Annotated in this window: 113 protein-coding genes (1 of these 113 only partly in view); 64 read left to right on the top strand and 49 right to left on the bottom strand. The window is 63.0% G+C overall.

The features are described from left to right. Together ACH2CW_RS12695 and ACH2CW_RS12690 are read left to right on the top strand one after the other, a co-directional pair. A protein-coding gene (locus ACH2CW_RS12695; protein WP_395058650.1) for a DUF411 domain-containing protein crosses the window boundary here: on the top strand, positions 1-285 show its 3' portion. 207 nt of this gene lie to the left of the window's left edge; 285 of the gene's 492 nt are visible here — the last part of the coding sequence; its start codon lies off the left edge, out of view; it ends in the stop codon at positions 283-285. Positions 286-296: 11 nt separating this feature from the next. Next, a complete protein-coding gene (locus tag ACH2CW_RS12690; RefSeq protein ID WP_395058648.1) occupies positions 297-647 on the top strand; it encodes a copper-binding protein in 351 nt (116 codons plus the stop codon). A gap of 49 nt (positions 648-696) precedes the next feature. Here the strand turns inward: ACH2CW_RS12690 and ACH2CW_RS12685 are convergent, their stop codons facing one another. Together ACH2CW_RS12685 and ACH2CW_RS12680 are read right to left on the bottom strand one after the other, a co-directional pair. Continuing rightward, the gene (locus ACH2CW_RS12685) at positions 697-1,305 is read right to left on the bottom strand and encodes a DUF305 domain-containing protein (RefSeq protein ID WP_395058646.1); all 609 of its coding nucleotides are present in this window, start codon (positions 1,303-1,305) and stop codon (positions 697-699) included. Then, the gene (locus ACH2CW_RS12680) at positions 1,214-1,420 is read right to left on the bottom strand and encodes a four-helix bundle copper-binding protein (RefSeq protein ID WP_395058688.1); all 207 of its coding nucleotides are present in this window, start codon (positions 1,418-1,420) and stop codon (positions 1,214-1,216) included. The genes ACH2CW_RS12685 and ACH2CW_RS12680 overlap by 92 nt, the downstream gene beginning before the upstream one ends. A 365-nt stretch (positions 1,421-1,785) precedes the next feature. On the opposite strand from ACH2CW_RS12680, the gene ACH2CW_RS12675 reads away from it, so the two are divergent. After that, the gene (locus ACH2CW_RS12675) at positions 1,786-2,247 is read left to right on the top strand and encodes a hypothetical protein (protein ID WP_395058644.1); all 462 of its coding nucleotides are present in this window, start codon (positions 1,786-1,788) and stop codon (positions 2,245-2,247) included. A gap of 65 nt (positions 2,248-2,312) precedes the next feature. Here the strand turns inward: ACH2CW_RS12675 and ACH2CW_RS12670 are convergent, their stop codons facing one another. The 3 genes from ACH2CW_RS12670 to merT are packed head-to-tail and all read right to left on the bottom strand — an operon-like array spanning position 2,313 to position 3,156. Beyond that, positions 2,313-2,525, bottom strand: coding sequence for a GDCCVxC domain-containing (seleno)protein (locus ACH2CW_RS12670; protein WP_395058642.1), 213 nt, complete (start codon positions 2,523-2,525; stop codon positions 2,313-2,315). After that, positions 2,522-2,809 carry a mercury resistance system periplasmic binding protein MerP gene (gene merP, locus ACH2CW_RS12665; protein WP_395058640.1) on the bottom strand — a complete coding sequence of 96 codons (288 nt, stop codon included), beginning with the start codon at positions 2,807-2,809 and terminating at the stop codon, positions 2,522-2,524. The genes ACH2CW_RS12670 and merP overlap by 4 nt, the downstream gene beginning before the upstream one ends. Positions 2,810-2,820: 11 nt before the next feature. Beyond that, entirely contained in the window at positions 2,821-3,156 is a 336-nt protein-coding gene (gene merT / locus ACH2CW_RS12660; RefSeq protein ID WP_395058638.1) for a mercuric ion transporter MerT, read from the bottom strand. A gap of 87 nt (positions 3,157-3,243) precedes the next feature. On the opposite strand from merT, the gene merR reads away from it, so the two are divergent. The 6 genes from merR to ACH2CW_RS12630 all read left to right on the top strand — a co-directional run bounded on the left by merR (position 3,244) and on the right by ACH2CW_RS12630 (position 12,001). Next, positions 3,244-3,651 carry an Hg(II)-responsive transcriptional regulator gene (gene merR / locus ACH2CW_RS12655; RefSeq protein WP_395058636.1) on the top strand — a complete coding sequence of 136 codons (408 nt, stop codon included), beginning with the start codon at positions 3,244-3,246 and terminating at the stop codon, positions 3,649-3,651. A gap of 292 nt (positions 3,652-3,943) precedes the next feature. Beyond that, a complete protein-coding gene (locus ACH2CW_RS12650; protein WP_395058634.1) occupies positions 3,944-4,342 on the top strand; it encodes a hypothetical protein in 399 nt (132 codons plus the stop codon). A gap of 72 nt (positions 4,343-4,414) precedes the next feature. Beyond that, on the top strand, positions 4,415-5,746 hold the full coding sequence (locus ACH2CW_RS12645) for a TolC family protein (protein ID WP_395058632.1): 1,332 nt from the start codon (positions 4,415-4,417) through the stop codon (positions 5,744-5,746). After that, positions 5,743-7,383: an efflux RND transporter periplasmic adaptor subunit gene (locus ACH2CW_RS12640; RefSeq protein ID WP_395058630.1), complete on the top strand. Its 1,641-nt coding sequence runs from the start codon at positions 5,743-5,745 to the stop codon at positions 7,381-7,383. The genes ACH2CW_RS12645 and ACH2CW_RS12640 overlap by 4 nt, the downstream gene beginning before the upstream one ends. After that, positions 7,380-10,532, top strand: a complete 3,153-nt coding sequence (locus ACH2CW_RS12635; protein WP_395058628.1) for an efflux RND transporter permease subunit — start codon at positions 7,380-7,382, stop codon at positions 10,530-10,532. The genes ACH2CW_RS12640 and ACH2CW_RS12635 overlap by 4 nt, the downstream gene beginning before the upstream one ends. A 134-nt stretch (positions 10,533-10,666) precedes the next feature. Beyond that, complete coding sequence (locus ACH2CW_RS12630) at positions 10,667-12,001, top strand: TAXI family TRAP transporter solute-binding subunit (protein WP_395058626.1); 1,335 nt, start codon at positions 10,667-10,669, stop codon at positions 11,999-12,001. Positions 12,002-12,074: 73 nt separating this feature from the next. Here ACH2CW_RS12630 and ACH2CW_RS12625 read toward each other — a convergent pair whose 3' ends face one another. From ACH2CW_RS12625 to ettA, 4 genes are all read right to left on the bottom strand, one after another. Next, positions 12,075-13,139, bottom strand: a complete 1,065-nt coding sequence (locus ACH2CW_RS12625) for a hypothetical protein (protein ID WP_395058624.1) — start codon at positions 13,137-13,139, stop codon at positions 12,075-12,077. Then, on the bottom strand, positions 13,132-13,926 hold the full coding sequence (locus ACH2CW_RS12620) for a GNAT family N-acetyltransferase (RefSeq protein ID WP_395058622.1): 795 nt from the start codon (positions 13,924-13,926) through the stop codon (positions 13,132-13,134). Before ACH2CW_RS12620 ends, ACH2CW_RS12625 begins: the two co-directional genes overlap by 8 nt. A gap of 99 nt (positions 13,927-14,025) precedes the next feature. Continuing rightward, positions 14,026-14,568 carry a DUF1415 domain-containing protein gene (locus ACH2CW_RS12615; protein WP_395058620.1) on the bottom strand — a complete coding sequence of 181 codons (543 nt, stop codon included), beginning with the start codon at positions 14,566-14,568 and terminating at the stop codon, positions 14,026-14,028. Positions 14,569-14,694: 126 nt separating this feature from the next. Continuing rightward, entirely contained in the window at positions 14,695-16,356 is a 1,662-nt protein-coding gene (ettA, locus tag ACH2CW_RS12610; RefSeq protein ID WP_395058618.1) for an energy-dependent translational throttle protein EttA, read from the bottom strand. Positions 16,357-16,644: 288 nt separating this feature from the next. Between ettA and ACH2CW_RS12605 the strand changes: the two genes are divergently transcribed. Together ACH2CW_RS12605 and ACH2CW_RS12600 are read left to right on the top strand one after the other, a co-directional pair. Continuing rightward, complete coding sequence (locus tag ACH2CW_RS12605) at positions 16,645-18,345, top strand: DEAD/DEAH box helicase (RefSeq protein ID WP_395058616.1); 1,701 nt, start codon at positions 16,645-16,647, stop codon at positions 18,343-18,345. Then, positions 18,260-18,916, top strand: coding sequence for an NAD(P)H-binding protein (locus tag ACH2CW_RS12600; RefSeq protein WP_395058614.1), 657 nt, complete (start codon positions 18,260-18,262; stop codon positions 18,914-18,916). The genes ACH2CW_RS12605 and ACH2CW_RS12600 overlap by 86 nt, the downstream gene beginning before the upstream one ends. 78 nt (positions 18,917-18,994) lie before the next feature. Here ACH2CW_RS12600 and ACH2CW_RS12595 read toward each other — a convergent pair whose 3' ends face one another. The 8 genes from ACH2CW_RS12595 to ACH2CW_RS12560 form a co-directional block, all read right to left on the bottom strand. After that, entirely contained in the window at positions 18,995-19,378 is a 384-nt protein-coding gene (locus tag ACH2CW_RS12595) for a hypothetical protein (RefSeq protein WP_395058612.1), read from the bottom strand. 25 nt (positions 19,379-19,403) lie between these two features. After that, positions 19,404-19,925, bottom strand: a complete 522-nt coding sequence (locus tag ACH2CW_RS12590; RefSeq protein ID WP_395058610.1) for a gluconokinase — start codon at positions 19,923-19,925, stop codon at positions 19,404-19,406. Between the two features lie 43 nt (positions 19,926-19,968). Further along, entirely contained in the window at positions 19,969-21,081 is a 1,113-nt protein-coding gene (locus ACH2CW_RS12585) for a mandelate racemase/muconate lactonizing enzyme family protein (protein WP_395058608.1), read from the bottom strand. A gap of 25 nt (positions 21,082-21,106) precedes the next feature. Beyond that, positions 21,107-22,318, bottom strand: a complete 1,212-nt coding sequence (locus tag ACH2CW_RS12580; RefSeq protein ID WP_395058606.1) for a mandelate racemase/muconate lactonizing enzyme family protein — start codon at positions 22,316-22,318, stop codon at positions 21,107-21,109. Positions 22,319-22,390: 72 nt separating this feature from the next. Continuing rightward, positions 22,391-23,395: a TRAP transporter substrate-binding protein gene (locus ACH2CW_RS12575; protein WP_395058604.1), complete on the bottom strand. Its 1,005-nt coding sequence runs from the start codon at positions 23,393-23,395 to the stop codon at positions 22,391-22,393. A gap of 42 nt (positions 23,396-23,437) precedes the next feature. Further along, positions 23,438-24,736, bottom strand: a complete 1,299-nt coding sequence (locus ACH2CW_RS12570; protein ID WP_395058602.1) for a TRAP transporter large permease subunit — start codon at positions 24,734-24,736, stop codon at positions 23,438-23,440. Beyond that, positions 24,733-25,290 carry a TRAP transporter small permease gene (locus ACH2CW_RS12565; protein WP_395058600.1) on the bottom strand — a complete coding sequence of 186 codons (558 nt, stop codon included), beginning with the start codon at positions 25,288-25,290 and terminating at the stop codon, positions 24,733-24,735. The genes ACH2CW_RS12570 and ACH2CW_RS12565 overlap by 4 nt, the downstream gene beginning before the upstream one ends. Before the next feature lie 18 nt (positions 25,291-25,308). After that, entirely contained in the window at positions 25,309-26,052 is a 744-nt protein-coding gene (locus tag ACH2CW_RS12560) for a FadR/GntR family transcriptional regulator (RefSeq protein ID WP_395058598.1), read from the bottom strand. A gap of 214 nt (positions 26,053-26,266) precedes the next feature. Between ACH2CW_RS12560 and ACH2CW_RS12555 the strand changes: the two genes are divergently transcribed. The 4 genes from ACH2CW_RS12555 to ACH2CW_RS12540 are packed head-to-tail and all read left to right on the top strand — an operon-like array spanning position 26,267 to position 30,377. Further along, positions 26,267-28,009, top strand: a complete 1,743-nt coding sequence (locus ACH2CW_RS12555; protein WP_395058596.1) for an IlvD/Edd family dehydratase — start codon at positions 26,267-26,269, stop codon at positions 28,007-28,009. Between the two features lie 32 nt (positions 28,010-28,041). Continuing rightward, on the top strand, positions 28,042-28,941 hold the full coding sequence (locus ACH2CW_RS12550) for a 2-dehydro-3-deoxygalactonokinase (protein ID WP_395058686.1): 900 nt from the start codon (positions 28,042-28,044) through the stop codon (positions 28,939-28,941). A 3-nt stretch (positions 28,942-28,944) separates the two neighbouring features. Further along, positions 28,945-29,586: a 2-dehydro-3-deoxy-6-phosphogalactonate aldolase gene (locus ACH2CW_RS12545; protein WP_395058594.1), complete on the top strand. Its 642-nt coding sequence runs from the start codon at positions 28,945-28,947 to the stop codon at positions 29,584-29,586. Then, positions 29,583-30,377, top strand: coding sequence for an SDR family NAD(P)-dependent oxidoreductase (locus tag ACH2CW_RS12540; protein WP_395058592.1), 795 nt, complete (start codon positions 29,583-29,585; stop codon positions 30,375-30,377). The genes ACH2CW_RS12545 and ACH2CW_RS12540 overlap by 4 nt, the downstream gene beginning before the upstream one ends. A 79-nt stretch (positions 30,378-30,456) precedes the next feature. On the opposite strand, the gene ACH2CW_RS12535 is transcribed toward ACH2CW_RS12540, so the two are convergent. Then, positions 30,457-31,866 carry an MATE family efflux transporter gene (locus ACH2CW_RS12535; RefSeq protein WP_395058590.1) on the bottom strand — a complete coding sequence of 470 codons (1,410 nt, stop codon included), beginning with the start codon at positions 31,864-31,866 and terminating at the stop codon, positions 30,457-30,459. 116 nt (positions 31,867-31,982) lie between these two features. Then, positions 31,983-32,492, bottom strand: coding sequence for a MarR family winged helix-turn-helix transcriptional regulator (locus ACH2CW_RS12530; protein WP_395058588.1), 510 nt, complete (start codon positions 32,490-32,492; stop codon positions 31,983-31,985). 50 nt (positions 32,493-32,542) lie between these two features. Here ACH2CW_RS12530 and ACH2CW_RS12525 point away from each other — a divergent pair, with 50 nt between their 5' ends. Next, positions 32,543-33,094, top strand: coding sequence for a PaaI family thioesterase (locus ACH2CW_RS12525; RefSeq protein WP_395058586.1), 552 nt, complete (start codon positions 32,543-32,545; stop codon positions 33,092-33,094). A gap of 27 nt (positions 33,095-33,121) precedes the next feature. Here the strand turns inward: ACH2CW_RS12525 and ACH2CW_RS12520 are convergent, their stop codons facing one another. Further along, positions 33,122-33,871, bottom strand: a complete 750-nt coding sequence (locus tag ACH2CW_RS12520) for a transglutaminase-like domain-containing protein (protein WP_395058584.1) — start codon at positions 33,869-33,871, stop codon at positions 33,122-33,124. A 159-nt stretch (positions 33,872-34,030) separates the two neighbouring features. On the opposite strand from ACH2CW_RS12520, the gene gloA reads away from it, so the two are divergent. Further along, entirely contained in the window at positions 34,031-34,444 is a 414-nt protein-coding gene (gene gloA, locus ACH2CW_RS12515; protein WP_395058582.1) for a lactoylglutathione lyase, read from the top strand. A 13-nt stretch (positions 34,445-34,457) separates the two neighbouring features. Here gloA and ACH2CW_RS12510 read toward each other — a convergent pair whose 3' ends face one another. The 8 genes from ACH2CW_RS12510 to ACH2CW_RS12475 all read right to left on the bottom strand — a co-directional run bounded on the left by ACH2CW_RS12510 (position 34,458) and on the right by ACH2CW_RS12475 (position 41,377). Further along, positions 34,458-36,557: a TonB-dependent receptor gene (locus ACH2CW_RS12510; protein WP_395058580.1), complete on the bottom strand. Its 2,100-nt coding sequence runs from the start codon at positions 36,555-36,557 to the stop codon at positions 34,458-34,460. A 235-nt stretch (positions 36,558-36,792) separates the two neighbouring features. Further along, entirely contained in the window at positions 36,793-37,182 is a 390-nt protein-coding gene (locus ACH2CW_RS12505) for a hypothetical protein (protein ID WP_395058578.1), read from the bottom strand. 6 nt (positions 37,183-37,188) lie between these two features. Next, positions 37,189-37,770, bottom strand: coding sequence for a DUF3299 domain-containing protein (locus ACH2CW_RS12500; protein WP_395058576.1), 582 nt, complete (start codon positions 37,768-37,770; stop codon positions 37,189-37,191). Positions 37,771-37,877: 107 nt separating this feature from the next. Next, positions 37,878-38,126, bottom strand: a complete 249-nt coding sequence (locus ACH2CW_RS12495) for a hypothetical protein (RefSeq protein ID WP_395058574.1) — start codon at positions 38,124-38,126, stop codon at positions 37,878-37,880. Between the two features lie 15 nt (positions 38,127-38,141). Further along, the gene (locus ACH2CW_RS12490; RefSeq protein WP_395058572.1) at positions 38,142-39,344 is read right to left on the bottom strand and encodes an ABC transporter permease; all 1,203 of its coding nucleotides are present in this window, start codon (positions 39,342-39,344) and stop codon (positions 38,142-38,144) included. Next, positions 39,341-39,997, bottom strand: coding sequence for an ABC transporter ATP-binding protein (locus ACH2CW_RS12485; protein ID WP_395058570.1), 657 nt, complete (start codon positions 39,995-39,997; stop codon positions 39,341-39,343). Before ACH2CW_RS12485 ends, ACH2CW_RS12490 begins: the two co-directional genes overlap by 4 nt. Beyond that, the gene (locus ACH2CW_RS12480; protein ID WP_395058568.1) at positions 39,994-40,521 is read right to left on the bottom strand and encodes a Fur family transcriptional regulator; all 528 of its coding nucleotides are present in this window, start codon (positions 40,519-40,521) and stop codon (positions 39,994-39,996) included. The genes ACH2CW_RS12485 and ACH2CW_RS12480 overlap by 4 nt, the downstream gene beginning before the upstream one ends. A gap of 94 nt (positions 40,522-40,615) precedes the next feature. Beyond that, positions 40,616-41,377 (bottom strand): SDR family oxidoreductase, encoded by a 762-nt coding sequence (locus ACH2CW_RS12475; protein ID WP_395058566.1) that lies wholly within the window; start codon positions 41,375-41,377, stop codon positions 40,616-40,618. A 166-nt stretch (positions 41,378-41,543) separates the two neighbouring features. Between ACH2CW_RS12475 and kynB the strand changes: the two genes are divergently transcribed. The 3 genes from kynB (at position 41,544) to kynA (ending at position 44,436) form a co-directional block, all read left to right on the top strand. After that, the gene (gene kynB, locus ACH2CW_RS12470) at positions 41,544-42,176 is read left to right on the top strand and encodes an arylformamidase (RefSeq protein ID WP_395058564.1); all 633 of its coding nucleotides are present in this window, start codon (positions 41,544-41,546) and stop codon (positions 42,174-42,176) included. After that, the gene (kynU, locus tag ACH2CW_RS12465; protein ID WP_395058562.1) at positions 42,173-43,450 is read left to right on the top strand and encodes a kynureninase; all 1,278 of its coding nucleotides are present in this window, start codon (positions 42,173-42,175) and stop codon (positions 43,448-43,450) included. The genes kynB and kynU overlap by 4 nt, the downstream gene beginning before the upstream one ends. A 140-nt stretch (positions 43,451-43,590) precedes the next feature. Then, positions 43,591-44,436 (top strand): tryptophan 2,3-dioxygenase, encoded by an 846-nt coding sequence (gene kynA, locus ACH2CW_RS12460; RefSeq protein WP_395058560.1) that lies wholly within the window; start codon positions 43,591-43,593, stop codon positions 44,434-44,436. A 260-nt stretch (positions 44,437-44,696) separates the two neighbouring features. On the opposite strand, the gene ACH2CW_RS12455 is transcribed toward kynA, so the two are convergent. From ACH2CW_RS12455 to ACH2CW_RS12435, 5 genes are all read right to left on the bottom strand, one after another. Beyond that, positions 44,697-45,878: an FAD-dependent monooxygenase gene (locus tag ACH2CW_RS12455; protein WP_395058558.1), complete on the bottom strand. Its 1,182-nt coding sequence runs from the start codon at positions 45,876-45,878 to the stop codon at positions 44,697-44,699. A gap of 133 nt (positions 45,879-46,011) precedes the next feature. Beyond that, positions 46,012-48,900 carry an aconitate hydratase gene (locus tag ACH2CW_RS12450; RefSeq protein ID WP_395058556.1) on the bottom strand — a complete coding sequence of 963 codons (2,889 nt, stop codon included), beginning with the start codon at positions 48,898-48,900 and terminating at the stop codon, positions 46,012-46,014. Between the two features lie 104 nt (positions 48,901-49,004). Then, positions 49,005-50,204 carry a phosphoglycerate dehydrogenase gene (locus tag ACH2CW_RS12445; RefSeq protein ID WP_395058554.1) on the bottom strand — a complete coding sequence of 400 codons (1,200 nt, stop codon included), beginning with the start codon at positions 50,202-50,204 and terminating at the stop codon, positions 49,005-49,007. Beyond that, the gene (gene serC, locus ACH2CW_RS12440; protein ID WP_395058552.1) at positions 50,197-51,279 is read right to left on the bottom strand and encodes a 3-phosphoserine/phosphohydroxythreonine transaminase; all 1,083 of its coding nucleotides are present in this window, start codon (positions 51,277-51,279) and stop codon (positions 50,197-50,199) included. Before serC ends, ACH2CW_RS12445 begins: the two co-directional genes overlap by 8 nt. Before the next feature lie 92 nt (positions 51,280-51,371). Next, entirely contained in the window at positions 51,372-51,818 is a 447-nt protein-coding gene (locus ACH2CW_RS12435; RefSeq protein WP_395058550.1) for a hypothetical protein, read from the bottom strand. Between the two features lie 135 nt (positions 51,819-51,953). Between ACH2CW_RS12435 and ACH2CW_RS12430 the strand changes: the two genes are divergently transcribed. From ACH2CW_RS12430 to ACH2CW_RS12420, 3 genes are all read left to right on the top strand, one after another. After that, positions 51,954-52,793 carry a helix-turn-helix domain-containing protein gene (locus tag ACH2CW_RS12430; protein ID WP_395058548.1) on the top strand — a complete coding sequence of 280 codons (840 nt, stop codon included), beginning with the start codon at positions 51,954-51,956 and terminating at the stop codon, positions 52,791-52,793. Between the two features lie 199 nt (positions 52,794-52,992). Continuing rightward, on the top strand, positions 52,993-53,508 hold the full coding sequence (locus tag ACH2CW_RS12425; protein WP_395058546.1) for a pyridoxamine 5'-phosphate oxidase family protein: 516 nt from the start codon (positions 52,993-52,995) through the stop codon (positions 53,506-53,508). 24 nt (positions 53,509-53,532) lie between these two features. Beyond that, the gene (locus ACH2CW_RS12420) at positions 53,533-53,916 is read left to right on the top strand and encodes a hypothetical protein (RefSeq protein ID WP_395058544.1); all 384 of its coding nucleotides are present in this window, start codon (positions 53,533-53,535) and stop codon (positions 53,914-53,916) included. Positions 53,917-53,981: 65 nt separating this feature from the next. Here the strand turns inward: ACH2CW_RS12420 and ACH2CW_RS12415 are convergent, their stop codons facing one another. The 4 genes from ACH2CW_RS12415 to ACH2CW_RS12400 form a co-directional block, all read right to left on the bottom strand. Next, positions 53,982-56,594, bottom strand: coding sequence for a bifunctional aconitate hydratase 2/2-methylisocitrate dehydratase (locus ACH2CW_RS12415; protein WP_395058542.1), 2,613 nt, complete (start codon positions 56,592-56,594; stop codon positions 53,982-53,984). Positions 56,595-56,646: 52 nt separating this feature from the next. After that, positions 56,647-57,273, bottom strand: a complete 627-nt coding sequence (locus tag ACH2CW_RS12410) for a hypothetical protein (protein WP_395058540.1) — start codon at positions 57,271-57,273, stop codon at positions 56,647-56,649. 40 nt (positions 57,274-57,313) lie between these two features. Then, entirely contained in the window at positions 57,314-58,309 is a 996-nt protein-coding gene (locus ACH2CW_RS12405; RefSeq protein ID WP_395058538.1) for an HpcH/HpaI aldolase/citrate lyase family protein, read from the bottom strand. Positions 58,310-58,404: 95 nt separating this feature from the next. Then, positions 58,405-59,391: a malate dehydrogenase gene (locus ACH2CW_RS12400; RefSeq protein ID WP_395058536.1), complete on the bottom strand. Its 987-nt coding sequence runs from the start codon at positions 59,389-59,391 to the stop codon at positions 58,405-58,407. A gap of 196 nt (positions 59,392-59,587) precedes the next feature. Between ACH2CW_RS12400 and ACH2CW_RS12395 the strand changes: the two genes are divergently transcribed. The 22 genes from ACH2CW_RS12395 to accD all read left to right on the top strand — a co-directional run bounded on the left by ACH2CW_RS12395 (position 59,588) and on the right by accD (position 81,412). Continuing rightward, a complete protein-coding gene (locus ACH2CW_RS12395) occupies positions 59,588-60,358 on the top strand; it encodes a GntR family transcriptional regulator (RefSeq protein ID WP_395058534.1) in 771 nt (256 codons plus the stop codon). Positions 60,359-60,366: 8 nt separating this feature from the next. After that, positions 60,367-60,543 carry a DUF2256 domain-containing protein gene (locus tag ACH2CW_RS12390; RefSeq protein WP_395058532.1) on the top strand — a complete coding sequence of 59 codons (177 nt, stop codon included), beginning with the start codon at positions 60,367-60,369 and terminating at the stop codon, positions 60,541-60,543. A 70-nt stretch (positions 60,544-60,613) separates the two neighbouring features. After that, positions 60,614-62,182 carry a cryptochrome/photolyase family protein gene (locus ACH2CW_RS12385; RefSeq protein WP_395058530.1) on the top strand — a complete coding sequence of 523 codons (1,569 nt, stop codon included), beginning with the start codon at positions 60,614-60,616 and terminating at the stop codon, positions 62,180-62,182. A 211-nt stretch (positions 62,183-62,393) separates the two neighbouring features. Continuing rightward, positions 62,394-62,837, top strand: coding sequence for a succinate dehydrogenase, cytochrome b556 subunit (sdhC, locus tag ACH2CW_RS12380; protein WP_395058528.1), 444 nt, complete (start codon positions 62,394-62,396; stop codon positions 62,835-62,837). A 15-nt stretch (positions 62,838-62,852) separates the two neighbouring features. Then, on the top strand, positions 62,853-63,218 hold the full coding sequence (sdhD, locus tag ACH2CW_RS12375) for a succinate dehydrogenase, hydrophobic membrane anchor protein (RefSeq protein WP_395058526.1): 366 nt from the start codon (positions 62,853-62,855) through the stop codon (positions 63,216-63,218). A 56-nt stretch (positions 63,219-63,274) separates the two neighbouring features. Further along, positions 63,275-65,068: a succinate dehydrogenase flavoprotein subunit gene (gene sdhA, locus ACH2CW_RS12370; RefSeq protein WP_395058524.1), complete on the top strand. Its 1,794-nt coding sequence runs from the start codon at positions 63,275-63,277 to the stop codon at positions 65,066-65,068. A gap of 19 nt (positions 65,069-65,087) precedes the next feature. Next, positions 65,088-65,792 carry a succinate dehydrogenase iron-sulfur subunit gene (locus ACH2CW_RS12365; protein ID WP_395058522.1) on the top strand — a complete coding sequence of 235 codons (705 nt, stop codon included), beginning with the start codon at positions 65,088-65,090 and terminating at the stop codon, positions 65,790-65,792. A gap of 2 nt (positions 65,793-65,794) precedes the next feature. Continuing rightward, positions 65,795-66,118, top strand: coding sequence for a succinate dehydrogenase assembly factor 2 (locus ACH2CW_RS12360; protein WP_395058520.1), 324 nt, complete (start codon positions 65,795-65,797; stop codon positions 66,116-66,118). Positions 66,119-66,139: 21 nt separating this feature from the next. Then, the gene (gltA, locus tag ACH2CW_RS12355) at positions 66,140-67,450 is read left to right on the top strand and encodes a citrate synthase (RefSeq protein WP_395058518.1); all 1,311 of its coding nucleotides are present in this window, start codon (positions 66,140-66,142) and stop codon (positions 67,448-67,450) included. A gap of 82 nt (positions 67,451-67,532) precedes the next feature. Next, positions 67,533-67,913 (top strand): hypothetical protein, encoded by a 381-nt coding sequence (locus ACH2CW_RS12350; protein ID WP_395058516.1) that lies wholly within the window; start codon positions 67,533-67,535, stop codon positions 67,911-67,913. 186 nt (positions 67,914-68,099) lie between these two features. Further along, positions 68,100-69,038, top strand: coding sequence for a LysR family transcriptional regulator (locus tag ACH2CW_RS12345; RefSeq protein WP_395058514.1), 939 nt, complete (start codon positions 68,100-68,102; stop codon positions 69,036-69,038). 41 nt (positions 69,039-69,079) lie between these two features. Further along, positions 69,080-70,501 (top strand): 3-isopropylmalate dehydratase large subunit, encoded by a 1,422-nt coding sequence (gene leuC, locus ACH2CW_RS12340; RefSeq protein WP_395058512.1) that lies wholly within the window; start codon positions 69,080-69,082, stop codon positions 70,499-70,501. Positions 70,502-70,520: 19 nt separating this feature from the next. After that, complete coding sequence (locus tag ACH2CW_RS12335) at positions 70,521-70,658, top strand: entericidin A/B family lipoprotein (RefSeq protein ID WP_395058510.1); 138 nt, start codon at positions 70,521-70,523, stop codon at positions 70,656-70,658. Then, positions 70,658-71,308, top strand: a complete 651-nt coding sequence (leuD, locus tag ACH2CW_RS12330) for a 3-isopropylmalate dehydratase small subunit (protein ID WP_395058508.1) — start codon at positions 70,658-70,660, stop codon at positions 71,306-71,308. Before ACH2CW_RS12335 ends, leuD begins: the two co-directional genes overlap by 1 nt. Positions 71,309-71,390: 82 nt before the next feature. Continuing rightward, positions 71,391-72,467 carry a 3-isopropylmalate dehydrogenase gene (gene leuB / locus ACH2CW_RS12325; RefSeq protein WP_395058506.1) on the top strand — a complete coding sequence of 359 codons (1,077 nt, stop codon included), beginning with the start codon at positions 71,391-71,393 and terminating at the stop codon, positions 72,465-72,467. Positions 72,468-72,754: 287 nt separating this feature from the next. After that, a complete protein-coding gene (asd, locus tag ACH2CW_RS12320; RefSeq protein WP_395058504.1) occupies positions 72,755-73,921 on the top strand; it encodes an aspartate-semialdehyde dehydrogenase in 1,167 nt (388 codons plus the stop codon). A gap of 261 nt (positions 73,922-74,182) precedes the next feature. Next, positions 74,183-76,840 (top strand): FimV/HubP family polar landmark protein, encoded by a 2,658-nt coding sequence (locus ACH2CW_RS12315; protein WP_395058502.1) that lies wholly within the window; start codon positions 74,183-74,185, stop codon positions 76,838-76,840. A gap of 31 nt (positions 76,841-76,871) precedes the next feature. Beyond that, positions 76,872-77,654 (top strand): tRNA pseudouridine(38-40) synthase TruA, encoded by a 783-nt coding sequence (truA, locus tag ACH2CW_RS12310; RefSeq protein WP_395058500.1) that lies wholly within the window; start codon positions 76,872-76,874, stop codon positions 77,652-77,654. Then, positions 77,651-78,379 (top strand): phosphoribosylanthranilate isomerase, encoded by a 729-nt coding sequence (locus ACH2CW_RS12305; protein WP_395058498.1) that lies wholly within the window; start codon positions 77,651-77,653, stop codon positions 78,377-78,379. The genes truA and ACH2CW_RS12305 overlap by 4 nt, the downstream gene beginning before the upstream one ends. Beyond that, a complete protein-coding gene (trpB, locus tag ACH2CW_RS12300) occupies positions 78,357-79,625 on the top strand; it encodes a tryptophan synthase subunit beta (protein ID WP_395058496.1) in 1,269 nt (422 codons plus the stop codon). The genes ACH2CW_RS12305 and trpB overlap by 23 nt, the downstream gene beginning before the upstream one ends. Continuing rightward, on the top strand, positions 79,622-80,440 hold the full coding sequence (gene trpA / locus ACH2CW_RS12295) for a tryptophan synthase subunit alpha (protein WP_395058494.1): 819 nt from the start codon (positions 79,622-79,624) through the stop codon (positions 80,438-80,440). Before trpB ends, trpA begins: the two co-directional genes overlap by 4 nt. A gap of 99 nt (positions 80,441-80,539) precedes the next feature. Next, positions 80,540-81,412 carry an acetyl-CoA carboxylase, carboxyltransferase subunit beta gene (accD, locus tag ACH2CW_RS12290; RefSeq protein ID WP_395058492.1) on the top strand — a complete coding sequence of 291 codons (873 nt, stop codon included), beginning with the start codon at positions 80,540-80,542 and terminating at the stop codon, positions 81,410-81,412. Positions 81,413-81,499: 87 nt separating this feature from the next. On the opposite strand, the gene ACH2CW_RS12285 is transcribed toward accD, so the two are convergent. Genes ACH2CW_RS12285 through ACH2CW_RS12275 form a run of 3 tightly spaced genes read right to left on the bottom strand, consistent with a single transcriptional unit; the run spans position 81,500 to position 82,459 of the window. Continuing rightward, entirely contained in the window at positions 81,500-81,793 is a 294-nt protein-coding gene (locus ACH2CW_RS12285) for a DUF5985 family protein (RefSeq protein WP_395058490.1), read from the bottom strand. Positions 81,794-81,813: 20 nt separating this feature from the next. Beyond that, complete coding sequence (locus ACH2CW_RS12280; protein ID WP_395058488.1) at positions 81,814-82,071, bottom strand: DUF5985 family protein; 258 nt, start codon at positions 82,069-82,071, stop codon at positions 81,814-81,816. Further along, positions 82,064-82,459, bottom strand: a complete 396-nt coding sequence (locus ACH2CW_RS12275; protein ID WP_395058486.1) for a hypothetical protein — start codon at positions 82,457-82,459, stop codon at positions 82,064-82,066. Before ACH2CW_RS12275 ends, ACH2CW_RS12280 begins: the two co-directional genes overlap by 8 nt. A 135-nt stretch (positions 82,460-82,594) precedes the next feature. Between ACH2CW_RS12275 and ACH2CW_RS12270 the strand changes: the two genes are divergently transcribed. Further along, complete coding sequence (locus ACH2CW_RS12270; protein WP_395058484.1) at positions 82,595-83,206, top strand: ATP-binding cassette domain-containing protein; 612 nt, start codon at positions 82,595-82,597, stop codon at positions 83,204-83,206. Positions 83,207-83,243: 37 nt separating this feature from the next. Here the strand turns inward: ACH2CW_RS12270 and ACH2CW_RS12265 are convergent, their stop codons facing one another. Both ACH2CW_RS12265 and ACH2CW_RS12260 read right to left on the bottom strand, forming a co-directional pair. Beyond that, positions 83,244-85,055, bottom strand: a complete 1,812-nt coding sequence (locus ACH2CW_RS12265; RefSeq protein ID WP_395058482.1) for a phosphoethanolamine transferase — start codon at positions 85,053-85,055, stop codon at positions 83,244-83,246. Next, positions 85,052-85,753 carry a phosphatase PAP2 family protein gene (locus tag ACH2CW_RS12260; protein ID WP_395058480.1) on the bottom strand — a complete coding sequence of 234 codons (702 nt, stop codon included), beginning with the start codon at positions 85,751-85,753 and terminating at the stop codon, positions 85,052-85,054. Before ACH2CW_RS12260 ends, ACH2CW_RS12265 begins: the two co-directional genes overlap by 4 nt. Positions 85,754-85,813: 60 nt before the next feature. On the opposite strand from ACH2CW_RS12260, the gene ACH2CW_RS12255 reads away from it, so the two are divergent. The 9 genes from ACH2CW_RS12255 to ACH2CW_RS12215 all read left to right on the top strand — a co-directional run bounded on the left by ACH2CW_RS12255 (position 85,814) and on the right by ACH2CW_RS12215 (position 96,337). Further along, positions 85,814-86,497 (top strand): response regulator, encoded by a 684-nt coding sequence (locus ACH2CW_RS12255; RefSeq protein WP_395058478.1) that lies wholly within the window; start codon positions 85,814-85,816, stop codon positions 86,495-86,497. After that, positions 86,494-87,870, top strand: coding sequence for a histidine kinase dimerization/phospho-acceptor domain-containing protein (locus ACH2CW_RS12250; RefSeq protein ID WP_395058476.1), 1,377 nt, complete (start codon positions 86,494-86,496; stop codon positions 87,868-87,870). The genes ACH2CW_RS12255 and ACH2CW_RS12250 overlap by 4 nt, the downstream gene beginning before the upstream one ends. Positions 87,871-88,169: 299 nt before the next feature. Further along, positions 88,170-88,502 carry a hypothetical protein gene (locus tag ACH2CW_RS12245; protein ID WP_395058474.1) on the top strand — a complete coding sequence of 111 codons (333 nt, stop codon included), beginning with the start codon at positions 88,170-88,172 and terminating at the stop codon, positions 88,500-88,502. Between the two features lie 126 nt (positions 88,503-88,628). Further along, positions 88,629-89,891, top strand: coding sequence for a TolC family protein (locus tag ACH2CW_RS12240; protein ID WP_395058472.1), 1,263 nt, complete (start codon positions 88,629-88,631; stop codon positions 89,889-89,891). Continuing rightward, positions 89,888-90,478 carry a hypothetical protein gene (locus ACH2CW_RS12235; RefSeq protein WP_395058470.1) on the top strand — a complete coding sequence of 197 codons (591 nt, stop codon included), beginning with the start codon at positions 89,888-89,890 and terminating at the stop codon, positions 90,476-90,478. Before ACH2CW_RS12240 ends, ACH2CW_RS12235 begins: the two co-directional genes overlap by 4 nt. 5 nt (positions 90,479-90,483) lie before the next feature. Further along, entirely contained in the window at positions 90,484-91,644 is a 1,161-nt protein-coding gene (locus ACH2CW_RS12230) for an efflux RND transporter periplasmic adaptor subunit (protein ID WP_395058684.1), read from the top strand. Between the two features lie 12 nt (positions 91,645-91,656). Further along, a complete protein-coding gene (locus ACH2CW_RS12225) occupies positions 91,657-94,803 on the top strand; it encodes an efflux RND transporter permease subunit (RefSeq protein ID WP_395058468.1) in 3,147 nt (1,048 codons plus the stop codon). A 78-nt stretch (positions 94,804-94,881) separates the two neighbouring features. Continuing rightward, a complete protein-coding gene (locus ACH2CW_RS12220; RefSeq protein WP_395058466.1) occupies positions 94,882-95,274 on the top strand; it encodes a hypothetical protein in 393 nt (130 codons plus the stop codon). 7 nt (positions 95,275-95,281) lie between these two features. Further along, the gene (locus tag ACH2CW_RS12215; protein ID WP_395058464.1) at positions 95,282-96,337 is read left to right on the top strand and encodes an EamA family transporter; all 1,056 of its coding nucleotides are present in this window, start codon (positions 95,282-95,284) and stop codon (positions 96,335-96,337) included. Between the two features lie 177 nt (positions 96,338-96,514). Here ACH2CW_RS12215 and ACH2CW_RS12210 read toward each other — a convergent pair whose 3' ends face one another. From ACH2CW_RS12210 to ACH2CW_RS12185, 6 genes are all read right to left on the bottom strand, one after another. Further along, positions 96,515-96,811, bottom strand: coding sequence for a hypothetical protein (locus tag ACH2CW_RS12210; protein ID WP_395058462.1), 297 nt, complete (start codon positions 96,809-96,811; stop codon positions 96,515-96,517). 62 nt (positions 96,812-96,873) lie between these two features. Next, complete coding sequence (locus ACH2CW_RS12205; protein ID WP_395058460.1) at positions 96,874-97,629, bottom strand: TerC family protein; 756 nt, start codon at positions 97,627-97,629, stop codon at positions 96,874-96,876. Positions 97,630-97,721: 92 nt separating this feature from the next. After that, complete coding sequence (locus ACH2CW_RS12200; RefSeq protein WP_395058458.1) at positions 97,722-98,081, bottom strand: hypothetical protein; 360 nt, start codon at positions 98,079-98,081, stop codon at positions 97,722-97,724. Between the two features lie 118 nt (positions 98,082-98,199). After that, positions 98,200-99,384: an AI-2E family transporter gene (locus ACH2CW_RS12195; protein WP_395058456.1), complete on the bottom strand. Its 1,185-nt coding sequence runs from the start codon at positions 99,382-99,384 to the stop codon at positions 98,200-98,202. Positions 99,385-99,521: 137 nt separating this feature from the next. After that, positions 99,522-100,265, bottom strand: a complete 744-nt coding sequence (locus ACH2CW_RS12190) for a LytR/AlgR family response regulator transcription factor (protein ID WP_395058454.1) — start codon at positions 100,263-100,265, stop codon at positions 99,522-99,524. Continuing rightward, positions 100,262-101,323 carry a sensor histidine kinase gene (locus ACH2CW_RS12185; protein WP_395058452.1) on the bottom strand — a complete coding sequence of 354 codons (1,062 nt, stop codon included), beginning with the start codon at positions 101,321-101,323 and terminating at the stop codon, positions 100,262-100,264. Before ACH2CW_RS12185 ends, ACH2CW_RS12190 begins: the two co-directional genes overlap by 4 nt. A gap of 234 nt (positions 101,324-101,557) precedes the next feature. Between ACH2CW_RS12185 and argH the strand changes: the two genes are divergently transcribed. The 6 genes from argH to ACH2CW_RS12155 all read left to right on the top strand — a co-directional run bounded on the left by argH (position 101,558) and on the right by ACH2CW_RS12155 (position 109,043). Then, entirely contained in the window at positions 101,558-102,967 is a 1,410-nt protein-coding gene (gene argH / locus ACH2CW_RS12180) for an argininosuccinate lyase (protein ID WP_395058450.1), read from the top strand. A gap of 210 nt (positions 102,968-103,177) precedes the next feature. Next, positions 103,178-104,332 (top strand): L-lactate dehydrogenase, encoded by a 1,155-nt coding sequence (locus ACH2CW_RS12175; RefSeq protein WP_395058448.1) that lies wholly within the window; start codon positions 103,178-103,180, stop codon positions 104,330-104,332. An 88-nt stretch (positions 104,333-104,420) separates the two neighbouring features. Next, positions 104,421-104,798, top strand: coding sequence for a chorismate mutase (locus ACH2CW_RS12170; RefSeq protein ID WP_395058446.1), 378 nt, complete (start codon positions 104,421-104,423; stop codon positions 104,796-104,798). Then, the gene (locus ACH2CW_RS12165; RefSeq protein WP_395058444.1) at positions 104,795-105,799 is read left to right on the top strand and encodes a Bug family tripartite tricarboxylate transporter substrate binding protein; all 1,005 of its coding nucleotides are present in this window, start codon (positions 104,795-104,797) and stop codon (positions 105,797-105,799) included. Before ACH2CW_RS12170 ends, ACH2CW_RS12165 begins: the two co-directional genes overlap by 4 nt. 40 nt (positions 105,800-105,839) lie before the next feature. Then, positions 105,840-107,768 (top strand): chorismate-binding protein, encoded by a 1,929-nt coding sequence (locus ACH2CW_RS12160; RefSeq protein WP_395058442.1) that lies wholly within the window; start codon positions 105,840-105,842, stop codon positions 107,766-107,768. 75 nt (positions 107,769-107,843) lie between these two features. After that, complete coding sequence (locus tag ACH2CW_RS12155) at positions 107,844-109,043, top strand: Y-family DNA polymerase (protein ID WP_395058440.1); 1,200 nt, start codon at positions 107,844-107,846, stop codon at positions 109,041-109,043. A gap of 31 nt (positions 109,044-109,074) precedes the next feature. On the opposite strand, the gene ACH2CW_RS12150 is transcribed toward ACH2CW_RS12155, so the two are convergent. Then, positions 109,075-109,464, bottom strand: a complete 390-nt coding sequence (locus tag ACH2CW_RS12150; RefSeq protein ID WP_395058438.1) for a c-type cytochrome — start codon at positions 109,462-109,464, stop codon at positions 109,075-109,077. A 284-nt stretch (positions 109,465-109,748) separates the two neighbouring features. Between ACH2CW_RS12150 and ACH2CW_RS12145 the strand changes: the two genes are divergently transcribed. The 3 genes from ACH2CW_RS12145 to ACH2CW_RS12135 form a co-directional block, all read left to right on the top strand. Continuing rightward, the gene (locus ACH2CW_RS12145) at positions 109,749-110,684 is read left to right on the top strand and encodes a DUF3034 family protein (RefSeq protein ID WP_395058436.1); all 936 of its coding nucleotides are present in this window, start codon (positions 109,749-109,751) and stop codon (positions 110,682-110,684) included. Positions 110,685-110,728: 44 nt separating this feature from the next. Next, positions 110,729-111,169 (top strand): group 1 truncated hemoglobin, encoded by a 441-nt coding sequence (locus ACH2CW_RS12140; RefSeq protein WP_395058434.1) that lies wholly within the window; start codon positions 110,729-110,731, stop codon positions 111,167-111,169. A gap of 24 nt (positions 111,170-111,193) precedes the next feature. Further along, the coding region (locus tag ACH2CW_RS12135) for a plastocyanin/azurin family copper-binding protein (protein WP_395058432.1) at positions 111,194-111,699 on the top strand (506 nt) is incomplete at its 3' end.

Genomic DNA, 111,699 nt, shown 5'->3' with positions numbered 1-111,699 from the left:
CTCGGCATACCCGAGCAACTTGGCTCCTGCCATACCGCATCAATCGGCGGCTACGCCATCGAGGGCCACGTACCGGCCGCCGACATTCATCGCCTGCTCAAGGAAAAACCCAAAGCCGTGGGGCTGACGGTGCCAGGCATGCCGATCGGCTCGCCCGGGATGGACGCGCCGATTTACGGCGGGCGCAAAGACCCCTACGACGTGCTGCTGGTTCTGAAGGACGGCGGCACACGTGTTTATCAAGCCTATCCCTCCAAAGTCTCCGCAACATCTACCAACTCCTGAAAGAAAACACCATGAAACAACGACACACTGCGCTGATCCTCTCTGCCCTTCTTGCAGGCTCTGCGTACGCCGGCTCGCACTCGGGCGCGCCTGCGGCCATGGGGGATGCAAAAAAGGACAGCGCCATGGCAGCCCCCGCTGACATGGCCGATGGCGAAATTCGCAAAGTCGATGCGGACAACAAAAAAATCACCATCAAGCACGGCGAGATCAAAAACCTCGACATGCCGGGCATGACCATGGTTTTTCAGGTCAAAAATCCGGCGCTGCTGAACAAAGCCAAAGCCGGCGACAAGGTTCGATTCAAGGCCGAAAAAGACGGAACGGCTTTTGTCGTGACCGACATTCAACCCGTGAAATAACCGGGTTTTGGAAGCGGTCTCGGGCGCAAGCCGAGACCGACTCCGATGCCTACTTGTTTATCTTGGCGGCGGTCTGACCGTTCTTGGCCAGGAACTTGTCGAACTGGGCAATTTCTTTCTTCTGCGCAGCGATGATGGCTTTGGCCATTTTCTTCATCTGAGGATCTTTGCCATCGCGAAGCTCGGCCTGGGCCATGTCTATTGCACCCAGGTGATGGATGCGCATCATCATTGCAAAGTCAACATCGGTGTTGCCGGTCATTTTCATGGACGACATCTTGTCGTTGTTGTCCTTCATCATTCCCTTCATGTCCATGCCTTTCATGTCCATGCCCTTCATGTCCATGGCACCGCCTGGCATGGATGAAGTGCCGGTTTTTCCACCGGGCATGGCTTCACTACCGGGCTTCATTTGCATTTGGCCAAAGGCCAGGGGTTGCAGCAGCGCGACGCTCAGAACGGCAAGAGCCACAGATGACGGTTTGATTTTGTTGAGATGGAATTTCACGATGGATTCTTTATGAATATTGAAGGTTGAAGGTTGAAGCCTGAAGGTCGGAAATTGTTCAGGCCATTGCGACCATCTTGCGGCACTCTTGAGCGCACTGGTGGCAGGCCTTGGCGCATTCCTGGCAATGCGCCATCTCGTGTTTGGCACATTCGTCCCCGCAGGACTGGCAGATGTCGGCGCAAAGTGCGCAGATCGCTTTGGCGTGGGCGCTACCCCTCGCCATGGCAGCTGCAGCAAGCGCACAAATCTGCGCGCAATCCATCTCCAGTGCGATGCACTTGACCATCATCTTGACGTCGGTTTCATGCAGACAGGAAGCAGCGCAATGGTTGCAAGCGACAGCGCAGGCGTTGCAAGCTTCAATGCAGGCGTTGTAGAGTTGGTGGGGCATGGTGATTCTCCAGAAATTGGTTTAAAACGGCAAAATGGAATGAATTGCAGTGCCGAAAATGCCGCAACATACTCACCGTGCGCGCTCGGTAACCCCAAGCCCACACGGTCTTGCCGCCAGTCCGCGTAGGCTGCAACCTACATCACGCGCGCGTACAAGCCTGAGTCAAGGTGCTGGCGCCTCCCGGCGACTTGCGCCAACCAGCCCAAAAATGAAAAAGGCGGTTAGGCTTGGGCATGGAAAGATCAGGTCACACCGCACAAATACTTGCCAGATTGGCCGCGCTGTTTGTGATTTCGGTGCTGCTCAACTTTCCCTGGGAAGTGGCTCAAATGCCGCTGTATGTTGAGGAAGGGAGCTGGTTGGAGTTCGCGTTGCACTGCATTATTCCCAGCCTTGGGGACGGGCTGATCGTCATGCTGATCTTCGGCATTGGCTGGGCCGTCCGTGGCCGATCAGACTGGACGGACCAACCAGGATGGACCGCATACGGGCTGATGCTGATGACCGGGTTCAGCGTTGCGATGATTGTGGAATGGGTGGGCTTTTATGGCCTCAATCGCTGGAGCTACACAACCAGCATGCCGCTGCTCCCGGCTCTGGGTATTGGTGTTGTCCCCGTCCTGCAGATGCTGATACTCCCGCCCCTTATTTTCAGGATGACCGGCTGGTGGCTCGCGCGGAGGCAGTGGGCTTAAATCCTTTCGGAGTTTCACGCCTTGTCAGCGTTCTTGGTGGGCCCACTTTGACAACCCACCAGGACTCAGCCGCAGCACGGCCGTCTAGCCTGGATGGGCGGGCATTTGACCGAACCGTAGGAACAGAACACACAGCAATCCCCAGGCTTGGGCCGCAACAGCACATGACACTGCTCGCACTCGTAAAACCATTGACACGCATCTGTCGGCATCTGTTCAGCCTTCTGGTGTGCGCAAGCCGGACAGGTCAGAACCGAACTCAAAATCACCAAACTCATTTGCCTGCGCCCATCACGCTGGAGGGATAACCCGCGCTGGCGGTGGCCTGGGTCAGCGCCGTGACGCTGGTTTTCGCGTCGTCAAACACCACCCGCGCCTGACGCTTTTCGTAGCTGACCTCGGCCTTCTCAACGCCAGGCGTTTTGGTCAGCGCCACCTTGACTGTGAGGGGGCAGGCAGAACATGTCATGCCGGGCACCGACAAAGTCACTGTTTGAGGCGCACCCCAAACCGGGTGGACCGAAGCGGCAAGCAAAACGGACAGGGCCATCAGATGTTTCATGAACAACTCCTTTAATAGAACAAGGGCATGACATACGGGAAAACAAGCGCGAGGAGTACCAACATCACTGTCAGCCAAAAGCATGCTCGGTAAATTGCACGTGCCTGCGGCAAGGCGCATATCTCGCCCGGCGCGCACTGCTGCAAGGGGCGATATAGACGCCGTCCGGCGATATACAAAGCCACCCCTGCCACTGCAACGAATAACGGGCGAAATGGTTCGAGCGCGGCCAGATTGCCGATCCAGGCCCCACTGAACCCAAGCAAAAGTAGCACCAGCGGTCCCAGGCAGCAGGCCGAAGCAAGAAAGGCCGCCACACCACCAGCAATCAAAGCGAGGGGAGTCATTGGCGGCTGCGATGGTGGCGCGTTCGTAGGCAAGCTGGGTTTCATGAGCGTAAGATTACTTCCGTAGTCAAGTACGGAGTCAAGTCCATGAAAAGTAGCGTGTCCAACCTGACGATTGGCGCATTTGCCACCTCAGCCGGCGTCAATGTCGAAACCATCCGTTTTTACCAACGCAAGGGACTGCTCAACGAACCGGAACGCCCTTATGGCAGCATCCGGCGTTACGGCGATGCTGAGGTCCAGCGTGTGAAATTTGTAAAAACCGCGCAGCGCCTCGGTTTCAGTCTGGATGAAATCGCCGAGCTTCTAAAACTCGAAGACGGCACCCAATGCCGGGAGGCGCAGGGACTGGCGGAGCAAAAGTTGCGGGATGTGCAGCTAAAACTGGAAGACCTGCGCCGCATCGAAGCAACGCTGGACACACTGGTCAAAAGATGCCACGCCACGCGGGGAACTGTCTCCTGCCCATTGATATCCTCGCTTCAGGCGCGTTGACAGTCCGTGGCCTGGCGCCAGCAGCTCTGTTGATTTTCACCACAACGCCGTCGATTCGGTGGCAGCGCAGTCTCTGCGCCTGAACGTACACGGCATGGCCTTCGCTTCCTGCATCGCGCGTGAGAAGAAGGCGCTCAACAAAAGTCCTGGCGCAGTGCCGTCTGGAGGTAACCCGATCCGCAAAAGGGACGAGGCGGCAGCGAGGAACTTTCCTCACACGGGCGGCTCAATAGGCTTAAACTCCTTGACTGTGGCTTCGGCTTCTGCAGCTACCGTCTCCCTATCTCACACCATGTCCTGGAACCGCCGTCAACGCTTTGTCACTGTGCTTTTTGCATTGATGAGCCTGTTGTTCATGCAACTGGCGGTGGCTGCCTATGCCTGTCCGGCCACGAACAGCGCGCAGCACAGCGGGATGGCCATGAATTCAGGCATGCCGTGCGCCGAATCGATGACGGCATTCGTCCCAGACGACGAGCAACCCAGTCTGTGCGCCGCACATTGCAAGGCCGACCAGCAAACCGCTGATAGCAACCCCTCGCTCGGATTGGCAGCGCCGGCCATGCTGGCCAGCGACTATCCGCTGCTGCGCATGAACCTGCCGTCGCGGGTTGAGCCCCTGGAAGCGCCACTTTTGACGCGAACTCACGCGCCATCGGTGGCAGTGCGCCACTGCTGCTTCCGGCTTTAAATCCTCCCGCTTCCTGTTTTCCGCTCCGGCACGCGGTGTGCCCTGGCGGTTCCCATGTTGTCTGGAGGTTTCATGTCTGCTTTTCCTGTTACTTGTCGGGTGTACCTGATTCGGAGCCTGCTTGCGGCTGCGTTGCTGATGCATGTCGCGGGCCCACTCCGGGCCGCCGAGCCTTTGTCTTTGCGCGAAGCGCAGCAGCTCGCCGCCGCGCGCTCCGGTCAACTGCTGGCACAGGATGCAGCCACCCGGGCGGCGCGCGAGATGGCGGTGTCGGCTGGCCAGTTGCCAGACCCGGTCCTCAAGCTCGGCATCGACAACCTGCCTGTCACGGGTGCTGACCGGCTAAGCCTGGGCCGCGACTTCATGACCATGCGTCGCATCGGGCTGATGCAAGAGCTGCCACGCGCTGAAAAACGCCAACTCAAGGCCGAGGGTTTTGAACGGGAGGCCGAACGCGCCCAGGCGCAGCGCCAAATGGCGCTGACAAGCGTCCAACAAGGCACGGCAGTGGCCTGGCTGGAACGTTATTACGCACAAGCCATGCGCGCACTGTTGCAACAGCAGCTTGAAGAAACGCGATTGCAGGAGCAAGGCGCCAACCTCGCCTTCCGCGAGGGCCGGGGTGCACAGGCCGAGGTGTTTGCGGCGCGCGCGGCGCAAATTGAGCTGGAGGACCGCCTGAGCCAGATTGACCGTCAGGCCAGAAACGCCAGCCTGATGCTGGCGCGCTGGATCGGTGCGGATGCGAGCCGTAGCTTGTCAGGTGAGCCCGTGTGGAAAACCATGCGGGACAAGGCCTCCCCCGACGCCATGCTTTCCGCGGGGGAACTCAGGCAGCATCCCCGGTTGGCGTTGTCTGCGGCCCTCGTGGAGGCCGCTGAGACGCAGGCCAGGCTGGCCCAGGCGAACACCAGGTCGGACTGGACCGTGGAGGCCGCCTACCAGCAGCGCGGACCGGCTTTTTCCAACATGGTGTCGGTTGGCGTATCCATCCCCTTGCAGTGGGATCGCAACAACCGCCAGAACCGCGACATCGCTGCCAAGCTGGCCGCAGTGGACGAGGCCCGTGCCAATGACGCGGACACCCAGCGGGCCTACGAGGCCGAGGTTCGCAGCCTGCTCAACGATTGGCAAAACGGCAAGGAACGGGTGGCGCGATACACCGACCAGATGATTCCCGTGGCCGGGCAACGCTCGGCGGCAGCACTCACCGCCTACCGCATCGGCAAAGGCGATCTGGCCAGTGTGCTGGCAGCGCGGCGTGAAGAGATCAACACGCGCATTCAGACCTTGAGCCTGGAGCTGGAAACCGCGCGCCTGTGGGCGCAACTCAACTACCTGAACCCCGACAACAGCATTGCGCCCGGCGCAAACGCTTCCGCATCTATCAAAGGCGAGCCATGACAACTCCAAAAAAACTTTTCGTGGCGCTGGTTGCCGCCGGCCTGGTGGCCCTGGCTGGCGCGGGCGCCTATGGCCTGTACACCCTGGGCATGCAGCGTGGCATGCAGGCCGCAGAGACGGGCGCGCCTGCCGCCCCAGGCGCTGCCGCAGAACCGGGAAGCGCCGCCTTGCCGCAGAGCATCGCGGAGGGCGAAGAAGCCACGCGGCGGCACATCGGGGCCGGCATCAAGGCAGGCGACACCGACCCGGCCAACGGCCAGCGGGTGCTGTACTACCACGACCCCATGGTGCCGGGCAACAAGTTCGACAAGCCGGCCAAGTCGCCGTTCATGGACATGATGCTGGTGCCGGTGTATGCCGGCGGCGACACCGACCAGGGCAAGGTCACGGTCAGCCCGCGCACCCAGCAGAACCTGGGTGTTCGCACTGCACCGGTGACCGAGGGCACGCTGTCGCCAGAGGTGTCGGCCGTCGGCAGCATTGCCTTCAATGAGCGCGACCAGGTCATTGTGCAGGCCCGGGCGACGGGTTATGTGGAGCGTCTGCATGTGCGTGCCACGCTGGACAGCGTTGTGCAGGGCCAGCCCCTGGCCGAACTGTATGTGCCGGAGTGGGTGGCTGCGCAGGAAGAGTACCTGGCCGTCAGCCGCATGCAGGGCCCCAACCTGGCGGGTCTGGTGGACGGCGCGCGCCAGCGCATGCGCCAGGCCGGCATGAGCGAAACGCAAATCGCAGCGGTGCAGGCCAGTGGCAAGCCGCGCGCGCGCAGCACGCTGGTGGCACCCATCAGCGGCGTGGTCACCGAGTTGGCCGTACGAGAAGGCATGACGGTGATGCCCGGTACGACCTTGTTCCGCATCAACGGCTTGTCTACCGTCTGGGCCAACGCCGAGGTGCCAGAGAGCCAGGCGGCATCGCTGCGGCCAGGCGCGAAGGTGCAGGCCAAAAGTCCAGCGGTGCCAGGCATGACATTCAGCGGCAAGGTGCAGGCCATCCTGCCTGAAGTCAATGCTGGCACACGTACCATCAAGGCCAGGCTGGAGTTGGCCAATCCCGGCGCGCGACTGGTGCCCGGCATGTTTGTACAGATGCAGCTGATGGACACCCGGCCCGGCAAGGTGTTGCTGATTCCGACCGAGGCGGTGATCCAGACCGGCAAACGCAGCGTGGTCTTGCTCGCTGAAAAAGAGGGCCGGTTCCGGCCGGTGGAAGTCGAGACCGGTATCGAAAGCGGCGGTCAGACCGAAATTACCAAGGGGCTGCAAGCCGGCCAGCAGGTGGTGGTGTCCTCACAGTTTCTGATTGATTCGGAAGCCAGTCTCAAAGGTGTGGAAGCCCGGCTCAACGATCCTGGTGCTGCGGGTGCCAGCGCCGCGCCCCGGCATCTGGGCGAGGCCAAGGTCGATGCGGTGGCGCGCGATACGGTGACCCTGACACATGGCCCGATTGCCTCGCTGAAATGGGGCGCCATGACCATGGACTTCAAGTTGCCCGAGACCGGTTTGCCGCGCAATGTGCAGTCCGGCGATGCAGTGACTTTTGAGTTCTACATGGACGCCGAGGGCTTGCCGCGACTGACCGGCATCACGCCGATGGCCTCTGCACCGGCGCCGAAAGCCTCGGGTGGCAAGCCATGATCGCCAGCCTCATCCGCTGGTCCATCGTCAACCGTTTCCTGGTGCTGCTGGCCACGCTGATGATCAGCGCCTGGGGTGTCTATGCGGTTCTGAAAACGCCGCTCGATGCCCTGCCCGATCTGTCGGACGTGCAGGTGATCATCCGCACCACCTACCCCGGCCAGGCGCCGCGTATTGTGGAAAACCAGGTGACCTATCCGCTGACCACGACGATGTTGTCGGTGCCCGGCGCCAAGACGGTGCGCGGCTACTCTTTCTTCGGCGACTCTTTTGTTTATGTGTTGTTTGAGGATGGCACCGATTTGTACTGGGCCCGCTCGCGTGTGCTGGAGTATTTGAACCAGGTGCAGTCGCGCCTGCCCGCCGGCGCCAAGGCATCCCTCGGTCCGGACGCCACCGGTGTCGGCTGGATCTACCAGTACGCGCTGATCGACCGCAGCGGCACGCAGGACGCCTCACAACTGCGCGCCCTGCAGGACTGGTTCTTGAAGTACGAGCTCAAAACCGTGCCGAACGTGGCCGAGGTGGCGTCTGTGGGCGGCATGGTGCGGCAGTACCAGGTGGTGCTGGACCCTGACAAACTTGCCGCCTACCGCATGCCTTTGAGCCGGGTGCAGGAAGCGCTCCAAAAGGCCAACCAGGAAAGCGGCGGCTCGGTGCTGGAGCTGGGCGAAGCCGAATACATGGTGCGCGCCTCGGGCTACCTGCAGAGCCTGGACGACTTCCGCAAGGTGCCGCTCATGACGACCGATGCGGGCGTGTCGGTGCGGCTGGGCGATGTGGCGCGCATCCAGCTCGGCCCCGAGATGCGGCGCGGCATCGGCGAGCTGGACGGCGAGGGTGAAGCCACCGGCGGCGTGATCGTGATGCGCTCTGGCAAAAACGCGCTGGAAACGATTGCAGCCGTCAAGACCAAGTTGCAGGAGCTTCAGGGCAGCCTGCCCAAGGGCGTGGAGATTGTTCCGGTGTATGACCGCTCCGGCTTGATCGAGCGGGCCGTCAGCAATCTGGGTTTCAAGCTGCTGGAAGAATTTGCCGTGGTCGCGGTGGTGTGCCTGATCTTCCTGTTTCACCTGCGCTCGGCGCTGGTGGCGATTGTCTCGCTGCCGCTGGGCATTCTGGCGGCCTTCATCGTCATGCACTACCAGGGCGTCAACGCCAACATCATGTCGCTGGGCGGCATTGCGATTGCCATCGGTGCCATGGTGGATGCGGCGGTGGTGATGATAGAAAACGCGCACAAACACCTTGAGCAGTGGAAGCATGATCACCCTGATCGCACACTGGCTGGCGATGCCCGCTGGAAAGTCATCGGAGACTCGGCAGCGGAGGTGGGTCCTGCCCTCTTTTTTTCGCTGCTGATCATCACGCTGTCTTTCATCCCCGTGTTCACGCTGGAGGCGCAGGAAGGGCGGCTGTTCGCACCGCTGGCGTTTACCAAGACCTACGCCATGGCGGCCGCCGCCGGGCTGTCGGTCACCCTGATCCCGGTCTTGATGGGTTACCTGATTCGCGGTCGCATTCCCGACGAAAAGGCCAACCCCTTGAACCGGGCGCTGATCAAGCTGTACCAGCCGCTGCTGGGCGCGGTGCTGAACTGGCCCAAGCTCACGCTCGGTATCGCCGCGCTGCTGCTGGCCGTGAGCCTGTGGCCCTTGCAGCATATTGGCGGCGAGTTCATGCCGCGGCTGGACGAGGGGGACCTGCTCTACATGCCGTCCGCCCTGCCCGGCCTGTCGGCTGGCAAGGCGGCCGAGCTGCTGCAGCAGACCGACCGCCTGATCAAGACCGTGCCGGAAGTGCTCAGCGTGTATGGCAAGGCGGGGCGTGCAGAAACCGCGACCGACCCTGCCCCCATGGAGATGTTCGAGACCACCATCCAGTTCAAACCCAAGGACGAATGGCGACCGGGCATGACGCAGGACAAGCTGGTTGAAGAGCTGGACCGCATTGTCAAGGTGCCGGGGCTGGCCAACATCTGGGTGCCACCGATCCGCAACCGCATCGACATGCTGGCCACAGGTATCAAGAGCCCGGTGGGTGTGAAGGTGGCGGGCGCAGACCTGGCCACCATCGACAAGGCAACGGGCGAAATTGAACGTGTGCTCAAAGACGTGCCGGGCGTCAGCAGCGCGCTGGCCGAGCGCCTGACCGGCGGGCGTTATGTCGACGTGAACATCCGGCGCGATGACGCCGCACGCTACGGCATGAACATCGCCGATGTGCAATCAGTCATCAGCTCGGCGGTGGGCGGTGATAACCTGGGCGGAAGCAGTGGCGAGGTCGTGATTGGACTGCAGCGCTTCTCGATCAACGTGCGTTATCCGCGTGAGATCCGTGACTCGCTTGAAAAACTGCGCAGCCTGCCCATTGTTAACGAACGGGGTGCGCGGCTGGTGCTGTCGGATGTGGCCGATATCCGCATCACTGACGGTCCACCCATGCTGCGCAGCGAAAACGCGCGCCTGTCGGGCTGGGTCTATGTGGACATTCGCGGCCGCGACCTGCGCTCCGCAGTCAAGGACATGCAGGCCGCAGTGGCGGCGCAGGTCAAGCTGCCGCCGGGGTATTCCATTTCGTGGTCGGGGCAGTTCGAGTTTCTGGAGCGGGCCACGGCCAAACTCAAGGTGGTGGTGCCATTCACACTGCTGATCATTTTTGTGCTGCTGTACCTGACCTTCAAGCGTTTTGACGATGCCTTCCTGATCATGACCACCCTGCCCTTCGCGTTGATTGGCGGCATCTGGCTGCTCTACCTGCTGAGCTACAACCTCTCGGTGGCGGGGGCGGTGGGTTTCATCGCGCTGGCCGGCGTGTCGGCCGAGTTCGGCGTCATCATGCTGCTCTACCTCAAGCAGGCCTGGGACAAACGCATTGATGAAGGCAAGACCACAGGCGCCGATTTGATCGAGGCCATCGTCGAAGGCGCCGTGCTCCGGGTGCGCCCCAAGGCCATGACGGTGGCGGTGATTCTGGGCGGCTTGTTTCCCATCATGTGGGGTAGCGGAACCGGCTCGGAAGTGATGCAGCGTATTGCCGCGCCCATGGTGGGGGGCATGATTACGGCGCCGCTGTTGTCGATGTTCGTGATTCCTGCGGCCTACCTGCTGATGCGGCGAAAGCGTTTGCGCACGAGCGCCCCCGCGTAAGACACAGGCCGGTATGAACGTCCTTCGAGCGCTATCGATTCAGGAGCTAGTTACCCATTCCCCATAAGGGCTGGAGCCGCTTTTTACTCATGATATTTGTCGCTTGGGCGGGTGGGACATGGTATGGTTCAACCATGCCCAAAACCATACGCTACACCCTGCTGTCCCTGCGCGACCTGTGGGCGTCGGCCGGGCCGTTCATCGTGCTGGCCGTGACGCTGCTGGTGGCCGCCTACTGGTGGCTGGACCCCAACCCGCCGAAACGCGTCACCTTGGCCACCGGCCCGGCGCAAAGCGCGTATGAAGAGTTTGGCAAGCGTTACGCCAAAATTCTGGCCGATGACGGCATCGAAGTCGTGCTGTTGCCTTCACAGGGTTCTGCGCACAACCTGCAGCTGCTGCGCGAAGGCAAGGCCGACCTCGGTTTTGTGCAGGGTGGCACCAGCACTTACGACGAGGCAGACGCTCAATCCCTGACCTCCCTCGGCAGCCTGTTTGTTGAACCGCTGTGGCTGTTTTACCGCGACGAACCGGCGCGAAAAGCAAAAAAAGACCAGTCGATCACTTCACTGGTTCAGTTGCAGGGCCTGCGTATCAACCTGGGCACGCCAGGCAGTGGTGTACCCAACCTGATGGGAAAGCTGCTTGAGAGCAACCGGATTGAGCCGGCAAGCCTCAAAATCTCGAACCTGGACCAGACGCCCGCAACAGTGGCCTTTTTGAACGCCGAAATTGATGCCATTGTGTTTGCCTCGGCACCTGAGTCCCTGATGGTGCAGATGCTGCTGCAGACACCCGGCGTCAAACTTATGAACTTCACCCACAGCGAGGCGTACTCCAAACGGTTTTCTTTCCTGAGCACGGCACGCCTTCCGCAAGGCGTGGTGGACCTGGCGCGCAATGTTCCGCCCGAAGATGTCAACCTTGTGGCTCCCACGACGTCGCTGATAGCCAAAACCACCACCCATCCGGCACTGGTACAGCTGTTCGCACAGGCGGGCAACGTGATTCACGGGCCAGCAGGCTGGTTCAAGGCGGCGCGTGAATTCCCCAACCGGGACAACAGCGAGTTGCCTATTTCGAAGGAAGCGGAGCGGGCGATCAAGAACGATGCACCGCTGCTGCAGCGCTACCTGCCCTTCTGGGTTGCCAACCTGGTCGAACGGATGTGGCTGGTCATGGGCATCATCATTGCGGTCATGCTGCCTTTGTCGCGCATCGTGCCGCCGCTGTACGAATTTCGCGTGCGCTCACGCATCTTCAAGTGGTACGGCCAGTTGCGCGACATTGAAAACCGGGCAGACGGCAGCCAGGAGACCGGCCGGCTGCTCGACGAGCTGAACGAGCTGGAAAACCGGGCCGAAAAAATAGCCGTTCCCCTGTCCTACACCGACGAGTTGTATGCGCTGCGCAGCAATATTCATCTGGTGAGGAAAAAGCTGTTGCGGACGGACGGCAGCTCGCCCTGAACGTCGACGGCAGGCAATGACCTCAGAACTTTGCATCCGGCCGTCGCACAGCGGTCGCATCGGTCGACAATCCTCAATTCGACGGCGGGTAGGCATCCAGCAGCCGCTGCTGCATGACGTGTAATTGCGCCAGCCTGAGCAGGCCGATGGGCCTGTGCCCCCTGCGGCGGTTCGCCGCACCGATGGCAAACAGCACACGCTGCTTGGCGAAAATAATGCAGAAAGCCGCCAGCAGCCCGATGTCGGGATCCCAGGCCTGAATCGCTTCGGAGCCGGCACCGTTGATCTCCATGATCTTCAGGCCCCTACCCTCCGCCAGTTGCTGCAAGTCCTCAAAACGCACGTCGAAGCGCCCCGCGTAAAACGCCGGCATATCGCGCGCAATCGCCTCAATGGCTGCCGTCAGCGCAGGTGTGATGCAGGCCGAAGCATCGCGGTAGAGGCCTCCGACGCGGGTCGAACCAATGGTCGCCAGCCTGACGACCTCGCCACGCGCCGGTACGCGACCAGGACTGGGCACGGTGTCATGGTCGCGGCGACCCTGCACACGGCTGGCGCGCGGGTCGGCGGCAATCAGTTCAGCCAGGGTGGCGCTGCCGTCACCGGTCACACGCGGGAAATAACGCAGCGCCAGACCGATGATCCGTCCTTGTCGCGCTCCGGGCTCACGTGCATAGAAAATGCCGGCCTCGCCCTCCTGCGGCAGATACTCCTGCAGCACCCCTTGCTGGTCCGGCGGGAACAAGGCCAGGTAGGCCATCAACGCGGCCTCGTCGCGAACCAGCCGGACACCGAAGCCGCACATGCCCAGATCAGGCTTGACCACCAGCGGAAACACCAACCCGGCCTGCGCCATCGCAATACGCACCCCTGTCAGGCTGTGATGCCCCGGCGGCAAGGCGCAGTGGCGTGCCGTGGCTGCACGTGCCAACGCGCCCATGCCGCGAAAATACTCCAGCTTGGTTTCGCCGACCAGGCCCCCGGCAGTGATCGCGGGGTTGACCGCCGATGGCAGGGTGACGCTGCCATACCGCAGCGACAGCCACAGCCACTGCAGCACCAGCGGCACGCAGATCAGCCATTTTGGCAACGCCTCCAGCGCACCGCGCGGCACACTCGCCGTCCGCGTTTTATCCACGAAGAGTGCTCTGGCGGTAACGGGGCGGCAGGTCCTCCATGCGCATCATCATCGGCAGGTCAGCGGTGTTGAAGGCCGGATCCCAGGCCGGTGGACCGAGCAGCCTGGCGCCCAGGCGCAGGTAGGCGCGAATCAGCGGCGGCGCCGCCATACCGTGCGGCAACACGGCATGCGCGAGTGGCAAAGCCAGGTGCGGTCGCACCTGGTAACGCACCGGCGCCAGATGGCTCAGGCAGAGCTGCTGCCAGACGGCTGCGGCCCCTTCCGGCCCGTGTTGCTGCATGGAAATGCTGGCGCAGCCGATCATGGTGTCCAGGGTATTGCGGGCCATGAAGGCGGTGAGTTCGCTCCAGAGTGCCAGTACCACGCCCCCGTGCCGGTGCCCTGCGTGCACACAGCTTCGGCCCAGCTCAACCATGCGCGGGCGCAGCGGGCCCAGCGGCGCGAGGTCGAACTCCTGGTCGCTGTAGGTGCCGCCAGCCCGCCGCGCCTGGGTGGGTGTGAGCACGCGGTAGGTGCCGATGACTTCCCCGGTGGCCGCATCGCGTGCCAGCAGGTGTTCGCAGTAATCGTCGAAGCGGTCGATGTCGTGACCGGGTACGGGCGTGGTCATCTGCGCGCCAAGTTCGCGCGAAAACACATCAAAGCGCAGGCGCTGGGCTTCGCGTAATTCGTCGTGATGTCTGGCCCAGCCCAACACGAGGCCGGAGCGCATCGCTCGGGGCGAGGACCGCAGCGCCCGCTGTAGCAAGTGCAGAGGCCCTGCAGGAGAAGCAGCGCTTGTCATGGATCGACCTTTCCGGCAGGGGCGCACACCCCCTTGCGGCTGACCATAAGACACCCTGCAGCCGCGCGCTGTCAGACAGCGCCGCGAACTTCGGCCGCTTCAGCGCTGGGTATGCAGTGCCTGCCAGCCCGCCAGACCCAACTGATGGAGCGTCTCAATATTGCGCTCGAAGATGCCCTCTGCATCCGGGTAAGCCTGCACCGCGCGCTCCACACTGTCCTCGCGCAGCAAATGCAGGATGGCAAACGGCGCGCGGTTGGTGAAATTGCCAAGGTCGTCGGGTTCGGTGCCTTCGAATTGAAAGCGCGGATGAAAGCTGGCCAGTTGCACCACGCCTTCGAGCGCGTGCTCGTCCACCACGCCTTCGGCAATTTCCATGAAATCGTTGAAGTCCAGGAAGTCCTCGAACAGCGTCGGGTGAATCAGCAGCGTGGTGTCGATTTCTTCAGCCGGCGTCGCCACCAGCAAATCCAGTTCTCGGTCCAGCTCTTCCAGCAGGTCATCGGCATGGCGCGCCCGACTGACCACCAGCCGCACCTGGTTCTTCACATAGACGGCTTTGGCAAACGGGCACAGATTCAAGCCAATGACGGCTTTCTCCAGCCACTGCCGCGTTGCGGCGAGTACAGCCTCGTCAGTCATCGGCGCAACCAGAACTCGCGAGCTTGTTCCCTTCAAGCAGGGGCCGCGGGTCCGGCTCTGCCGGCCCGCAGGCGCAGCGCCCCGCCGGGGGGCAGCGCAGTACACGAAGTGACAAGCGTGGGGGCACTATTTCAACGCTTTGAAACGCATGCGTTTGGGCTTGGCGCCCTCTTCACCCAGACGTTTCTTCTTGTCCGCTTCGTATTCCTGGTAGTTGCCGTCAAAGAAGGTCCACTGGCTGTCACCTTCGGCGGCGAGAATGTGGGTGGCGATCCGGTCCAGGAACCAGCGGTCATGGCTGATCACCATGATGGAGCCGGCGAATTCCAGCAAGGCGTCTTCCAGCGAACGCAGGGTTTCCACGTCCAGGTCGTTGGACGGCTCGTCGAGCATCAACACATTGCCACCGGCAATCAGGGTCTTGGCCAGGTGCAGGCGCCCACGCTCGCCGCCCGACAGGGTGCCGACGCGTTTTTGCTGGTCGGCGCCGTTGAAGTTGAAGCGGCCGGCATACGCGCGGCTCGGCATGGTGAACTTGCCGACGGTCAGCAGGTCGAGGCCACCGGAGATGTCTTCCCAGACGGTTTTTTCATTGGCGAGGTCATCGCGGTGCTGGTCCACAAAGGCCATGCGCGCGGTTTTTCCGATGACCACTTCGCCGCTGTCCGGTTGCTCCTTGCCGGCGATCAGCTTGAACAGCGTCGATTTACCGGCACCGTTGGGGCCGATGATGCCGACGATGGCGCCGGCCGGAATCTTGAAGCTCAGGTTGTCGATCAGCAGGCGGTCGCCGAAGGACTTGCTGACATTCTTGAACTCAATGACTTCATTGCCCAGGCGCTCGGCCACCGGGATAAAAATCTCCTGGGTCTCGTTGCGCTGCTGGTATTCGAAGTCGGACAGTTCCTCGAAGCGGGCCAGCCGTGACTTGCTTTTGGCCTGGCGCGCCTTCGGGTTCTGGCGCGACCATTCGAGCTCTTTCTTCAAAGCCTTGGCACGCGCCTCTTCGCCCTTTTGCTCCTGCGCCAGACGTTCGCCCTTTTGCTCCAGCCAGGTGCTGTAGTTGCCCTTCCAGGGGATGCCACGGCCGCGGTCCAGCTCCAGAATCCACTCGGCCGCGTTGTCCAGGAAGTAACGGTCGTGGGTGATGGCCACCACAGTGCCGGGATAACGCTGCAGAAACTGTTCCAGCCAGTCCACCGATTCGGCGTCCAGGTGGTTGGTCGGCTCGTCGAGCAGCAACATGTCAGGTTTGGACAGCAGCAGGCTGCACAGCGCGACGCGGCGTTTTTCACCGCCCGACAAGACACCGATCACGGCATCCCAGGGGGGCAGGCGCAGCGCGTCAGCGGCAATCTCAAGCTGGTGCTCGGAATCGGAACCCGAGGTCGCGATGATGGCTTCCAGGCGCGCCTGCTCGGCAGCCAGTGCGTCGAAATCAGCATCCGGCTCCGCGTAAGCGGTGTACACCGCTTCGAGTTGTGCCTTGGCGGCGAACACAGCGCCCATGCCGGCTTCGACACTTTCGCGCACCGTGTGTGTCGGGTCAAGCTTGGGCTCCTGCGGCAGGTAGCCGATGTTCAGATTCGGCATCGGGGTGGCTTCACCCTCGATTTCCTTGTCCAGGCCGGCCATGATCTTGAGCAGCGTGGACTTGCCGGAACCGTTGGTGCCCAGCACACCGATCTTGGCGCCGGGGAAAAAGCTCAGCGACACGTCCTTGAGGATCTGTCGCTTGGGCGGCACGATTTTGCCGACCTTGTTCATGGTAAAGACGTACTGGGCCATCAGGATTCAACTTCTCAAAGAGGGAAAACAAAAAAGGAGGCGTGAGCGCAAAAACCAAGCCGTGATTTTCGGTGATTTTTTGCGACAATCCTCCGATTATCGTTCCGTGCGACAATACCGCTGTTGCTCGCTCCAGTTGCCTGCGACATTCGGGCACACCTCGGTGACAGTTTCGGCAACGATTCAAGGTGTTTTTGGCCCAAACCCCTGACCCCAATCTGCCTTTGACTGGCGGGACGCCCTCAAGCTCCCACAGGCCGATCCTGAGCACCCCAGCGGTGCAAAAAAATGACCTTTGAAAATCTGAATCTGGCTCCGGCCATTCTTAAAGCCGTGCTTGAGCAGGGCTATGACACCCCCACCCCGATCCAGGCCCAGGCGATTCCCGCCGTGCTTGCAGGCGGCGACCTGCTGGGCGGCGCCCAGACTGGCACCGGCAAAACCGCAGCCTTTGTGCTGCCCATGCTGCAGCGCCTGTCGAGCGAGCCTTCGCTGAAAAACAAACGCGGCGTCAACGCCGTGCGCTGCCTGATCATGACCCCGACGCGCGAACTCGCGGCCCAGGTCGAGGAAAGCGTGCGTATTTACGGAAAATACCTGGAGCTCAGCTCCATGGTCATGTTCGGCGGCGTTGGCATGGGCGCGCAGATTGAAAAACTGCGCCGCGGCGTTGACATCCTGGTGGCCACCCCCGGCCGCCTGTTGGACCACGCAAGCCAGGGCACACTGGACCTGGGCCAGGTGCAGATCCTGGTGCTCGACGAAGCCGACCGCATGCTGGACATGGGCTTCATCCATGACATCAAGAAGGTGCTGGCGCTGGTGCCCAAGCAGAAGCAGTCGCTGTTGTTCAGCGCAACCTTCAGCGACGAGATCCGCGAGCTGGCCAACGGCCTGCTGAAAAATCCGCAAAGCATCCAGGTCACACCGCGCAACACCACGGTGCAGCGCATCACCCAGACCATTCACCCGGTCGGTCGCGGCAAGAAAAAAGCCCTGCTCACCCACATCATCAACGAGCACAACTGGAGCCAGGTGCTGGTGTTCACCCGCACCAAGTTCGGCGCCAACAATGTGGCCGAACACCTGACCAAAAACGGCATCCCCGCCATGGCGCTGCACGGCAACAAGAGCCAGACCGCGCGCACCCAGGCGCTGGCCGACTTCAAGAGCGGCAGCATACGTGCGCTGGTGGCCACCGACATCGCCGCGCGCGGCATCGACATCGACGAATTGCCGCATGTCGTCAACTACGAAATCCCCAACGTCAGCGAAGACTACGTGCACCGCATCGGCCGCACCGGCCGTGCCGGCAACAGCGGCGAGGCGGTGAGCCTGGTCTGCCTGGACGAAGAAGGCTTCATGCAGGACATCGAGCGTTTCACAAAACAGAACATCGAAAAAGTCACCGTGCCTGGTTTTGAAGCCGAGCCGGGCGAAAAAGCCGAGCCGCTGGCCATGGGCCGCCAGACCATCTGGGGTGGTATCGGCAAGCCGCCAAGCCGTGACGTGATGCAGGCCGCCGCCAAGGCCGCCCGCAGCGAAATGATGACGCGTATCCGCGAAACCAAGCCGCAAGGTGGCCGGGGCGGCAACCCCGGTGGGGGTGGCAACGGCGGCGGCAATGGCGGCGGTCGTGGCCGCAGCGCTGGTGGCGGCAATGGTGGCCGCAGCCAGCCCCAGGGTGGCCAGGGCGGTCAGCCGCGCCAGAATTCGGGCTACGCCCAGGGCAACCAGCAGGCACGCAACCCGAACGCCCAGCCCCCACGTCAGCACAACCAGGAGCGCGACGATGATGCCCAACCTGCCAGCCACGTCTCTTCCGGCTTCCCCTCCTCCGGCCAGCCCACAGGCGGCAACCGCGGCAACTACCGCGGCGGCGGACGCCCGGCAGGCGGCGGCGGTGGCGGCGGACGCTCGGGTGGCACTGGTGGCCGGGGCAACGGGTCTGGTCGGTCAGGAAATTCTGGCTCGTTTACTGGCCGATAAAAAGTATTCGGTGGTCCACTGCGTGGGCCGTCGCCCGCCTGGGATAACACATCCCAAACTGGTGAACCACCTCGTGGAAGACTTCGCCACATTCGAGGCGCCCGCAGTGGACGAGGTGTTCATCGCCCTGGGCACCACGATCAAGGTCGCGGGCAGCCAGAGCGCTTTCCGCGCTGTTGATTTTGATGCGGTGCTGGCTGTGGCCCGCGCAGCGCGTGCCGCTGGCGCGCGCCGGCTGGGCATCGTCAGCGCCATGGGTGCCGATGCCAAATCCAGCGTCTTTTACAACCGCGTCAAAGGCGAGATGGAAGCTGCCGTGAACCGGCTCGGTTATGCCAGCGTGGTACTCGCTCGGCCCTCACTGCTGAGCGGCGACCGCAGCGCCCTCGGGCAGGCCAGGCGCTCCGCAGAAAACTTTGCCGCAAGGGCGATGCGCCTGCTCAAACCCCTGACGCCCGTCAACTACCGCGCCATCGCCGCTGCGGATGTTGCCGCTGCGCTGGTGAGTACCCTTCAGCGCACACCCTCGGGCCAGAAGGCGCTGCTCTCGGGTGAGATGCAGTCTCGCTGATAATTTCAAGCCTTTTCGGTCTTCAGCCCTTACCCAGCGGGCGTCAGCAGCTATAACTTCAATAGCAAATAGAAACCGTCAACCCTGCAGAAACAGCGTGACGAGTGGCTCCGGCCCGACCTGACGGCTCCAGTGGCCGTGCACCGCCGCGTCGAAGGTGGCGCCCGCCGGCAGCAGATCGGCAGAATAAAAGTGCTCTCCGGGACTGAACACCCGCGATACGCCGGCTTGCAAGCCAATTTCCATCTGGCCTCCCAGAATAAACACCCATTGCGGCGTCGGTGTGCAGTGGAACTGGCTGCGAAAACCCACCGGGCTGTGGCGCAACTGGTAACCGGTCGACGGCGCCAGCGGCGACAGCAGGGCTTGCGGCGAGCCTTCGCTGAGTGCGACCCGCTCCTCACGGAATCTGGCGCGGCCGTCGGTGTCGGTAAAGAGGATGACTTTGGTGAAATGGGTCATGAGGATCCCGAAAAATAAAAACAGATCAGGAAGCGCCGCCCGCGCTGGCATGCCGCACAGCCAGCACCGCGGCGACGATGTCTTCGGGTCGCTCCGCCACCCCAAAGCCCAGAAAATTCTCGTCCCTGTCGGGAGGCTCCAGCGTGGCAAGCTGGCTGTCCAGCAGCGACAGCGGCATGTAGTGCCCGGTGCGCGCAGCCATGCGTGCCGCCAGCAGTTGGTACTCACCGTGCAGATAAACAAAGCGCACATCGGGCGCGCCATTGCGCAGGATGTCGCGGTAAGCACGCTTGAGGGCTGAACATGAAAGCACCAGACCCTTGCCGGCGGTATGCGCCTGGCGCAGGCGGTCGGCCAGCGCCAGCAACCAGCCCTCGCGGTCTTCGTCACTGAGGGCCACACCGGCAGCCATGCGCGCGACGTTGCGTTCAGGGTGCAACACATCACCTTCCAGAAAAGGCAGCTTCAGGGCGTTGGCCAGTTGCACGCCCACGGTGCTTTTGCCGCAGCCGCTGACGCCCATGACCACAAAAATATCGGAATTCATTGGTGCTTATTTTGCCTCGCGCGTGGACACGTCCGAGCCGTGCTCAGACGGTCGCCTGCCGGAACTGTGTCCAGGCCGCGGCCGTCGGCGTGGTTCCCGCGCCCGGCAGCTCGGGGCGCCGGAAATAACCGTCGACCACCTCAGCCGGGTCGGTGAAACAGTCCTTGATCCACGGGATGAATTCCAGCACCTCGCAAGCCGGATGCGCATACGACAGGTGCACATGCACCTGGCTCATGTCACCGGCGTGCGGCGCCACCGGCAGGCGAAAGGCGTGCGCTGTGTCGCACACGCGGAGCACCTCGGTCAGACCGGCCATGCGTGTCACATCGGGTTGCACCCAATGGACAGCCTGCTGCGCGAAAAATTCTGCAAACGCATCGACCGTGTAGAGCTGCTCGCCGAGCGCGACCGGTATGGCCGTGGCGCGCGCCAATTGTGCATGGCCCTTCACGTCGTCGTACCAGAGCGGCTCTTCGAACCAGTACACGTCCGCGTCCTGCGCCGCGCGGCAAAACCGCTGACAGGTCGGCAGGTCCCACTTGCCGTTGCCATCGATCGCCAGCGTCACGTCCGGACCGATGGCCTGCCGCACCGCCGTCAGGCGCCGCAAGTCGCGCTCGACCGTCGATCCGACCTTGATCTTGATGCCGGTGAAGCCCTGGGCCACCGCGCGTAACGCGCCTTCCACCAGCTTGTCGTCGCTGATGCTGAGCCAGCCGATGTCGGTGTTGTAGGCGCGCACCTGGTCACGCACCTGCCCGCCCAGCAGTTTCCACAGCGGTTGCTGCGCAGCCTTGGCCTTCAGGTCCCACAGAGCCAGATCTATCGCGGCATGCGACAGCGTGGTGATGCCGGCACGCCCGACCCACTGCAGTGCCGGGTTGCGCGCCAGCTTTTTCCACAGGCGGTTGATGTCACCGGCGTCCTCGCCGATCAACATGGGCGCGTGGCAGGTTTCGATACAACGCGTGATGAGTTGATCGCTGGGCAGGTGCGCATGCGTGCCGGTAAAACCGTAACCGGTCAGCCCGTCGTCGGTGTCGATCTGTGCGCCCACCACACCCCAGTGCGTGATGCTGTGGGTGCTGTCGGCGATCTGCGAGCCGGTCACCGGCACATGCAGGATGAAAGGTCGGACGGAGGTGATCTTCATGAGGCTTCCAGTGAATGGGTGTTCGTCAGTTGGGCAGGCAAACACGCAACGTGGCGTCGGCGCGTTTGTGCAGGTCGGGCAGCAACTCCAGCCCGAGACCGGGCTTGTCATTGAGGCTGAGCATGCCCTTTGTGACGGTCGGCAACTCGGTCACCAGCTCCCTGTACCAGCCGGTATAGAAAGCGCGCACGCTCTCCTGGATCAGCGCATTGGGGGCGTGCAATGACAAGTGGCTGGACGCCGCCCAGACCACCGGGCCGGTGCAGTCGTGCGGCGCCACCGGCAGTTGCCAGGCATCGACCATGGCGGCGATCTTGCGGGCTTCGCTCAGCCCACCGCACCAGCTCAGGTCCAGCATGGCGACGCCGGCGACGCCGGTCTGCAGGTAGTCCTTGAAGCCCCATTTGTAGCTGAGCGTTTCGCTGGCGCAAATCAGGGCGTCACAGTCTTTCGAATACTGTTTGAGCAGGTCCAGCGAATCCATGCGAATCGCGTCTTCATGCCAGAAGGTGTTGAAGGGTTTGAGCGCACGCGCAATTTTTTGCGCCATGGGCAGGCGCCACAGGCTGTGGAACTCGACCATGATGTCCATCTGCTCGCCGACCGCGCTGCGTATCTTGCGGAAGGACTCCAAGGCCAGATCAAGATCGCCGTTGCTGATGTACTGGCCGTCGCTTTTTTCAGCCGCCGGATCGAAAGGCCAGATCTTCATCGCCGTGATGCCTTCGGACAGCAGCGATTCAGCCAGCTCGTCGGCATGGTGCAGAAAACCTTCAAGATCCTCGTAAGGCCCGGCGTTGGTTTTTTTCGCGTCGCCTATGCCCCAGTTGGCGGTGTTCTGGTTGACCGTACTGCGCACATATTGGTACCCGGCGCAGGTGTTGTAGATGCGTATGCTGTCGCGGCTTTTGCCGCCCAACGCGGTGTACAGCGGCATGTTGGCCGCCTTGCCAAAAATGTCCCACAGCGCGATGTCGATGGCGGAGTTGCCACGCGTCTCGACACCGGATCCGCGCCAGCCCAGGTAACCGGTGATGTCCTTGTTGCGCGACTCAATGGCCAGCGGGTCCTTGCCCAGTAGTTTGGGGCCGGCCCATTCATGGATGTAGGCCTCCACCGCCTGCGCACCCATGAAGGTTTCGCCGAGGCCCACCAGGCCTTCATCGGTATAAATGCGGACCCAGAGGATGTTGGGAAACTCGCCGAGTCTCAGGGTTTCAACTTTGGTGATTTTCAATGCAGGCTCCGTGAAAAAGGCCGCGAGGGTGAATCCCCTGCGGCCTTGCAGCAATCCCGGCGGGAAAGCCGATTAACCGCCGCGCGCCTTTTTCAGCGCGTCAAGCACGGTGGTCACTGCTTCGCCGCCTATGGTTGGCACATTGCGGTCATACACCGGCTTGACCTTCTCAAACATCCGGCGTTGCTCGGCTGCGCTCACTTCGTTGACCTGCATGCCCTTGGTTTTCAGGCTGGTCAGTGATTTTTCGTTCAGGCTGCGATTGGCTGCACGCTGGACTTTCTGGCCTTCCATGGCGGCTTCACGCAGCACAGCCTGCTCCTGAGGATTGAGCTGGTCCCAGAGTTTTTTGCTATACAGCACCAAAAACGGGGTGTAGGCGTGGCGGGTCACGCTGAGGTATTTTTGTACTTCATTGAACTTGGAGGTCTCAATCGTCACAAACGGATTTTCCTGGCCATCAATGGTCTTGGTTTCCAGCGCGGTGAAAACCTCGCCGAAGGCCATGGGCACGGCGTTGGTGCCCAGGGTCTTGAAGGTGTCCAGGAAAATGTTGTTCTGCATCACGCGGACCTTGACGCCGTCAAAGTCTTCAGCTCTGGCGACCGGGCGCTTGCTGTTGGTCAGGTTGCGGAAACCATTTTCCCAATAGGCGAGGTTGACCAGGCCGGCTTCTTCAAGTTTCTTGTTGAAATAGGCGCCGGCCGGGCCGTCAAGCACCGCGTCGGCCTCTTTCTCGTTGGCAAACAGGAAGGGCAAGTCGAAGGCGCCGAGCTCCTTGACGATGCCGACCAGCGGCGAAGACGAGGTGCAGACCATCTCCTGGGTGCCGGCGCGCAGCGCCTGCGTGGCCGGCAAGTCACCGCCCGCAGCGCCGCCCCAGAAGGCATTGATCTTCATCTTGCCGCCGGTCTTGGCGGCCAGCACTTCCTGCATTTTCTTGACGCCGACACCGACCGGGTGGTCTTCATTCACACCATTGGTGAACTTGATGGTGCGGTCGGCAAACTGCGCGAACGACGAGGTGGCGACGAGCAAGGCGGCGGCCGCCAGGGCGAGGGTTCTGCGTTTGAACATGGTTGTCTCCTTTATATAAACGACAGGGTTGGGAAAACGTGGTTACCGCATCCACCACTTGAGTGGCTCGGTAACAATCTCGGGGAAAAGCACCAGCAGAAAAAGCACGGCCAGTTGGGCCATCAGGAAAGGCAGCACGCCTTTGAAGGCGTCGTCCATGCTGATCTTTGCAACGCCGCACACTACGTTGAGCACGGTGCCGACGGGCGGCGTGATCAGGCCGATGGCGTTGTTCATGATGAACATGATGCCGAAATACACCGGGTCAATGCCGGCCTTGAGCACCACCGGCATCAGCACCGGCGTGAGGATCAGCACCGTGGGCGTGAAGTCCAGCGCGGTGCCCACAATCACGATCAACACCATCATCACAAACATCAGCAGCATCTTGTTGTCCATGAAGGGCGACATCAGCTTGGCAACTTCCGTGGGAATGTTGGCCACCGTGATCAACCAGGCGCTGACCATGGCGGCCGCCACCAGGAACATCACCACCGCCGTCGTCTTGCCAGCGGTCAGGATCAGGCTGTAGAGCTGGGACCACTTGAGTTCGCGGTAGATGAACATGCCGACCACGAAGCTGTAGACTGCGGCCACCACGGCGGCCTCCGTCGGCGTGAAGATGCCGAACTTCATGCCGCCGATGATGACGATGGGCAGGGTCAGCGCAAAGCCACCCTGCGCGGTGATGCGCAGACGTTCAGGCATCGCCACCCTCGGGGCGGGTTGCACGTTTTCTTTCCTGGCCACCCACCACCAGGTCAGGCCAATCGCCAGGCCCATCAGCAAGCCGGGCACAATGCCGGCCAGAAACAGCTTGGTGATGGACACATTGCCAGCCACGCCGAAAATAATCAGCCCGATGGACGGGGGAATCACCGGAGCGATGATGCCGCCGGAAGCCACCAGGCCCGCTGCGCGACCCACGTTGTAGCCGGCCGCGCGCATCATCGGAATCAACAAGGCGGCCAGCGCCGCGGTGTCGGCGATCGCCGAGCCCGACAGCGAGGCCATGATCACTGCTGCAATCACCGTGACGTAGCCGAGGCCCCCGCGAAAATGCCCGACCCAGGCCATCGCGAGATTAACAATGCGGCGGCTGATACCGCCAGCGTTCATGAACTCCCCAGCCAGCAGGAAAAACGGCACAGCCAGCAGCGGGAAATTGTCAGCACCATCGACAAAACGCTGGGCCAGAATCTGGCTGTCAAAAGTCACCAGCCCACTGGTGGCGGCCAGGAAAGCCATCAGCGTGACACCGCACACCAGCAAGGCGTAGGCAATCGGCATGCCAATGGCCATGGCCGCCAGCAGGCTCAGAATAAATACGGCGACGGTCATGCCTTGCTTCCCTGCATTTGTTTCTCGACGTCGGCCAGGCCTTCGGTTTCTATCACTTGCACCAGTTCCTCGTCACTGATCTGGCCGGTGCACAGCCGGTACAACACGTTGAGGTTGATGATGGCCATCACCACAGCCACCACATAACCGATGCCATAGATCCAGATCATGGAAATGCCCACCACCGGCGAGATATTGGTCACCTGCAACTCGTGCATCTTCCAGGTTCCCAGAAAAAACAAGCCATTGCAGAACAACATCAGCGCTTCGCTGAGGAACAGGCAGATCTTTTTGCCGAGCACCGGCAAATGCTTGATCAGGGTGTCCACCCCCAGATGCCCGCCTTCATGCATGGCCACCATCGCGCCTATGTAAGTCAGCCAGACAAAGAAGTAACGCGACATTTCATCCGACACCGAGATGCCGGAATTGAAGGCATAACGCAGCACCACGTTGCCGAAGACCATGATGACCATGGCCACCATGCAGATCACCACCAGCAGCTCAAGAAACTTGAAAAACCAGTGAACCGCTTGATCGATTGTTTTTTGCATGTCTGCGTCGCTTTAAGTTCAGGCAGCCTTGAGCTGGCGCGCCGGGCTACTCAGGATGGGCAGCCGCCTGCGTGAGGCCAGCACTTCCTCAATGTCTTCCTTGGCACCGTCGATCAGCACGCGAATGGCGATCTCGGCCTCGTCGGGCTGATGCGCAATCACCGCGTCGAGCACAGCGCGGTGCAGCGGCAACGACTGCACCGGACCGTCCTTGCGCCGTGTCGAAATTTCAAAACTGGTGCGCAGCAGCGCGCCCAGCGCCTTGCTCATCTGCACCAGCATGCGGTTGCGGCTGGCGCGCAACAGGCCCTGGTGAAAACGCAGGTCGTGTGTCACATAGTCGCCGCCATGCTCGACCGCATGTTTCATGCCGGCGTACGCCGCCTCGACTTCGGCGATGTCCTGGGCGGTAGCGCGCTCGGCCGCCAGCCGCATGGCGGCGGGTTCGACCACACGCCGCAGGTCCTGCAGGTCGCGCAGAAATTCGGGCGTCAGCCCGGCCTTGGACTGCCAGATGATGACGTCGGGGTCGAACCAGTTCCAGTGGTCCTCGGACAACACGCGGGTGCCGACCTTGGGCCCGGTGGTCATCAAGCCCTTGGCGATCAGCGACTTCACGGCTTCGCGCACCACGGTGCGGCTGACGCCAAGCTCCTGACACAACACCGGCTCGGGCGGAATCGACGCGCCCACGGCATAACGCCCCGCGACGATGGCTTCGCCGAGATGGTCGACTGTATTTCCGTGGACGTTCTTGATCAAAAATCACTCCTGCCTTATCCGTTTTGCAGGCGAATTGCATCGTTGCGCGGTGCTCGCCATCCTCATGTACCTGGGTACATTCCGGTGGCTGAGCTCCGGGCGCCTCGCACTTCATCCTGAAATTCCGGATCTCCACAAGTGCTTTGCTGGTTTTCACTGAGACGGCGGCGCAATGGTATGACGATAATATGTTTAACTCTTCCGGATTTACCCTATGACTGAACCCACCCGCCCCAAAAAGAAACCCTCCGAACTGCGCAGCCAGCAATGGTTTGGCAGGCAAGACCGCGACGGTTTTGCCTACCGCAGCTGGGTCAAGGGCAAAGGTGTGCCGCACGACCAGTTTGACGGCCGGCCGGTCATCGGGATCTGCAACACCTTCAGCGAACTGACGCCCTGCAATTCGCATTTCCGCACCTTGGCCGAGCAGGTCAAGATCGGCGTCTACGAAGCCGGTGGCTTTCCGCTGGAGTTCCCGGTGATGTCGCTGGGTGAAACATTGCTGCGCCCGACCGCCATGCTGTACCGCAACCTGGCCAGCATGGACGTGGAAGAAAGCATTCGTGGCAACCCGATCGACGGCGTGGTGCTGCTGATGGGTTGCGACAAAACCACCCCCTCGCTGGTGATGGGCGCGGCCAGCGTGGACTTGCCGACGGTCGGCGTCAGCGGCGGCCCCATGCTCAGCGGCAAGTGGCGCGGCCAGGAGCTGGGCTCGGGCACCGGCGTCTGGAGCATGAGCGAGCAGGTGCGCGCCGGCACACTCAAGCTGGCCGATTTTTTCGAGGCCGAAAGCTGCATGCACCGCAGCCACGGCCATTGCATGACCATGGGCACTGCGTCCACGATGGCCAGCATGGTCGAGGCGCTGGGCATTGGCCTGCCGGGCAATGCGGCCTACCCGGCCGTCGATGGCCGGCGCAATGTGCTGGCACGTATGGCCGGGCGCCGCGCGGTCGAGATGGTGCATGAAGACCTGCTACTTTCGAAAATCCTCACCCGTGAAGCTTTTGAAAACGCCATCAAGACCCTGGCAGCCATTGGCGGCTCCACCAACGCCGTGATCCACCTGATCGCGATGGCGGGCCGCATCGGCATCACGCTCACGGTGGACGACTTCGACCGCCTCGCCAGCGAGCTGCCGTGCCTGGTCAATTTGCAACCGTCGGGCAAGTTCCTGATGGAAGATTTCTGTTACGCCGGCGGTCTGCCGGTGGTCATGAAGGAAATTGCGCAGCATCTGCACCTGGATGCCATCACTGCGAACGGACAAACCATTGGCGCCAATATTGCCGATGCGCAGAACTACAACCCCGAGGTCATCAAGCCACTGGGCGCGCCTTTCAAGGACAAGGCCGGCATCGCCGTGCTGCGTGGCAACCTGTCGCCACGCGGCGCCGTCATCAAACCGAGTGCCGCAACGCCCGCGCTGATGGTGCACACCGGCCGCGCCGTGGTGTTTGAAAACATCGAGGACTTCCACGCACGGATCGACGACGACAGCCTGGACATCGACGAGACCTGCGTGATGGTGCTGAAAAACTGCGGCCCCAAGGGTTACCCCGGCATGGCCGAGGTTGGCAACATGCCGCTGCCGCCCAAGGTGCTCAAAAAGGGCATCACCGACATGGTGCGTATCAGCGACGCACGCATGAGCGGTACCGCCTACGGCACGGTGGTGCTGCACACGGCACCTGAAGCGGCCGCTGGCGGCCCGCTGGCCATCGTCCAGAATGGCGACATGATCGAACTGAATGTGCCAGAGCGCCGCCTGCAATTGCTGATCAGCGATGAAGAAATGGCGCGCCGCCTGAGCCTGTGGACGGCCCCGCCGCCGCCGCTGTCTTCGGGTTACTGGAAGCTTTATGTGGACCATGTGCTGCAGGCCGATCAGGGCGTGGATCTGGACTTTCTGGTCGGCAAACGTGGCTCTTTTGTGCCTCGGGACAACCATTGAGCCTTGCCGCGTCCGCCGATCTCGGTCAGCCCATGCAGCAACTGCTGGCAGTGGACTGGGGCACCTCGTCCCTGCGCGGCGCCTTGCTGGACGGTCAGGGCCGGGTGCTCAAGGAGCGTTCGTTTGCGCGCGGCATTCTGACGGTGGCACCGGGCGACTTTGCTACTGTTTTTGAAGCCTGTTTTGCCCACTGGATGGGTTCTGCTGGCACCTTTTGCCTGATCTCCGGAATGGCCGGCAGCAAGCAAGGCTGGCTCGAAGCACCCTACTGCGCCTGCCCCGCCGGTTTTGACGAGGTCGCCTCGCACCTGGCCTGGGTCAAGGCGGGCCGCATCGCCATCGTGCCCGGCCTGAGTTGCGAGCGGGAGGGCATTCCCGACGTGATGCGCGGCGAGGAAACCCAGGTGTTGGGCGCGCTGCAACTGCTGGGCCTCCAGGACGGCCTGCTGGTGCTGCCCGGCACCCACAGCAAATGGGTCACGGTGCGAGGCGGCAAGATAGCGCGCTTTTCCACCTTCATGACCGGTGAGTTTTACGCGCTGCTGCGCCAGCATTCTCTGCTGGCGCGCAGCATGCCCGAGGCAGACGGCGAGGTGGACTGGGCCGCCTTTGATGAGGGTGTGGCGTTGTCGCTACGAGGTGCCGGTTTGCTGCAGACCGCCTTCAGCGTGCGTACCCTGTCGCTGTTCGGGCGCATTACTGCCGCTCGCCTGCCGAGTTATCTGTCGGGCCTGGTGATCGGCGAGGAAATTCGCACGCAGGATTTTCCGGCCGGCGCGCAGGTGGCCCTCATCGGTGCCGAGGCACTCACAGAACGCTATGGGCGCGCACTCGGGCAGCGCGGGACATCCGTGCAGCGTGTCGGCGCCGAGGCAAGCTGGCGCGGCCTGTGGGCGCTGGCCCAGACCATTCACCCGAGCTGGGACACCTGAATCATGAAGACGCCGCATGAGAAATTTTCCGCCGCCCTGAAGACTCTGCCGCTGGTTGGCATCCTGCGCGGCCTGCGGCCCGATGAGGCCCTGCCGGTCGGACGGGCGCTGCTGGAGGTCGGCTGGACCCTGATCGAGGTGCCGCTCAATTCACCGCAGCCGCTGCAAAGCATTGAAGCGATGGCCGCGACCCTGCCCGGTGCCTTGGTCGGCGCGGGCACGGTGCTGAGCGCGGACCAGGTCCGCAATGTCCATGCAGCTGGCGGGCAGTTGGTGGTGGCGCCCAACTTCGATGCCGGGGTGGTGCGTGAAGCGGTCCGGCTGGGCATGGTCTGCCTGCCGGGCGTGATGACGGCCACCGAGGCGTTTGCTGCGCTGCAGGCGGGCGCGACCGGGCTCAAATTGTTTCCGGCCGAAATGATCACGCCAGCGGTAGTGAAGGCACTGCGGGCGGTGCTGCCTGCGCCGACCCTGCTGCTGCCCGTGGGCGGCATCTCGCCGGACAACCTGGCCAGCTACCGCAGTGCCGGCGCCAGTGGTTTTGGCATCGGTTCGGCGCTCTACGCACCGGGCATGACCGCCGCCCAGGTTGCCGAAAATGCTATGAAATTTATAGCTTCTTACACTGGTACCATCAGGGCATGAGCCCTTTTTCTCCCCCAGCTTCCACGACTGTTTCGTTTGGCCTGACAGGCCGCGTGTGTATCGTCACTGGCGGCGCGCAAGGCATCGGCGAAGCCTGCGCACGGCGTTTTGCACGTGAGGGCGCGCAGGTCGTGATCGCTGACATGGCCGACACGAAGGGAGAAGCGCTGGCCCAGGAGTTGGGGGCGCGCTACATCCATTGCGATGTCGGCAACAAGGCCCAGGTCGACGCGGTGGTGGCCCACACGGTGCAGGCTCACGGCCGTATCGATGTGCTGGTCAACAATGCCGGCATTTTTCGGGCGGCTGATTTTCTAGACGTGAGTGAAGCCGACTTCGATGCCGTGTTGCGCGTCAATATCAAGGGCAGCTTCCTGATGGGCCAGGCCGTGGCGCGCGTCATGGCGCAGCAAGGCAGCGGCAACATCGTCAACATGAGTTCGGTCAACGCCGTGCTCACCATCCCGACGATTGCCAGCTACAACGTCAGCAAGGGCGGCGTCAACCAGCTGACCCGCGTGATGGCGCTGGCGCTGGCCGACCAAGGCATTCGCGTCAACGCCGTGGCGCCCGGCACCATCGCCACCGAGCTGGCCGCCAAAGCGGTGCTGACCAGCGACGAGGCAAAAGCAAAAATCATGAGCCGCACGCCGATGAAACGCCTGGGCGAACCCTCGGAAATCGCCGATGTAGTGGCCTGGCTGGTCAGTGATGCGGCCAGTTATGTCACCGGTGAAATCGTCACGGTGGACGGCGGGCGCATGACGCTAAACTACACCGTACCCGTCTGAGCCCATCGCCATTGCTATCAAATAAATAGCTGCGCACGCCCGTCAGTCATGGGCCATTTGCACTTTTTACCTCTATAGCTCAGGCCTGCGGCAAGCGCCTGAGCAATCCCGCCATGCTGCGGGGCCAGCCGACGCGACCGAACCAGGCACCACCGGCCACCGCCCAGGCATTGATCAGGCCGTAAATGACCAGCGCCACACCTTGTGCGATGAACACGCCAGCGAGACCGCCGCTCCAGCGCAGCGCGAGCCATCCGCCGGCGAGGGCTACGGCCAGCCGCGCGATATTTCCGAGCACCGGCCAGAGCAGCCGCCCTGCCCCCTGCGACGCAAAATACAGCACCAGGCCCAGACCGAAAAAACCGTAGACCGGTCCGACAGCGCGCAGGTACAGGCTGCCGGCCTCGATCATGGCCGGGTCACTGTTGAACAGCGACAGCCAGGCACGCGGAAAAAATGCAGCCCACAGACCGATGGCTTCGGCCATTGCAAAGGCCAGGCCCGCGCCTATCCAGGTGGCGCGCAGGGCGCGCTCGCGCTGGCCCGCGCCCATGCAGGTGCCGACCATGGCGACCAGCGGCGCGCCAAAGCCGAACACCAGCGGCACCAGCAAATATTCGAGTCTTGAGGCCGTGCCGTAACCGGCAATCGCCGCAGTGCCGAAACCGCCGACCAGTGCGGTCGTGACGCCTATGGCCAAGTTGGTGGCGACTGTGGACACGGTGCCGACCAGGCCGACACGCAGAATGTCCTTGAACAGGGCCCAGCGGAAACGGATATTCGCCAACGAAGGACGCAACAGGCTTTTCGGCGACCACAGGTAGGCCGCCAGCACCAGGCTGCCCACCAGGTAAAAAGCCAGCAGCGCGATGGCGCCCCCTGCAATGCCCAGGCCCGGCAAAGGGCCCCAGCCGAAGATCAGCAGCGGTGACAGGGGCAGCAAGGCCAGCGCACCCAGCACCGTGACATTGGCTGGCACCGCCATGTTGCCGGTGCCGCGGATTACCGCCGAGAGCGTATTGAAAATCCAGACCAGCACGGCGCCGGCAAACACCCAGTTGGAATACACCATGGCCGCCTCCAGCGCGCCGCCGGTGCCACCCATGCGGGTGTACAGCCAGCGCCCACCGCCGAGGACCGCAACTGTGAAGACCAGCGCAAACACGGCGGCAATGACCAGCGCATGGAGCACCAGCGCATCGGCATCGTCACGCCGACCTGCCCCGAGTGCGCGCGCAATCGCCGAGGCAATGCCGCCGCCCATGGCGCCGGCCGAGGTCATCTGCATCAGCATCACCACCGGAAACACCAGCGCCATGCCGGCCAGCGCATCAGTGCCGAGCTTGCCCACAAAATAGGTCTCGATCAGCCCCACGCCCGCCTGCGCCAGCATCACCAGCACATTGGGCGCGGCCAGGCGCAGCAGGGTAGGCGCAATCGGCGCCTCCAGAAGCAGGCGGGTACGGCTATCGAGATTGTCAGCCCCCACGCTCCCCACTGCGCGCCTTCGGCTGTTCGCTGCCCCTTGCACTGAAGAGGGGGCGCTGTGCGCTTCCACGGCCCCTGCTTGACTTGAAGAGCCGGTACTCGCCGCGTCAGCACTCTTCATGCCGCCGCCTTGTCGGGGTCTTGCTCATCATCGGCCTCGGGCAAAGGTGACAGGCGTTCCAGCGATGTATCAATCAGCGCATGCAGCGCCAGCACCTGCGCCACGCCAAGGATTTGATTGATGCCCTCCTGCGCCACGCGCCAGCGGCGCTGGGCCTCGCTGCGTTTTTCGCGTCCGCTGTCAGTGATGCTGACGAGACGGCTGCGGCCATCGCTGCCAGCTTGCAGCGCCAGCCAGCCGGCGGCCACCAACGGCTTGAGGTTGCGCGTCAGGGTGGAGGCATCAAGCTTCATCGCGCGGGCCAGATCACCGGGGCGCAGCGGGCCGAGCTTGAACACATGCGACAGCAGCGAATACTGTGTGCCTTTGAGCCCGGTCTTGCCGACCTCGGCGTCGTAGTGCTGCGTCACGCGGCGCATCAACTGTCGCAGCTTGAGGTTGGTGCAGCCCTGCGGCTTGAGAGCAGGCGCGGCCGACGGGGGGCTTGCGGGTGTGACAGTGTTCATGTTTCAATTGTAGCTACAATTGTTGTATATGCAATACTATGGATTGAACAATGACTCCTGATGAAACCCTGGCTTTGTGGAACAAGGAACGCGAGACGGTGGTGGCGCGCATGCTCGCCGGCGGCGGCAAACCGGGTCTGGCCCGGCCCGACATGGTGGCCGGCAAGACCGGCCTGGAGGTGATGCAGGCCATGCTGGCCGGTGCCCTGCCCTTTCCGCACATCGCCGACACGCTGGACTTTTCGCTGGTCGAGGTGGCACCCGGCAAGGCGGTGTTCCAGGGCACACCACAACTCAAACATTACAACCCATTGGGGACTGTGCATGGCGGCTGGTATGCCACGCTGCTGGACTCGGCGCTGGGCTGCGCCGTGCATACGATGATGCCGGCGGGCCGGGCCTACACCACGGCCGAGTTGGGCGTCAACATTGTGCGGGCCGCGTCACACCAGACCGGGCCACTGAGGGCCATCGGCACCGTGATTCATTGCGGCCGGCAACTCGCAACGGCCGAAGCACGCATCGTCGGGCCTGACGGCAAACTGTATGCGCACGCGACGACCACCTGCCTGGTGTTTGAAGTGCCAGCCGCCAGGGGCTGAGATGACAAGGCGAAAGCCGGTAACAAATCAACCCGGCTGACGCGCCTGCGGACCGGACTGGGTACGGATCTGCTCGACCCGCCGGTTGACCAGCGCGGCAGCCAGCATCCACTTGACGCGGGTGAGCCAGCCTCGCTGGAGCTCTTCATGCGCGTCATCGCGGTAGAAGTGCTCCGGATCGTGGGCAACGCCCCAGTCGCGCTGCGGCAGACTGGCCGCATCAGACAGGTGGTACTGCGCGTGGGCAGAATGTTGCCCATCCCAAAAATGGCTGCCCCGCACATGGATCCCGTAGCCGACAAGAGTGTCCTGGTGAGCGAGAAGCTCCACCGCATGTGTCTCCAGCAGGGAGTCCGTTACATAGGTGTCCGTCTGCAGCCAGCGTCCATCGAGAAAAACCTCGCCGACGGCATGGGTGATGCTGCCCTGGGGCACGTCAATGATGCCCTTCAGAAAAGCGCTGGACAGCGTCACAAAACGCAAGCGCGCCGGCACTCCGACTGATCGCAGCATCGCAACAAACAAGGTGCCCTTGGTGTGACAGTCACCGCGCCCGGCCTTGAGCACCGCTGCCGCTGGCACATGGTCAAAGCCAGCGACACAGCCAAAAGGCAGCGCTTTGACATAGTCGTGGATCAGCACGGCCTTTTGCGTCTCGGTGGTCGCCAGTTGCGTGACCCGCATGGACTGGATTCGAAGTTTGGGATCATCAAGATCCAGCAAACGGGTGGGCGTCACCCAGTCCTGCGGATGGTCGTTCTGTGCGGGCAAGGGCATTGGCGGAGTCTGCTGTTTTTATTGCAGCTCATTATGCAGGTACAAATCAGCCCTGACCGTGCTGTGTCGAACAAACCGCCGGGCATTGGCCACCGGCCGCTGCAGCACGCATCAAATTGCCAGAGAATCTGGATAAACCACCCTCCGGAAAGAACCACGATGAGACTTCTCCACACCATGCTGCGCGTCGGCAACCTGCAACGCTCCATCGACTTTTACACCCAGGTCCTGGGCATGACATTGCTGCGCACATCTGAAAATCCAGACTACAAATACAGCCTGGCCTTTGTCGGCTACGAAGGCGGCAATCCCGGTCAGGCCGAGATCGAGCTGACCTGGAACTGGGGCACCGACAGCTACGAGATGGGCACCGCCTACGGCCACATCGCGCTGGGTGTGCCGGATGCCTATGCGGCCTGCGACAGGATCAAGGCCGCTGGTGGCAATGTCACGCGCGAAGCCGGCCCGGTCAAGGGCGGCTCCACCGTGATCGCTTTTGTCACCGATCCGGACGGCTACAAGATTGAGTTGATCGAGCGCAAAAGTGACACCGCTGGCGCGGGCCTGCGCTGATTGCAGCCGACGTCTAGAAACTCGCCTGCAAGCCAAGTTTCAGGCTGCGCCCCGGTAGTGGCGCTTTTGGAAAGGCTGTGCTGGTCAGCACAGAAGTCGCACTGTAGGCCAGCTTGTCGGTGAGGTTGTCGAACCGGGCGTACCACAGCAGACTGGCCACCCCGGCTTTCACGCGGTAAGTCGCTGCCGCATTCCACAGGGTGTAGGCGCCTGTCTGCCCAGTCGGTGCGACAGGAACACGTTTCTGCGCGGCGTTGTGATCGAAGCCGAGGTTCGCGCCCCAGGGCCCGCTGGCCCAGAGCAGAGACGCGCCGACACGCCAGGGGGCGATGCGCGGCAGCGGCTGGCCGTTGTTTAAATTGGTGGCACGCACCACGTCGCCGCGCAGCGCCAGATCCACTTGCGAGGCGCCTTCCAGCAAACGGATGTTGCCGCTGGCCTCGGCGCCGGTGAAGCGTGCCCGCACCTGCTGATACCGGAACTCGGCCAGCGGCCTGAATCCCGCGCCGGATGCGGTGAACCCTGCGTTACCGGGATCTTCGGTCGGGTTGATCTCGCCGTCTTCGGCATTGCGCCTCACGCCCGGTGTCTGGTTGAGGGCAATGTAATTCTTGAAACGGCTCACATAGGTATTGACCTTGAAACTGTGACCACCCGACTTCCAGGCCGCGCCCAGATCAAGGTTGTTGGACTGCTCCTTGGCCAGATTGGCATTACCAACCTCATAGGCCGCGGTGGCGATATGCGGGCCATCGGCGAACAGCTCGTAGTCTTTGGGCGCGCGTTCGGTGTGGGCCAGGTTGCTGGTGAGCTGCCAGCCCGGCGCGGCGTTCCACAACGCCCCCACCGCATAGCTGCCGGGGGTGAAGTCTTTTTTGGCCGGCGTGAAACGCGCCACACGCGGGTTGCCAAAAGACTCGACGGTGACAGATTCCAGTCGTCCGCCCAGACTGAGCTTGCCCCAGCCCGTCCCCAACTCTTCGTAGGCAAACAAGGCCGACTGGGAGGTCTTGCTGAAGGGCGCAAAAGCCTCGGTGCCCACCGCAGAAAAGCGGTTGGATTCGGTTTGCATTCCCAGCACGCCGTCAATGTTGCCGATCTTGGCGTGACGCGCTTCCAGCCTGAAATCGCTGCCCTTGTTGGTAAAAACCGTGCCGGGCCGCGACCCTTCAAACTCGGTGTGCCGGTAGTCGGTCTGGCTGTAGTGCGCCTTGATGCTTTGCAGTGGCCCGTTCAAATTGCGGACTTCACCCTCCAGCGCATAACGGTCGGACTTCATGCCAATCGTGACCCTGTCTTCCGCCACCGTGCCGTAGCTGCTGCGGTAGGTGCTGGCCGATGCGCCCAGATACCCGTCGGCAAAAAACACCGACCCGCCCACTGCGCCGCCGCTGACATCGCTGGCGGAGTTGCAGATGCGCCTGGCGGTCGTGGTCACTGCGGTCTTGCTGCAAGCCAGGTCGCGCGGCACCCGCACATCGCTGGTTTGGCGGTCGAAGGCATCCACATGCAAGGCATAGCGGTTGTTGCCGCCTTCAAGCAACACACCCGTGCCGCGCTCTGAATTGCCGCTGGCTGCATTGAGGTCAAGCTTGCCGCTGATACCGCCTTTTTCATCAAACTGCGGCTCACGCGGAATGCGGTTGTCGATGACGTTGACCACGCCACCGACGGCGCTGCCGCCATAAAGCAGCGCACCGGGGCCGCGCAGCACCTCGATGCGCTCGATGCTCAGGGGGTCGCTGGTCACTGCGTGGTCGTAGCTGAGGTTGGACACGTCCAGCGAACCCCCACCATTGGCCAGGATGCGGATGCGATCGCCGTCCAGCCCGCGGATGATGGGCCGGCTCGCATTCGGGCCGAAGTAGGTGCTGCTGACACCGGGCGTGCCATCCAGCGTTTCACCGAGTGTGGTCTTCGAACGCAGCAGCAGGCCCTCGCCCGAATACTGGGTAGCCGGCGCAATCAGATCAGCTGCGCCCAGCGGGTTGCCGGTCACGGTAATTTCTTTGAGGGAAGGCGCAGCCGTCTGGGCTTGCGCCAGCGGGCCGCCGAGCGCGAGCAAGGTCAGTGTTGCCGCGCCAATGGCGCTGCGGGGAAATGGTTTTTTCATGGGAACTCGTTGAATCGGGAAAGGACAGCCGAGCGGCAGCCATCAGGCCGCGCGTTCGGCAACTTCGTCGGATCCTGTGCGTGACTCAGCGCAGTGACTGGCGCCGCAGGGCGGGAGGGGATGCAAGGCGCAATTTGCAGCCAAAAGCATGACTATTGGCAAGGATTGCAACGCCGCAGACCGCCCGATCCTGCGGATGCCGGACACGCGATGGCTTACGCAGAGGGTCCGGTATTCAGCGAGTCAGGGGCGGGCCACGCGCTTCAAACAGCGCGGCCCGGCGGGCGAGTACTTCGCCCTCGAGAAAATGGAAAACAACAGAAGACAGAACAAGCGGCAACACCAGCGCTGGAGGCGACAAAACCACATCACTGTGGCAAACCTGGTCGTAAACGCGGCAGTCGGAGTTATCGTTATGGACCGAAAACAGATCGGCCAGCCAGTCATGTTCACCAGCGTGTTCATGCGCGTGACTGCCGCCGTCATGGGCATGCGCCTGCGCCGCGTCAAGCGGGCCACCCGCGCCGTGCACCACACCGTGCATCAGGCCCAGCACAGGCGCGAGCAACAGCGCCAGAGCCAGCAAGCCCCAGGCCGCGTGCCGTGCCATGCGATTGAGCCCCATGGGTGTTTACTTCACCGTCACCGCATCGCTGATGCGGTAATACAGGCCATACGGGTCGTCATGCAGCACCTGCAGCCGGCCCTCGACCACCACGGCTTCCATGCTGTACTCGACCGGGGTTTTGGTCTTGACCTCGACCATGCTCTCGGGGCCACCCGGCAGGCAGAAAGAGCAGCTCAAAGGCACCGACGACAGCAGGAAGTGGCGCTGCTTCTTGCCTGGCTCCAGCGGCATCATGAAACCCTGAATACGCTGGGTCTTGCCGTTCATGCCGAGCTGGCCGGCATTGAACACCGGCAGGATCCGGTTTTTCTCGTTTTTGGTCTTGACGTCGGTCAGCACCGACCAGGCCAGCACGTCATCGCGCGGGGCCAGTGGCGCAAACGGGCTGTTGGCCCCATGTACACCGGCGCCCTTGCCAGCCACGCCGTCAATGCTGCCCGGCAGGATGGAACTGCCCGGCGCCGGCGGCTTGCTGGCGCCCGGCGGCAAGGGTGAGCTGAGCTGGCCATGCGCGCAGGCGCCGGCCAGCAACAGGCCCAGCAACAGGGACTGGGGCTTGAAAGCGGGGCAAGCAGATGAAGTCATGACTTCTCCAGAAAAGGAACGAGGAAAGAAATATCTCCTGACTTGTCATCCCGGACCTGATCCGGGATCCATGGATTGCGGGTCCAGCCCGCAATGACAAATCAGACTCAGTGCGCGTGTTTCATTCCGCAGTATTTTCCCACCGCCAGCCCTTTGCAGGAAGCCTGCAGGTCTTTCATGCAGACATCTTCCTTTTTGCCCGACGCCAGGCACTTGGCCGCAGCCTCGTGCGCGGCAGCCATGGCCCGATGACGCTGGACGTCTTCTTTGGTCTGCGCGTCGTTGTGCTGCGCATGTGCTATCGAAAACATAGCTGTCAGCACAAGCCCGGCAAGGGCGGGAAGCGGTTTTTTCATGAATTTTTGCATGGTTCACCTGGATTGAAGTAGTTCAGACACATTGGCCCGGTAGGCCTCGTACGCGGGCAGCAGCGCCGACAGCAGCGCCACGACCACTGCCAGCGCCGGCACGCTCCACAGCTCGGCCGGCCAGGCCAGCCCGCTGATCAGCACGGATTTGTCGAGTTGAAGAAACCAGGCCAGCGCGGCCATCAGTTCCTGACCCGCCAGCACACCGATCAGCGTGGCCAGCAAGGCCAGCCACAGCGCCTCACACAGCAGCAGCGCCGCCACCTTGCGCGGCGGCGCGCCCAGCATACGCAGCAGGGCCAGATCGGCGCGGCGCTCGCGCACGGCGCTCCACAGCGCGATGAAGACGCTGAGCCCGGCCGTCAGCAGCAGTACACCAGCCAGCGCGCGCAGCACGTCGGTGCCAACGCCGATCAGGTTCAAAAGACGCGTGATTTCCAGCGCCGGCGCAGCCGCCTGCATTTCGGTCGTGGTGTTCACAAAACGCGGAAAGGTCACGGCCGCCAGCGGCGTGCGGTAACGGATCAGCGCCAGCGTGACTTCGCGTTCATCTTCCATCACCTTGCGGTCGTCGGCGTCAAGTGCGGTGTGGCTCTCATGGACCTGCCAGACCGAATCGAGCGAGGTCAGTACCAGCCGGTCAAGTACCGAACCGCCGGGCGCCAGCACGCCGCTGACCACATAAGGGGTCTGCCCGTGGCTGTCCCCGCCGCCGGCCAGGCCGTGGCTGCCGGCGAAACGGTCGCCGACTTTGAGGCCGGTCTGCGCCGCCACCTGCGCACCCAGCACCGCCTGCAGGGGCGCGCTCCAGACACCGCCTTGCGCGAAGTCGGCGCTGTAGTGCCTGAGGTAGTCCGGCGTGCTGCCGACAATGCGAAAGCCGCGGTAGCTGTCGCCCAGACTGATCGGAATCAACTGGGCGACCTGCGGATGCTGTTCGAGTTGCTTCACTGCCGCCAGCGGCACGTTACCGGTCGGCGCGTCGATATGGAACACGCCCGACAGGATCAGCTGCATCGGGCTGCCCTTGGCGCCCACCACCACGTCGATGCCGGCCAGGTCGCGCGCGAAGGCCTTGTCGATCTGGTGGCTGGCCAGCAGCACAAAACTCAGCGACGCGAGACCCAGGCTCAGCAGCAGCAGGTTCAGCCCTGCCGACAGCGGCCGTGACCACAGGAAACGCCAGGCGAACGCTATGGTTTTCATAGCTTCTTCCCCATGAGGGACATGGGCTGGAAGCCGATTTGCCTGTCAAGATTGGCTTCCACTCGGGTATCGTGGGTGGCGATCACCAGCGTTGCGCTGTGGCGCTGCGCCGCCGCCTGCAGCAAGGCCAGCGCCTGCCGCGCAGCCGTGTCGTCCAGGCTGGCGGTCGGCTCGTCGGCCAGGATCACTTTCGGCTGCAGCAGCACCGCCCGCGCCAGCGCCACCCGTTGCGCCTGGCCACCGGAAAGTTGCGCCGGCTTGCGCGCGGCCAGTTCGCCGACATCCAGCGCGGCAAGGACTTCACGGATACGCGTATCGTCCTGCGCCTGCCCGGCCGCCCACTGCGCCATCGCCAGGTTGCCATGCACCGTCAGTGCGGCACTCAAATGGAGTTTTTGCGGCAAAAAGCCAATCGTCTTCGCGCGCCAGGCATCACCGGCCACCTTGCCCAGTGCCGACATGGACTGGCCGGCCACCGTGATGTCACCCGCGCCAGGCGCCAGCAACGCCGCCGCCAGCGCCAGCCAGGTTGACTTGCCCGAACCCGAGGCGCCGCGCAGCAGCAACACGCCGCCTTGCGGCACGTCCACGTTGTCAAAACGAAGTTCTGCGCCGCCGGCATAGCGGTAAGTGAGTTGCCGGGTGCTGATCACGCGGGCAACCCTCTGTTGCTGGTGGCGCCAGTGGCGCAGTCGGCGCACACGCCACGCACCGCAAAGTCCAGGCGCATGCCCTGGTAGCCCAGCGCCTTCAGGGCTTGCAGCGCTGATTGGGCGGCACGGTCGAGGTCGCCGGCACTGGCCTGCAGCGCGCTTTCCAGCGGGCTGTCACGGTGGCAACTCTGGCATTCAAAGTGCGGCATCGCCTGCACACCGGCCGGCATGGCCTGGTAACGGCGCACCCGGCTGGCATCCACCCGGCACAGCAGCAGGCCAACTTGCGTGAGCCGATCAATCAGGCGGTACAGCGTGACACGGTCCAGCGGCGCGCCGTCGGCTGTGGCGCCCTCACCGGCCAGCGCCGCCTGCAACTGCGCGTGGGTATAACTTGTGTCCGGGTGCGCCAGCAGCCAGCCCAGCACCCTGCGCGCAGCGCTCGTCCGGCGCAGTCCGTGCGCGCAGAGCAGCGCGTCTATCGGATCGGCAGCAGCTTGGGTAGGGGGGGGACCGGCGGTCATGTGCAGGGAGTTTTGGCGACGCTAGAGGTCTGGAAATATAACGCAATTTAGTTGCATTATTTCCAAGGGCATTAAAACTCAAGCCAGAGCGTGTTCAGCCGCGTCCCACAAACGGCATCTTCGTCGCCATGATGGTCATGAACTGCACATTGGTCGCCAGCGGCAGCGCGGCCATGTGCACCACCGCATCGGCCACATGCTCGACGTCCATCAGCGGCTCAATCGCAATCTCGCCGTTGGCCTGCGGCACCCCCTTGGCCATGCGCGCCGCCAGTTCGGTCTGCGCATTGCCAATGTCGATCTGTCCGCAGGCGATGTCGTATTTACGGCAGTCCAGCGAAATCGACTTGGTCAAACCGGTGATGGCATGTTTGGTCGCCGTGTAGGGCGCCGAGTTCGGGCGCGGCGCATGGGCCGAGATCGAGCCATTGTTGATGATGCGGCCGCCCTGCGGCGACTGGGCCTTCATGAGGCGGATCGCCTGTTGCGCGCACAAAAACGAGCCGGTCAGGTTGATGTTGACCACGTTGTGCCATTGCTCAAAGCTCAGTTCTTCCATCGGCACCGGCGGCGCACCCACACCGGCGTTGTTGAACAGCAGGTCGAGTCGGCCAAAGGTCTGCTGCGCCAGGTCAAAGGCTGCGCGCACGGCATCCGGCTGACTCACGTCGCAGGGCACCGCCAGCGCGCGGCTGCCGGCGCCCGAGGCCGTCACGACCTCGTTGAGCGGTTCGGATCGGCGCCCCACCAACACCACGCTGTAGTCCGCGCGCAGCAGCGCCAGCGCGACCGCCTTGCCGATGCCCGTGCCTGCACCGGTCACCAATGCCACTTTTCCCTTGCCGCCTGATGTCATGCTCTACCTCTTGATGGTTGTAAATCGTGAAAGCGCTGTCTCTGCGCCAGCCACAGACTGTAGCGCCCGTCCCCCGTTTCCCGCTTCGCGCTGGCAGCGATGTATTTCAGACGCCTGTTGGAAATAACCGACACCACAGGGTTTTTGATGGTGCTACCTTCAAAAAATGACAACTTCCAAGCCCCGGATCTGGGACATTTCGCCACCCGTGGACGAACACGCGGCCGTGTTTCCGGGTGACGCGGCGTATTCGCAAAAGCTGCACTTTGCGCTGTCGCCCGACTGCCCCGTCAACGTCAACACCCTCAGCTTCTCGCCGCACACCGGCGCCCATGCCGACGCGCCCATGCACTACGCCAACGGCGCGCCGGCGATTGGTGCCGTGGACCTGCTGCCCTACCTGGGCCGCTGCCGGGTCATCGATTGCCGGGACTGCGGGCCGCTGGTCGAACCGCAGCACATTGCGCATGCGCTGCAGGACCTGCCGCCACGCGTGCTGCTGCGCACGTCTGCCGTCGCCAGCCAGGATTGGGCATCATTTACGGCCATAGCCCCTGCCACGCTTGCGCTGCTAGCTACCAAAAACATAACATTGATCGGCATCGACACACCCAGCGTCGACCCGTCCACCAGCCAGGACCTGCCCTGCCACCACCTGCTGCTCAGTCATGATTTGCGCGTGCTGGAAAACCTGATGCTCGACGAGGTGCCCGCCGGCGACTACGAACTGATTGCCCTTCCCCTGAAGCTCACCAAAGCCGATGCCTCCCCGGTCCGAGCCATCCTGAGAGAGTTATGAGTACCACCCTGAACCACTGCCGCGCGCTCGACACGAGCGATCCGCTGCGCGCCATGCGCAAACACTTTGTGCTGCCCGACGGTGTGATTTACCTCGACGGCAATTCGCTGGGCGTGCTACCCGCAAGCGCGGCCGCCCGCGTGGCCGACGTCATCACCAAAGAGTGGGGGCAGGACCTGATCCGCTCGTGGAACAGCTCCGGCTGGTTTGACCTGCCGCAACGCCTGGGCGACAAGATTGCGCCGCTGGTCGGCGCCGCGCCGGGCGAGGTGGTGGTGACCGACAGCACCTCGGTCAATCTCTACAAGGTGCTCAGCGCTGCGCTGGCTATCGCCGCTGAAGACACGCCGGGCAAAAAAACCGTGGTCAGCGAACGCAGCAACTTCCCGACCGACCTCTATATTGCCGAGGGCCTGTGCCGCGAGCGTGGCTATCACCTGCGGCTTGTCGACCCCGAAGGCATCACGAATGCGCTGGACAAAGACGCCGCCGTGCTGATGCTGACCCACGTCAACTACCGCACCGGCGCGATGCACGACATGGCGGCGCTGACCGCCGCAGCCCACGCAGCCGGCTGTCTGGCAGTCTGGGACCTCGCGCACAGCGCCGGCGCCGTGCCGGTGGACCTGAGCGGCGCCCAAGCCGACTTCGCCGTCGGCTGCGGCTACAAATACCTCAACGGCGGTCCCGGCGCGCCGGCCTTTGTCTGGGTTCACCCGCAACACGCTGATCGTTTCCAGCAACCGCTGTCGGGCTGGTGGGGCCACGCCGCGCCTTTCGCGTTCACACCCGGTTACCGGCCTGCCCCCGGCATCACGCGTTACCTCTGCGGCACCCAGCCCATCCTGAGCCTGGCGGCGCTCGAATGCGGCCTTGACGTGTTTGTTGCGACCAAGACCTTGGGTGGCATGGCTGCGCTGCGGCGCAAATCGCTGGCGCTGACCGACCTGTTCATTACACTGGTGGAAGAACGCTGCGCGGATCATGGCCTTGGTCTCGTCACACCACGCGATCACGCCCAGCGCGGCTCGCAGGTCTGCCTGAGCAGGAGCGAAGGCTCTTACGCCATCGTGCAGGCACTGATCCAACGCGGCGTCATTGGGGACTTCCGCGCCGGCGACGGTGCGACGCACGCGGACATCCTGCGTTTCGGCTTCACGCCGCTGTACATCGGGTTTGAGGATGTGTGGCAGGCGGTCGAACATCTGAAGCAGGTGCTGGAAACCGGTGAATGGCAACGCCCCGAATTCAATCTCAAACACGCGGTGACCTGAAACGTGGCCCCCACGGTCGTCCACTGCGTGTGCTCCCTGCCCCCCGAGGGGGCCGCTGCGCCTGCGGCCCGGCAAAGCCGGTTCCGCGGCCCCTGCCCTGCTCGATACCGGGGTCTTTCCTCGCCGGTTGGAGAATATGCATGACCACACAACGACCGGCAGACATCGTCGCCGACGAAAAAGCCCAGCTCGACTTCAGCCGCGACATGAGTTACGGCGACTACCTGCAACTCGACGCGATCCTCGGCGCGCAAAAACCGCTGTCGCCCGCGCATGACGAGTTGCTGTTCATCGTGCAGCACCAGACCAGCGAACTCTGGATGAAGCTGATGCTTCACGAACTGCGCGCAGCGATCGCCAATGTCGCGGGTGACGAACTCGGCGACGCCTTCAAGAAGCTGGCGCGCGTAAGCCGCATCATGGAGCAGCTGGTCCACGCCTGGGATGTGCTGGCGACCATGACACCGCCGGAGTACAGCGCGATCCGGCCCTATCTGTCCAACTCCAGCGGCTTTCAGAGCGCGCAGTACCGCTGCATCGAGTTTGCGCTGGGCAATAAAAACGCCGCCATGCTCAAGCCGCATGCGCACCGGCCCGACCTGCTGGCCCAGGTGCAGGCCGCCTACGACGCGCCGTCGCTCTACGACGAGGCGCTGCGCCTGCTGGCGCGCCGCGGCTTGACGGTTCCCACCAGCCACACCGAGCGCGACTGGACCCAGGGTTACGTCGAGAGCGAGGCGGTCGAGCAAGCCTGGCTGGTGGTTTACCGTGACCCGAAACAGTACTTTGATCTGTACCAGCTTGGCGAAGAACTCACCGATCTTGAAGACGCTTTTCGCCTCTGGCGCTTCCGGCATGTGACGACGGTAGAACGCGTGATTGGCTTCAAACGCGGTACGGGCGGCACGGGTGGGGTCAGTTATCTGCGCAAGATGCTCGATGTGGTGCTGTTTCCGGAGATCTGGAAGCTCCGGACGGATTTATAGGTCGAATTGGCATCCAGCCCTTGTCTGCGGGGCGTACGCAGCTATTGAATTAGTAGCATCGCTGAGTTTGTCGAAGTCAGTAACGGTTCAAGCATCGGTGGTTTGCCGGCTAGCCGGGGGTTTCCCGGCTTGTTGGCAAACCAGACAGCCCGAGGTGCAGAAGGCTTCGACAAGCTCAGCCCGAACGGTGGTAGCCCCCGGACATGGATCCCGGATCAAGTCCGGGATGACCACGGTGGAGACCCCCGCGCCAGCCGAGGTCAGGGCCCGCCGTACAACCAAGGCACATCAAGCAGCCGCTCGCCAAGCAATTTCATCGACATATCCCGCCCCCACCGCACCATCCCGTCGGCATGAAAAATCTGCCCGTTGCGGATCGCGCGCTTCTGCACCAGCGCATTGCGTTGCCATCGGTTCAGCGCATATCGGTTCAGCAGGGTCGGCACGTCAAACGCTGGATCCAGCGCCTGTGCCAGCACACGCCCCAGTTCGGCCGCGTCTTCAATCGCCATACCGGCGCCCTGGGCCAGGTAGGGCCGCATGGGATGCGCGGCGTCGCCGAGCAGCGCCACGCGACCGCGCGCGTGTTCGTGCGCGCCCTGCATGGGCGGGCGGTCGCACAGCGCCCAGAGACGCCACGCCGGAATGGCGCGTACCAGGTTTTGCAGCGTCACGCATGTCCCTGTCAGGGCGGAAAGCAAGTCCTGCGCTTCGGTACCGCGGTCCCAGTTGTCAAGTTCGCCGGGCGCACTACCCTGCGCGATGGCCACCAGGTTCAGCCACTCGCCGCCATGCACCGGGTACTGCACCACATGCAGGCGCGGCCCCAGCCAGGCCGTGACATCGAGGGAGCGCAGCGTCTGCGGCAGGTCGGCCTGCCGCACCAGCGCGCGGTAAGCCAGATGGCCGATGCTGCGGGGTGGTCCGTCGCCCAGCAGCCACTGGCGCACCGGGCTCCACAACCCGTCGGCCCCCACCAATACCTCAGCCTCGACCGGCGGGTCATCACCGCTTTGTACCGTCACGGTGTTCACGTCCTGGGTAAACCGGCTCAGCGTATGGTTGAGCTTGAGCGTCACGCCGGCCCGCTGCACCGCAGACAGCAGCAGCGCATGCAGGTCGGCACGGTGCACCGTGACATAAGGCGCGCCATAGCGCTGCACCATCACCTCGCCGAGCCGCAGTCGGCCCAGCGTTTGGCCCGAGATTGCGCTACGCACTTCCAGTTGCCGTGGAAAAGCCGCCACGCGGGCCAGACCGTCCGCCAGCCCCCAGTTATGCAGCACCCTGACGACGTTCGGTCCGAGCTGGATGCCCGCGCCGACCTCGCTGAACACGGGTGCACGTTCGTACAGCCTTACATCCCAGCCAGCGCGCGCCGAGCTCAGCGCCGCCGCCAGTCCGCCTATGCCGCCTCCGGCGATCAGGGCTTGTTGGGTCATGGATAAACAGATCTGCGGCAGCTCCAAGCGCTATTGGGGCTGTCCTTGCGGACCTGATCCGCAATCCATGGATGCCGGATCGGGTCCGGCATGACAGCGATGGGGTAACGCGCCCGCAGACTTTTTTTCACATTCACGCAGCGAGCAGCTGCCTGAGCACGAAAGGCAATATGCCGCCGTGACGGTAGTAGTCGACCTCGATCGGTGTGTCGATGCGCAGGATGAGTTGCAGTTGTTGCTGCGTGCCGTCGGCGCGTGTCACGGTCAGGGTCGCTTCGCTTTGCGGCTTCAGGTCCGGGTCAGGCAACACGTCGATCACCTCGTTGCCGGTCAGGCGCAAGGTCTGCCACGTGTCGCCGGGCTTGAACTGCAGCGGCAACACGCCCATGCCGACCAGGTTGCTGCGATGGATGCGCTCAAAACTGCGCGCCACCACCGCCTTGATGCCCAGCAGTTGTGTGCCCTTGGCAGCCCAGTCGCGGGAAGACCCGGTGCCGTATTCCTCACCGGCAAAAATCACCGTGGGCATACCGGCCTGCATGTATTTCATGGCCGCGTCGTAGATGGCCATCTTCTCGCCCGCGGCGCCACCAGCGCCGCTTCCTGCTTCTGGCTGGTACAGCGTGACGCCGCCCTCCTCGCGCGAACCGTCGGCGCCAGCCGGAATCATCAGATTCTTGATGCGCACATTGGCAAAGGTACCGCGCATCATCACCTCGTGGTTGCCGCGCCGCGCGCCGTAGCTGTTGAAGTCCGCTTTCTGCACGCCGTGCGCCAGCAGCCACTGACCAGCGGGCGAGCTGCCCTTGATGGAGCCGGCCGGCGAAATGTGGTCGGTGGTGATGGAGTCACCAAACAGCGCCATGATGCGCGCGCCTTTCACCGACACTGCATCTTTGCGACCACCCGCCGCCGGGTCCATGGCAAAACCTTCAAAGAAAGGCGGCTCGGCGATGTAGGTGCTGGTCGGCCAGGTGTAGGCCGTGCCGGTGACACCCTTGATGTTTTCCCACAGCTTGCCGGGCTCACTCTTGACCTTGGCATAGTTCTCACGGAAGGCCTTGCCATTCATCGCGAACTTCATGAGTTTGTAGATCTCGTCGCTGGTCGGCCAGATGTCACCCAGATACACATCTTTGCCGCCCTTGCCCTTGCCAACCGGTTCGGTCATCAGGTCGCGCATCACGGTCCCGGCAATGGCATAAGCCACCACCAGCGGCGGGCTGGCCAGGAAGTTGGCTTTCAGGTTGGGATGGATGCGCGCTTCAAAGTTGCGGTTGCCCGACAACACGGCGGCGCAGACCAGGTCGCTCTGGGTGATGGCGTCATTGATCTCGGGCGTCAGGTCGCCGGCATTGCCGATGCAGGTGGTGCAGCCGTAACCGGCCACCGCAAAACCCAGCTTCTCCAGGTAAGGCAGCAGGCCGGTGTTGGTCAGGTATTCGGTCACGATGCGCGAACCCGGCGCCAGCGAAGTCTTGATGTGCGGCTGCACCTTGAGGCCGGCTTCCACCGCCTTTTTCGCCAGCAGGCCCGCGGCCAGCAGCACACTGGGGTTGGAGGTGTTGGTGCAACTGGTGATCGCAGCGATCAGCACGTCACCATTGCCGATGCTGATGCCTGTTGTTTTCGAAGTGGCTGCCGGGGCATCGGATTTGGCGGCAGCCAGGGTCGGGCGGTTGCCTTCCATCTCGACCACCATGCGCGGCGCGCCGGCCGGCGTGGGCGGCGCACCCGGTGTGGTGTCAGGCTGGACCTGCTCGGTGCGCTGCAACAGATGGCGCGTGGCCAGCATGGCGGCGGGCTGGTTGAAGCCGTTTTCTGCATTGGGCTTGCTAAACAGCGAGGCGAACTGGCTGGCCACACTGCCCAGCTCGATGCGATCCTGCGGGCGTTTGGGGCCGGCCAGGCTGGGCGTGACAGCGCCCAGGTCCAGCTTGACGACCTGCGAGAAGTCGATCTCGCCGGGCAGCGGCACACCGAACAGGCCCTGGGCGCGAAAATATGCTTCAAAGGCCTCGATTTCAGCCTTGGTGCGGCCAGTGCCCGTGAAGTACTCAATCGTTTTTTCATCGACCGGGAAGAAACCCATGGTCGCGCCGTATTCGGGCGCCATGTTGGCAATCGTGGCGCGGTCCGGCAAGGCCAGCGTGCGTGTGCCTTCGCCGAAAAACTCGACAAACTTGCCGACGACTTTCTGCTTGCGCAACTCTTCGGTCACGCGCAGCACCAGGTCGGTCGCGGTCACACCTTCGCGCAGCCGGCCGGTCAGTTCAAAGCCGACCACGTCGGGTGTCAGCATGTAGACCGGCTGACCCAGCATGGCGGCCTCGGCCTCGATACCCCCGACGCCCCAGCCGACCACGCCGATGCCGTTGATCATGGTGGTGTGGCTGTCGGTACCGACCAGGGTGTCGGGGTAATACACGCCGTCGCTGCCCTTGTGCACACCACGGGCCAAATACTCCAGGTTGACCTGGTGGACGATGCCAAAGCCCGGCGGCACCACGCCGAAGGTGTCGAAGGCCTGCATACCCCACTTCATGAACTCGTAGCGCTCCCGGTTGCGCTGGAACTCCAGCTTCATGTTCAGGTCCAGCGAGTTTTTCTTGCCGTAGTAGTCGACCATGATGGAGTGGTCCACCACCAGGTCAACCGGCACCAGCGGCTCGATGCGTTTCGGGTTCTTGCCGAGCTTGATGGCCACGGCGCGCATGGCCGCCAGGTCGGCCAGCAGCGGCACGCCGGTGAAGTCCTGCAACACCACGCGCGAGACCACAAACGGGATTTCCTCGGTGCGGTCGGCGTTGGGGAACCAGTTGGCGAGTTGGCGCACATGGTCGGCGCTGACTTTTTTGCCGTCGCAATTGCGCAGCACCGACTCGAGCACGATGCGCATCGACACCGGCAGGCGGGAAACTTTGGGAAACTGTTTGGCCAGGGCCGGCAGGGAATGGAACTTGCCCGTCTTGCCGGAGGCGGTCTTGAAGGTTTTAAGGGTGCTGGCGAACGCGTGGGCCATGGTGGACTCCTGGGCTTATGGATTTTTGCGACTGCTTATTGTCATCCTACAAGCCTTGCCCGCGATGTCTGTAGGACTTGACAGCCGATGCAGGAAACTGAAGCCTAGATCCCGGAATCCGGCAGGTAACGCACGGCCAGCACGCCGGCTATGGCACGCAGGTGCGCCAGCACGGCCTCGCTGACCGGGCTTTCAACATCAACCAGGGTGTAGGCCATGTCGCCGCGCGACTTGTTGACCATGTTGTGGATGTTCAGACCGGCCTGCGCCATGGCGGTGGAAATTTGCCCCAGCATGTTGGGCACATTGGCGTTGGCAATCGCCACCCGGTAGGCTGATTCACGCGCCATGGTCACGGCCGGAAAGTTGACCGCGTTGACCACATTGCCATGCTCCAGGTAATCACGCATCTGGTCGACCACCATGACGGCGCAGTTTTCTTCGGCCTCGCGCGTGGAAGCACCCAGGTGCGGCAACGCAATCACGCCTGCGTGATGGTTCAGCGCCGCCGAGGGAAAGTCGCAGACATAGGCGTGCAGTTGCCTGGCGTCCAGTGCGGCCAGCATCGCGGCCTCGTGGACCACGCCTTCCCGCGAGAAATTGAGCAACACTGCGCCGGACCGCATCAGCTTGAGGTTGTCGGCGTTGACCAGGTCACGGGTGGCGGCGACGAGCGGCACATGCAGGGTCACGAAGTCCGAGTTTTTCAGCACCTCGGCCACACTGGCGGCCTTTTTGACCTGGGCCGGCAAACTCCAGGCCGCATCAACCGTGATGTCGGGGTCGTAACCGAGCACATGCATGCCCAGCTTGATGGCCGCGTCGGCCACCAGGCAACCGACCTTGCCCAGACCGACAATACCCAGGGTGTGGCCGGCCAGCTCAAAGCCAGCGAAGTTTTTCTTGCCTTCTTCGACCGCCTTGTCCATGTCGGCCATGGCGGGATCCAGGCTGCCGACAAAACGCAGCGCCGGTGCGATGTTGCGGGCGGCCAGCAGCATGCCGGTCAGCACCAGCTCCTTGACCGCATTGGCATTGGCGCCCGGTGCATTGAACACCGGCACGCCGCGCGCACTCATGGCCGCCACCGGGATGTTGTTGGTGCCGGCGCCGGCGCGGGCAATCGCCAACACGCTGGCTGCAATATCGAGCGCGTGCATATCCGCCGAGCGCACCAGCACGGCGTCGGGCTCGGCGATGTCCTTGCCGGTGCTGTAACGCTCTGCGGGCAGGCGTTTGAGGCCGTTGGCCGATATCTGGTTGAGCACCAGGATGTTCAGGCGCTCACCCGGGGCCTTAGCCATGCTCGGCCTCAAACTCCTTCATGTAGGCCACCAGCGCCTGCACACCGGCCATGGGCATGGCGTTGTAGATCGAGGCGCGCATGCCACCGACCGAGCGATGGCCCTTGAGCTGCAGCATGCCGCGCGCCTGCGCGCCCTTGAGAAAAGCCTCGTCCAGCGACTCGTCTTTGAGCTTGAAGGGCACGTTCATCAGCGAGCGGTCTTCGCGCGCAATCGGGTTGTTGTAGAAGGACGTGGCATCAAGGTAGTCGTACAGCAGCGCGGCCTTGGCCCGGTTGTGCGCTTCCATGGCTTTGAGCCCGCCCAGCGCCTTGATGTGTTTGAACACCAAACCGGCGATGTAGATCGCATAGGTCGGCGGCGTGTTGTACATCGAGTCGTTGTCGGCCTGCTGCTTGTAGTCGAACACAAAAGGCGTGTGCGGGATGGCCTGGCCGATCAGGTCTTCACGCACAATCACCAGCGTCAGGCCCGAGGGGCCAATGTTTTTCTGGGCGCCCGCATAAATCAGGCCGTAACGGCTGACATCGATGGGACGCGACAGGATGTTGGACGACATGTCGGCCACCAGCGGCACCGCGCCGGTGTCGGGTGTCCAGTGGTACTCGACCCCACCAATCGTTTCGTTCGAGCAGATGTGCACATAGGCAGCTTCGGGGTCCAGCTTCCAGGTGTCGAACTTCGGCACGCTGGTGAAGCCGTTGGCTTCGGACGTGGCAGCCACATTGACCTTGCAGTAGTTTTTGGCTTCCTTGATGGTTTTTTTCATCCACTCGCCGGTGTTGACGAAGTCGGCGCCGGCATGGCCGCGCAGCAAATTCATCGGGATGAAGGCGTTTTGCCCGAGTCCGCCGCCCTGCAGAAACAGCACCTTGTAGTTGGCGGGAATCGCCAGCAGTTCGCGCAGATCGGCTTCCGCTTCAGCGTGAATGGCGATGAACTCCTTGCCACGGTGGCTCATTTCCATCACCGACATACCAGAACCGTTCCAGTCGAGCATTTCGGCGGCGGCGCGCTGCAACACCGGTTCTGGAAGGGTCGCCGGGCCGGCGCTGAAATTGAAAACGCGTGTCATGAAGAGAACTTTCCAGAGGATGATGGGAATCGGCTTGGCACCCCGCAAGGGCCAGATCACACAGCATACAAGAAAGTCCCGCTACGCCCGACTTACCAGCGGCTGGCCGCGACCTTACGCAGCCCAACCCACTCCAGCACCGCCATCAGGCTCACCCAGAAAGCCTGTACCGCGAGAAATGCAGTGCCAAGCACGGTGGGTCCGAGCCCTCCGGCAAAAATCAGCGCCATGCAGCCCAGTGCCCAGGTGACATTGCCGCCAATCAGCAACCACACGCCCGCTGGCGGTATCTGGCGCCGCTTCGCCAGAAAAGTGATGTACGCAGTGAAGGCCAGCATTGTCCAGCCGGACTCCACCAGCAAGGCTTCGGGCAGACCCAGCAAGCCTGCCAGGTAGCCGGGCAGCAGCAACTGCAAAGCGCCTGTTGCCAGGCCAGCGCTGGCGTCCAGCCACAGGACGCGGCGCAGGAAAACGGCGGACGCCGACAGTGGCGCTACTGCGCCCAGGGAAGAGGTCGGGGAGGACGCTGTGGTCGACATAAATACTCCTTGCGGGCTTGCTTGAACAGAGGAAAGAATGAATCGTTTCAGGGCTTCATCATGGCCAGGCCGGCGTAGCCAGTCGATTACTTCCAACGTCATGGCAAAGGCGCGGGCCTGCCGTACGATGGCGCCATGAACGCCAGCCTCCATCCCCCCGCCCGGCCCTACCGCTCTACGCCGCTGCCTTTTGGCGAGCACCTGCGCCACTGGCGCCAGCACCGGCGCCTGAGCCAGCTCGACCTGGCCGGCGAAGCCGACATCTCGACGCGCCACCTGAGTTTTGTCGAAACCGGTCGCTCGGTACCCAGCCGCGAGATGGTGCTGCGCCTGTCAGAGCGCCTGGACATTCCGCTGCGTGAGCGCAACACCCTGCTGATCGCCGCCGGTTACGCACCCCTGTATCGCGAGCGGCCTCTGGACGACCCGGCGCTGGCGTCGGCCCGGCAGGCGGTGGAGCTGATTCTCAAAAGCCATGAGCCTTACCCTGCGCTGGCGATTGACCGGCACTGGAACCTGGTCGCGGCCAACCGCATGGTGCCGCACCTGCTGGTCGGTATTGACGCGGCCCTGCAGCAGGCGCCGCTCAATGTGCTGCGCCTGAGCCTGCACCCGCAGGGCCTGGCGCCCAGGATCGCCAACCTCGGGCAGTGGCGCGACCACCTGTTCGAACGGCTGCGCCAGCAGATCGCCGCGACGGCCGATCCGGTGCTGGTGGCGCTGCTGGAAGAATTGCGCACCTACCCGCAGACCGAGGGTGCAGGCGATCTGCATCTGGACGGCGAACATCTGGGCGTGGTCATGCCTTTCCGCTTCAGCACGCCGGGCGGTGTGCTGAGTTTCATCAGCACCACCACCATCTTCGGCACGCCGGTGGACGTGACCCTGCAGGAGCTGGCGATGGAAACCTTTTTTCCGGCAGACGAGTTCACCGCCCAGGCGCTGCGTGCGCTCGCGGCGCAGGATTCCGCTTGATTTGCTATCAACTCGATAGCTTCTTACGCTTTCCTGATATGGGCTAGAGCCCGATTTCGCTCATCAACCGGAAGCGTTTTCCGAGTCGGTACAAACGGGGCTGTCGGTGCCGGCTGACAGCCAACGGGGCCTGCCTCTGATCACCGGACCTGTGCGCCACGCCTAGATTGGTGAATTGCCAATCAACACTGGAGCCCCCATGGACACCCACACACACACCACCGCCAGCCACGACCACGACACCCTGTGGGACCTGATCAAGGACATCAAGTTCGGCATGCTGACACATCGCCACGGCGACGGCAGCCTGCAAGGCCACCCGCTGACCACGCAAAACAAGTCCATCGACGAGAACTCGACGCTTTACTTTTTTATCTCGAAGAAAAGTGAAATGGCCTCGCGTCTGGGTCAGGACGACAACGTCAACGTCGCCTACGCCGACACCGGCGCAGACAACTACGTCTCCATCGCCGGCCAGGCCACGCTGTCCGGCGACCAGGCTACCAAGGAGCGTCTGTTCAACCCCATCGCCAAGGCCTGGTTTCCCGGCGGCGTCAACGACCCCGACCTGCAGTTGCTGGAAGTAAAGATCACGCACGCCGAGTACTGGAATGCCAAGGACAGCAAGCTCACGCAGTTGTTCAAGATGGCCAAAGCGGCCATCACCGGTGAGCGCCCGCAGAACATGAGCGAACACAAAGAACTCAATGTTTGACCATGCTGGCAGCGGGAGCCCATGATGCCCTTCATCTCTTTCAACAAGGCCACCGATCCCACCGCGCCCGATGACCTGCGCATCAACACCACGGCGGTGTTGTATGTGGAGGCTTCGCGGCCCGACCTGCTGGGCCAGACCACCATCCACATGCTGGGCCAGGGTTCAACTGTCAATGCAGTGACAGAAACGATTGGCACGGTGGTCAGCGAAATCGGCAGCCTGGTGGCGGCCAAGCGCCACTACCTGGCACCACCCCCCGACGATGGCGCCAGCACGGTCTACATCGCGCCATGGAACGTGAGCCACATCCGCCCCAACCTGCCGTTGGCGCAGGACTTCTGGTACATCAAGTTTGTCGATGGGTCTGAGTTGCGCATTGTTGATCCGCTACCCGAAGGCCTGTAAGCCGCTCTGGCACAAAAAAAGCCCCGCAACTTTCGCTGCGGGGCTTTTTTGTTTCAGCTTGCGTGTCAGGCAGGCACACTGTCTTTCACGGTATCGGCCATGTCGGTGTAATCCTTGACCTGGTCGAAATTCAGGTACTGATAGACCTGGTCGCTGGCGGCCGTCAGCACACCCATGTCGGCCATGTACTCCTGCTTGGTCGGAATGCGGCCCAGCTTGGAGCAGATCGCGGCGAGTTCGGCGGAACCGAGGTAAACATTGGAGTTTTTGCCGAGACGGTTCGGGAAATTGCGCGTCGAGGTGGAAAACACCGTCGCGCCTTCTTTCACTTGCGCCTGGTTGCCCATGCACAGGCTGCAGCCCGGCATTTCCATACGCGCGCCGGCCGAACCCAGCACACCGTAGTGGCCCTCTTCGGTCAGTTGTTTGGCGTCCATCTTGGTCGGGGGCGCCATCCACAGCTTGACCGGAATGTCGCGCTTGCCTTCGAGCAGCTTGGAGGCTGCGCGGAAGTGGCCGATGTTGGTCATGCAACTGCCGATGAACACTTCGTCAATGACGGAGCCCGCCACATCGCTGAGCGTCTTCACATCATCCGGATCGTTCGGGCAGGCGACGATGGGCTCGTGGATGTCGGCCAGGTCGATCTCGATCACGGCGGCGTATTCAGCGTCGGCGTCGCCCTTGAGCAATTGCGGATCGGCCAGCCAGGCTTCCATGGCCTGGATGCGGCGCTTGATGGTGCGCACGTCCGAGTAACCGGTGGCGATCATCCACTTCAGCATCGTGATGTTGCTGGTGATGTATTCGATGATGGGTTCCTTGTTCAGGTGCACCGTGCAGCCGCCGGCAGAACGCTCGGCCGACGCATCGCTCAGTTCAAACGCCTGCTCGACTTTCAGGTCCGGCAAACCTTCGATTTCAAGGATGCGGCCCGAAAAGATGTTTTTCTTGCCCTGCTTGGCCACCGTCAGCAGGCCGGCCTTGATGGCGTACAGCGGAATCGCATTGACCAGGTCACGCAGGGTGATGCCGGGCTGCATCGCCCCCTTGAAACGCACCAGCACCGACTCGGGCATGTCCAGGGGCATGACGCCGGTGGCGGCGCCAAAAGCCACCAGGCCGGAGCCGGCCGGGAAGCTGATGCCGATCGGGAAACGCGTGTGGCTGTCACCACCGGTGCCGACGGTATCCGGCAGCAGCATGCGGTTGAGCCAGCTGTGGATGATGCCGTCACCAGGGCGCAGCGGAATGCCGCCACGGTCGCTCATGAACTCGGGCAACTCATGGTGCATCTTCACGTCCACCGGCTTGGGGTAAGCGGCGGTGTGGCAGAAGGACTGCATCACCAGGTCGGCGCTGAAGCCCAGGCAGGCCAGGTCTTTCAACTCGTCGCGTGTCATCGGGCCGGTGGTGTCCTGCGATCCGACGGACGTCATCTTCGGCTCGCAATAGGTACCGGGGCGCACGCCCTGGCCTTCCGGCAGGCCCACCGCGCGGCCAACCATTTTTTGCGCCAATGTGAAGCCACGCTCGCTGGCCACCGGTGCTTGCGGCAAACGGAACAGTGTCGAGACCGGCAGGCCCAGCGCCCAGCGCGCTTTGGCCGTCAGGCCGCGGCCGACAATCAGCGGAATACGGCCACCAGCGCGCACTTCGTCAAACAACACCTCACTTTTGAGCTTGAACTCGGCAACCACCTTGCCGTCCTTGAGTGCCTTGCCGTCGTAAGGACGCAGCTCGATCACGTCACCCATGGCCATCTGGCTCACGTCGAGCTCGATCGGCAGCGCGCCCGAGTCTTCCATGGTGTTGTAGAAAATCGGCGCAATTTTGGCGCCCAGACACACGCCGCCGAAACGCTTGTTCGGCACGTAAGGAATATCCTGGCCGGTGAACCACAGCACCGAGTTGGTCGCCGATTTGCGCGACGAGCCTGTGCCGACCACGTCTCCGACGTAGGCCACCAGGTTGCCCTTGGCTTTGAGTTCTTCAATGAATTTGATCGGACCGCGTTTGCCGTCTTCTTCAGGCGTGACACCAGGACGTGCATTTTTGTGCATGGCCAGCGCGTGCAGCGGGATGTCCGGGCGGCTCCAGGCGTCCGGCGCGGGCGACAGGTCGTCGGTGTTGATCTCGCCAGCCACCTTGAACACGGTCAGCATGATGGACGCAGGAACTTCCGGGCGGCTGGTGAACCACTCGGCGTCGGCCCAGCTCTGCAACACGGACTTGGCGTATTTGTTGCCTTTGTCGGCCTTTTCCTTGACGTCGTGAAACTGGTCGAACATCAGCAAGGTGTTTTTCAGACCGCTGGCAGCCTGCGTGGCGACGCTGTCTTCAGCGTCGTCAAGCAGTTCGACCATCGGGCTGATGTTGTAGCCCCCCAGCATGGTGCCCAGCAGTTGCGTGGCTTTTTCACGCGAGATCAATGCGCACTTTTCGGTGCCATGCGCCACGGCGGCAAGGTAACTGGCCTTGACCTTGGCGGCAGCATCAACACCGGCGGGCACGCGGTGCGTGATCAGGTCCAGCAGGAAAGACTCTTCGCCCTTGGGCGGGTTTTTCAGCAGTTCGATGACCTCGCCGGTCTGCGGGGCAGACAGCGGCAGCGGCGGGATACCCAACGCAGCGCGCTCGGCGACATGGGTGCGGTAGGTGGTGATGAACTCGGACATGGTTTTCTTCTCCTGTACTCAAAAAACGATCAAGATGGGCCGTGCGGCTGCCTTAGCGCGGCGCCGATGCTGCGGGCATGGCAGGTGCAGCAGGAGCCGTGCCAGCTCCAGCAGCGGCGGGGGGTGGGGCGTCGAGGATGCTGGGGCGCGGGTTGCGCTTGAGCTCCTCGGCAAACACCGCCTGGTCCGGGCTCATGCATTCGTCGGCGATACGCTGGCCGATCTTCTGGCTCATCAGCATGGACTTGTTGCCCAGTTGCAACCACATTGCACCGGCACGGCCGTCTTCCAGGCGGATCGCACCGGTGCGGCTGCCGACAGGGTGCATGCGAAAACGCATCAGGCCGCTGCGCACGGTGAAAAAGCCGGGACGTTTGTCGCTAGCGGTGATGGTCACCGAGGCACCCAATTCGCAGGGAAAAGTGCCGACATGGACACGCTTGGCCATTTCCAGGTCTTCCGGGCTCAGGGTGACATTCGGATCATCGTCGATGGGCGTGTTCTCTTCGACAGACTTGACCGCCGCCGCACGATTGGCTGGCGCGCGCGGCTTGGCCGCAGGTTTGGCGCCAGCCGCCGGCGCAGTCGGCTTGGCGGCAGGTTTGGCCGGCGGAGTCGCCTGGGCCAGCACCAGCGTGGGCGCGGCAAGCAACAGGGCGGTGGCAATAAAAATTTTCATGGAAGTCCTTGGAAGGGAGGGGCCGGAGGGGTCGAATACGTCAATGGGTGGCGGCAGCGGAGCTGAACCAGGGTTGCATCTCAGCCGGCAAGACCCGCCCGGTCTGATGGGCGCGCTCCAGCACCTGCCAGAAATAACGGTAACTCGCGCGGTCGTGCAGTTGACCGTCAAAGGAGATAGGGGCCCAGTCAACACAGGCGGCAGCAGCTATTATTTTTGTAGCACTTTCAATCTCGCGCTCATCCGGGCTGAGCGCTTCCAGGATGGGCCTGATCTGGCTCGGGTGAATGCTCCACATACGCGTGTAGCCGAGCGCGCGCGAAGCTTTCAGAGCAGCAGTTTTCATCGCCGCAGTGTCACTGAATTCGGTGACAACACAGTGCGAGGGGACTTTGCCGTGGGCGTGGCAGGCGGAGGCGATCTCCAGCTTGGCGCGCACCACCAGCGGATGGCTGAACTGGCCCTGGCTGCTCATGCCTTCGGCTGGAATCGCGCCGCCATGGCTGGACACAAAATCCATCAGGCCGAAACTCAGCGACTGCACGCGCGGGTGTGCAGCGATGTCGAAAGCCCGATGTACCGCAGCCGGCGACTCCAGCAACACGTGGATGGGCAAGGCCTCACAGGACACCGCAGCCAGCGCGGCCACGACCCGCTCAACGTCCGCCACCGACTCGACCTTGGGCACCATCAAATGACACAGCCGATGCCCGACCTGGCCGGCGATGGCGGACACATCCGCTTCAAACGCCGGATGGTCGATCGCGTGAACACGCACCGCGACGCGGGCGCCGTCGCCGGCCTGAGCCACCAGTGCCGCCACCAGTGCCGCATGGTCGGCTTCGCCGCCGACCGGTGCGCCATCCTCGCAGTCCAGGGTCACGTCGAACACGCAGGTGCCGAACTCCTCGGTCATCTCGGCCTGCAATTGCAGGCTTTTGCGCATCCGTGCCTCGACGCCGCTGTAGTGGTCGCAGACAGGCAAAAAACCTCCTGCAGCCTGGGCGCCGAGAAGGATGTCGCGGGGGTGGGTCATAGTGGCTTTGTCATTGCGGGCTTGACCCGCCATCCATACCGCGCAACGTGATGCGCAGCCATGGATCCCGGATCAGGTCCGGGATGACAGCTTTTTCAGAGCAAATGCGCCACGCCGGCTTGCTCGCCTTGCAATTCTTCCAGCGTCTTGTTGATACGTTCCTGGCTGAAGGCGTCGATTTCCAGGCCTTCGACCAGTTTGTATTCGCCGCCTTCGCAGGTGACCGGGAATCCGAACATCGTGTCCTTGGGAATGCCGTACTGGCCGTCCGACGGAATGCCCATGGTGACCCACTTGCCGTTCGTGCCCCGGGCCCAGTCGCGCATGTGGTCGATGGCGGCGTTGGCGGCCGATGCTGCCGACGAGGAACCGCGCGCCTCGATGATGGCGGCGCCACGTTTGCCGACGGTCGGCAGGAAGGTGTTGGCGTTCCATTCCTGGTCACTGATCATCTTGGCGACGCTTTCGCCCTTGATCGTGGCGAAACGGTAGTCGGCATACATGGTGGGCGAGTGGTTGCCCCAGACGGTGAGTTTTTCGATGTCGGCCACGGCCTTGCCGGTTTTGGCGGCGAGCTGGCTGGCAGCGCGGTTGTGGTCCAGGCGCAGCATGGCGGTGAAATTCTTGCGCGGCAGGTCCGGCGCGCTTTTCATCGCGATGTAGGCATTGGTGTTGGCCGGGTTGCCAACCACCAGCACCTTGACGTTGCGGCTGGCGACGGCGTTGAGGGCCTTGCCCTGGGCAGTGAAGATGGCGCCGTTGACGGCCAGCAGTTCGGCACGCTCCATGCCGGGGCCGCGCGGACGCGAACCGACCAACAGGGCGTAGTCTGCGTCCTTGAAGGCCTTCATCGGGTCGTCATAAGCCTCCATCCCGACCAGCAGGGGGAAGGCGCAGTCGTCGATTTCCATCATCACGCCCTTGAGGGCTTTTTGCGGGCCTTCAACCGGAACTTCCAGAAGTTGCAGGATCACCGGCTGGTCCTTGCCCAGCATTTCGCCGGAAGCAATGCGAAACAGCAGCGCGTAGCCGATCTGGCCGGCGGCCCCTGTAACGGCGACGCGGACGGGTTTTTTGCTCATGATGGGAGACTCCAGGAAAGTTGTAAATCGATGGATGGCGTGGCCGGAAGCACCCGGGGAAAAAGCGTGAAAGGTGTCACTGCGGGGCCGGCTTTGCGATGGTTCAGCAGGAGATTTTACGCTCGAAAACCGGCGGGCGTCAATTTGTCTTATGTCTTATATAAGATATGATTCGACGCAACGATCCGACATACCCATGGCCGCCCTTCCTCCTTTACCCGCCGACGATTTTGCAGGTGCCACGCCGGCCTTCAGCCCGCTGTACCAGCAGATCAAGGGCCTGATCCTGCAAAGTCTGCAGTCGGGCGAATGGAAGCCCGGAGAAGCAATTCCTTCAGAGATGGACCTGGCCGCACGTTACCGCGTGAGCCAGGGCACGGTGCGCAAGGCTATCGACGAGTTGGCCGCCGACAACCTGGTGGTACGGCGCCAGGGCAAGGGCACGTTTGTGGCCACCCATGCCGAGCAGCATGTGCAGTTCCGCTTCCTCAAGCTGGTGCCGGACAGCGGCACACCGGGCAGCGAAGGCCCGGCCCAGCGTGACATCATCGACTGCAAACGCGCCCGCGCCAGCGCCGAGATTGCGCGCATTCTGGCGCTGCGCACCGGCGACGCCGTGTTGCATGCCCGGCGCGTGCTGAGTTTTGCGGGCATACCGACCATCCTCGAAGACCTCTGGCTGCCGGCCGCGCCCTTCAAGGGCCTGACCGCCGAACGGCTGGCCGACTACCACGGGCCAATGTACGCACTTTTTGAAACCGAGTTCAATGTGCGCATGGTGCGCGCAGACGAGAAAATCCGCGCTGAGCCCGCGTCGGATGGTCGTGAGCTGCTCCTGAAAGTAGCGCATGGCACACCCCTGCTGAGTGTGGAGCGTATTGCCTACACCTACAACGATGTGCCCATGGAGTTGCGTCGCGGCTACTACCGCACCGACACGCACCACTACCACAACACACTGAGCTGAGCTTGGGAATGCCCGGTTTCAAAGGCAACAAAGCCGCGCTCCCACGCAAGCTCTGCAGCGCTTGTGGACGCGAGATGGTGTGGCGTAAAAGCTGGGCCAAAAACTGGGACGCCGTCAAATACTGCTCGGATGCATGCCGCGCAGGCACACCGCGCGGCACACCGGACAAGCCCTGCAAATCCTGAGACCGCAAACCGAATCGGGTTAATTTCCCGGGCGCCCGATACCATTTAGTCACAATATAGAATGACTGGTATGAAAGCAAAACCGTGTCGTCACCTTGTTCTGATCCTCGGTGACCAGCTCGACGAGATTTCTGCCGCCTTTGACGGTTTCGATGCTGCTCAGGACGTCGTGTTGATGATTGAGGCCAGCGAAGAGTCGACCCATGTCTGGTCACACAAGGCGCGCACAGTGCTCTTTCTTTCAGCGATGCGCCATTTTGCACAGACCCTGTCGCAGCGCGGCTGGCAGATCAGTTATGGCTCACTTGATCAACAGACCGATGCCACCCTGGCCGACGGTCTGCTCGCCGCCGTCGCACAGTACCAGCCACAGCGCGTGATCGGCGTGGAACCGGGGGACCTTCGGGTGCGGCGCAGCCTGGACGACGCCCTCAAGAGCGGCACCGGCCCCACGGGCGCGCTGCATGCCGACATCGAATGGCGCGAGGACAGGCATTTCCTCTGCAGCCCGGCGCGCTTTCGCCATTGGGCCGGGCAATCGCGCAACCTGCGCATGGAGTTTTTCTACCGCACCATGCGCCAGCACTACCAGGTGCTGATGAAGGACGGCAAGCCGGAAGGCGGGCAGTGGAATTACGACGCCGAAAACCGCAAGGGCTTCGGCCGGACCGGCCCGCAGAACCTGCCGCGACCGCTCGTGTTCGCGCAGGACGACATCACCCGCGATGTGATCGCGCTGGTCGGGCAGCGGTTTGCCAACCACCCCGGCGATCTGCACCGCTTCAACTGGCCGGTCACCCGTTCGCAGGCGCTGGAGGCCCTGGCTGATTTTGTGACGCATCGCCTTCCCAACTTCGGCGTCCACCAGGACGCGATGTGGACACATCTGGACTTCGGCTGGCATGCGCTACTGTCCAGCTCCCTCAACCTCAAGCTGCTGAACCCGCTGGAGGTGGTCCACGCGGCCGAGCAGGCCTGGCGCGAGCGCAACCTGGACCTGGCCAGTGTCGAAGGTTTTATTCGCCAGGTGCTGGGCTGGCGGGAATTCATTCGCGGCGTGTATTTCCTGGACATGCCGGCGTTGAAAACCGACAACCACTTTGGCCACCAGCAACGCCTGCCAGCCTGGTACTGGACCGGCGAGAGCCGCATGAACTGCATGCGCCAGTGCATCAGCCAGACCCTGGCCAACGGCTACTCGCACCACATCCAGCGCCTGATGGTCACAGGCATGTTCGGCATCACCGCCCAGATACGGCCGCAGGACTTGTGCGACTGGTATTTGGCCGTGTATGTGGATGCCGTTGAATGGGTGGAACTGCCCAACACCGCCGGCATGGCGCTGTTTGCCAACGGCGGGCGCTTTACCTCCAAGCCTTATGTGGCCAGCGGCGCCTACGTCAAACGCATGAGCAACTATTGCAGCGGCTGCAGTTACGAGCCCGAAACACGCACCGGCCCGAAGGCCTGCCCGATGACCACGCTGTACTGGAATTTTCTGGACAAACACGAGGCGGCCTTCGCCGGCAACCCGCGCACCGCGCTGATGGTGAAGAACCTGCAGCGCATGCCTGCTGAAGAAAGGCTGGCGGTGAAGGCTCGCGCCGCGCAGATGTTGGCCAACCTGGACGAGTTGTAAACATCGTGTCAGCTTCCCGCTTCATTTCACTGCAAATGCCCCTCCGGACGGCGCGAACGCGATTTTTCCGACAAAAAGTTCCGGACATGGCGTGTCAGAGACAGGATCGATGCTGCATTGCAATAGAATTCGCATGTTTTTACGTGTAATTGCATCGTAGTTACCAAGCAGTTACCAGTCAGTTACCAGACTTCCCCACGAAAGCCAAACAATGACAGAGCTGGCATCCAAACAGCGTCCCAAGCGGCCTGAGTTTCGCAACATCAACGCTTTCAAGGACTTGACCACTTACCGCATGACACCAGCGGCCTGGGTGTCCATCCTGCACCGCGCCAGCGGGGCCATCATGTTTGTGCTGATGCCTTTCATCATCTGGATGTTCGACACCTCGATCTCCTCCGAAATCTCCTTCGAAAAATTCAAGGCTGCGTTCAATACCGGCATGCTGGGCCTGCCCGGCTTCGTCTGGAAGCTGGTCGCCCTCGCCCTGATCTGGGCCTACCTGCACCACTTCATCGCCGGCCTGCGCCATCTGTATATGGACGCCACCCACGCGCTGAGCAACGAATTTGGCAAGAGTACCGCGCTGATTACCCTGGCCCTGAGCATTCTGCTGACGCTGGTGCTGGGCGCCAAGCTGTTCGGCCTGTACTGAGAACAAGGAGCAATCATGTCTGTGAATTACGGATCCAAACGCCTCGTTGTCGGTGCCCATTACGGCACCCGTGACTGGCTCGCCCAGCGCATCACTGCGGCCCTGATGGCTCTCTTCACCCTGCTGCTGCTGGCCCAGGTCATTTTCAGCAAGGGTCCGATCGGTTACGACCAATGGGCCGGGATTTTCTCGGCACAGTGGATGAAGGTGCTGACCTTCACCGTCATCCTCGCCCTTCTGTACCACGTCTGGGTTGGCATGCGCGACATCTGGATGGACTACGTCAAGCCGGTCTGGCTGCGCCTGTCGCTGGAAGTCGCCACCATCGTCTGGTTGCTCGCCTGCGCGGGCTGGGGCATCCAGGTGTTGTGGCGCCTGTAAGCCCAATCGTTCAAGCCCATCCCGGCCGCACCCGTCCACCGAGACTTCAACACATCATGACTGCTACCTCCCAGCTTCCCAAAAGAAAATTCGACGTGGTGATCGTCGGCGCCGGCGGCTCCGGCATGCGCGCTTCACTGCAACTGGCGCGTGCCGGGCTCAACGTCGCCGTGCTGTCCAAGGTGTTCCCGACCCGCTCGCACACCGTTGCGGCCCAGGGCGGCATCGGCGCATCGCTCGGCAACATGTCCGAGGACAACTGGCACTACCACTTCTACGACACCGTCAAGGGCTCAGACTGGCTCGGTGACCAGGACGCCATTGAATACATGTGCCGTGAAGCGCCCAAGGTCGTTTATGACCTTGAGCACATGGGCATGCCGTTTGACCGCAACCCCGACGGCACCATTTACCAGCGCCCCTTTGGTGGCCACACCGCCAACTACGGTGAAAAAGCCGTGCAGCGCGCCTGCGCCGCAGCCGACCGCACGGGTCACGCGATGCTGCACACGCTGTACCAGCAAAACGTCAAGGAAAAAACCAGCTTCTTTGTTGAATGGCTGGCGATGGACCTGATCCGCGATGCCGAGGGCGACGTTGTGGGCGTCAGCGCCATCGAGATGGAAACCGGCGACGTGCATATTTTTGAAGCCAAGACCACGCTGCTGGCCACGGGTGGAGCGGGCCGAATTTTCGCCGCGTCAACCAACGCCTTCATCAACACCGGTGACGGCCTGGGCATGGCGGCACGTGCCGGCATTCCGCTGGAAGACATGGAGTTCTGGCAGTTTCACCCCACCGGCGTGCATGGCGCCGGCGTGTTGCTGACCGAAGGCTGCCGCGGCGAAGGCGCGATTTTGCGCAACAGCAATGGCGAGCGTTTCATGGAGCGTTATGCGCCCGCTTACAAGGACCTGGCCCCACGCGACTATGTCTCGCGCTGCATGGACCAGGAAATCAAGGAAGGCCGTGGCTGCGGCCCCAACAAGGACTACATCAACCTTGACATGACGCATCTGGGCTCCGAGACCATCATGAAGCGCCTGCCCTCGGTGTTCGAGATTGGCCACAACTTCGCCAATGTCGACATCACCAAAGAGCCGATTCCCGTGGTGCCGACCATCCACTACCAGATGGGCGGCATTCCGACCAACATCCATGGTCAGGTGGTCACGCAAAACGCCGAGAACAAAAGCGAAGTCGTCAACGGCCTCTACGCCGTGGGCGAATGCGCCTGCGTCAGCGTACACGGCGCCAACCGGCTGGGCACCAACTCGCTGCTGGACCTGCTGGTCTTCGGCCGTGCAGCCGGTAACCACATTGTTGAGTTCAGCAAAACCACCACGCACAAGCCCCTGCCAGCCGACGCCGCCGACGCCACACTGGCCCGCATCGCCCGCCTGGACAACGCCACTGACGGCGAATACGCGCAGGACGTGGCCAATGACATCCGCGCGGCCATGCAGCAGCATGCTGGCGTGTTCCGCACCCAGGCCATCATGGACGCTGGCGTGGTCAAGATCGCCGAGCTGCGCGAGCGTGTAAAAAACATCGGCTTGAAAGACAAGTCAAAGATCTTCAACACCGCCCGCATCGAAGCACTGGAAGTCGAAAACCTGATCGAAGCCGCGCAGGCCACCATCGTCTCGGCCGCTGCCCGCAAGGAAAGCCGCGGCGCCCATTCGGTGGACGACTATGGCGACACGCCAGAACACCCGAACGGCCGCAACGACACCGACTGGCACAAACACTCCCTCTGGCACAGTGAAGGCAATCGCCTGAGCTACAAGCCCGTGCAGATGAAGCCCCTCACGGTGGACTCCATCCCCCTGACCGTTCGCTCCTTCTAATAAAACCGGCGCAAACCCCATGACCACACGCACTTTCAAGATCTACCGCTACGACCCCGATCAGGATGCCAAGCCGTACATGCAGACCATCGAGGTGGAGTTGGACGGCAGCGAGCGCATGCTGCTGGATGCACTGATGAAGCTCAAGGCACAGGACCCGACCATCTCCTTCCGCCGCTCCTGCCGCGAAGGTGTTTGCGGCTCTGACGCCATGAACATCAACGGCAAAAACGGACTGGCGTGTCTGACCAACATGCGCACGCTGCCCGGCACGATTGTGCTCAAGCCCCTGCCCGGCCTGCCGGTGGTGCGTGACCTGATCGTCGACATGACGCAGTTCTTCAAGCAGTACAACTCGATCAAGCCCTACCTGATCAACGAGAACGTACCACCCGAAAAAGAGCGTCTGCAAAGCCCCGAAGAGCGCGATGAACTCAACGGCCTGTACGAATGCATTCTCTGCGCAAGCTGCTCCACAAGCTGCCCCAGCTTCTGGTGGAACCCGGACAAGTTTGTTGGTCCGGCCGGCCTGCTGCAGGCCTACCGCTTCATCGCCGACTCCCGGGACCAAGCCACGGCCGAGCGCCTGGACAATCTCGAAGACCCGTATCGCCTGTTCCGCTGCCACACCATCATGAACTGCGTCGATGTCTGCCCCAAGGGACTGAACCCCAGCAAGGCCATAGGCAAGATCAAGGAAATGATGGTCCTTCGCACTGTCTGACCGTGAACACCACCGACGAGCTTCTCGACGAACGCGCAAAGAGCAAACTCAAGTGGCGCTGCCGCCGTGGCTTGCTTGAAAACGACTTGCTGATCGAGAAGTTTTTCAAGCGTCATGAGGCGACGCTCACTGTCAGTCAGGCCAAAGGGCTGAATGATTTAATGGACCTGTCTGACAACGATTTGCTGGACCTGCTGCTACAACGTCAAGAGCCGGGCCAGCTTTCCGAGCCGGCCGCACAGGTAAGTGCCTCTACTTACGAGGCGCTACAGGTTTTAAACTTGATCCGCGCTGCAGCCGCAGGCCCCCTGACTGCCTCCCATTGATTTGACAAGAAAGACGAAGATATGAAGCTCGCTGACAACAAAGCCACCCTCTCCTTCAGCAACGGCAGCCCCAGTGTTGATCTTCCGGTCTACCAGGGCACGGTCGGTCCCGACGTGGTGGATATCCGCAAGTTGTATGCGCAGACCGGCATGTTCACCTATGACCCGGGTTTCCTGTCGACGGCGTCCTGCCAGTCGGCCATCACTTACATCGACGGTGACAAGGGCGAGTTGCTGTACCGCGGCTACCCGATCGAGCAGTTGGCCACCAACTGCGACTACATGGAAACCTGCCACCTGTTGTTGTACGGAGAGCTGCCGAACGCCGATCAGAAAAGGGATTTCACCAGCCGTGTGACCAACCACACCATGGTCAATGAGCAGATGCAGTTTTTCCTGCGTGGTTTCCGCCGCGACGCACACCCGATGGCCATCATGACCGGCCTGGTCGGCGCACTGTCGGCCTTCTACCATGACAGCACCGACATCACCAATCCCGAGCACCGCGACATTTCGGCGATTCGCCTGATTGCCAAAATGCCGACGCTGGTGGCCATGGCCTACAAGTACACCATGGGTCAGCCCTACATGTACCCCAAGAACAGCCTGAGCTACGCCGGCAACTTCCTGCACATGATGTTTGCGACGCCATGCGAGGAGTACAAGGTGAACCCGGTGCTTGAACGCGCGCTGGACCGGATCTTCATCCTGCATGCCGACCACGAACAGAACGCCTCGACCTCCACCGTGCGTCTGTGCGGCTCTTCCGGCACCAACCCGTTTGCGGCGATTGCTGCCGGTGTCGCCTGCCTCTGGGGCCCGGCCCACGGCGGCGCCAACGAAGCGGCGCTCAACATGCTGGGTGACATCCAGAAAAACGGCGGCATCGAAAACATCGGTGACTTCATCAAGCAGGTCAAGGACAAGAACTCCGGCGTCAAGCTCATGGGTTTCGGTCACCGCGTCTACAAGAACTACGACCCGCGCGCCAAACTCATGCAGGAAACCTGCAAGGAAGTGCTGGCCGAGATGGGCCTGGAAAACGACCCGCTGTTCAAGCTGGCCATGGCGCTGGAAAAAATCGCGCTGGAAGACGACTACTTCGTCTCGCGCAAGCTTTACCCCAACGTCGACTTCTACTCCGGCATCGTGCAACGCGCCATCGGCATCCCGGTGCCTCTGTTCACCGCAATTTTTGCACTGGCCCGCACCGTCGGCTGGATCGCCCAGCTCAACGAAATGATCGGCGACCCCGAGTACAAGATCGGCCGCCCGCGCCAGTTGTTCGACGGCTCGGCGACCCGCGACGTCAAGCCGCTGAAGTCGCGTTGATTCTTCGGCATGTTTGAATGCGGCCCGCCCGTGGCAACACCGGCGGGCCTTTTTCTGTCTGATTATTTCCAGGAGCAGAGGCTTGAAACTGATTCAAAGCGCTGAGGAACTGCGTGCAGCCCTCGCCGGCGCAGCAGCGCCGCGCACCTGCCGTTGTGCCCTGGGCGCCTGCGCCGGCTGGGAAAGCCTGGCCGAATACCGCTGGGAGGCCGCTCAAATGACCCAGGTCGCCACGCTGCGCGACCCGGCCATCGACGAGCCGACGCTGGAAGAGTTTCACCCCGACGGCACGTATTACGACTCACCCCAGGCCCCGGTGGCGCCGGCCTTTTTCCCCTACAACCGCTGCGATGTCTGGCACTGCAGCCGGTGCGACCGGCATTTGCTGCGTTACACCGAGTTCGGCGGTTACAACGTGGATCCGCGGGTCCGCGCGCTGGCGCCCGACAACATCACCGGTTAAGCGCTCGCTATTAAATTCATAGCTGACTACGCTTGCCTGGTATGGGCTGGAGGCCAAAAAGCCACGTAATTGCCCGCAAAGACGCGAGCGCCTGGCCCTGCAGGCATGTCAGCCATCGCATTTCACGATGGCAACAACGTATATATGAGGGCAAAATAGCATATTCATCGTGCATGGAGATGACTTTTGCCGGACCCTGAACGCAACTTCGCCCGCCGTATCGACCTGACCTCGCTGCAACTGTTTGTGGCGGTGTGTGAGCTCGGCAGCATCGGCAAGGCGGCCGAGCGCGAGTTCATCGCGGCGTCAGCCGTCAGCAAGCGCCTGTCGGACCTCGAAGCCGCGCTCAACACCCCGCTGCTCTCCCGCCACACACGCGGCGTGGACCTGACGCCGGCGGGGCAAAGCCTGCTGCACCATGCGCGTTCGGTGCTGTTCAGCCTTGAGAAGATGCACAGTGAACTCAGCGAATACGCGGCCGGCGTGCGGGGCCATGTGCGGGTGCACGCCAGCATCTCGGCCATCGTGCAGTTTTTGCCGGAAGACCTGGGCGCTTTCACCGGCCTGCACCCGGAAGTCAAGATCGACCTCGAAGAACACCTGAGCACGGAAGTTGTGCGCGCAGTGCAGGAAGGCGCGGCCGACCTCGGCATCTGCAACACCGCCGACGGCATTGGTGACCTGCAGGCCCAGCCCTACCGGCAGGACCGCCTTGTGCTGATCGTGCCGCGCGGTCATCCGCTGGGCGAACAGGACGCCGTCGCGTTTGAGGACACGCTGGCCGTTGACCACGTCGGCCTGCATTCCAACAGCTCGATTTATCTGGCGATGCGCGACGCTGCTGCGCTGGCTGGCCGCACCATCAAGCTGCGCATCCACGTCACCGGCCTGGACGCGATGTGCCGCATGATCCACAACCGCCTGGGCGTGGGCGTGATGCCGCAACGCGCGTTTGAACTGATGCATAGCGTCGGCGAACTCGAAGCCGTGGCGCTGACCAATGCCTGGGCAACGCGCCAGATCGAGCTGGTGGCGCGCGACTTTTCCAGCCTGCCGGTCACGGCCCGCCTGCTCGTCGATCACCTCACTGCCGCCACAAACATCCCCGCAGCCGCTGAAAGCTAGGGCCACCTCATTAAAATCAGTCAACCACGAAGGAAAAACACATGGGACGCACCCTTTACGACAAGATCTGGGACGAACACGTCGTCCACACCGAAGAAGACGGCACCGCCATCCTCTACATCGACCGCCACCTGGTGCATGAAGTCACCAGCCCGCAGGCCTTTGAAGGCCTGCGCGAAGCCGGCCGCAAGGTCTGGCGCATCAGCTCCATCGTCGCCACCGCTGACCACAACACGCCGACCACCGGCTGGGAACTCGGTTACGACGGCATCACCGACCTGGTCAGCAAGGAGCAGATCACCACGCTGGACAGCAACATCGCCGAGTTCGGCGCGGCCGCCTATTTTCCCTTCCTGTCCAAACGCCAGGGCATCGTGCACGTCATCGGCCCCGAAAGCGGAGCCACCCTGCCCGGCATGACGGTGGTCTGCGGCGACTCGCACACGTCAACCCACGGCGCCTTCGGCGCGCTGGCCCACGGCATCGGCACCAGCGAGGTCGAACATGTGATGGCCACGCAGACCCTGCTGGCCAAAAAAGCCAAAAACATGCTGGTGTATGTGGACGGCAAACTCGCGCCCGGCCTGACCGGCAAGGACATCGTGCTGGCCATCATCGGCAAGATCGGTACCGCAGGCGGCACCGGCTACACCATCGAATTCGGCGGTCCGGCGATACGCGCACTCAGCATGGAAGGCCGCATGACGGTCTGCAACATGGCGATCGAAGCGGGCGCCCGCGCCGGCCTGGTCGCGGTCGATGAAAAAACCATCGCCTACGTCAAGGGCCGGCCACTGGCGCCCACCGGCGTTGCGTGGGACCAGGCGGTGACGTACTGGAACACCTTGCAGTCTGATACGGACGCGAAGTTCGACACCGTGGTGAAACTCGACGCCGCGCAGATCCGGCCACAAGTCACCTGGGGCACCTCGCCCGAGATGGTGCTGTCCATCGACGACCGCGTGCCCGACCCCGACAAGGAAAAAGACGCCAACAAGCGCGACGCCATCGAGCGTGCACTGACTTACATGGGCCTGCAGCCCGGCAAGGCCATCAACGACATTCTGATCGACAAGGTGTTCATCGGCTCCTGCACCAACAGCCGCATCGAGGACATGCGCGAAGCCGCCGCCATGGTGCAGAAGATCGGCCAGAAAGTGGCTGGCAATGTGAAGCTGGCGCTGGTGGTGCCGGGCTCTGGGCTGGTGAAGGAGCAGGCCGAGCGCGAAGGCCTGGACAAAATTTTTGTCGCCGCCGGTTTTGAATGGCGCGAGCCCGGCTGCTCCATGTGCCTGGCCATGAACGCCGACCGGCTGGAACCCGGCGAGCGCTGCGCCTCCACCAGCAACCGCAACTTCGAAGGCCGGCAGGGCGCCGGCGGCCGCACCCATCTGGTGAGCCCGGCGATGGCTGCGGCTGCCGCCGTGCACGGCCACTTTGTCGATATCCGAAAATTTTCCTAACCCCCTCAGGAGAGTCCTCATGAAAAAAATCACCCCGCTGATCGCACTGTCGCTGGCCGCCATCGCTTTTATGCTGGCCGGCTGCAACACCGCCCGAGGCTTTGGGCAAGACCTGCAAAAGGTCGGCGAAAAAATTGAAGACAAGGCGAAGAAATAATGAAACCCTTCACCGTGCACAAGGGCCTGGTGGCGCCGATGGATCGCGAGAACGTCGACACCGACGCCATCATTCCCAAGCAGTTCCTCAAGTCCATCCGCAAGACCGGCTTCGGACCCAACCTGTTTGACCAGTGGCGCTACCTGGACCCCGGTTTTCCCGGCCAGGACCCGGCCAGCCGCCGCCCAAACCCGGACTTCGTGCTGAACCAGCCGCGTTACCAGGGCGCCTCCATCCTGCTGGCACGCAAGAACTTCGGCTGCGGCTCCTCGCGTGAACACGCGCCCTGGGCGCTGGAACAGTACGGCTTTCGCGCCATCATCGCGCCCAGTTACGCCGATATCTTCTTCAACAACAGTTTCAAGAACGGCCTGCTGCCCATCGTCCTCAGCGAAGCCCAGGTCGGCCAGTTGTTCGACGAAGCGCTGGCTTTCCCGGGCTACCAGCTGACCATCGACCTGGAGCGCCAGGTGATCGTCAAGCCGCAGGGCGAAGAGATCGCTTTCGACGTTCAGGCCTTCAAGAAATTCTGCCTGTTGGGCGGCTACGACGACATTGGCCTGACCTTGCGTCAGAGCGACAAGATCAAGGCTTTCGAGGCCGAACGGCTGGCAACCAAACCCTGGCTGGCGAATCGCCTCGCCGCCTGAGCTTCAAGCAAAATCGGCCTCCAGCCCATGTCCAACATGGGATAGAAGCTATCAAAATCATAGTAAGCAGAGAACCTCAGACATGAAAATCGCAATCCTTCCGGGTGACGGCATTGGCACAGAAATCGTCGCCGAGGCCGTCAAGGTGCTGCGCGCGCTCGACCTGAAATTTGAAACCGAGACCGCGCTGGTCGGCGGCGCCGCCTACGACGCGCACGGCCACCCGCTGCCCGATGCCACCCTGAAACTCGCCAAAGAGTCGGACGCCATCCTGTTCGGCGCCGTCGGCGACTGGAAGTACGACACGCTGGACCGGCCGCTGCGTCCCGAGCAGGCCATCCTCGGCTTGCGCAAGAACCTGGGCCTGTTCGCCAACTTCCGCCCGGCCATCTGTTATCCGCAACTGGTGGACGCTTCCAGCCTGAAGCGCGAACTGGTCTCCGGCCTGGACATCCTGATCATCCGCGAGCTGACTGGCGACATTTACTTCGGCCAGCCGCGCGGCCGCCGTGTTTCGCCTGACGGGCACTTCCCCGGTGCCGAGGAAGCCTTCGATACCATGCGTTATTCACGCCCCGAGATCGAACGTATCGCCCACGTCGCCTTCCAGGCCGCGCGCAAACGCAGCAGCCGCGTGACCAGCGTCGACAAGGCCAATGTGCTGGAGACCTTCCAGCTCTGGAAAGACGTGGTGACCGAGGTCGGCAAGCAGTATCCCGACGTCGCACTCGACCACATGTATGTGGACAACGCCGCGATGCAGCTGGTCAAGGCGCCCAAGAAGTTCGACGTGGTGGTGACCGGCAACATGTTTGGCGACATCCTGTCCGACGCCGCCGCCATGCTGACCGGCTCTATCGGCATGTTGCCCTCGGCCAGCCTGAACACGAAGAATCAGGGCCTGTACGAACCCAGCCACGGCAGCGCACCCGATATCGCCGGCAAGGGTGTGGCCAATCCGCTGGCCACAATCCTGAGCGCGGCCATGATGCTGCGCTTCAGCCTGAACCAGCCCGAAGCCGCGGTGCGTATCGAAACAGCCGTGGACGCGGTGTTGACGCAGGGCCTGCGCACGCCGGACATCTATAACGAAGGCACGACCAAAGTCGGCACGGTGCAGATGGGTGATGCGGTGGTTGCTGCACTCAAGCAGGCTTGAAACCGTCCGCCAGCGCTGCGCCGTTGGCTGCTTGCCACAGGCCGGTCCGGCAAATGCTGCCCCGCAGCGCCGGTCCGGCCGGCCTTGATTACAATAGCCCCATGCGTCAAAACCCCGCTGTCATCCGCCTCGTCGCCGCTTCGCGCGCGATCGTCGCTGCGCCGGTTTCGACCCAGACCACCAAAACGACCACCATTAAAGGCTGACAAGCCTGGTTCGTCGTGCCCTGCCGGCTCGATGAGCCGGGCCGAAAAGCTTCATTTTTTGACTTTTTGAAGGGCGACATCATGAAACTCAAGGGCAATCTCACGGGACTCGTCGGCTGGCGCGGCATGGTCGGCTCGGTGCTGATCGACCGCATGCAGGCTGAAGGCGACTTCGACCTGATCGAGCCGGTCTTCTTTTCGACGTCCAATGCCGGCGGCAAGGCTCCGGCGCAGGCGAAAAACGAAACCGCGCTGAAAGATGCCTACGACATCGAGGCCCTCAAGAAGTGTGATGTGATCCTGACCGCCCAGGGCGGTGACTACACCTCGGAGATCTACCCCAAGCTGCGTGCGGCCGGCTGGACCGGCCACTGGATTGATGCCGCTTCGACCCTGCGCATGAATGATGACGCCATCATCGTGCTGGACCCGGTCAACCTGCCTGTGATCCAGAACGCGCTGGCCAAGGGCGGCAAAAACTGGATTGGCGGCAACTGCACCGTGAGCTGCATGCTGATGGGTGTGGGTGCGCTGTACAAGGCCGGCCTGGTCGAGTGGATGACGTCCATGACCTACCAGGCCGCGTCCGGCGGCGGTGCCCAGCACATGCGCGAGTTGCTGACCCAGTACGGCACGCTCAACGCCGAAGTGCGCGCCCTGCTGGACGACCCCAAATCCGCCATTCTTGAAATCGACCGCAAGGTGCTGGCCAGACAACAGTCCTTGTCGCCCTCGGAAATGGCCAATTTCGGCGTCCCGCTCGGTGGCTCGCTGATCCCCTGGATTGACAAGGACCTCGGCATCGGCAAAACCCGGGACGAACCCGGTTGGGGCATGAGCAAGGAAGAATGGAAAGGCGGCGCCGAAACCAACAAGATCCTTGGCCAGGGCGCCAGCTTCGGCACCGCCGAAACACCGGTGGACGGCTTCTGCGTTCGCATCGGCGCCATGCGTTGCCACAGCCAGGCGCTGACCTTCAAGCTCAAGAAGGACGTCCCGCTGGCCGACATCGAGGCCATGATCGCCGCCGATAACGCGTGGGTGAAGGTGGTGCCGAACACGCGCGAGGCCAGCATCACCGACCTGACACCCGTGGCCGTCACCGGCACCATGAACATTCCGGTCGGCCGCCTGCGCAAACTCGCCATGGGTGGCGACTACCTGGGCGCTTTTACCGTTGGCGACCAATTGCTTTGGGGCGCGGCCGAGCCGCTGCGCCGCATGTTGCGCATCCTTCTTCAAGCCTGAACAACACGGGCCGCATTCACTGCGGCCCGCGATTACCCGCCTCTGCAACCGTAACCACTTGTGTCGGGACGTTGTCGTCAGACAACAACCGAAACTTGTAAGTTGTTGCTAACCCTGCGTGTCAAAACTTAAGTGCTGTCTTAGCTTGTCAGCCTAATCCCTTGATGTTAATGTTGTTTGTCAGAAATTAGCGCAGGGGTTTTTGTGCGGACCAGCAGAATAAAATTTGATGCAGACGGAGCACCGGAGGCTCCCATTCCCATGAATCATCCTCGCCGTTGGCGTATCGGAGCGGTGGCTGCCGCCATTGCCCTGTCCGGCAGTTTCGCCAGTTTGCCGGTTCTGGCCCTGAGCCTGGGCCGGATCACCGTCCAGTCCGCACTCGGCGAACCGTTGCGCGCTGAAATCGACATTGCCGAGATCAATGCCGAGGAAGCCGCCACCCTGCGCGCCAGCGTTGCCAATGCCGACGCCTTCAGGGCCGCCGGTCTTGAGTACAGCGCCGCCGTCACGAATGTACAAATCACCCTTCAGCGCCGGCCCGATGGCCGTTCTTTTCTGCGTCTGAGCAGCAACAGGCCTGTCAGCGAACCGTTTGTTGACCTGATTCTGGAGGCTCGCTGGGCATCCGGGCGCATCGTGCGTGATTACACGATGTTGTTTGATCCGCCCAACCTGCGCGCCGCGACGCAGCCCATGCCCGCGCCGACCCCGCCCATGGTGTCGCGGCCTCCCGCCCCCATCGCCACGCTGCCGCCGGCACCAGCGCCGGCACCGGCGCCCTTTTCACCGCCCAGCCCGCCTGCCGTCCGGTCTGCTGCTGCGCCAACACCGGCGCCGGCTGTCACAAGCCGTGCGCCTTCACCCGGCGGCCAGACCGTCACCGTCAAAGCCGGAGACACTGCTGGCAAGATTGCGGCACAGACCAAACCCGCCAACGTCTCTCTGGACCAGATGCTGGTGGCACTGCAACGCAGCAACCCGGATGCCTTCATCGGTGGCAATGTCAACCGCATCAAGGCGGGCGCCGTGCTGGAAGTGCCGGGTACCGACCAGATTGAAGCGGTCTCTGCGAGTGAGGCCAGCCGGACCATCGTCGCGCAAAGCCGTGACTTCAACTCTTTCCGCCGCAAACTCGCAGAAAGCGCGCCGGTCACCCAAGCCGCTGGTGCCGACCGACAAGCTACAGGCCAGATCCAGGCCAAGGTGGAAGACAAAACAGCGGCCGCCGCAACGCCCGACAAGCTGACCCTGTCCAAAGGCGCGGTTCAGGGCAAGGCTGCAGCGGAAGAAAAAATTGCGCAGGACCGCCAGTCCAAGGAAGCGGCGGCACGTGTCGCCGAGCTGTCAAAAAATATCGCCGACTTGAACAAATTGGGCAGCCCGGCCGCGCCAGCGCCGGCTGCGGCACCGGCTGCGCCGGTACCCGCACCCGCATCCGCACTGGCTACCCCTGCGCCCGGTGTCGCAGTTGCCAGCCCTGGCGCCCTGCCGGGCACTTTGCCTGCTGCGCCCGCTGCGACCGTACCGGCTACGCCCATGGCTCCGGCCAGCAGCGCCGCAGCCGTCATGGCACCGGCCACGACGGCCGCCCTGCCCGCCGCCAGCGCTGCGGTAAGCGCCACCCCTGCAGCCAGTGCGGCGGCATCGGCGCCAGCGCCCGTGAAAAAACCCGTGGTGGTGCCACCCCCGCCGCCGCCAGAACCAAGCCTGGTGGACGAACTGCTTGAAAACCCCCTGCTCCTCGCCGGCGCCGCCATCTTGCTGCTGCTGTTGCTGGCACTGGGTGTTTACCGTTCCCGCCAGCGCAAAAACTCCGTCGCCGTCGACAGCTCCTTCCTTGAAAGCCGCCTGCAGCCCGACTCCTTTTTTGGCGCCAGTGGCGGTCAGCGGATCGACACCAATGATGCCAATGTCACCGGCTCGTCCATGGTGTATTCACCGAGTCAGCTTGATGCTGCCGGCGACGTGGACCCGGTGGCTGAAGCCGATGTCTATCTGGCCTACGGTCGCGACCTGCAGGCCGAGGAAATCCTCAAGGAAGCGATACGCGTCAGTCCCACCCGCATTGCCATCCACGCCAAGCTGATGGAGATCTACGCAAAACGCCGCGACGCCGCGGCGTTTGCGGCCGTCGCCGCAGAGGCGTTCAACCTGACCAGGGGACAAGGGGGCGACTGGGCACACATGGCGGAGATGGGTCGTGATCTGGACCCCGGCAACCCGATGTACCAGCCGGATGGCCAGCCCGCCTCCGCAGCAGTGGCTGCAGTGGCAGCAATGGGAATCGCCAGTGCCCCTTTTGCAACCCAAAGCGCGCCGCAAGCACTGCAAACAGCACCTGAGCCTGAAGCATCGGCGGTTGACTTCGACCTCGATCTCGATTTTTCGATGGGAGACGACGCGCCTGCGCCTGCGCCCGCACCTGTCGCACGCACAGAGCAGACTCTGGCCATGCCGTCCATCACGGCGGCAGCCCCACTGGACAACGGGATGGACTTCAGCTCAGCGGCGCTGGACATGCCGACATCGGCGCCGGTAACGGCACTTGCCGAACCCCTGCCAGAGATGGATCCTGGCCTGACTTTCGTCACCGACGAGCCCGCCGCCGCCGCCACGGCGTCCACCCCGCTGGACACATCGGGCGGCATGCTGGAGTTCGACATGGGCGCCCTGTCGCTGGACCTTGACGGTCCGACCACCGAGAGCCAGGACATCGCGTCCGCGCCCACTCCTGCGCCCGCCATGGCACCCGCCATGGACCTGGAAGATCCGCTGGAAACCAAGTTTGCGCTGGCTGAAGAGTTCCGCGCGATTGGCGACGTTGATGGCGCACGCTCACTGGCCGAGGAAGTGATGGCGCAGTCGGCTGGTTCGCTCAAGGCCAAGGCCCAGGCCTTCCTCAACGCCCTGGCCTGAAGGTCTTGCACCGTTTCCCTGAGAGCCCCCCGTGAGGATCGCTCTGGGCCTGAGCTACAACGGCGGCGCCTACGAAGGCTGGCAGAGCCAGCTGTCCGGCAGGACCGTGCAGGACCAGCTCGAAAAAGCACTCGGCAAGTTTGCCGACCAGCCGATACGCACCCTGTGTGCGGGACGCACCGATGCGGGTGTCCATGCGCTGATGCAGGTGGTGCACTTCGACACCGCGCTTGCGCGCGAGTTGCCCTCCTGGGTGCGTGGCACCAATGCCTTTCTTCCGCGCGATATTGCCGTGCAATGGGCACGCGCAGTCCCCGACACCTTCCACTGCCGCGGCAGCGTCACCAGCCGGCGTTATGCCTATGTGCTGCTGGAGTCACCGGTGCGCCCCAGCGTCGAGGCCGGCCGCGTGGGCTGGGTCTACCGACCACTTGACGGCGCAGCAATGCGCGAAGCCATCACCCACCTGATTGGCGAACACGACTTCTCGTCCTTCCGCGCTGCGCAGTGTCAGGCCAAGACCCCGGTCAAGACCCTCACGCGCATCGACCTGTCCCAACGTGCCGGCTACTGGCGTTTCGAATTCGAGGCCAATGCCTTTTTGCACCACATGATCCGCAACATCATGGGCTGCCTGGTCACCATCGGCCAGGGTCAGCAGCCGCCCGGCTGGATGGCCGAAGTACGCGACGCGCGACGCCGGGACGTGGCCGCGCCGACCTTTTCGCCGGATGGCTTGTATTTCCTCGGGCCCCGATATGACCCCGCTCACGGCCTGCCCGAACAGACAGCAGCCTATGATTGGCTACCATGACATTTGTACCCGCCCCCTCATCACCACCGGCGCGAACCCGGATCAAGATTTGCGGCCTGACGCGTGAGGAAGACGTGGACGCGGCCGTGGCGGCGGGGGTGGATGCGGTGGGGTTTGTCATGTACGCGCCCAGCCCGCGCAGCGTCAGCGCAGAACGCGCGGCCGAGCTGGCCAGCCGCCTGCCGCCTTTTGTGACGCCGGTGCTGCTTTTCGTGAACGAAACGGCGGCCACCATCGCGGCGGCCTGCACCTTGGTGCCGACCGCCCTGCTGCAGTTCCATGGGGATGAAACGCCCGAAGACTGCCTGCAGGCCGGTCGGCCTTTCATGCGCGCGGCCCGCATCCCATTGGATGAAAGCCCCGGCAATAGCGCTGCGGCTTTTGATCTCGTAAAATATGCTCAGGACTTCAAAACCGCCCAGGCCATCCTGCTCGACGCCCATGTCGACGGATTCGGGGGTGGCGGAAAAACTTTCAATTGGTCACTTCTTCCTCCAAGCGTCAACGCTCACCTCGTTTTGTCTGGTGGACTCACACCTGCAAATGTGACCGATGGCATTTCGCAAGTGCGGCCGCGTTGTAAAACGCTGGCCGTCGATGTCAGTTCGGGCGTCGAGATTTCGAAAGGAATCAAAAGCGCCGACAAGATTCATCACTTCGTCGCAGCCGTTCGCGCTGCCGACGACTTACTTGCAGGACACCATGTACGACTACCAACAACCTGACACGACAGGTCACTTCGGAATTTACGGCGGCAGCTTTGTCTCCGAAACACTCACCCACGCGATCAACGAACTGAAGGCTGCGTACGCCAGGTACCAGCACGACCCCGAATTCCTCGCCGAATTCCAGTACGAGCTCGCGCATTTTGTCGGACGCCCCTCGCCGATCTACCACGCGGCGCGCACCAGCCGTGAACAGGGCGGCGCGCAGATTTACCTCAAGCGTGAAGACCTCAACCACACGGGTGCGCACAAGATCAACAACACCATCGGCCAGGCCATGCTGGCCAAACGCATGGGCAAGCCGCGCGTCATCGCCGAGACCGGCGCCGGACAACACGGCGTGGCCACCGCCACGATCTGCGCGCGTTATGGCCTGGAATGTGTGGTCTACATGGGCAGCGAAGACGTCAAGCGCCAGAGCCCCAATGTCTACCGCATGAAACTGCTGGGCGCCACCGTGGTGCCGGTCGAATCGGGCAGCAAGACGCTCAAAGACGCACTCAACGAGGCCATGCGCGACTGGGTCGCCAATGTCGACAACACCTTCTACATCATCGGCACGGTCGCCGGCCCGCATCCCTACCCGATGATGGTGCGCGACTTCCAGAGCGTGATCGGCGAGGAATGCCTGGTACAGATGCCCGAAATGACCGGCGGCAAACAGCCCGACGCGGTGATTGCCTGCGTCGGCGGCGGCAGCAACGCCATGGGCATCTTCCACCCCTACATCGCCCACGAAGCCACGCGGCTGATCGGTGTCGAAGCCGCCGGTGAAGGCATGGACAGCGGCAAACACTCGGCTTCGCTGCAACGTGGCGTCCCCGGCGTGTTGCACGGCAACCGCACCTACGTGCTGCAAAACGAGGACGGCCAGGTGACCGAGACCCACAGCATCAGCGCTGGCCTCGACTATCCCGGTGTCGGCCCCGAACATGCATTTTTGAAAGATATTGGCCGCGCCGAATATGTCGGCATCACCGACGCCGAGGCGCTGTCCGCCTTTCATTACCTGTGCCGCACCGAAGGCATCATTCCCGCGCTTGAGTCCAGCCACGCGGTGGCCTACGCGATGAAACTGGCCAAAACCATGCGGACCGACCAGTCCATTCTGGTCAACCTGTCGGGTCGCGGTGACAAGGACATCGGCACCGTGGCCGACCTGTCACAGGCCAGCTTTTATTGCAGGCCCTCGTGTCAGGGGCAAGGCATCAAGGGCGGCCTGAGCGTGGTGGAGGTGCTGCGATGAGCCGTATCGAGCCCACCCTGGCTGCGCTGCGGGCTGCAGGTCGCAAGGCCTTGATCCCTTATGTCACAGCCGGCTTTCCCTTTGCCGACATCACGCCTGAACTCATGCATGGCATGGTCGCTGGCGGGGCCGACGTGATCGAGCTCGGCGTGCCGTTTTCAGACCCCAGTGCCGATGGCCCGGTGATCCAGAAAGCCGGCGACCAGGCGCTGGCTCTGGGCATCGGCCTGGTGCAGGTGCTGGAGATGGTTCGCCTGTTCCGCCAGAAAGACGGTACGACGCCCGTCGTGCTGATGGGTTACGCCAACCCGATCGAAGCCTACGACATCAAACGCGGCAAGGATGCGTTTGTGCGCGATGCGGCTGCAGCCGGCGTCGACGGTGTGTTGGTGGTCGACTACCCACCCGAGGAATGTGTGGCCTTCGCCGCCACCCTGCGCAGCCACGGCATGGACCTGATCTTCCTGCTCGCGCCCACCAGTACCGACGATCGCATGGCGCAGATCGCCAGGGTGGCCAGCGGTTATGTGTACTACGTGTCGCTCAAGGGCGTGACCGGGTCCGGCGCGCTGGATTTGGGCGCCGTCGAGGCCATGCTGCCGCGCATCCGCCAGCACGTCAGCGTGCCGGTCGGCGTTGGTTTTGGCATCCGCGATGCAGCGACGGCCAGGGCCATCAGCCGGGTCGCCGATGCGGTGGTGATCGGCAGCCGCATCATCCAGCTCATCGCAGGTCAGCCGCGCGAACAGGCGGTGCCGCTGGTGCGAGATTTCCTGGCTGGTGTACGCACGGCGCTGGACCAGCCGGCGGACTGAATCAAACGCAAGACAGCGCATAATCCCCTTTCTTTACCGGTTTTGCCCCCGCCGGCGCCTTGCGCGCCGGCCCCGGCAGCTCTTCACAAGGACGACTTCATGTCTTGGCTGGAAAAACTCCTCCCCCCCAAAATCACCCCGACCGACCCGACCGAGCGCCGCAGCGTGCCCGAGGGCCTGTGGGTCAAGTGCCCAAGTTGCGAGGCCGTGCTTTACAAGACCGATCTGGAAAAAAACCAGAACGTCTGCCCGCAGTGCAGCCACCACCACCGCATGGACGCCCGCGCCAGGCTGGATTCGTTTCTGGACCCGGAAGGCCGCTACGAAATCGGCCAGGAAGTGCTGCCTGTCGACCCGCTCAAGTTCAAGGACAGCCGCAAATACCCGGAGCGCCTGAAAGAAGCGCTGGAAAACACCGGCGAGACTGACGCGCTGATCGTCATGGGCGGCGCGGTGCACAGCATCGGCGTGGTGGTCGCCTGTTTTGAATTTGACTTCATGGGCGGCAGCATGGGCAGCGTGGTCGGCGAGCGTTTTGTGCGTGGCGTGCATGCCGCCATCGAGCAGAAAGTGCCTTTCATCTGCTTCACCGCCACCGGCGGCGCCCGCATGCAGGAAGGCCTGCTGAGCCTGATGCAGATGGCAAAAACCAATGCCTCCCTGACCCGCCTGGCCAAAAAAGGCCTGCCTTACATCAGCGTGCTGACCGACCCGACCATGGGCGGTGTCAGCGCCGGCTTCGCGTTTGTTGGCGACATCGTGATTGCCGAGCCCAAAGCGCTGATCGGTTTTGCCGGGCCCCGCGTGATCGAATCCACGGTGCGCGTGACCCTGCCGGAAGGCTTTCAGCGCGCCGAGTTTTTGCAGACCAAGGGTGCGGTGGACTTCATCTGCGACCGCAGGGAACTTCGCAAAACCGTGGCCAACTCGCTGGCCATGCTGCTGCGCCAGCCGGCCGACGCCGTCTTGTGAAAGCCGGCATCGTTCGTCACTGACAGGGGCTGTGGAAGCCAAGTCCGGCATTCCCCTGACTTGCCGCATAAACCGAGTAGCCCGGCCTTAGTCCCCCCGCCGAGAACCGACCTTGTCGCCACCTGAGCGGGAGGGGCGGTTCTTGTCCCATATGGCCAGCAGGATCAGGCTGTAGCTGATCAGGCGAATCCCGTAGTAGACCGGAAACTCCTCACGTATCTCGCCTGCCCACACCATGTAGCTGCGGTTCACGGCTTCCAGCCAGAACGAGGCTGCAAAAAACAGGAAGAACCGGTCTCGGGTTTTCCACCAGAAGCGGAAAAAAAACAGCCCTGCAGCCAGGGACGCCAGCGTGATCGCGCCTGAAAGAAAGTTTTCCATGGTGTGTTCCTCTTTCTTTCCTAGTCGTCTTGCCAGATCAGGCCGTACAGGAGCAGCATCAGGGCCACCAGTGCCGAAGACAGGCGCCAGATTGACAAATTCACATCCAGAAAGACCAGCTTGTCGAGCACCAGAATCATGTTGTTGAGCGCCAGCGCCGAAAAACACAAACCGCTCCAGAACAACAACGGAAAGCCGCTGCGCCGGTAACTGCGCAGCAACAGCCAGGCGCAGAGCAGCGATGTCAGCGCACACAGAAGGTAAATCAGTTCAGGCATCGGGCTTCTTTCGCCAAATGAACGCATTGGCAAACTTTTCAGCCTTGCGTTCGTGGGTCGCGTGGATCAGGTGGGTCACTTCAACCAGGTGAGCGGCATAAAACTCCGCCAGCCGGTCCACCATGGCGGCCAGTTCGGGGGTTTCGGGCCGGTAGCAGTAACTGGCGTCGGCACCCTCGGCGGGCACCACCACGTTGGCCGCAAGCAGGGCCTGCAGCAGTTCCTCGGACTTCTTTTCAACGATGAACAAGCGGCGGGCGAGCCGGCGCGTGTCCCAGGGCGATTCGGGCTCTCGCCGCAGCAGCAGCGTCGCTTCAAGATAAGGCACCGACCTCACGTTCATCAGGATGAAACTCCTGAGGTCTGGCGGCACCGTCGGTTTGCTCATGGATTTTTTCAGGAATCGGTATGAGAAAAGGTCGGGGGCATGTGTCTGCTTGCGGGATACTGAATATTATGCCGCGACAGCGCGCTGCATATCAGTCAACAGGCCGGTGTCCGCTGGCCGTTCCGGAAATCAACCATGCTCCAGATACTCAAGCTGTGTTTTTCCTATCCGGACCGTACCCTATTCACGGACTGGTCGGCGTACGTCGGGCCCGGCGTGACACTGATTCGCGGCGGGGACGGGCGCGGCAAGAGCCCCTTGCTGCGCTTGCTGGCCGGGTTGTTGGCGCCGGATGCTGGCGAGTTGCATATCCATGGTGTGTCACTGCACGATGCGCCCGAGGTCTACCGCGCCAAGGTATTTTTCATCGAGCCGCGCACAGAGGCCTTCGACGCGTTGACGCCGGTGCAATATTTCGACATGCAACGCCTGCGCCACCCGGCTTTTGACGACCGATTGCTCGCTCAACTGGTGGACGGCCTGTCGCTGGAAGAGCAGATGGCCAAGCAGCTCTACATGTTGTCCACGGGCTCGAAGCGCAAGGTGTTTCTGGCAGCGGCGTTCGCCTCGGGTGCCGCCGTCACGCTGCTGGACATGCCGTTTGCAGCGCTGGACAAAGCGTCCATCGGCTTTGTGATGGGCCTGCTGGAAGACGCGTCCGCTCACAGCGAACGCGCGTGGGTTGTCGCCGACTACGCAGCGCCCGCCAACGTGCGGCTGGCAAGCGTGATCGATCTGGGCGATTAGTCCCCTGCTCAGTGTCCGCCCGCTCAGCACTATCAAATCAATAGCTATTAACGACAGTTGGATATGGGTTGGAGCCCCGTTTGACTATCAAACTCGTACCTGTGGCGAAGCCGGCAACCCTGGCCGCGACTGCGGGCACAGGTTTGCCAGCAACCTCGTCGGCCGGGCGGATGGCGCAGGGCGCATACACGTCCAGCGCGCGCTGGTACACGCGGGTCTGTATGCCGAGCAGGCCAAGCACCGAATGAAAGTAGTTGTCGTGCGACACCGGCCGATCAGCTCGCTCGCGCAGGCAGGCGGTGGTCACCGCCGTTCGCTGCGCGAAGCCGGCCGAGGTCCAGGTGATCCACGGCACCTGCTTCTGGACATCGGGCGCAATCATGTATGGCATGCCGTGCAGGTAGAGCTTGTTCTCGCCGAGCGACTCGCCGTGGTCGGCCACGTACACCATCGCCGGGTCGTAGGCAGCCTGATTTTTCTTGAGCCAGTTGATGGTTGATGACAGGAAATGGTCGGTGTAAGCGATGGAGTTGTCGTAGGCATCAACCAGGGCGCTTCGGCTGCAGGCCTGCAGATCGTTGTCCGCGCATTCGGGACCGAAACGCTTGAACGCAGCCGGCGAGCGCAGGTGGTAGGCCGGGCCGTGGCTGCCCATCTGGTGCAGCACCACCACCAAGCCGCGCGCGCGGCGCTCTGCCGGCAGCGCCGCGATGCGTTGGTCCAGCCCTTCGAGCATGATGCCGTCGAAGCATTCACCGCCGGGGCACAGCTGCGGGTGCGCCAGACCGGTGGTGCTGAAGTTGGGTACCCGGTCACAGGTGCCCTTGCAGCCAGACTGGTTGTCCAGCCAGAGCACAGCCAGGCCGGCGTGCTGGATCACGTCAAGCAACCCTTCGGAACTGTGCGTGCGCGCATCAAAACCTTCGCGACCCAGGCCAGAGAACATGCAGGGTACCGACGCTGCGGTGCTGGTACCGCAGGACCGGACTTCGCGAAAACTGGCCACATCCTGACGCGCCAGTTCGGGCGTGGTGTCGCGTGAGTAGCCGTTGATGCCGAAGTTGCCGCTGCGCCCGGTTTCACCGAGTACCAGCACCAGCAGCGGCGGACGGGCGGCTGCAGGCTGCGCTGCGCGCGCATCCAGCCCCAGCGGCAGCAAGGCCGTGTTCGTGTGGCGCAGTGGCTGACTCGCCAGGTAGCCCAGCGCGTACACCGCATTGAGCGGATTGACCAAGTAACGCAGCTCCTTGTGGTTGCGCATGGTGGATGCCAGCGGGCTGAAGCTGACCAGCACCAACGCCAGCAGGGCCAGCAGCGCGGCCCCTGCCTGCAGCAGGTTGTGCGCTATCCGGCGCGGCCAGCGGCCATGGTCGACCGGCCAGCGCCACAGCGTCAAGCAGGGCAGCGCGCCCAGCAACAGGAGTACCGCGGCAAGCTTCAGGCTCAGCAGGTCGCGCACCTCGCTGGTGTTGGTCTGCAACGCGTTGATGATCATCGATGTATCAATGACCACGTGGTAGGCCAGCATGAAGTGCGCGACCGGGGCCGACGCCATCAACAAAAGGGCCAGCACCGGTTTGAGCGTCCAGCGCCAGGCCAGCAGGCTCAGCAGCAGCACCAGCACAAGGGCAATGATCAGCGCAAAGGCGACCGCGAACACCCCGCCGCCGACCTGCTGGAACAGGCCCAGCTCGCGCATCGCCAGCCACAGCGGCAAGTTGGCGACCGTGGCCAGCCAGGCGCTCACGGCAAGAATCAGGCAGCCGGGATGCCTGAATCTGCGTCGCCATACATCCGGCAAGGGCACGGCTTCATTCTGCGCCGGCCAGGCAGGGGCCCGCGCGCTCATGCGGCTTGGCCCATGTCGGCGCATACCGGGCCGCAAGCCATGCGCGCAAACAGGCCGTCCATCGCCCAGGCCACACACCAGCAGATGAATGCCGTCCACAAGGTATGGCTGGTGAAATGCGCGCCACGGATTTGCTGCGCCACGCCCAGCACCAGCCCGGCCAGCAGCGAGGCAGCCAGCCAGCGGCGAGCCATCACGGGCGCTGTCCCGCGCCAAGCGAAGTAACCACCCACAAAGGCAAAACCTGAGGAGGCGTGGCCAGCCGGAAAACACCCGCCGCTGCCGCCGTCCGGCGAGAGCAGATGTTGCCAGTGCGGTATGTACTGCGCCACGCCGCCAAAGTCGACCAGACTCGAAGGGCAGCTTGCAGTGCTGAATGATTTCAGCGCACTGACCACCAGCACGGCCAGCAGCGTGGTGCTTGCCAGTTGCAGGCGGCGATGTATCGCCAGCCGGCGGAGCCGGCCTACCGGCCACCAGACTGCCACACACAGCCCCAGCGCCAGCAGCCAGGCCAGGCGTTTGGCACCGTCGTGCAGCACCGTCGTCAGGAAGGGATTGTCACGCAGCGCAAACCCGCCCACCCCGCCGAACCAGTGCGCCAGCGCCAGGTCCAGCCCCGAGAGGTCCCAGGCCAGCAGCAGCAGGGCCAGCGCAGCGGTGAGGACCGCCACTTGTCTGTCTGAAAAATTTTGCATGAGCGCAGCTTCGGCGTCCTGTCTTAAGTCTTCCTTAAGGCCCCTCAAGCACAATGCGGCATGCGTGTACTGGTCGTTGAAGATGATGAAGGCATTGCCACTGGCCTACAGGCCCACTTCCGGCAGCTTGGCTGGGCGGTGGACTTGACGAACGGCGTTGAGAGCGCCTGGACCGCGCTGCGCGTCGAGCCTTTCGATCTGGTGCTGCTTGACCTGGGGCTGGGCGACGGCGACGGCGCCGAGGTGCTGCGGCGCCTGCGCCAGGCGCCGGTGGACCGGTTGCCGGACGCGGCCACGCCGGTACTGGTCATGACGGCGCGCGATCAGGTCGCCGCGCGCATCGAATGCCTGGATATGGGCGCCGACGACTATGTGACAAAACCCTTTGACCCCGACGAGCTGGCCGCGCGCATGCGCGCCCTGCGCCGACGCTCGGTCGGCAGGGCGCAAGCACTGCTCAAGGTCGGCGAGCTTGAAATCGACCCCGCCAATCACAGCGTGCGACTGGCCGGCCAGCCGGTGGAACTGTCGGCACGCGAGTTCGGCGTGCTGCTGGCGCTGGTCGAAGTACGTCCGCGCGTGTTGTCACGCCCGCAAATTGAAGCGCGGCTGTACAGCTGGGACCAGGCGTTGGACAGCAACGCGGTGGAGGTTCATGTGCACCACCTGCGCAAAAAACTCGGTGAAGGGGTCATCCGCACCCTGCGCGGTGTCGGTTACTTTGTTCCGGAGGACAAGGGATGAATCTGCAACGCTCGCTGACGCTGAGTCTGATGGCCTGGGCCATGGGCGCCCTGCTGGTGGTCTGGGGCGGCTTTGTGGTTCTCGGCTACCAGACGGGCATCCATGAGGCCGATGAATTGACCGACGGTCATCTGGCCAGCGTAGCCCTGCTGCAACTGGCGCAAAATCCGGGACCTGTGAGCGCGCGCGGCGATGCGGGCAGTCTGCCCGGCCTGGCCAGCCTGAAGAGCCATGACTATCAGCGCTCCATGAGTGTGGTGGTATGGAATGGCGCAGGCCAGGTGCTACAGCGTACCGGCGAAGCGCCGGAGTTGGCGTTCAACGTGCGGGAAGGTTTTGAAACGCTGCAAGTGGGCTCCCCTGCTGTCGGATGGCGCGCCTTCTCGCGCTGGGATGGACCGGACCGCCAGAAAAAAGTCACCGTGCTGCTGAGCGTTCGCGAGCGCGACGACCTGGCGCAGGATATTGCCGAGCAGATTGCCGAGCCCGGCTTCTGGCTGCTGCCGGTGGTCGCGCTGGCCTTGGGTCTGGCGATACGCCGGGGACTGCGGCCGCTGTACGCGCTGGCGCGCGACGTGAACGCACTGGACATCCACCAACCCGCGCCGCTGCGCAGCCCGCATCAGCAACGCGAGTTCACGGCGGTGGTCAATTCGATCAACACACTGGCAGCGCGTTACCAGGCGGCGGTATCCCATGAGCGGGAGCTGGCCAGCGAACTCGCGCATGAGTTGCGCACACCGCTGGCCTCACTGACGCTGCAAGCCCATGCCCTGCGTGAGTCCACCACGGGCGCCGCGCATGATGCCTTGCTGGTCCAGCTCGAACGCGACGCCTTGCGTGCCGGTCAGGTGTTATCCAACCTGCTGGCTCTGGCTCGCGCCAGCCGCACCGAGCTGGTTGAAACAATGCAAAGCGTGGATCTGGACGCGGTCGCCCGCGCCGAAGTCGCCGAGTTCGGCCAGGCCGCGCTGGACAGCGGCCATGAGCTGGCGCTGTCCAGCCCCGGCCCCTTCGTCCTGACCGGCCATCCGGTGTTGCTGGGTCTGGTGCTGCGCAACCTGATCGAAAACGCATTGAGTCACACACCGGTGGGAACCAGCGTCGAGGTGCAACTCGACCCGCATGCACGCTGGCTGCAGGTTTGTGACACGGCCATCCAGGAATCGGCCACCCCCGCACTAAACGCTAAGCGGCATCATTCACTGGGTCTGGGTTCGGGCCACCGCGTGGTGGGAAAAATTGCGGCGATTCACGGGGCCAAATTTGAAGAAGCGCACCCGCCTGCCGGTTTCAACCGTTGCTACCGCGTGGTGTTTCGCGAGTCATCGGCACTGTCACCAAGCACCTCATCAATCGGAGTGCACTATTAAATTAATAGCTATTCACGACCGCTGGATATGCGCTGGAGGCACTTTTCGTTGTCAAACCATCAATCCCGCTTCTTTTTTTCCAACGCTGTCGACAGCGCAGCATTCCTCTGTACATTGACTCGCCACACCACGGCACAGAACTGTCGCCAGAGGATACCTGGAGGCGAACGAAGACCGCATGATGAACCCGGCCTTTACCAGCATCGATCAGAGGGTCCGTATCGAAACACCCCTATAATTTTCCCTGATTCACTGTCCCGGACTTTCATTGCATGCGTCGGCTTGTTGCCACTGTTCTTATGCTTTTTGTCTTCGCTCAGGCTTTTGCCGCGGGCGTTCAGGGGACAACACTTGCGCATGGCAATACCGAAGAAGCCGAACACACCTTGATGCACTGGGAGGGCGTCACGCATCACCATGATGCGCAAGGCGCCACTCACCAGGACAACTCCGACGAGTCCACCCAGCACATCCTGGCCGACATTGCGCTGGGAGCCGCTGTCGTTTTACTGCCAGCGCCACCCGCCTCGTTTTCCCCCGAACGCGCCCCGCCGCCACGCGCCACCTCAGACGCCTCCGGACCTTCTGCGTATCCGGACGGTCTCCGACGACCTCCCCGCCTGCTTGCCTGACATCCGCCGCACTTGACGCTCGTCGCGAGCGCTGAGTTGTCCATCGGAGCGACCTCTTCGCCCACACAAACGCGCACGCTCTGCGTCTGCGCCTGGGCTGGTTGCCATTGATTCGTCAGGAGTCCCGTGAAATTTCCCCTCTCAGGCCGTGTGCCTGGTGTTCTCACAGCAGGCGTGCTGGGTTGCGTTCTTTTGAGCGCCTCATTTGCCCAGCCTTCAGCATCTGCTCCCGCTGGCGTCGCGAGCGCGGGTAAGGTCACACTTGCCCAGGCGTCCGAATCGGCCTGGCAACGTGCCGTGCAGGCACGCGAGGCCGACGGCCAGATTTTTCGTGCGCAGGCTGAGCGGCTGGCCGCGTCCAGCCTGTGGGCGGCGCCGCCCGCATTGGAACTTTCCCATCGCAACGACCGATGGCAGACCAACCAGGGGCGGCGTGAATCCGAGATTGGTCTGGCGTGGCCGCTGTGGCTACCCGGCCAGCGCGCAGCGCGTAATGCCGTCGTTGATGCCGAGCTTGATCTGGGTCAGGCCGCAGTCCAGGCCGGCCGCTTGCACTTCGCCGGCCTGGTTCGCGAAGCCTCGTGGCGACTTGCCGCACAGAACGCAGAGGTCGGGCTGGCCGATGTACAAGCAGGGTATTTGAAGGGTATCGCCGAGGATGTGGATCGCCGTGTCAAAGCCGGCGATCTGGCGCATGCTGACGCCCTGGCAGCCAGGGCAGAGCTGCTGTCGGCCATCGCGGCGCAAAGCGCTGCCCGCGACCGCCTCCGCGCTTTGCAGTCGGAGTGGGCGGTCCTGACCGGTCAGCAAGCCATCCCGGATGCACGGGAGACGCTGACGGTCACCGGCCCTGACCTGTCGTCCCACCCCGATGTGCGTCTGGCTGAACTGACGGTCGAACGTGCCCGCAAGCGGCTGGACGTCGTCAGCGTTTCGCGGCGCGAGCCTCCGGAGCTGATTTTCCGACTCAGGCAAGACGTGCCGGGACGCGCGGAACCCGCGCAAAACAGCATGGGCATCGGCGTGCGCATTCCCTTTGGCACCGACGGCCGAAATCAACCCCTGCAGGCTGCCGCGCAGAGCGAACTGGACGTCGCGCAAACCTCGGCCCAGCGCTTGCGTGATCGCCTGTCTGCCGAAGCGGCTGTCGCGTACGCCGCTGTTGTATCGACGCAAGAGCAACTGGACGCCGAGCGCACACGCGCCGGGCTGCTTCGTGAACGTGCCCTTCTGATTGACCGATCCTTCAAGGCGGGCGAAACGCCCCTGCCCGAACTGCTGCGTTCGCTCAATGCAGCCTCGCAGGCAGACGCGGCCCTGGTTCGACAACAAAACGCGGCAGGCCTGGCCCGTGCCCGGCTTCAACAAACCCTCGGAATCATCCCATGAAATATTTTCCCGTCTTCCTGCGTCGGCTTGTGAACGGCCTCTTGGGGACGCTGTTTGCTGCCGCCACGGCCTTTGCCGCACCAGGTGCCCACGGTCCCAATGGCGAACACCTGGACGCGCCTGCCGCCTCGGGCGGTGCGATAAATTCTGCGCCGCGGTTCGAGGCCCAGTCGGACATGTTCGAGGTGGTCGGCCGGTTGCAGGGCGGCGAGTTCTCAATGCTGATCAACCGCTTTGCCACCAATGAGCCGGTCCTCGACGCCAAAGTAGAGATCGAGTCTGGCGCGCTCAAGGCGCAGGCCAGGTTTCATGCAGACCTCGGCGACTACGCGGTGGACGACGCTGCAATGCTCAAAGCCCTGTCCTTGCCGGGCGAACATCCGCTGGTGATCACTGTCCTGGCCGGCACCGAGGCTGACCTGCTGGACGGCAGCTTGCGTGTCACGGCTGCGGCCGAGGCCCATGGTCACGGGGCGTCTTATTGGGTTGGGGGGGCACTCGCGGTCGCCGTTTTTCTGGCAGCCGGGTTTTACTACAGCCGCAGATCAAAAAGCCCGCGCACGCCGGGCATGGGAGCAGTGCAATGAACATCATGTCACGCCAGTTTTTGACGAATTTTCGCAAGCCCATTGTTTCTTTCAGGACACTCGTTCTGGCAACAGGCGTACTTGCAGCCGCAGCCACCTGGGCCGCCCCCGGCGCGCATGGTCCCAATGGCGATCACCTGAACGCCCCTGCCACCGGCAATACCTCTGGACTGGCCCGTCTGGCCGATGGCAGCGTCAACGTCCCGATGCTGGCGCAACGCCGCATGGGTATCCGGACCCAGCTCACCGTTGAATCATCGGCCGCAGCAACCATGGAGCTGTCGGGCAAAGTGGTGATGGACCCGAATGCCGGTGGACGTGTTCAGGCCGTGCATGGCGGCAGCGTCCAGGCCGGCCCACGCGGTTTGCCGGTTGCTGGCCAGGCGGTACGCCAAGGCGAGGTGCTGGCTTATGTTCAGCACCACGCAGAGCCCTATGCGCTGGCCAACCAGCAGGCGCTGCGGGCAGAACTCCGGAGCAACCGCGATCTGGCGGCCCAGCGCGTGCAGCGCCTGCAGTCCCTCGAAGGAACGGTTCCGCGCAAGGACATCGAAGCGGCACAGGCTGAACTGCAAAGCCTCACGGCCCGCGAGAAAAGCATCAGCGCCAGCCTGGGTGCGCGTGAAGCGCTGGTCGCGCCCGTGTCCGGTGTGATTGCACGGGCCGACGCGGTGCTGGGGCAGGTCGTGGAGGCCAGGGATGTGCTGTTCGAAGTGATTGACCCTGCCCGCGTTCTGGTCGAAGCGACGACGGCTGACCCGGCCCTGCCAGCACGCCTGGGTGACGCCAGTCTGCAGGGCCTTACCGGCGTGAAGTTGCAACTGCTGGGTGCGGGGCGCAGTCTGCGCGATGGTGTGCTGCCGCTGACCTTTCGGGCCGCAGCTGACAAGGCCGGAACAACCCTGCCTCTGGCAGTGGGGCAGCCCGTCACGGTGGTGGCATCGTTGAAGGAGCAAATCAAGGGCTTTGTGCTGCCCGCGCAGGCGGTGGTGCGCAACAGCACCAACGAGCCTGTGGTCTGGATCAAGTCGGGCGCGGAACGCTACATCCCGCAGCCGGTGCAGTACCGCGCACTGGACGCGACCACTGTCATCGTGACCCAGGGCCTGGGCGCCGACAACCGCGTGGTGGTGCAGGGTGCGCCGCTGATCGCGCAAATCCGCTGAACGGAGTTTCACATGTTCAACTGGATTGTCAGAAACAGCCTGAATAACCGCCTGTTCGTCCTCGCGGCGGCCTTGCTGCTGCTGGTGTATGGCGCCATCACGGCCGGCCGCATGGCCATCGACGTGTTTCCCGACCTCAACAAGCCGCTGGTGACCGTGCTCACCGAGGCCGGTGGCATGGCGCCAGAAGAAGTTGAGCAACTCGTGACCTTTCCGCTGGAGACGGCCCTGAACGGCATGCCGGGTGTCACCCGGGTGCGCTCCACCTCGGGCGCCGGGCTGTCCATTTTGTATGCCGAGTTTGACTGGGGCACCGATGTCTACCGGAACCGGCAACTCGTGGCCGAGCGACTGGCGCTGGTGCGAGAACAGTTGCCGACCGGCATCACACCGGTGATGGGGCCGGTGTCCTCCATCATGGGTGAGGTGATGCTGATCGCGCTGCCGCTGACGGCGAGTAGCAGTGGCGCTGCAGCCGCGACACCGATGCAGGCACGCGAGTTCGCGGACTTTGTGCTGCGCCCCCGCTTGTTGTCCATTCCTGGCGTCGCCCAGGTGATTCCCATCGGCGGCGAAGTCAGACAACTGCGTGTGGAACCAGACACCGCGCGCATGGCCCAGTACGGTGTCTCGCTGTCGCAGGTCGAACAGGCCTTGCGCGGTTTTGCCGGCAATGCCGGTGGTGGCTTTATCGACCTGAACAGCCGCGAGTTCCTGATACGCCATATCGGCCGGACCAACCGGGTGGAAGACCTGCAGGGCATGGCGGTGGCCTGGAAAGACGGCCGACCCGTGTTGCTGGAGCAGGTAGCGACCGTGCGGTTTGCGCCCGCCATGAAACGTGGCGACGCCGGCTACAACGGCGTGCCGGCGGTCATCGTCAGTGTCCAGAAGCAGCCCGCCGCCGATACGGTGCAACTGACCCGCGCCATCGAAACCGCCTTGACGGAGCTCAAGCAAGGCCTGCCCGCTGGCCTGGCTGCGCCCACCGTGTTGTTCCGGCAGGCCGACTTCATCGAGGCCTCCGTCGGCAATGTGGCCGAAGCGCTGCGCGACGGCGCCATCATGGTGGCGATTGTGCTGTTTGCATTTTTGCTGTCGGCGCGGACTACCCTGATCTCCCTGGTGGCGATTCCGCTGTCGCTGGCAGTAACGGCCCTGGTGTTCAAACTGCTGGACCAGTCGATCAATGTGATGACCCTGGGCGGGCTCGCCATTGCGATCGGCGAGCTTGTGGACGACGCCGTGGTGGACGTGGAGAACATCCTGCGCCGCCTCAAACAGAACCTGGCTGCAGACAGCCCGCTGAGCACGCTGGAGGTGGTGCGCAGCGCCAGTGTCGAGGTGCGCTCGGGCATTGTTTATGCGACGGCCATCGTGGTGCTGGTTTTTGTGCCCCTGTTTGCCTTGCCTGGTATTGAGGGCCGCCTGTTCTCGCCACTGGGCATCGCCTACATCGTTTCGATCCTGGCCTCCATGCTGGTGTCGATGACGGTGACACCGGTGCTGTGCCACTACCTGCTGCCGCGCATGAAGCGGCTGGGCCACGGCGACAGCGCGCTGGTCAGCCGGCTCAAGCGCTGGGACGAAAAGGTGCTGGGCTGGTCTTTTCCCAGGGCGAAGGCCTTGATGGCCGTGGCCGCCGTCTGTGTTGCGGTGGCAGCGGCCAGCGTCCCCTTCTTTCCGCGCGCCTTTCTGCCTGCGTTTAATGAGGGCTCGCTGGTGCTGGGGATGGTGTTTACTCCGGGGACCGCGCTGGCCGAGGCCAACCGCATGGGCGCCCTGGCCGAAACATTGATCGCAGAGGTGCCGGAAGTGACCCAGGTCGGACGCCGCACCGGGAGGGCCGAACTGGACGAACACGCCGAAGGTGTGCATTCAGCGGAGATTGATGTGGACCTCAAACGCTCTGACCGGGACCGGGAAGCCGTGATGGCCGACATCAGGAACCGCCTCGCGGTCTTGCCAGCGCAAGTGGCGATTGGCCAGCCGATCTCGCACCGGCTGGACCATCTGCTGTCGGGCGTGCGGGCCCAGATCGCCCTGAAAATATTCGCTGATGACACGGACACCCTGCGCGGCCTCGGCGAACAGATGCGCCAGGCCCTGTCGGGCATCGACGGGCTGGTGGATTTGACCGTCGAAAAACAGGTGCTGATTCCCCAGATCACGGTGCGCCTGGACCACCGCAAGCTGGCGCAAACCGGGCTGTCACCTGGGGAAGCGGTGCGGGTATTGCGGGCCCTGACCGACGGCGCCCACGGCGCCCAGATCGTGGACGGCGCACGTCGCTACGAACTGGTGCTGCGCTTGCCGGATGACCGGCGCGGCCCGCAGGACCTGGCGCGCACTCTGATTGACACACCGGCAGGACGGCTACCGCTGTCAGCCATCGCCACGGTGGAAGAAACCGATGGTCCGAACCAGATCGGCCGCGAGAACGGGCGCAGGCGCATCATTGTGTATGCCAACACCGACGGCTCGGACATGGGGCGGGTGATCGGCGATATCCGGACCGCGATGGCCAACACCCCCCTTCCGGCCGGGACCTTCGTCAGCCTCGAAGGTCAGTTCCAGGCTCAGGAGCAGGCGATGCTTCTGATCACCGGACTGTCGCTGATCTCGCTGATGATGGTCTTTTTGGTTCTTTACGCGCGCTACACCTCAGCGGTACTGGCCGGCATCATCATGGTCAATATTCCGCTGGCGCTGATTGGCAGCGTGTTGGCGATGTGGATTGCAGGCGTCAGTCTCTCGGTGGCGTCCATGGTGGGCTTCATCACCCTGGCGGGCATTGCCACACGCAACGGCATTTTGAAGGTCAGCCATTACATCAACCTGTGCAAGTTCGAGGGGGAAGTGTTCGGGCAATCGATGATCGTGCGGGGATCGCTGGAGCGCCTTACACCGGTGCTGATGACGGCGCTGGTGGCGGCCTTTGCGCTGACGCCGCTGTTGTTCGCGGCAGATGCCCCCGGCAAGGAGATTCTCCACCCGGTGGCGGTTGTGATTTTTGGTGGCCTGATCAGTTCGACGCTGCTCGACACCCTGCTCACGCCGGTGATGTTCTGGTTGTTTGGCGAACGCGCCACGCAGCGTCTGCTGGCCGATGATGAGAACCAGGGCCGAACTTCTGGCGCTGAATCGGAGTCGTATTGAGCAAGTCACAGATCACTGTTTGCCAGGCTTTCTGGCGCCGCCTGAGAAGCGCGCCCTATTTTCAGTGAAGGAATCCAGATGAACATTCGTAAAACCCTGCTCACCACCGTCAGCGCCGCTTTGCTGGCAGGCGCAGCAGCCTTGAGCGCTGGCCCTGCGCTGGCCCATGGTGCGGCGGCCGCACAACACGGCGGTGTGGTGCAAACCGCAGCCGACCTGTCTTTTGAACTGGTCGCCACGCCCGGTGGCGCGGCACTCTACCTGGAAGACCACAACAAGGCCCTGCAGTCCGTGGGCCTGAGCGGCAAACTCACCGTGCTGAACGGCACCGTCAAGTCCGAGGCCGAACTCCAACCGGCGGGGGGCAACAAGCTTGAAGCCAGAGGCGTGAAACTGAACAAGGGCGCCAAGGTGGTGGCTGTGCTGAACATGGGCAAGAAACCCGTCACCGTGCGCTTCACCGTCAAGTAGCCGGCCTGTGCGTCGAGCGCATCTCTCGCTACCGGCCCTGCGCGGCGGCATCCTGGCCTTGCTGGCCGCCGCGCTGTTTGGCGTCAGCACCCCACTGATTCAGCGCTTCGGGGTGGGCCTGGGCGCGCTGACGACCGCCTCGCTGCTCTACGCGGGCGCTGCACTGGCGGGTGTGCTGTCGCGCCAGCGGGCGAGCCGCGAGGCACGCCTGGCGCGCGGCGATTTCCCACGGCTGTTGTCCATGGCTTTTCTGGGCGCGGTGATCGGGCCGGTCGCGCTGGCCTGGGGCCTTCAGCAGACAAGCGGGACTGGCGCCTCACTGATGCTGACGCTGGAAGCTTTTTTCACCGTTTTGCTGGCGCGTTACCTGTATGGCGAGACGGCGGACCGACGGGTTTGGCTGGCCATGCTTTTCTTGCTGGCAGGCGGCATCACGCTGGTGCTGGACCTGGGCAGTGCGGGGCGCAGCCAGCTCCTGGGCCTGTTGGCCGTGCTGCTGGCGACCGCCGCCTGGGGTGCCGACAATGCGCTGTCCCGCGCCCTGGCAGAACGCGACCCAGGGCAAGTCATTTTGGGCAAGGCGCTGCTGGGGACAACCGCCACGGGGATGCTCGCGGTCGTGTTCGGTGACCCCCTGCCAACGCTGAACGCCTCTCTGGCGCTTGTGGGCATTGGCGCAACCGGCTACGGCCTGAGTCTGCGCTTTTATCTGCTGGCGCAGCGCGCCTTCGGTGCGGCGCGCACCGGCTCTGTCTTTGCTTTCGCACCGTTTATTGGCGCTGCTCTGGCCATCGCGCTGGGTGACCGAAGCGGAAGCTGGCTCATGGCGGTGGCAGGTGTCTTGATGGTGCTCGGCGTGGTGCTGCATCTGGCCGAATCGCACGGGCATGACCATGCGCATGAAGCACTTGAGCACGAGCATGCCCACAGCCACGACGACGGACACCACACGCACTCCCACCCGAGCCAGGTCGTCGGATCCCACAGCCACCGGCATACCCATGAGCCGCTCAGGCATAGCCATCCGCATGTGCCTGACGCCCACCATCGGCATGAGCATTGACCAGCCTCGCGACCAACGAAAAGTCTGAGGCAAGCCATGCAGGCGGCGACCTGACACACCCCCAGGCTCACCGATCGCTATCAAACTGATAGCTGGATACGGCCACTGAATATGGGCTGGAGGTCGATTTGCCCGCGCACATCGCGGCCTGGGTCTGCCGTCACGCCTCCACGAGCCTCAAACCAGCGTAAAAAATACCAGCCACAGCACAGCCACCAAGGTCATGGCCAGGGTTCCCTGGCGCGACCGCCACACGGCCAGGGTCAAAAACAGGTTGTAGGGCACAAGGGAAAAGTGCAACGCGATCGCCAGGCCCAGTGACACCCCTTGGGCCATCAGCATCAGGACCACAAAGGCTGCGGCGAGGTTGATGCCAGTGCCGACCAGCAACATGTCACGCCAGAACAGCAAGCGCAGGGGCACCTGGCCGTGCCAGCGACGTGAAAAAAAACCGGTGAACCGCGAAACATTCACCGTTGTCATTCAGGGGCCGGTCGTGCTGTCGCAGCCGTCTGCAACAGCATGAAGGCCAGGTTTCATGGCTGCCCGGTTTCCGCAGCCTGCCGCTTGCTGCGCGCCCGGATGTTCAGCGCTTCCACCACCAGCGAAAACGCCATGGCTGCATAGATGTAGCCTTTGGGCACCGCCTGGTCAAAGGCTTCGGCGGTCAGCGCCATGCCGATCATGACCAGAAAGGCCAGCGCGAGAACCTTGACCGAAGGGTGACGATCGACAAACTCGCCGATGGGTTTGGCCGCCACAAGCATCACACCGACAGAGGTGATCACCGCAGCAATCATCACGCTGAGCTCGTCGACCATGCCCACCGCGGTGATGACCGAGTCGAGTGAGAAAACAATGTCGATCACTGCGATTTGTGCGATCACGGCCCAGAACAGTTTTGTACCGGCTGCCTTGACCGCTGCCGCATCGGCAGCGGGGGCATGCGGCTGCTCACGCGCCTCGACTTCGATAAAAATTTCATGCGTTGCCTTGTAGAGCAGAAACAGCCCACCCAATAACAACACCAGGTCGCGACCGCTGATGCCTTGGCCGGCAAAACTGAACAGGTCGGCTGTCAGGCCGATCACCCAGCTCAGCGTAAACAGAAGCAACAAGCGGGAGACCATCGCGAAACCGAGGCCGAGGCGCCGCGCCTTGTCACGGTGCTCCGGCGGCAGCCGACCCACCAGAATGGAGATAAAAATGATGTTGTCAATGCCGAGAACGATCTCCAGGGCAGTGAGCATCGCGAAGGCTATCCAGATGTTGGGGTCGAGAAGGAGGTCCATAGGTCAAGTTCTTGTCTGAGGAATGGCCAGGAGTGCAAACACACGCTGGTTGGTTAAGGATGATGAAGGCGCGGTTTATTCCACGCCAGTGTTCAAAGGAAAACGCCGAAAGGTCGAGGCGGGCGGCGCGGCCCCTCCATGACAGGCCGTAACGACCCTGCCTGGTCCATCCGGCCATAAGCCGTTGCCAGCAGGCCCTGAAATCCGCTGACGGTCAAGCCGCTCGCCAATTCCGGCAACTCCGGCAGCAGGTCCGCCAGCTGGGGGTCCGCGCTGTGGGGATCCGGCTTGCCATGACCCTCCATTTCAGTCAGAGAAAAGGCTATCGCAAGGGCACTCGCCTGGGACAGGCTGTCAGGGTTAGGGTTCGCGTCCAGGCTGTGCGGGAACACCATCAGCGCCCCCGACAGGATAAATTGTGCGCAGACGAGCAGGGCAAAAAGGCGGCGCATGGTTAAACGAGTTTAACTTTGAATGACGGAAGCGGTCCGGATATGACAAGAGAGCGCCGACAAGAGAGCGCCGACAAGAGAGCACCGACAGGCCAGCGCAGGAAGGTGGGAGCGCCAACTACGACCCCAGAAATTCTCCCACCGGCTTCAAATCGTCGACGCGGTCACACACCGACTTGACCATCATCATGATCGGGATGCCCAGCAGCAGCCCCCACACGCCCCAAAGCCAGCCCCAGGCCAGCAAGGCGACAAACACCGCCACCGGGCTGAGGCGGCTGGCGCGGCTGGTCAACCAGGGCGTCACGATGTTGCCGACGATGGTGTGGATCACCAGCGAGGCGCCGCCCACCAGCACCGCCATGTTGAGCGAGCCAAACTGCAGGAAACCAACCAGTGCCGAGGCCGCCGCCGTGATCAGGGAGCCGACATAGGGCACCAGGTTGAGCACGCCAGCGGCAATGCCCCAGACCGGCGCATTGTCGAGTCCGATGGCCCACAGGGCCAGCCAGGTCAGCACACCGACCAGCGCGCTGGTCAGCAGTTGCACCTGCAGGTAACGCTGGATTTGTCCGGTGATTTCATGCAGGGCCTGCAGCGTGATCTTCTTGCTGCTCAAGTTGGGGCCGGCCAGCTTGAGCATTTTGCGGCGGAAGGTGTCGCCCGACAGCATCAGAAAGTAGGTCAGAAAGATCACCACCGTGGTCTGACCGATCAGCGCGATCAGGCCAATGGTGCCGCTCCAGAGATAGTCCTTGACGTTGAAATTGGCCTTCTCAACCACCACTCGCGTCACACCACGGGTGGCGCCGGGCGCGGCGCCCTCCTGGGCGGCCTGTTCGATCTGGGTTGCCGCCTTTTGCACGGTGTCCAGCGTACTGGTGGATTTTCCACCGCTGCGCTTGAGTGCATTGCGGAATTTTTGGGCCGCCACAGGCAGCGACTCCACCATCGCGACCGCCTCGTCGCTGAGCGCATAGGCCGTTGTGCCCATGGCACCGAGAAGGGACAGCAGCACCACCGCCGCACCCAGCCAGCGCGGCACCCGCTTGAGCTCCATCCAGTTCACCAGCGGCGAGAAGGCGTAGCTGAAAAGAATGCTCAGCATCACCGGAATAAACACCGCCTTGGCCCAGTGCAGCACAAACAGCAGACCCAGGCCGGCCAGCACCATCAGCGACATGCTGCGGATGTCCACCGGCATGTGCAACATCAGGCGCTCCGGCTCAGGAAACGTTGTCACCTCCGGCGTAACGGGGGCTGCCTCGGGCAGATGGTTGTCATTCACGGTGGGTCTCCTCATCGGTGCCGGTGGCCAGCAAATTCAGCGTTGTGCACTTATTTCAACAGAGACAGACCGGGACCGCTGTAGGACGCCCGCGCGGGACGCTACCGGCTGCCAACCCACACCTTGCAACGGCCGCAAGCAGGCGTGAGGAATCAACCCGCGATGGCTTCACGCACCGCGCTGAGCTGGCGCCGCGACACCGCCAGCAATTCGTCGATGCCGTTGAGCCGCACCGCCCAGCCCTCGCCTTCTTCCGGGTCAAAGTGTTTTTCGAGTGCGCGCACAGCGCGCCGCGTCACCAGCGCGTTGCGGTGGATGCGCATGAACTGCGGATACCGCTCCTCCAGCTCATTGAGGCTGCCGTCGAGAATGTAGCTCCTGGTCACGGTCCGCACAGTGATGTACTTGAGCTCGGCCTTGAGGTACAACACCTCGGTCAGCGGCACCCGCTCGGTCCGGCCGCGGTCCTGAATGATCAGGCATTCCTCGGTCAAATCGGCCTGGAGCCCTTTACTCGCTTGGGCAAGGCGCTCTACTTTTTGTAGCGCCTGCTGCAAGCGTTCAAGCCGGACCGGTTTGGTCAGGTAGTCCACCGCCTCGATCTCGAAAGCCTGCACCGCGTGTTCGGAATGCGCCGTGACAAACACCACGGCTGGCGGCTGCGGCAATTGGGCAATGGTCTGGGCCAGCGTGATGCCGTCGACGCCGGGCATGCGGATGTCCAGCAACACCACGTCGAAGACCTCACGGCGCAGCGCGTCCATGGCCTGCACCGCGTGCGCCGCCTCGGCAGCCACACTTGCAGCCGGCGATGTGCAGTCGCCGAGCAGGGTGCGCAGGCGCGAACGCGCCAACGCCTCATCGTCCACGATCAATGCCCTGAGGGTTGTGGTCATAAGGGGATCTCCAGCCTCACCTGAAACATGCCGTCCCGAAACACGGTCTTGAACCGGGCCTGCACATCGTGCAGCAGCGCCAGGCGTTCGCGCACATTGGCCAGCGCGAGACCATGGCCGCGTTCGCCGACACCGGCCGGCGTTGAATTGGTGACCTTGATCACCACCATGCTGCCGCGCCGTACCGTGGATATTTTCACCTGCGCACCAACCGCGCTGGGCTCGACGCCGTGACGCACAGCGTTTTCGACCAGGGGCTGCAGCAGCAGCGGCGGCAGTTTGGCGGGGTTCGCTTCTGGATCGAGGTTCCACTGCACCTGCAGGCGCTCACCAAAACGGATTTGCTCGATGGCCATATAACGTTGCGCCAGTTCAATCTCCTGCCCCAGCGTGACGGATTCGGTGGCGTCGGCCAGCGCGTGGCGAAACAGCTCGCTCAGGTCTTCCAGCACCGACTCGGCCTTGGCCGGTTCAGCGCGCACCAGCGCAATCGCACTGTTGAGCGTGTTGAACAGAAAATGCGGCCGGATTCGCGACTGCAGCTCGGCGAGCCGCGCCGCCGTGGTCGCCGGCGTGCGGGCCTTGGCGCGCCAGACCAGTCCGGCCACCAGTACCGACGACAACAAGGCGCCGGCAGCAGCGCTGGCGGACCAGGGGGCCCGCTCCAGCAGGCCCATCATGACCAGCAGGCCGCAGCCGTACAGCCCCGCCAGTGCACCCATGACGATACCGGCCGCCCACTGGGCCGATGTACCCAGGCGCGCGAGGTAGCGCTTGAGCAGACAGGCCACGATCAACCAGGCCAGCGTGGCCGGCAAAACACCGCCGGTGAGCAGCGAAAAGCGCAACAGCCAGTCCACGAAGCTGCCTGCGCTGAACATGGCACCCACGCCGACCACCGCCTCGGCAAACAGCACCGCCCGCAGCACCACACCAACATTGCAGGCATCGAACACGATGACGCGTACCGGCGGGCGGTCCGACTCGTCGCCGGGCTGGCTGATGCCGCCCAGCATGGTGGACTCGCCAAACGAGGACAAATCGGTCTTGAGGCTCATGAAAGGGGCTGCCTGTAGGCCCCGGCAAGGGGCGGTAAATACATCGGTTACGGTTTGAGAGCAGACTTTTCAGGCGAATGGGGACGCAGATAAAATCAAGCTTCTAGTATTGCACCAGCAGCCGCCTTAAAACCGGCACCGACCCCGTACTTTCCCGCAAATCACCGCCTCCTGGCGCCCTTTCCAGCCGCACACGCACCCTGCCAACCCAGGGCAGCCCAAAGAAAGCCCGACGTGAGTCAACTCGACAAGAAATCCGAAGCCTGGTCCGCCCTGTTCTCCGAACCCATGAGCGATCTGGTCAAGCGTTACACCGCCAGCGTGTTTTTTGACAAGCGCCTGTGGCAAGCCGACATTGCCGGTTCGCTGGCGCATGCCGAGATGTTGGCGGCGCAAAAAATCCTCGGGGCCGCTGACCATGCGGCCATCCAGCAGGGTCTGGCGCAGATCACCAGGGACATTGAATCGGGCGCCTTTGAATGGAAGCTGGACCTGGAAGACGTGCACCTGAACATCGAGGCTCGCCTGACCCAGCTTGTCGGCGACGCCGGCAAACGGCTGCACACCGGCCGCAGCCGCAACGACCAGGTCGCCACCGATGTGCGCCTGTGGCTGCGCGGCGAGATCGACCTGATCAGCGCCTTGCTGACCGACCTGCAGAAGGCACTGGTCGATATTGCTGAAAAAAACGTCGAGGTGATCCTGCCCGGCTTCACGCATCTGCAGGTGGCCCAGCCGGTCAGCTTTGGCCACCACATGCTGGCCTATGTGGAGATGTTCGCGCGTGATACCGAGCGCCTGCAGGATGTGCGTAAACGCGTTAACCGCCTGCCGCTGGGCGCGGCCGCGCTGGCCGGCACCAGCTACCCACTGGACCGTGAACGTGTCGCCAGAACCCTGGGCATGGTCGATGCACAGGGCCAACCACAGGTCTGCCAGAACAGCCTGGACGCGGTCAGCGACCGTGACTTTGCGATTGAATTCACCGCCGCTGCATCGCTGGCCATGGTGCACATCAGCCGCATGAGCGAAGAGCTGATTTTGTGGATGAGCCAGAACTTCGGCTTCATCGAGATTGCCGACCGCTTCACCACCGGCTCGTCCATCATGCCGCAGAAGAAGAACCCCGATGTGCCTGAGCTGGCGCGCGGAAAAACCGGCCGGGTGGTCGGGCACCTGATGGGCCTGATCACCCTGATGAAAGGCCAGCCGCTGGCCTATAACAAGGACAACCAGGAAGACAAGGAACCACTGTTTGACACGGTGGACACCCTGAAGGACACGCTGCGGATTTTTGCCGAGATGGTGGGCGGCATCACCGTCAAACCCGACGCCATGGAACGCGCCGCCCTCAAGGGGTATGCCACCGCGACCGACCTGGCCGATTACATGGTCAAGAAGGGCCTGCCTTTCCGCGATGCGCACGAGGCCGTGGCCCATGCGGTGAAGGCCGCGATCTCGCACGCCGTCGATTTGTCCGAGCTGCCACTGGCCGTGCTGCAGCAGTTCAACCCGAAGATCGAGAAAGACGTGTACGACGTGCTGAGCCTGCGCGGCTCACTGAACGCCCGCAACACGCTGGGCGGCACTGCACCGGCGCAGGTGCGGGCGCAGATTGCCCGGCACCGCGCGCGCCTGGCCTGAGCTCTGCGCCAAGGGGGCTCAAGGACACTTGCAGCGTGGCTCTTGTCGAGCCGCTGAGCGCTTGCCGCGCCGGGCCACCGCCCCTTGCAACAGGGGAAAGATGCGTGCACGGGTGTGAAATAAATTCGGCAACTTGTGTTCACGCGCAAATTTCTTCAACCCGTGCCGATGCCAAAGCCGCTACCATCATCTCTCCAAGGAGTCCAGCCCATGACCGTGATCACCACCATCGAAGACTTGCGCGTCCTCGCCAAAAAACGCGTGCCGCGCATGTTCTACGACTACGCCGACTCGGGCTCATGGACGGAAAGCACCTACCGGGCCAACACCAGCGACTTCCAGGCCATCAAGCTGCGTCAGCGTGTGGCGGTCAACATGGAAAACCGCAGCACCGCCACGCAAATGATCGGTCAGAAAGTGGCCATGCCGGTGGCGATTGCGCCCACCGGGCTGACCGGCATGCAACATGCCGACGGTGAGATCCTGGGCGCGCGCGCGGCCAAAAAATTCGGCATTCCCTTCACGCTCTCGACCATGAGCATCTGCTCGATCGAGGACATCGCGCAAGCCACCGACCGGCATCCGTTCTGGTTCCAGCTCTATGTGATGAAGGACCGCGGTTTCATCGAGCGCCTGATTGACCGCGCCAAGGCCGCCAACTGTTCGGCGCTGGTGCTCACGCTGGATCTGCAAATCCTTGGTCAGCGCCACAAGGACCTGAAAAACGGCCTGTCGGCGCCACCCAAACTGACGGTTGCCAACATCCTCAACCTGATGACCAAGCCGCGCTGGTGTCTGGGCATGGCTGGCACGCCCCGCCGACAGTTCGGCAACATCGTGGGCCACGTGCAGGGCGTGGACAACATGGGGTCACTCTCGGAGTGGACCGCCAAGCAGTTCGACCCCGGCCTGAACTGGGGCGATGTCGAGTGGATCAAGAAACGCTGGGGCGGCAAGCTGATCCTCAAGGGCATCCAGGACATCGAGGACGCGAGGCTGGCCGTCGATTCGGGCGCTGACGCGCTGATCGTCTCGAACCACGGCGGCCGCCAGCTCGACGGCGCCGAGTCGTCGATACGCGCACTGCCGGCCATCGTCGAAGCGGTGGGCCAGCGCATCGAGGTGCACATGGACGGCGGCATCCGCAGCGGCCAGGACGTGCTCAAGGCGCGCGCGCTGGGCGCCAAAGGCACTTACATTGGCCGCTCATTTCTTTACGGTCTGGGCGCCATGGGTGAAGAAGGCGTGACCAAGGCGCTGCAGATCATTCACCGCGAACTGGATTTGACGATGGCTTTTTGCGGCCACACCAACATCGAAACGGTGGACAAGGGCATTTTGTTGCCGGGCACGTTTCCGACCTGACCCGGCTGACGTTCCGGCTGGGGAATGCCCCGATGACAGGCCGCCGGCAAAGAAATAAGCTTGCTTATTAATCGTCGAGGCATCTTTCATGACTTCCCCCCAGGAACCTCCGGTCGATTCCCCACCGGTGCGCCGTTTCAAGGACCCCGCTTATGTCGAGGTCGCGCCGACGCTGGCCGGATTGCGCCAGCGCATCGACACGCTGGACGAGCAGATCGTCGCGCTGCTGGCCGAACGCGCCTTGTGTGTGCGGGATGCCACCCGCTTCAAGCGCGACAGTTTTCAGGTGGCTGCACCGGCGCGTCAAGCGCAGGTGTTTGCACGGGTACGGGCCCTGGCCGCACCGCATGAGCCCGCCTTCCCCGGCTTGTCCGATATCGTCGAATCTACCTACCGCACCCTGGTCGCCGGCTACATCGCCGGCGAAGGGGAGTTTTTTGCCGCCACTGAACCGATCACATCATGAACACTTCCCCTGTCAGCCGTTTCCCCCTCACCCGCCTGCTGGCACGTTGCGCCGTGGCGACTACTCTCGCGCTGGCCGCCGTCGGCGCCATGGCGCAGCCAGCGTGGCCGAACAAACCCGTGCGCATCATCGTGCCTTACGGCGCGGGCTCGTCACCCGACGTGATCGCACGCATCGTGGCCGAAAAACTCGCACCGCGCCTGGGCCAGCCGGTCATCATTGAAAACCGCGCCGGTGGCGGCGGCAACAACGGCACCGGCATGGTCGCCAAGGCGGCCGGCGACGGCTACACCTATGTCATCAGCACCAACGGCCCGCTGGTCTACAACACCGTGCTGTACAAAAAGTTGCCCTATGACCCGTTCACCGAGCTGCGCCCGGTGGTGCTGGCCGGCGGCCAGGCCAATATCTGTGCGGTGCGCTCGGATTCCGGGATCACCACCCTCCAGGAGCTGGTCGCGGCAATGAAAAAAGAACCTGGCAAGTTCAACTTCTCGTCCACCGGCGTCGGCAGCCTGTCGCAGCTCGGTGTGGAACTGCTCAAAGTGAAGACCAACACCTTTGCGGTGCACATTCCTTATGCCTCCTCACCGCTCGCCATCCTGGCCATCCTGCAGGGCGACGTGCAGTTTGCCTGCGTGCCGGCGGTGGCGGTGATCCCGCAGGTCAAGGCCGGCAAGATGCGCACGCTGGCCGTTTCAACGGCCAAACGCAGCCAGCTCACACCCGACATCCCGACCATGAAGGAAGCCGGCCTGCCCGAAATCGAGAACCTGGCCTGGATGGCCATCATGGCCCCGGCCACCACACCCAACGAGATCGTGCAGCGCATGAACACCGAGATCAACGCCGTGCTGGCCATGCCCGATGTCAAGGAAAAACTGCATGCCCAGTACATGGAGCCGATCGGTGGCTCCGAGCAGGACCTGCAGCGCTTCATGCAGCAGGAGCTACGCGTGATGACGCCCATCATCAAGCGCACTGGCATTTCGATTGACTGACCATCGAATGATCCTCGAATGACCATCGGGTGAGGCGAACATGATCGCCCTGCGCATCAAGCGCAGTGCCGCCACCGCGACGCAGGCCGGGCAGGCGCTGGCGCTGCTGGAGGAACAGCCCGGCATTTATTTCGGCGTGGACGCTGGCATCCATGGCCTGCACCCGCTGCAGGCGACGCTGCTGACCGGCCCTGCGCTGGCCCTGCATCTTTACGGTGACGGCGTGGAGGTCGAAGTACGCACCGGCTTCGGCCAGCGCCTGCTGGCTCAGCCAGCGCTTGCAAGCTGGCAAGCCGGACTGACACGCGGGTCCGGCGCCTGTACACTTGCCGCGCTGCGCGGTTTTCTGGCTTGTTTCGCGCCTTCGCCCGATGTTTTGCTGCTGGGCGCGCTGCCCTTTGCGGCACATCGCCTGGCGGCGGGCGATAAATGGGCTGATTCCCTGGGCGTTCTTTTTTTCGGCGAGCAACTGTACAGACGCGATGCGGCGGGCGCATGGCAGTTGCTGCATTTGAGCCTGGCCGGCGCCGCGGAGGGCGACGCAGCAGCTCCGTCCGCCGCAGTGGCTGGACCGGAGTCCAGCACGCCGGACCCGCAGGACGATCACCCGCCCGGCGGCTACGCCGACATGGTTCGGCGCGCGCTGCCCTGTCTGGAAGGCAGCGCACTGGTGTCGCTGACACTGAGCCAGAGTTACCGGCGCCGCGTGAAGATGCCGGCGGTACAGGCTTTCGAGCGGCTGCGCGCAGCCAACCCGGCGCCCGCCAGTTTTTTTGTCAACGACGGCAGCGGGCAGCGCCTGTTCGGTGCCTCACCCGACCTGCAACTTGTCATCAGCTCGGGCACGGTCCAAAGCCTGCCGGTGTGCGGCACGGTGGCGCGCCGGCCCGGTGCCACCGGCGAAGCCGAGTCGCTGCGCGAACTGCTCAATGAAGAGGTAGACGCGGCGTCGCTCGCGGTGTGCACCGACGCCCTGCGCAACGATCTGGCGCCGCTGTGCGCGCCCGGCTCGCTGCAACTGCTGAACCGGCGCCATCCGATGTCGCTGGCCACGGTGGTACATGCGGTGGACCGGATCGAAGGAAAACTGCGCGAAGGCGTCGATGCCTGGGACGCCATTGCCGCAACGGCCGCGCCGGTGATGGTGACCGGCACGCCACGCAGGCAAGCGCTGAAAGCCATCGCCCAGCTTGAAGCCAGCCCGCGCGGCTGGTACGGCGGGCTGGTGGTGCAGGTCGCCAGCAATGGGGATGCGCTGGCAGGCACCATCCTGCGCGCCGCAGCGGTCAACAACGGCGTGGCTGAAGTGCGTACCGGCGGCGACCTGATGGCCGACTCTTCGCCCGAGCGCGAGGAGCAGGAGTCGCGGCTCAAGACACGATCGCTGTGGCGCGCCTTCGGCCTGGAAACAGTCGCCGGGCCGGAGGGAGTGCCAGACAACATCACCGCCCCCGGCCAGGTTCGCCTGATCGACGCGGCCGATCCATTTGCCGAGTCCATGCGTGACTGCCTGCTGGGTCTGGGCATGGCCCTGAGCGCTGATGCCACCTGTGCCTTGCTGCTGGGACCGGACGAGGTGCCCGATGGCCAGCCGCAGCATCTGGTGGCGGTTGGCGACGCGGCCCTGCGTTTGCTGGGCCGCAGCGGGTGGCGCGTGTGCGCCAGCCGGCCGGAACACGGACGCACCCTGCGCTGCCAGGCCACGGCAGCCGCCCCTTGGACCCACGCCGGGGAATTTACCGCTGCACGGTATGCCAGTTATGCGCTCCAGGCAGGTGACACGCCATCGGGCTGGCAAACCTGGGCGCTGGATACACAAGGCCAGCCGGTTGCGCTGGCCCATGCCGGCAGGCGGCTGGTGTGCCTGCTGTTTCGGCCTGATTCGATGTTGTCGGATCCGCAGGCACGGCAGGTGCTGCGTGCGGCGCTGGCCTTTGCGGGCGCGCCGGTGGCCAACACCGAAGGCTGATCGGGCTATGCTTGCCGGGTGAGCGACTCGCCCCCTTCTTCTCCAGCTAAACCGCGCCGCATCGCGCATCTCGATATGGACGCTTTTTTTGCGTCTATCGAGTTGCTGCGATACCCGCAGCTCAAGGGCCTGCCGGTGGTTATAGGCGGCGGGCGGCGCAAGGTCGACGAGGCGATACGCGCCGACCCGGAGCGCGCGCTGCGTTTCATCCCGGTCGCCGAATTTCCGCTCCTCAAGGACTATGTGGGCCGCGGCGTCATCACCACCGCCACCTACGCCGCGCGGCAGTTCGGCGTGGGGTCCGCCATGGGCATGATGAAAGCGGCCAAACTCTGTCCGCAGGCCATCGTGCTGCCGGTGGACTTTGACGAGGTGCGCAAGTACTCGCGCCTGTTCAAAAGCACCATCATGGAGATCGCCCCGGTGATGCAGGACCGCGGCGTGGACGAGGTCTACATCGACTTCACCGACGTGCCTGGCGGCCAGCGCGAGGGCGGGCGGGTGCTGGCGCGGTTGATCCAGAAAGCAATTTTTGAAGCCACCGGCCTGACCTGCTCCATCGGTGTCGCGCCGAACCGGCTGCTGGCGAAGATGGCCAGCGAGTTCAACAAACCCAACGGCATCTCGATTGTTCATGAGGCCGACCTGCAGGACAAAATCTGGCCGCTCAATGTACGCAAGATCAACGGCATCGGCCCCAAGGCTGGCGAGAAACTGGCGAAGCTGCACATCCACACCATCGGTGAACTCGCCGCGCAGGACGTGGGCTGGCTGGTCGACAACTTCGGCAAGGCCACCGGCGCCTGGATGCACGCCGTGGCCTGGGGCCGCGATGACAGCCCGGTCGTCACCGAGAGCGAACCGGTCAGCATGAGCCGCGAGACCACCTTTGAGCGTGACCTGCACGCGGTGCGCGACAAGGCAGCGCTGGGCGCGATCTTCACCGACCTGTGCACACGTCTGGCCGACGATTTACAGCGCAAGGGCTACGTTGCCAAAACCATAGGCATCAAGCTGCGGTATGAGGACTTCAAAATCGCCACGCGTGATCAGACGGCGGCGTTTTATACCGCCGACGCTCCAACCATTCGCAAGCTGGCCGGACAGTGCCTGAAGCGGGTGCCTTTGAACCAGCGCCTGCGCCTGCTGGGCGTTAGGGCGGCAAGCCTCGTGAAAGCCGGCGACACTCCGGGTGATGAAGCAAATCGGCCTCTAGCCCATACCCAACAAGCGCAAGCAGCTCCTGCTTTGATAGCAAATGAGCAGCTTTTCTGAAGTCTGCCCGAGACCGGGCTGATCAACCGGTCTATTTCAGCGTGGCCAGATAGGCAATCAGGTCGGCCCGCTCCTGCGCATCGCTCACCTGAAAGCCCATGCGCTGGCCAACCACCAGATCCTCCGGGTCTTCGAGCCAGACATTTAATGTCTGTGGCGTCCAGCGCAAGCGCGACTGCGCCATTTCGTCAGAGTATTTGTAACCCTTGAGGCCGCCGACCCGGCGGCCCAGCAGGCCCCGGTGCGCCGGGCCGATCTTGTTGCTGTCGACCGCATGGCAAGCGGTGCAGCGAGCCTGGTAAAGCGCCATGCCGCGTTGCACGTCGCCAGCCGCTGGTGTCTGCCACTCACGCGCGCCGGTGTTTTGCGCCCAGACAGAACCGGCCGTCAACATCAACACGAGCATCCAGGCCGCTTTCATGCGGTGAACGCCGCAACAGCAGGGGCCAGAACAAATGGGCGTGGGTCAACTAGGCGCGGCATAAGGTTCTCCTGAAAATAGGACCTGAAAGGTCGGTGATTTGCCTCAAAACATACGTGCAGCAAGCTGCTGCGGATTCACCACACGCCCAAGTTGTAACGCTGATAGTCGCAAAAAGAGTCACTTTTTTTGAATCCAGGGCCAAATAATGTCCGTATCGTCACGGTACATCTGATTACATTTCCCCACCGCTAGATCTTTACGTCACAAAAAAGGAGCGCCCCATGAAGCTGAAATTTGCCCCCCACCTCGTTGCCGCCTGCACCGCCATGATTTGCGCTGGCGCCAGCGTTTCCGCCCATGCCGATACCGGCAAACTGCTGCTCACCGGGGGGGTCAGCAGCATCGACGGCGCCGCCGGCGGCGGCCTGACCCCGTGGGCGGTGATCGGCAGCAATGCCACCGAGGGTGAAATCGGCGGCACCGCCTTTGTGACCACCGCCCGCACCAAGGACTATGGCCTGAACGTCGTCGGCGCCTCCGTCGGCATCCATGACCGTTATGAGTTGTCGATTGCCCAGCAGGACTTCAAGACTGGCGTCACCGGCACCGCGCTGGGTTTGCCAGGCCTGCGCCTGAAACAGACCATTGTGGGCGCCAAGGTGCGTGTCGCGGGCGATGCCATCCTGGACGCCGACACCCTGATGCCGCAAATCGCCGTCGGCGTCGAATTCAAGAACCTGGGCTCCACCGGCCTGGACGGCACCCTGCGTGCATTGGGTGCCAAACGCGACGGCGTGGACCTCTATGTCAGCGCGACCAAGCTGTTCCTGGGCCAAAGCCTGTTGGTCAACGGCACCTTGCGTGCCACCAAAGCCAACCAGAACGGTCTGCTCGGTTTTGGCGCCACCCTGGGCGGCGGCAGCAACAACAGCTACAGCCTGCAGCCAGAGTTCTCGGTCGCCTACCTGATCAGTAAAAACGTGGCCATCGGCGCCGAATACCGCTTCATGCGCAACAAGCTGGAAACCGCCGGCCGCGCTGCTGGTCTGGGCAACGGCCTGCGTTCGGAAGACTGGAAAGACATCTTCATCGCCTGGGCGCCGAACAAAAACGTCTCTGTCACGCTGGCTTATGTGGACCTGGGCGTGATCGTGCCCGCCACCACCGCCAGCCGCAAGCAAACGGGCTACTACCTGTCAGCCCAGCTCGCCTTCTGAGCGTCTGCTTCATCGCACCTTCTTAAACCCTTCAAGGAATTGACATGAAAAAAACCCTTCTCTCCCTCGTGCTGGCCGCCTCCGGCCTGCTGATGGCTGGTGCCTCCTCTGCGCAAACCGCGTCCAACGACCAGCTTTACAAGGCTTTTGGCGAAAAAGCCGGCCTGGTCTCCCTGATGGACGACTTCATGGTCCGGCTGCTGGCCGACCCACGCACCGGCCCGCATTTCAAGCCGTCCAACCAGCAGCGCGTCAAGGAACAACTGGTTGACCAGCTCTGCCAGCTCTCCGGCGGCCCCTGCGTCTACAAGGGTGCCGACATGAAAAGCGCCCACGCCAACCTGGACATCAAGAAGTCAGACTTCAATGCGCTGGTCGAGGTGCTGCAGCAAAGCATGGACGCCAAAGGCATTCCTTTCCGCACGCAAAACCAGATGCTGGCGTTGCTGGCACCGATGCACCGCGATACCATCACGGTTCGTTAATTCCCCTAACCGATTGCCCTCATCATGAAAAAATCCATCATCTCCCTGGCGCTGACCGTCCTGACCGGCTGGGCGAGCGCCGGCAACCTGCAGGTGCTGGTGTTGGACAAAGAGGGCAAGCCGGTGCAGGACGCTGTGGTGGTGGTCATGCCTGTCAACAAGGGAACGCCCAAGACGGCGCTGCCCACGCAGGTGACCATCAACCAGGAAAAAATGCGCTTCATTCCAGCGATCAGCGTGGTGGCGGTGGGAACCAAGGCCGTGTTTGTCAACAACGACCCCTGGGAACACCATGTGCGCGCCTCGGCCGCCGGATTTGCCCAGTTCAACGCCGCCAGCAGCGGCGGTTTTGAACTGCGGCTCGACGGCAAACCGGAGGGCAAGCCGGGCAAAACCGCCGAAGCGGTGTTTGAAAAAGCCGGGGCCGTGCTGCTGGGCTGCCACATCCACGGTTCCATGCGAGGCCATGTGTATGTCAGCGAGTCGCCCTGGACCGTACTGACGGGCGCCGATGGCATCGCCAATGTCGA

The organism is Polaromonas sp., assembly GCF_043778355.1.
Lineage (GTDB): Bacteria > Pseudomonadota > Gammaproteobacteria > Burkholderiales > Burkholderiaceae_C > Polaromonas.
The sequence above is the reverse complement of the archived record's forward strand: the minus strand, read 5'-3'. Positions and strand labels throughout refer to the sequence as shown.

Coding starts and splice junctions, on each gene's coding strand:
- ACH2CW_RS12690 (WP_395058648.1), top strand. CDS start 297: ATGAAACAACGACACACTGCGCTGATCCTCTCTGCCCTTCTTGCAGGC.
- ACH2CW_RS12680 (WP_395058688.1), bottom strand. CDS start 1,420: ATGGATTGCGCGCAGATTTGTGCGCTTGCTGCAGCTGCCATGGCGAGG.
- ACH2CW_RS12675 (WP_395058644.1), top strand. CDS start 1,786: ATGGAAAGATCAGGTCACACCGCACAAATACTTGCCAGATTGGCCGCG.
- ACH2CW_RS12670 (WP_395058642.1), bottom strand. CDS start 2,525: ATGAGTTTGGTGATTTTGAGTTCGGTTCTGACCTGTCCGGCTTGCGCA.
- merP (WP_395058640.1), bottom strand. CDS start 2,809: ATGAAACATCTGATGGCCCTGTCCGTTTTGCTTGCCGCTTCGGTCCAC.
- merT (WP_395058638.1), bottom strand. CDS start 3,156: ATGACTCCCCTCGCTTTGATTGCTGGTGGTGTGGCGGCCTTTCTTGCT.
- merR (WP_395058636.1), top strand. CDS start 3,244: ATGAAAAGTAGCGTGTCCAACCTGACGATTGGCGCATTTGCCACCTCA.
- ACH2CW_RS12650 (WP_395058634.1), top strand. CDS start 3,944: ATGTCCTGGAACCGCCGTCAACGCTTTGTCACTGTGCTTTTTGCATTG.
- ACH2CW_RS12645 (WP_395058632.1), top strand. CDS start 4,415: ATGTCTGCTTTTCCTGTTACTTGTCGGGTGTACCTGATTCGGAGCCTG.
- ACH2CW_RS12640 (WP_395058630.1), top strand. CDS start 5,743: ATGACAACTCCAAAAAAACTTTTCGTGGCGCTGGTTGCCGCCGGCCTG.
- ACH2CW_RS12635 (WP_395058628.1), top strand. CDS start 7,380: ATGATCGCCAGCCTCATCCGCTGGTCCATCGTCAACCGTTTCCTGGTG.
- ACH2CW_RS12630 (WP_395058626.1), top strand. CDS start 10,667: ATGCCCAAAACCATACGCTACACCCTGCTGTCCCTGCGCGACCTGTGG.
- ACH2CW_RS12620 (WP_395058622.1), bottom strand. CDS start 13,926: ATGACAAGCGCTGCTTCTCCTGCAGGGCCTCTGCACTTGCTACAGCGG.
- ACH2CW_RS12615 (WP_395058620.1), bottom strand. CDS start 14,568: ATGACTGACGAGGCTGTACTCGCCGCAACGCGGCAGTGGCTGGAGAAA.
- ettA (WP_395058618.1), bottom strand. CDS start 16,356: ATGGCCCAGTACGTCTTTACCATGAACAAGGTCGGCAAAATCGTGCCG.
- ACH2CW_RS12605 (WP_395058616.1), top strand. CDS start 16,645: ATGACCTTTGAAAATCTGAATCTGGCTCCGGCCATTCTTAAAGCCGTG.
- ACH2CW_RS12595 (WP_395058612.1), bottom strand. CDS start 19,378: ATGACCCATTTCACCAAAGTCATCCTCTTTACCGACACCGACGGCCGC.
- ACH2CW_RS12590 (WP_395058610.1), bottom strand. CDS start 19,925: ATGAATTCCGATATTTTTGTGGTCATGGGCGTCAGCGGCTGCGGCAAA.
- ACH2CW_RS12585 (WP_395058608.1), bottom strand. CDS start 21,081: ATGAAGATCACCTCCGTCCGACCTTTCATCCTGCATGTGCCGGTGACC.
- ACH2CW_RS12575 (WP_395058604.1), bottom strand. CDS start 23,395: ATGTTCAAACGCAGAACCCTCGCCCTGGCGGCCGCCGCCTTGCTCGTC.
- ACH2CW_RS12570 (WP_395058602.1), bottom strand. CDS start 24,736: ATGACCGTCGCCGTATTTATTCTGAGCCTGCTGGCGGCCATGGCCATT.
- ACH2CW_RS12565 (WP_395058600.1), bottom strand. CDS start 25,290: ATGCAAAAAACAATCGATCAAGCGGTTCACTGGTTTTTCAAGTTTCTT.
- ACH2CW_RS12555 (WP_395058596.1), top strand. CDS start 26,267: ATGACTGAACCCACCCGCCCCAAAAAGAAACCCTCCGAACTGCGCAGC.
- ACH2CW_RS12550 (WP_395058686.1), top strand. CDS start 28,042: ATGCAGCAACTGCTGGCAGTGGACTGGGGCACCTCGTCCCTGCGCGGC.
- ACH2CW_RS12545 (WP_395058594.1), top strand. CDS start 28,945: ATGAAGACGCCGCATGAGAAATTTTCCGCCGCCCTGAAGACTCTGCCG.
- ACH2CW_RS12540 (WP_395058592.1), top strand. CDS start 29,583: ATGAGCCCTTTTTCTCCCCCAGCTTCCACGACTGTTTCGTTTGGCCTG.
- ACH2CW_RS12530 (WP_395058588.1), bottom strand. CDS start 32,492: ATGAACACTGTCACACCCGCAAGCCCCCCGTCGGCCGCGCCTGCTCTC.
- ACH2CW_RS12525 (WP_395058586.1), top strand. CDS start 32,543: ATGACTCCTGATGAAACCCTGGCTTTGTGGAACAAGGAACGCGAGACG.
- ACH2CW_RS12520 (WP_395058584.1), bottom strand. CDS start 33,871: ATGCCCTTGCCCGCACAGAACGACCATCCGCAGGACTGGGTGACGCCC.
- gloA (WP_395058582.1), top strand. CDS start 34,031: ATGAGACTTCTCCACACCATGCTGCGCGTCGGCAACCTGCAACGCTCC.
- ACH2CW_RS12510 (WP_395058580.1), bottom strand. CDS start 36,557: ATGAAAAAACCATTTCCCCGCAGCGCCATTGGCGCGGCAACACTGACC.
- ACH2CW_RS12505 (WP_395058578.1), bottom strand. CDS start 37,182: ATGGGGCTCAATCGCATGGCACGGCACGCGGCCTGGGGCTTGCTGGCT.
- ACH2CW_RS12500 (WP_395058576.1), bottom strand. CDS start 37,770: ATGACTTCATCTGCTTGCCCCGCTTTCAAGCCCCAGTCCCTGTTGCTG.
- ACH2CW_RS12495 (WP_395058574.1), bottom strand. CDS start 38,126: ATGAAAAAACCGCTTCCCGCCCTTGCCGGGCTTGTGCTGACAGCTATG.
- ACH2CW_RS12490 (WP_395058572.1), bottom strand. CDS start 39,344: ATGAAAACCATAGCGTTCGCCTGGCGTTTCCTGTGGTCACGGCCGCTG.
- ACH2CW_RS12480 (WP_395058568.1), bottom strand. CDS start 40,521: ATGACCGCCGGTCCCCCCCCTACCCAAGCTGCTGCCGATCCGATAGAC.
- ACH2CW_RS12475 (WP_395058566.1), bottom strand. CDS start 41,377: ATGACATCAGGCGGCAAGGGAAAAGTGGCATTGGTGACCGGTGCAGGC.
- kynB (WP_395058564.1), top strand. CDS start 41,544: ATGACAACTTCCAAGCCCCGGATCTGGGACATTTCGCCACCCGTGGAC.
- kynU (WP_395058562.1), top strand. CDS start 42,173: ATGAGTACCACCCTGAACCACTGCCGCGCGCTCGACACGAGCGATCCG.
- kynA (WP_395058560.1), top strand. CDS start 43,591: ATGACCACACAACGACCGGCAGACATCGTCGCCGACGAAAAAGCCCAG.
- ACH2CW_RS12455 (WP_395058558.1), bottom strand. CDS start 45,878: ATGACCCAACAAGCCCTGATCGCCGGAGGCGGCATAGGCGGACTGGCG.
- ACH2CW_RS12450 (WP_395058556.1), bottom strand. CDS start 48,900: ATGGCCCACGCGTTCGCCAGCACCCTTAAAACCTTCAAGACCGCCTCC.
- ACH2CW_RS12445 (WP_395058554.1), bottom strand. CDS start 50,204: ATGGCTAAGGCCCCGGGTGAGCGCCTGAACATCCTGGTGCTCAACCAG.
- serC (WP_395058552.1), bottom strand. CDS start 51,279: ATGACACGCGTTTTCAATTTCAGCGCCGGCCCGGCGACCCTTCCAGAA.
- ACH2CW_RS12435 (WP_395058550.1), bottom strand. CDS start 51,818: ATGTCGACCACAGCGTCCTCCCCGACCTCTTCCCTGGGCGCAGTAGCG.
- ACH2CW_RS12430 (WP_395058548.1), top strand. CDS start 51,954: ATGAACGCCAGCCTCCATCCCCCCGCCCGGCCCTACCGCTCTACGCCG.
- ACH2CW_RS12425 (WP_395058546.1), top strand. CDS start 52,993: ATGGACACCCACACACACACCACCGCCAGCCACGACCACGACACCCTG.
- ACH2CW_RS12420 (WP_395058544.1), top strand. CDS start 53,533: ATGCCCTTCATCTCTTTCAACAAGGCCACCGATCCCACCGCGCCCGAT.
- ACH2CW_RS12415 (WP_395058542.1), bottom strand. CDS start 56,594: ATGTCCGAGTTCATCACCACCTACCGCACCCATGTCGCCGAGCGCGCT.
- ACH2CW_RS12410 (WP_395058540.1), bottom strand. CDS start 57,273: ATGAAAATTTTTATTGCCACCGCCCTGTTGCTTGCCGCGCCCACGCTG.
- ACH2CW_RS12405 (WP_395058538.1), bottom strand. CDS start 58,309: ATGACCCACCCCCGCGACATCCTTCTCGGCGCCCAGGCTGCAGGAGGT.
- ACH2CW_RS12400 (WP_395058536.1), bottom strand. CDS start 59,391: ATGAGCAAAAAACCCGTCCGCGTCGCCGTTACAGGGGCCGCCGGCCAG.
- ACH2CW_RS12395 (WP_395058534.1), top strand. CDS start 59,588: ATGGCCGCCCTTCCTCCTTTACCCGCCGACGATTTTGCAGGTGCCACG.
- ACH2CW_RS12390 (WP_395058532.1), top strand. CDS start 60,367: ATGCCCGGTTTCAAAGGCAACAAAGCCGCGCTCCCACGCAAGCTCTGC.
- ACH2CW_RS12385 (WP_395058530.1), top strand. CDS start 60,614: ATGAAAGCAAAACCGTGTCGTCACCTTGTTCTGATCCTCGGTGACCAG.
- sdhC (WP_395058528.1), top strand. CDS start 62,394: ATGACAGAGCTGGCATCCAAACAGCGTCCCAAGCGGCCTGAGTTTCGC.
- sdhD (WP_395058526.1), top strand. CDS start 62,853: ATGTCTGTGAATTACGGATCCAAACGCCTCGTTGTCGGTGCCCATTAC.
- sdhA (WP_395058524.1), top strand. CDS start 63,275: ATGACTGCTACCTCCCAGCTTCCCAAAAGAAAATTCGACGTGGTGATC.
- ACH2CW_RS12365 (WP_395058522.1), top strand. CDS start 65,088: ATGACCACACGCACTTTCAAGATCTACCGCTACGACCCCGATCAGGAT.
- gltA (WP_395058518.1), top strand. CDS start 66,140: ATGAAGCTCGCTGACAACAAAGCCACCCTCTCCTTCAGCAACGGCAGC.
- leuC (WP_395058512.1), top strand. CDS start 69,080: ATGGGACGCACCCTTTACGACAAGATCTGGGACGAACACGTCGTCCAC.
- ACH2CW_RS12335 (WP_395058510.1), top strand. CDS start 70,521: ATGAAAAAAATCACCCCGCTGATCGCACTGTCGCTGGCCGCCATCGCT.
- leuD (WP_395058508.1), top strand. CDS start 70,658: ATGAAACCCTTCACCGTGCACAAGGGCCTGGTGGCGCCGATGGATCGC.
- leuB (WP_395058506.1), top strand. CDS start 71,391: ATGAAAATCGCAATCCTTCCGGGTGACGGCATTGGCACAGAAATCGTC.
- asd (WP_395058504.1), top strand. CDS start 72,755: ATGAAACTCAAGGGCAATCTCACGGGACTCGTCGGCTGGCGCGGCATG.
- ACH2CW_RS12315 (WP_395058502.1), top strand. CDS start 74,183: ATGAATCATCCTCGCCGTTGGCGTATCGGAGCGGTGGCTGCCGCCATT.
- ACH2CW_RS12305 (WP_395058498.1), top strand. CDS start 77,651: ATGACATTTGTACCCGCCCCCTCATCACCACCGGCGCGAACCCGGATC.
- trpB (WP_395058496.1), top strand. CDS start 78,357: ATGTACGACTACCAACAACCTGACACGACAGGTCACTTCGGAATTTAC.
- trpA (WP_395058494.1), top strand. CDS start 79,622: ATGAGCCGTATCGAGCCCACCCTGGCTGCGCTGCGGGCTGCAGGTCGC.
- accD (WP_395058492.1), top strand. CDS start 80,540: ATGTCTTGGCTGGAAAAACTCCTCCCCCCCAAAATCACCCCGACCGAC.
- ACH2CW_RS12285 (WP_395058490.1), bottom strand. CDS start 81,793: ATGGAAAACTTTCTTTCAGGCGCGATCACGCTGGCGTCCCTGGCTGCA.
- ACH2CW_RS12280 (WP_395058488.1), bottom strand. CDS start 82,071: ATGCCTGAACTGATTTACCTTCTGTGTGCGCTGACATCGCTGCTCTGC.
- ACH2CW_RS12275 (WP_395058486.1), bottom strand. CDS start 82,459: ATGAGCAAACCGACGGTGCCGCCAGACCTCAGGAGTTTCATCCTGATG.
- ACH2CW_RS12270 (WP_395058484.1), top strand. CDS start 82,595: ATGCTCCAGATACTCAAGCTGTGTTTTTCCTATCCGGACCGTACCCTA.
- ACH2CW_RS12265 (WP_395058482.1), bottom strand. CDS start 85,055: ATGAGCGCGCGGGCCCCTGCCTGGCCGGCGCAGAATGAAGCCGTGCCC.
- ACH2CW_RS12260 (WP_395058480.1), bottom strand. CDS start 85,753: ATGCAAAATTTTTCAGACAGACAAGTGGCGGTCCTCACCGCTGCGCTG.
- ACH2CW_RS12255 (WP_395058478.1), top strand. CDS start 85,814: ATGCGTGTACTGGTCGTTGAAGATGATGAAGGCATTGCCACTGGCCTA.
- ACH2CW_RS12250 (WP_395058476.1), top strand. CDS start 86,494: ATGAATCTGCAACGCTCGCTGACGCTGAGTCTGATGGCCTGGGCCATG.
- ACH2CW_RS12245 (WP_395058474.1), top strand. CDS start 88,170: ATGCTTTTTGTCTTCGCTCAGGCTTTTGCCGCGGGCGTTCAGGGGACA.
- ACH2CW_RS12235 (WP_395058470.1), top strand. CDS start 89,888: ATGAAATATTTTCCCGTCTTCCTGCGTCGGCTTGTGAACGGCCTCTTG.
- ACH2CW_RS12230 (WP_395058684.1), top strand. CDS start 90,484: ATGTCACGCCAGTTTTTGACGAATTTTCGCAAGCCCATTGTTTCTTTC.
- ACH2CW_RS12225 (WP_395058468.1), top strand. CDS start 91,657: ATGTTCAACTGGATTGTCAGAAACAGCCTGAATAACCGCCTGTTCGTC.
- ACH2CW_RS12220 (WP_395058466.1), top strand. CDS start 94,882: ATGAACATTCGTAAAACCCTGCTCACCACCGTCAGCGCCGCTTTGCTG.
- ACH2CW_RS12205 (WP_395058460.1), bottom strand. CDS start 97,629: ATGGACCTCCTTCTCGACCCCAACATCTGGATAGCCTTCGCGATGCTC.
- ACH2CW_RS12200 (WP_395058458.1), bottom strand. CDS start 98,081: ATGCGCCGCCTTTTTGCCCTGCTCGTCTGCGCACAATTTATCCTGTCG.
- ACH2CW_RS12195 (WP_395058456.1), bottom strand. CDS start 99,384: ATGAGGAGACCCACCGTGAATGACAACCATCTGCCCGAGGCAGCCCCC.
- ACH2CW_RS12190 (WP_395058454.1), bottom strand. CDS start 100,265: ATGACCACAACCCTCAGGGCATTGATCGTGGACGATGAGGCGTTGGCG.
- ACH2CW_RS12185 (WP_395058452.1), bottom strand. CDS start 101,323: ATGAGCCTCAAGACCGATTTGTCCTCGTTTGGCGAGTCCACCATGCTG.
- ACH2CW_RS12175 (WP_395058448.1), top strand. CDS start 103,178: ATGACCGTGATCACCACCATCGAAGACTTGCGCGTCCTCGCCAAAAAA.
- ACH2CW_RS12170 (WP_395058446.1), top strand. CDS start 104,421: ATGACTTCCCCCCAGGAACCTCCGGTCGATTCCCCACCGGTGCGCCGT.
- ACH2CW_RS12165 (WP_395058444.1), top strand. CDS start 104,795: ATGAACACTTCCCCTGTCAGCCGTTTCCCCCTCACCCGCCTGCTGGCA.
- ACH2CW_RS12160 (WP_395058442.1), top strand. CDS start 105,840: ATGATCGCCCTGCGCATCAAGCGCAGTGCCGCCACCGCGACGCAGGCC.
- ACH2CW_RS12155 (WP_395058440.1), top strand. CDS start 107,844: ATGGACGCTTTTTTTGCGTCTATCGAGTTGCTGCGATACCCGCAGCTC.
- ACH2CW_RS12150 (WP_395058438.1), bottom strand. CDS start 109,464: ATGAAAGCGGCCTGGATGCTCGTGTTGATGTTGACGGCCGGTTCTGTC.
- ACH2CW_RS12145 (WP_395058436.1), top strand. CDS start 109,749: ATGAAGCTGAAATTTGCCCCCCACCTCGTTGCCGCCTGCACCGCCATG.
- ACH2CW_RS12140 (WP_395058434.1), top strand. CDS start 110,729: ATGAAAAAAACCCTTCTCTCCCTCGTGCTGGCCGCCTCCGGCCTGCTG.